The sequence below is a fragment of the Micromonospora sp. LOL_013 genome (genome assembly GCF_048060315.1).
Taxonomy (GTDB): Bacteria; Actinomycetota; Actinomycetes; order Mycobacteriales; family Micromonosporaceae; genus Micromonospora_E.
In genome coordinates this window covers 113176-228518 of sequence record NZ_JBHMIQ010000001.1, presented here as the reverse complement: position 1 = coordinate 228518, position 115343 = coordinate 113176, and the positions used below count along the sequence as shown (strand labels likewise).

Sequence of the window (115343 nt, the reverse complement as noted above, 5' to 3'; positions counted from 1 at the left end):
CCACCGCCGACACCTCGCCCAGCCACGCCCCGCTCCGGAGTCGCCCTGGCCCACGTGATGACCCACTACGACAACTCGGCGTCCCGACACGTACGGCAGGCCCTGCCCACGGGCGGCCCGCCGGACGCGCAGCCCGTCGTTGAACACCACCCGCGCGCATCCGAACACCTTCGCCAGCGCGACCCGCTGGCCGGGCGCCGGACAGCCCCGGAACCGCTACCGGAGCCGCACGAAACACACGACACCAAGTTGGCCTATGCCACAACTCGACGGTATCCGCACCTCCCGACCTAGTGCGCCACTACCACCGGGCAACAAGCTCTGGTCGGGCTCGTACGTTGCCGGCTCCGTCGGCCGCCGCCACCGGGCATCGTGAAGCAGTACATTGAGCAGCAAAACCGGCCAGGTCAGAGCACTACTCGGGCCCTGGCGGGCCGCCCAGCGCGGGCCTTCACCCCCGGCCTGAAGGCCGGAGCACCGGCCCGCATTCCTGTAGCGCCGGCAGATGCCGCGGCGGCGGGGAGCCGTGCGCCAGCATCGCGTCGTGCCACTGCCGGGCCGGTACGCCGGCTGGCCGCGCCGCCGCCACCTGCGCCACCTCGGCGTAGCCCACGAAGTACGTGGACAGCTGGGTGGAGGTCAGCAACGCTCGACGCCACTTGCCGGCCGCTTCGCCCTCCTCCTGGAAGCCCCGACCGGTCATCAGCGCCATCGCCTCGGCCTGCGGCAGCTCCGCGCAGTGCGTCAGCTGGTCCAGGATCGCGTTGATGGTCATCCGCAGCTGCATCTTCAACTGCTGCAGCCGTACCGGCAGGCCACCGAACCCGGCGTCGACCATCATCTCCTCGGCGTACACCGCCCAGCCCTCGACGAACGGCCCGGACCGGCCGACCGCCCGCACCCGGGTGGTGCCGAGAAACCGGCGGGCGTGCGCCAACTGCAGGAAGTGCCCCGGCATCGCCTCGTGCACGGTCAGGTTACGCACCATGTGGTCGTTGTACTCGCGGTAGAACGACTCGACCCGCTCAGCGGGCCAATCCGTCGGCGTCGGCGCGATGCAGTAGAACGTCGGCACGTCGGCTCGCTCCAGCGCCCCAGGCGGGTCGCAGTAGGCCACCGCGACGCCCCGGGCGAACTCCGGCATCTCCTGGATCACGCACCGGTCGTCCACCATCGACACCAGATCGTGGGCGGCGACGAACTCGGTGGTCTCCCGCATCGCGGTCTGCGCCAGCGACACAATGGACGAGTCGTCCGGATGCTCGGCGGCCAGCCGGGCCAACGCGGCGCGTACCGTGTCGTCGGTGGCCGGCCCACCGGTCAGTTCCGCCGCCGCCGCCCGGATCTCGCCGGTCACCCGCTCCAGATTCGCCCAGGCCCGGTCCAGCACGTCGGCGGCGGTCAGCTCGGTGTCCAGGGTGTGCCACAGCTGGGCCTCCCACAGCCGCCGGCCCAGCCGTGGGTCCCGCCGGTCGACGTCGCGGTCCAGGCTGTCGCGCAGCCAGCCGGCAAACTCGTCCAACGCGAACGCCGCCTCGGCCGCCAGCGGCTCGACCTTGTCCCGCAGCCCCGGCTCCTCGGCCAGCAGCCCCGGCACCTGGTCTCGGACCAGCGCGGCGGTGCCGGCGAACTGGCCGGCGGCGGTCTCCGCGTGGATCGCCGGCACGCCGCGCAGCGTCTCGCGCGCGGTGGCCAGCACGTCCGGTACGGCGCCGAGCCGTCCGGCCAGGCTGGTCAGCCGCTGCGCGGCCGGCGCGAACGGGCGGGCGATCAGCCCGTGCAGCAGCGGCCCCGGATTGTAGACCAGCGGATTCCACTCCCGGGCACGCACCTCGGTCAGCTCGAACAGCCGCCGGTCGACGATCGACGACAGGATCGCGTGATCCACCCGCTCCTGGGCGGACAGTGTGTCCGCGTCCACCTCGGCGAGCGCGTTGGTAGCGTCCAGCAGCATCGTCGCGGTGGCGGCGACGCCATCGACGGACAGGTCCGGCAACCGGTCGTCGTAGCGGTGGTCACCGGCCGACGACGCCAGGACCGGATCGCTGGCCAGCAGCGCGTCGATGATGCGTTCAGCCAGAGGTACGAACGACGCCATGCCACCGACCCTAGGCCATCCCACCGACGCTATGCGCCGATCAACCCGGCGAGTGTCCGGACCGGCGACTCCAGTTCGCCCGGTGAATGCGCGGCATAGCCGAGCACCGGTCCGGGCCGAGCCGCGGCCACGGCCAGCGCCGCGTCGTCGACCCCGGCCGGCAGCTCCAGCACCAGGGCCATATTGACCGAGCCGATGTACGCCACCTGGTCCGGTGCCACCCCTTGCCGGCAACCGACCGGCTCCCGGTCGTAGCGGAACTCGGCGTCGTAGCCGTCCTCGATGATCAACCCGCCGGTACGCCGGGCCCAATCGAGCAGCTCGTGACGGCGGTGCGGGGCCAGCACCACTCCGCCGATCCTCGATGCCGACCGTCGTCGCGCCGCGCTCCCGCAGTGCGGTGGCGAGCAAATCGAATGCCTGCACGGCGCCGGTGGTGACGAACAGCCGGGCCGGGTCGGTCCGGGCGGCCCTGACCCGGCTCAGGTAACCGGCCAGGCCGGTACGCAGCCGCAGCACCGCCACCCGGTCCCCCGGTCCCCGCCGGTCCGTGCAGTGGTCCTCGCGGCGGGTCCGGTGGGGTGTGCTGAGCCGCCGGGCGCGGCGGGGTCGCGGCGACCGTGGTGCCGGCACCCCGTCGGGCCAGCAACCAGCCCTCGGCGGACAACTGCTCATACGCCTCGCCCCTTCGGGAGACCATCAGCTCGGCGGCCAAGTTGCGGGTGGACGGCAGTCGGGTGCCGGCGGCGAGCCGGCGATCGCCGATCGGCGATCGCCGCGCACCGGTCAGCTGGTCAGTGAGCCCTGCCCGGGTCCGGTCCAGCTCGACCAGCACCAGGCCAGGCCCTGCGGTACGCCGTTGCCACCGTTGCCGCTGGCCGCGCTGGTTCGCTACGCGCCCCGGCTCGCTGGCGGCCCCCGCCCGGCAGGTCACCGTCGGCGGCGCTCGGCTACCTGGCGGTGATGCTGACCGTGGTGGCGTTCCTGGCTTGGTTCACCGGGCTGCGCCGGCTCGGAGTGGAACGTCGACCGCCGCCCCGACCGGGCCGGTCCCGGCCGGGCCGGTCCCGGCCGCGCCGTGCCGGCGTGTTCATCGGCGTACTGATCGTCGCGGCCGGCCTCGCCATCGGGCTGGGTCGAGTCTTGCCGGCCCGGCAGCTCCCGCGCCAGGTAGTCGACGCCGCGCCGGTCGAGCCAGAGCACCAGCAGGGCGTGCGGTGCGGTTAGCCCGGCCAACACCGCGAAGCCGGTGGACAGCCCCACCTGCGGCGTGGCCGAAACGGCGAACGGCACCAGGACAGCCAGCACGGCTCCGGTAGGGATCGCCGCCTGGGCAGCGAACCGCCGCAGTGCCGGACCGAGCCGGCCGGCGGCCAGGGTGGCAGCGTTTCCGGGGTCGGCCAGCAGCAGCCGGGCCACATGCCGCACCGAGTGACCCGCCGCGAAGTAGGTGCCGAACGCCCACCCAGGCGGCACCAGTACGAACACGGCGATCAGCAGCCCGAGGTATCCGGCGTCGCCGCGCCGGCCAGCCCGTAGGTCGTTGACCATGGTGGCGACCACCGCCGCGCCGGCAAGCACGACGGCGCTCACCCGGACCTCGCTGTTCAGCAGGTACGCCGAACCGGCGCCGATGCTCTCCAGCAGCGGATCAACGTGGTCCGGCCAGAGCGTCAACGGCAGCAGCACCGGCGGCGCTCCGTAGGCGAGCACGGCGTACGGCCGAGTCGGTGTTCGTCGCGCGTCCCGTTGCCGGTGGAACGCCTCGTCGCCGGTGCCGAAGTGGACGACCGCGACAATCAGGAACACGACGAGCGCCGGGCCGGAGAAGCGGTGGCAAATCCACCAGACGAGGACAGCGAGGCAGGCGTACCCGACGAGCAGGCTCACTCGTGGCCGCCAGCCGTCGCTGGCGGGTCTCAACCAGGCCGGCACCAGATGGTCGACGGCGCCGTGGGGTAGGCCGAGTAGCAGCCCCACCAGCAACGGCAGCGGCGAATCGACCGCTGGTGTCGAGTGGTTCAGCACAGCCAGATGGATCAGCAGCACCGCGCCGAACGCCGGTACAACGACCCACCCGGCCCGACTCAGCAGCCAACGGTCGGCAGTCAATGCGTGACGTGCAGGTTGCCCCGGTCGGCGAGCAACCGCAGCCGCCTCAGGTCGAGCGCGCTCCACACGATCTTCATCAGCACCGTGAGGACCACGAACACCGCTGTCGTGGTGGGCTCGTCGAACACGCCGAGACCGGCTGGTCCCACCAGCCAGACCAGGGTGAAGCCGAGCCACAGGGCGCTGAGCAGCACGGCCAACTGGTTGAAGTGAGTCCGCATCTGGTCCGGCTGCTGAGCTGCCGCTCTGCGCAGCGGCCCCCAGATCACCACGAAGTTGGCCGCAAGCGCGAGGACGCCGACTCCGTAGGCGAGGTATCGCGTGGCCGGTTCGAGCGCCAGGTCACCAACCAGTCCGCAGAAGATCATGGGAACGCTGGTCACTACCACGAGGGCCGCCAGGTCGGTCCTCCTGCCGGCCGACGCATGCGTTCCGACCAGCACCAGCGCGTAGCCGAGCAACGGGGCGGTGACGATCCAGTCGGCGTAGTACCCCCAGTGCACGGCGTGGTCGCCGGCCGCGGTCAGGGCGCCTCCAAGCGCCATCACCGCGTGCCAGATGGCAGACCAGATCAGGATGACGATCGCGAGCAGGTACACGACGACCGGGACGCCCTTGGGCTCGCGCATCCAGCGGACGAAGTACAGCACGGCACCGAGCGCGACCACCACGAAGGACCACAACCACAACTGCGACACCACGAACCCTCCGCAGTCGGGAAGCCCGCCGGAACATCTTCCCAACGGTATCCCCTTCCCACGCTCTTGGTAGCTATTCGCAACATCAGCCGACCTGCCAATTGCACCGTCCACCTAGGCTTGAGTCGTGCAGGCGGAGACCCTGACCAACATCACGGCGATCATCCTGTCGGTCGTCTCGCTCACCGTCTCCGTGGTGCTCGCCGTCCGGCAGAACCGCAGGCATCCACCGGCTACGCCTTACCGGTCGTCCTCGATGTCCTCGACCAGTTCCGGACCCAGGAGTTCTTCGACGCCCGCGAGTACATCTCTTCGACCAGCTGAATCAGGAGTACGACCCACCTGTGGCGTACTCCGACCACTCCTCCTCGGCGAGGCTCGCCAGAGCCTGTCGACGCGGCTGTCAACTGCCGGGCAGCGGTGGGAGAATCACCGATCATGAACGAGCAGGCCGGCACCGACGAGAGCATCCACGAACCGACCGACGGCGGTACGGCAGCACGCGCGCCTCGGCGGCAACGGTGGACCCGCCGCGCCCCATGGCTCGCCTTCGGCATCGCCGCCACGGTGCTCGTCGTCGACCAGCTGACGAAGATGTGGGCGGAGGCGACGCTGACCCGGGGCGAGCGGATCCCGCTGGTCGGCGACGCCCTCGGCATCCAGTTGATCTACAACCCGGGTGCCGCGTTCTCCTTCGGCGAGAACACCACGTGGATCTTCACCATCGCCGCCGCGATCGGTGTCGGCGTGACCGCCTGGTTCGCGTGGCGGGCCCGCTCCCGGGCCTGGGCAACGGCGCTCGGCCTGGTGCTGGGTGGGGCGTTCACCCATCTGCTCGACCGGGTGTTCCGGAAGCCGTCGTTCGGGCAGGGCCACGTAGTCGACTTCATCGCGTACTTCGACTGGTTCATCGGCAACGTCGCCGACATCGCGCTCTTCTTCGGCGTCGTCACGTTCCTCACCCTGGAGTTGATCGGCATCCGGCTGCGCCCGGAGGCCTCCGAGCCGTCGACCGGTGACGGTGCCGACCGGTGATGCCACACCACCGCCGTCACCCGGCCGCAGCGCGGACGGCGGCGGCGTACGCGAGGGCTGCCCGGCGTAACGCGCCTTCGGCGTCCAGGCCGTCGGCTCGGGCCTGCGCGACCAGCGCAAGCAACCGCGCGCCGAGCCGCGTCGACGGATCCGCCGCACCGTCCGGCTTCAGGTCGGCCGCGTCCGGCTGCGGCAGCGGTACGTCGACCCCAGCGCGTCCAGCCCGCCGCAGCACCTTGTCGGCCAGTGACAACGCCGGCTGGGCGAGCACGATCCCGTCCATCGGTGACGGAGCGCCGCCCACCCCGGAAGCGACACCCGACGCGGCCCGTTCGGCGGCCTTGATCCGCTCCCAGTTGTCGACGATCTCATCGACGTCGGCCACCGCGACACCGGCGAAGACATGCGGGTTGCGGCGAATCATCTTCGCCACCAGGCCGCCGGCCACGTCGTCGACGTCCCAGCGCTCGCCGTCCGGCAGCTCCTGGGCGAGTCTGGCGTGCAGCACCACCTGCAGCAGCACGTCACCCAGCTCGTCGCGCAGCGCCGCCAGGTCACCGGCGGAGATCGCGTCGTACGCCTCGTAGCTTTCCTCCAGCAGATACCGCGCCAGCGAGTCGTGGGTCTGCTGCCGCTTCCACGGATCGCCGCCCGGTGCGACGAGCCGGTCCATGACCTCGACCGCGTCGAGCAGCCGGGCGCCGGGCGGATCCCAGGAGCCGTACATCAGCTCCAGCTCGGCGAGGGCGGGCTCGCGGGCCAGCCGCAGACCCAGCCGGCGGGCCAGGTCCTCGTCACCGGCCGGACCGGCCAGCCACACCGCCGTACCGTGCTCGGCGGCCGCCGCCAGCAGCGTCTCCTCAACCGACTCCGACTCCGGTACCGGCACAGTGACAGTGCCACCGGCGACGCTGACCGCCGTGGCCAGCTCACTGTCCAAGCCAGCGAACACCGGAAACCGGCGTACGACGTCCCAGGCCTGCGCGGTCAGCAGCCCCGCCGGCAGCCGGGGCGAGGTGACCAGTAGGACGATCCGGGCGGTCACTGACGTTCGGAGACCGTGCCCGAGTCGCCGCCACCGAGCGGGATGCCGACCGCGACCACGTTGCCCTGAGGGGCCTGGAAGCTGAGCACCGGAAACTCCAGCGGACGGTACCGCGGGTTGACCGTGACGTCCTGCCCGGCGACCGCGTCGGCGAGCGCGTCGCGGGCGGCCAGCGAGGAGCGCAACTGCTCACCGTCGAGCTGGCCGGCGGCCTCCTCGTCGGTGACCTCGTCCGGGATCACCCCAGCGGCCCGGCCCTTCTCGACCAGGTCGAACAGCTCTTCCTGGGTCGGCTGCACCTGGCCGCCGGCCTGCAGGCCGACGATACAGTTCCAGGCCTGCGAAGCCGTCTGCCCGTACTCCGATGCGGGCGGCAGGCCCAGCTGCTCCGGGGAGACCGGCTGCGCGCCGCTCGGCACATCGAGCTGGGCGCAGACGTCGGCGAGCACCAGAGCGCTGACTACCTGCTGCCGAGTCGGCAGCGGCGGGGCACCCTGCTGGCCGGCCTGCTCGCCGAGCTGGTCGGCCATATCGTCGATGAGGCTGGTCACCTGCTCCTCGGTGTACTGCTCGTCGCCGACATAGGCGGCGACCCCGGGCTGCGACCGGCAGGCGGACAGTACGGCGACCCCGACCAGGGCAATGACGGTGATCGACGCCAGGCGACGGACACGCTGCATGGACGACACTCTCTCACGCACCCCTGCCGGCCGGTGCACCGACCCGGGCACTGTCCGTCGACGGTACGGCACCCGTCGTCGGCGGGTCACCGAGCACGTCACGCAGCAACTGGGCGCACCAGTCCAGCAGTGCCTGGTCGCGCAGCGGCTCGCCGCCGATCCGCCGGGTCGTCGGCCGGGGCACGCTGACCTGGTCGGCGGCCGACTTGTAGACCGAGTCCGGGTGGTAACGCTTGAGCCGCAGCTGCTTCGAGTCGGGCAGCACCAGCGGGGCGAACCGGACATGCTTGCCCTGCATCGACACATCGGTCAGCCCGTACGCCTTGGCCAGCAGCCGGAACCTCGCCACCGCCACCAGGTTGCCGACCTGCGCCGGTGGTTCGCCGTACCGGTCGGTCATCTCGGCGACGACCTCCTGCAGCGCGGCGGCGTCGCGGGCCCCGGCAAGCTTGCGGTACATCTCCAGCCGCAGCCGCTCCACCCCGATGTAGTCGTGCGGCAGGTGCGCGTCGACCGGCAGGTCGACCTTCACCTCGGCGGCCTCGGCGTCGTCGGGCGACTCGCCCTTGAAGTTCTGCACCGCCTCGCCGACCATCCGCACGTACAGGTCGAACCCGACGCCCTCGATGTGGCCGGACTGTTCGCCGCCGAGCAGGTTGCCGGCGCCCCGGATCTCCAGGTCCTTCATCGCCACGTACATGCCGGCGCCCAACTCGGTGTGCTGGGCGATGGTCGCCAACCGCTCGTGGGCGTGCTCGGTCAACGGCTTCTCACGCGGGTAGAGGAAGTAGGCGTACGCCCGCTCCCGACCCCGGCCGACCCGGCCGCGGATCTGATGCAGCTGGGCCAGGCCGAGCAGGTCGGCCCGCTCCACGATCAGCGTGTTCGCGTTCGGGATGTCGATGCCGGACTCGACGATCGTGGTGCAGACCAGGACGTCGAACTCCTTCTCCCAGAAGCCGACCATCACCTTCTCCAGGGCGTCCTCACCCATCTGGCCGTGCGCCACCGCGACCCGCGCCTCCGGCACCAGCTCGCGCAGCCGCCGCGCAGCCTTGTCGATCGACTCGACCCGGTTGTGCAGGTAGAAGACCTGGCCGTCGCGGAGCAGCTCACGGTGGATCGCGGCGGCGACCTGCTTGTCGTCGTACGCCCCGACGGCGGTCAGCACCGGGTGGCGCTCCTCCGGCGGGGTGGCGATCGTCGACATCTCCCGGATGCCGGTGATCGCCATCTCCAGGGTGCGCGGGATCGGCGTCGCCGACATGGTCAGTACGTCGACCGAGGTACGCAGCGACTTCAGGTGCTCCTTGTGCTCCACCCCGAACCGCTGCTCCTCGTCGACGATGATCAGCCCGAGTGCCTTGAAACGGGTGGCCGACTGCAGCAGCCGGTGGGTACCGATGACGATGTCGGCGGTGCCCTCGGCGGCCATGGTCAGCGTCTGCTCGGTCTCCTTCGGGGTGGCGAACCGGGACAGCTGCCGAATCTCGACCGGGAACTGGGCCATCCGCTCGGCGAACGTGTTGAAGTGCTGCTGGGCGAGCAGCGTCGTCGGCACCAGCACCGCCACCTGCTTGCCGTCCTGCACCGCCTTGAACGCCGCCCGTACCGCGATCTCGGTCTTGCCGTAGCCGACGTCGCCGCAGATCAGCCGGTCCATCGGGGTCGACTGCCGCATGTCGCCCTTGACCTCGTCGATCGCCGCCAGCTGGTCCGGGGTCTCGGTGTACGGGAAGGCGTCCTCCAGCTCCCGCTGCCACGGGGTGTCCGGGCCGAAGGCGTGCCCCTTGGCGGCCTTGCGGGCCGCGTACAGCTGGATCAGCTGGGCGGCGATCTCCCGGACCGCCTTGCGGGCCCGGGTCTTGGCCTTCTGCCAGTCCGAGCCGCCCATCTTGTGCAGCGTCGGCTGCTCCCCGCCGACATAGCGGGACAGCTGGTCCAGCTGGTCGGTCGGGACGAACAGCCGGTCGCCGGGCTGGCCGCGCTTGGCCGGCGCGTACTCGATGACCAGGTACTCCCGGTCGGCGCCGTTGACCTTGCGCTGCACCAGCTCGACGTAGCGGCCGATGCCGTGCTGCTCGTGCACCACGTGGTCGCCGGCGCGCAGCTCCAACGGGTCGATGGTGTTACGCCGCCGGCTCGGCATCTTGCGCATGTCCTTGGTGGACGCGCCCCGACCGCCGCTGATGTCGGCGCCGGTGACGATCGTCAGCCGGGCCCGCTCGGCGACGAAACCGTTGCCGAGGCTGCCGCAGGTGACGACCAGCTCGCCGGGGGTGGGCGCGGTCGCCAGGGTCTCGACGAGCGTCGCGCCGAGACCGGCGTCGCGCAGCACGCTGACTGACCGCTGTGCCGGCCCGTGCCCCTCGAAGACCAGCACCACCGACCAGCCGTCGCCGGTCCAGCGTTTGAGGTCGTCGACGACCCGAGCGGTCTCCCCGTGGTACAGCGGTGCCGGGACGGCGGCCAACGCCACCGCGTCGCCAGTGTCCGGGCTGACGCTCACCGGGGCCAGCGCGTCCTCCCATGGCTGCGCGCCTGCTGTGTCGGTGTCGGTCGCCGTGTCGGCTTCGGCCAGGCCGAACGGGGACAGCGTCCACCACGGCTGGTCGAGCGTGGCGGCCACCGCGCGTACCTCGGCGAGGGTGCGGAAGGCTGCTGCGCCCAGGTCGATCGGGGCCTGGCCTCCGACGGCGGCCGCAGCCCAGCTGGCTTCGAGAAACTCCGCCGAGGTACGGACCAGATCGTGGGCCCGGGTGCGGATCCGCTCCGGGTCGCAGAGCAGTACGTGGGTGCCGGCCGGCATGCAGTGCAGCAGCAGCTCCATGCTGTCGGTGCCGTCCAGCAGGGCCGGGGCCAGTGACTCCATGCCTTCGACCGGGATGCCCTCGGCCAGCTTGTCCAGGATCTCGCCCAGCTCGGGATGCTGCTTGGCCAGCTCGGCGGCCCGCTGGCGTACCGGGTCGGTGAGCAGCAGTTCCCGGCACGGCGGTGCCCACAGCCGGTCGACGGCTTCGATGGTGCGCTGGTCGGCGACGGCGAAGGTGCGGATCTCCTCGACGTCGTCGCCCCAGAACTCGACCCGGGACGGGTGCTCGTCGGTCGGCGGGAACACGTCCAGGATGCCGCCGCGAACCGCGAACTCACCGCGCTTGGTGACCAGGTCGACCCGTGCGTACGCCATCGAGACCAGCCGGTCGACGACCTCCTCCAGGCTGGCCGCCCGGCCCGGTGCCAGCTGGACGGGTTCCAGGTCACCGAGCCCTTTGAGCTGAGGCTGCAGCACGGAGCGGACCGGGGCCACGACCACCCGCAGCGCACCGGTCACCCCGCGCGCCGACTCGGCAACCGGATGGGCGAGCCTGCGCAGCACCTCCAGCCGCCGCCCGACAGTGTCCGAGCGGGGCGACAGCCGCTCGTGCGGCAACGTCTCCCAGCTCGGGAAGACCGCCACCTGGCCGGCCGGCAGCAGGTCACCGAGGGCGGCGGCCAGGTCGTCGGCCTCCCGGCTGGTCGCGGTGACCGCCAGCACCGGTCGCCCCGCCCCGCCCGCCTGCGCCTCGGCGGCCACCGCCGCGACGGTGAACGGACGCAGCGCCGGCGGCGCGGTGACGTCCAACCCGTCCTTTTCCGGCGTGGCGATCTTGGCCAGATCCCGTACCCGGGTCAGGGCGGGATCGGCGAGGGCGGCGCTGAGCAGGCCGGCGAGCGCGGTCATGGTTACAACCTCCGCGGTGGGATACGCCTTGCTGTGGTGCGCGCTTCGGCGGCGCGCACGCGACGACAACCCCACGCCCGGTCCGGGCGGGGGGTCAGGCCTACCAGCCTATCCGCCCACCGATCCGCCCTCACCCACTAACCTCGCCGGACATGGGCACACCGACCAAGAAACGGTTCGTCGAACTCAGCCACGTCGTCCGGGACGGCATGGTCACCTATCCGGGACTACCCGCTCCGGCGATCACCGAGTGGCTCAGCCGGGAGGCCTCGGCCGAGCGGTACGCGGCCGGCACCACGTTCCGGATCAACCAGATCACGATGATCGGCAACACCGGCACGTACCTGGACGCCCCGTCGCACCGCTGGTCCGACGGGGCGGACCTGGCCGGACTGCCGCTGGAGAAGCTGGCTGATCTGCCCGGCGTGGTGGTCCGGGTGCCGTCCTCGGTGCGAGCGGTGGACGCCGCGCTGCTGCGCCCGCACCTGGCCGGGGCTGCCGTCGCCGGCGACGCGGCTGCCGACGACGGCACGGCCGCCGGCGGCGCGGTGGCGGGGCGGGCGGTGCTGCTGGACACCGGCTGGTCGGCGCACTTCGGCACCGAGCGGTACGCCGACCCGGACCACCCGTACCTGACGGCAGACGGGGCGGAGCTGCTGGCCTCGGCCGGAGTCGCCCTGGTCGGCATCGACTCGATCAACATCGACGACACCGCACCCTCGGCCAACGGTGCCCGGCCGGCGCACAGCATCCTGCTGGCCGCCGGGATCCCGATCGTCGAGCACCTACGTGGGCTCGGCGAGCTACCGGCGTACGGGTTCCGGTTCAGCGCCGTACCGCCGATGTTCGCCGGGCTGGACACCGCGCCGGTCCGCGCGTACGCCATCGTCGACTGACCCGTACTGAACCTACGGCCGCCGACCGGCTTACCGGCCTGACCGTCACCGGCCGCCCCGTCAGCCGGCACCCGTCAGGCTGCACGGCGGAGCCGGGACGCGACGTCGTCGCGCAGCAGTCGCGGGATGAGCCAGGTCAGGGCGAGCGCCTGCGCGCCGTCGAGCGGCCACTGGTCGACGTCGTCACCGAGTCGAAATTCCAGCAGTACGCCACCAGCCAGCGCCGCTGCCGGACAGGTCGCGCCGGTCCGCTGCCTGCGGGCCGCCTGCGGTGCTCCGGCCGGATCGAGTTGCCAGCGGCCGACAGCGACGTCCACGCACGGGTGCACGTCGGTCGCGGCGACTCGCAGCAGGCGAGACGAGTGCCAGGCGGCACTGTCGGGCGTAGTGGCGCAGTCGGGGCCGCGCAGACACCACGGCGGATGGGCGCGCTTCGGTAGATTGCTCATGGGCCGGGGTCCTCTCCCGGTCAAGGCCCGGGATCCTGGAGCGCCAACTCCACCCGGGCCGCCTACAGATCTCACCACTTCGACCTGCCACGGTCGACTTGCTCAATCTAGGATTACCTGTCATGTCAGGTCAAGCCCTGTCGGTTCTTGACATTGACGCTCGGACAAGATCCGTGATCACATGGGCATACCTGCCACGGAAGTCATGCCCATGCCTGCCTACACGAAGAAGCAACGCCTGATCGACACGCTGACCTCGCGGATCGAGTCGGGCGAGTACCCGCCCGGCGCGAAGCTGCCGTCCGGCACCGAGATGTGCGCTGAGTTCGACGTCTCCCGCCAGGTCGTCCGCGCCGCGATCGACTGGCTGAAGGCACGCGGGCTCGTCGACGGCGCACCCGGCGCCGGTGTCTTCGTGCGGAAGCAGTCGGACCGGTAACGAGCCGACGGCTCATGCGCGAAGGCGTCTTGGTGCGGGAACAGTCGGATCGGTGACGTAACCGGCCGCCGGGGCAGCGGGAAGTCGTTCCTGGCCGGCAGGCTCTGCCGATGCCGATCGCCGCCAGAGTCCCCCGCGAGTTGAGGTTCGCCCCGTTCTCCGGTAGCCGAGCGGTGGCTGCCGGCCGAATCACCTGGCGAATGCTCCGCGGCCCTGCCTGGCAACGGCTGCTTCCCGACGTCTACGTGGAGGCAGCGTCGTACGACCCCGACGACCACCGGATGTGGTGCGAGGCGGTCGCGGTGAAACTGCCGATCGGCGGGGCGATCAGCGGGCTGAGCGCCGCGTACCTCTGCGGTGTCGACCTGCTTCCCCGCCGCAGCCCGGTGCACGTCACCCTGCCCCGATCGACTCGACCGAAACCCAACCGACAAATCGCGGTCACCTACGCCACGCTCGCTCCGACCGACGTCACGACGTTGTTCAACGACATACCGATGACCACCGAGGTGCGCACCGCGTTCGATCTGGGCAGGCTGCTGCCCCGCGCCGACGCACTCGCCGCACTCGACGCCATGTTGCACCGGCGCCTGCTGAGCCGCGAGGCCCTCACCCGCTACCTCGACACCAAGGCGGGTGCGCGCCTCGTTTCTCAACTGCGCGAACTCGTCGCGCTCGCCGAGCCGCTGGCCGAGTCGCCGATGGAGTCACGGCTCCGGCTCCTACTGCACGACGCCGGCCTGCCTCGCCCGACCCCACAGTACGAGGTGCGCCTTCCGCCGCCGGGGGTGGCGTCGCCGGCAGCGCACCCCGCATCGCGAGGCCGCTTCATCGCCCGCGTCGACCTTGCTTACCCGCAGTGGCGAATCGCCATCGAATACGAGGGTGACCACCACCGGGAACGCATGACCTTCCGCCGGGACGTGACTCGCTACAACGCGCTGCAGGCGGCCGGCTGGTTGGTGGTGCGCTGCACGGCCGACGAGGTGCTCCGACAAAAAGAACACCTCGCTCATAGTGTCCGCCGGGCGATCGCCGGACGGTCGCCGACCACAGCTGACGCCAAGATCATGTGAGCGCTATGGACGTCTCGGCGACCCTGAGACGTCCATAGCGCTCACATGATCTTGCAGAGCGCGGACCCAACCTCACCCGGACAGCCGACAAGAGGGGCGGAAGCTCCGAAGAGCGCAGTAGGCGCAAGCAGCGAGAGAGGTTTTAAAGGGACATTTCGGGACGGTACGCCGAACGTTGAGACAAGACTCACCAGTTTCCCCGTGGCCGGGGGGATCGCCGATAACATCCAAGTTGTCGGACAGCGCCGTCCTTCGTACTCGCGTGAGGAGCGCCTAGTGACTGAGCTGTCCGCAAACCCGATGCCCGACGCCCAGCAACTCGCCGCCACCCAACCCGCAAACGCCCAGCAACCCGGCGCCACCCAGGCCGGCAGCGCGCAGGCCGGCACCGATGCTGCTGGCAGCGGTCAGGATCAGGACGGACCGGACGCGGCGCTGCGGTCCGACATCCGCCGGCTCGGCACCCTGCTCGGCCAAACGCTGGCCCGGCAGGAGGGCCAGCCGCTGCTCGACCTGGTCGAGGAGATCCGTACCCAGGTGCGTAGTGACGCCGAGGCCGCCGCGGCCCGGCTCGCCGCGATGGACGTCACCACGGGTACGAAGCTGGCCCGCGCCTTCTCCACCTACTTCCACCTGGCGAACATCACCGAGCAGGTGCACCGGGCCCGGGACCTGCGCCGCCGCCGGGCCACCGAGGGTGGCTGGCTGGACAAGGCCGCGACGTTGATCTCCGCACGCGGAGTGTCGGCCGACGAGATCGCCGCCGCCGCGCGCCGGCTCGCGGTCCGCCCGGTGTTCACCGCCCACCCGACCGAGGCGGCCCGCCGGTCGATCCTGTCGAAGCTGCGGGCGGTCGCCGACGAGCTCGACGTGGAGATGTCCGAGGCGGTGCTGTACGGGGCCAGCGAGCACGCCTCGGCGAGCAGCCGCCGGCTGGCGGAGCTGCTGGACCTGCTCTGGCAGACCGACGAGTTGCGGCTGGACCGCCCGGACCCGACCGACGAGGCCCGCAACGCCGTCTACTACCTGCGTGACCTGTACGCCGACGCCGCCCCGCAGGTACTCGACGACCTCGCCGACACGCTGCGCAAATTGGGCGTTGAAACTTCACCGACGTCACGGCCGTTGACCTTCGGCAGCTGGATCGGCGGCGACCGGGACGGTAACCCGTACGTCACCCCGGCGGTGACCCGCGACGTGCTGATGATCCAGCACGAGCACGGCATCCAGGCCACCGACGAGGCGATGGACGCTTTGATCAACGAGGTGTCGGTGTCCCGGCGGCTGCGCGGGGTATCGCTGGACCTGTCGGCCAGCCTGGCCAAGGACCTGGACGCGTTGCCGGAGGTGGCGCCCCGGTTCCGGCGCACCAACGCGGAGGAGCCGTACCGGCTGAAGGCCCGGTGTGTGAAGGCGAAGCTGGCGAACACCCGGCTGCGGCTCAACCGGGGCACCGCGCACGTGCCCGGCCGCGACTACCGCGGCTCCGACGAGCTTTTGTCCGATCTGGAGCTGATGCGCGCGTCGCTGGCTCGCAACTCGGGTCAGCTGACCGCGGTCGGCAAACTGGCGTCGGCGATCCGCACGGTGTCGGCGTTCGGTCTGCACCTGGCGACACTGGACGTGCGCGAGCACGCCGAGGCGCACCACGCGGTGTTGGCCCAGATGTACGCCCGGGTCGGCGAAGTCACCGACTACAACTCGTTGTCGCGGGCCGAGCGGTCAAAGCTGCTGGCCGACGAGCTGACCGGCCGGCGTCCGCTGTCCAGCATGGATGTTCCGTTGACCGAGTCGGCGCGCAAGACGTTCAACGTCTTCGGCACGATCCGCGAGGCGCAGCAGCGGTTCGGCCCGGAGGTCGTCGAGTCGTACATCATCTCGATGACGTTGGGCGGTGACGACGTGCTGGCCGCCGCGGTACTGGCCCGCGAGGCCGGCCTGGTCGACGTGCACAACGGGCTGGCCCGGGTCGGTTTCGTGCCGCTGCTGGAGACCCCGGCCGAGCTGGATTCCGGTGGCGACCTGCTCGACGAGCTGCTGTCGCTGCCGGCGTACCGGGCGATCGTTGCCGCGCGTGGCGAGGTGCAGGAGGTGATGCTGGGCTACTCCGACTCCAACAAGGAGGCCGGCATCACCACCAGCCAGTGGAAGATTCACCGGGCGCAGCGGGCGCTGCGGGACGTCGCGGCCCGGCACGGCGTACGCCTGCGGTTGTTCCACGGCCGAGGCGGCACCGTCGGCCGGGGCGGTGGGCCGACCCACGAGGCGATTCTGGCCCAGCCGTACGGCACCCTGGACGGTTCGATCAAGGTGACCGAGCAGGGCGAGGTGATCTCCGACAAGTACACGATCCCCGCCCTGGCCCGGGAAAACCTGGAGCTGACCGTGGCGGCGGTGCTGCAGGCGACGCTGCTGCACACCGAGCCGCGCCAGCCGCTGGAGCTGCTGGAGAACTGGGACGCGGCGATGGACGTGGTCTCCGACTCGGCGTACGCCTGCTACCGCTCGCTGGTCGAGGACCCGGACCTGCCGGCGTACTTCTGGGCGGCGACCCCGACCGAGTTGCTGGGCGCGCTCAACATCGGCTCCCGGCCGGCGAAGCGGCCGAACACCGGCGCCGGGCTTGGTGGGCTGCGGGCGATTCCATGGGTGTTCGGCTGGACCCAGTCGCGGCAGATCGTGCCCGGCTGGTTCGGGGTCGGCTCCGGGCTGGCCGCCGCCCGTGAGGCCGGCCTGTCCGACGTGCTCGGCGAGATGTTCGAGCAGTGGCACTTCTTCCGCACGTTCCTGTCGAACGTCGAGATGATGCTGACCAAGACCGATCTGGGCATCGCGCGGCGCTACGTGGAGACGCTGGTGCCGGGTCCGCTGCAGCCGATCTTCGACAAGATCACCGAGGAGTACGAGCGGACGGTACGCGAGGTGCTGGCAATCACCGGGTCGTCGAGCTTGCTGCAGAACAACAACGTGCTGCAGCGCACCCTCGCGGTCCGGGACACCTACCTGGAGCCGCTGCACCACCTGCAGGTGGCGTTGCTGCGGCAGTACCGCGACTCGGGGGCGGCGACGCGGACGGTGGCGACCGCACCGGGTGCCCGGCGGGCGCCGAGCGACAACACCGCGTTGGAGCGGGCCCTGCTGACCACGGTCAACGGCATCGCCGCCGGCATGCGCAACACGGGCTGACGTGGCCGGGCCGGCCAACCAGCGGGGAGACTGGTCGGCCGGCACGGGCACCCCCCGATGCGAACCGCTCGGTACGGTCGGTTCAGCTGGTCTCGCCGGCCACGCTGAACGAGCGGAGCCGATCGATGGCGAGCAGGGTGAACAGCACCGCGATCACCGCGGTCATGATCACCGATACGGTGACCGACACCTGGCCGTCGAACAGTGTGGTGGCCGCCAGCCGGTCGGCGAAGGTGACCACGTACTGCTGGACGGAGAGCACCTGGGTGCCGGAGACGATGTTGCCCAGCAGCCCTTCCCAGATCAGCACGTAAACCAGGCCGAGCAGCACCGGACGGCGGGTGACCAGGCTCAGCGCCACGAACAGCGCCGAGTAGGCCAGCGCTCCGGCGGCGCTCGCGGCGGCCAGGGCGAGGCCGAGGCGCACCGATTCGGCGAGCACCCCGGCGACGTACAGCGGCACCGCGACGGTCAGCGTGGTGACACCGAACGCGACGACGAGCTTCGGCAGCACGATCTGCCAGCGCGGCAGTGGCTTGCTGAGTACGTGCACGATGGTGCCGTCGTCGATCTCCGAACCGAGCACCCCGGTGCCGACGATCAGCGCCACCACCGGCAGCACCACGGCCAGGCCGAGCGCGATCAGGACCGGCTGGGCCCAGTTGCCCGGCGCGACACCGAACCACCGGCACAGGACGGCGAGGGCGATCACCAGCACCGGCAGCGGCAGCAGGAGCAGGAACCGGCGGCGGCCGAACAGCCCGCGCGCGGTGATCCACATGACGGTCGAGTTCACGGCTCTCAGGCCTCCACGAGGTAGGAGAAGACGCTCTCCAGGGATTCGTCCGACGGCAGCAGGCGGTGCACCCGGATCCCTTCGGTGAGCGCGATCCGGGGCAGGGCGCGGGTGAAGCTGCCGTAGTCACCGGCCCGTACGGTGATCCCACCGCCCTTGGTCAGGTCGACGCCGGTGACCGAGTCGTGGCGCAGCAGTGCCACCGCCAGGGCCCGGTCGTCGCTGGACTGTACGGCGAACACGTGCGGCCGGTTGGTCATCAGCCGCCGGATGCTGCGGAAGTCGCCGGAGGCGGCCAGCCGGCCGGCGACCATCACCTGGACGGTGCCGGAGACCTGCTCGACCTCCTCCAGGATGTGCGAGCTGAACAGGATGGTCCGGCCGGCGTCGCCGAGCGAGTGCAGCAGCGTCATCATGTGCATCCGCTGGCGCGGGTCCATGCCGTTGAACGGCTCGTCGAGCAGCAGCACCGTCGGATCGTGCACCAGGGCGGCGGCGACCCGGGTGCGCTGGCGCATCCCCTTGGAATAGGTGCCGATTCGCCGGTCCTGCGCCGGGGTCATCTCGACCAGCTCGATCGCCCGCCGGGCGGCGGCCGCCGGGTCGGGCAACCCGTGCAGCCGGGCGCTGGCCAGCACGAACTCGTAGGCGGTGAGGAAGCCGTGCACGGCCTCCCGTTCGCTGACCAGCCCGAGGTTGCGGTAGACGCCCGGGTTGCGCCAGGTCGGTTCACCGTCGACGGTGACGGCACCCCGCGACGGCGGCAGGAAACCGGCCATCATGTGCAGCAGCGTGGTCTTACCGGCGCCGTTCGGGCCGAGCAGGCCGGTGACTCCGGCGTTGAGGGCCATACTGACGTCGTTGACCGCGACGACGTTGCCGTACCAGCGGGACACCCCGGCGAGCTCGATCGCGGCGGGGCGGCCGGCGGTGCCGGTGCCGGCGGCGGAGGTAACCGGGGCCGCGGCGGCCGGGGTGGAGCTCGGGGTCGAGGTCGAGGTGGTCATCGACGGGCCGCCTTCCGGTAGCGGGCGATCAGGGCGGCGATGCAGCCGGCGATCAGGACGACAGTGACCAGCCCGTACAGCGGGCCGAAACCGCCGGTGTCCAGACCCGTGCCGGCTTCGGTTACCAGCGCGTCCCGGAACAGCCAGATCCCGGTGCCCTGCACCAGGCTGGACGGGGCGACCAGACCGGCGAGCTGATTGGCGGTGACCGACGGCAGCACCGAGAGCACCCCGCCGATCGGGGTGGTCATCAGGAAGACTGCGACGATCCCACCGGCGGCGAATGCCCGCTTGCCGGTGACTGAGGCGACCGCCAGCCCGATGGCGCTGAACACACCGGCCCACAGCACGGCGTACGCCAGGCCTGGAGCGAGGTCGGTGACCTCGTCCCACACCCCGGACCAGCCGGCGTCGGTGGTGAACGCGCCGCCGAGGAACATCACCAGCTGTGGCGCGCCGAGCAGCACGAACACGGCGGTGGCCAGGGCGGCGAACTTGGCCAGCGGGTAGTCGACGAGCCGCAGCGGCCGGGAGAAGTACAGCGGCAGCACACCGCTGCCGAGGTCGCGGGAGACCAGTTCGGGGGCGACCACCGCGACGAAGAAGATCACCAGCCAGCTCATCGTGTCGGCGAACTGCGCGTAGCTGAGCAGCACCTGGCCGATCTGGGCGCGGACGGCCACCAGGCCGGCGGCGGCGGCGACCACCACGCCGACGATGAACCAGGGGAAGATCTTGGCCTTGGCGCTGCGGCCGAGCCCGAACGCGGTGCGCAGGCTGTGCGCGTAGAGCGCGCCGACGACGTGCCGGCGACCGAGCCGGACCCCCGTGTAGCGCTGGTAGCCGATGTCGTGGATGACGCCGCCCGGCGCGCCGTTCGAGGTGGTGCCCGCGACGGCCGGGCCGGCCGGCGTCGGCCCGGCGCCCCGGGCGGCGGTGAGCTGGTCAGACGTTGACACGGGAGTCCTCCGTGGTGGCGAAGAGTTCGGCGACCCGGTGCCGGCGCTGGTCGAGCCGGTGCAGCGGCAGGTCGAGTTCGACGACTGCGGCGAGGATCCGGTCGTACACGTCGGAGCCGGTCTCGGCGGGCACCAGCAGCAGCTGACCTTCCCGGCTGACCGGCAGGTCGGCCGCGGCCAGCCGGGCAGCCAGCGCCTCGGTGCCCTCGCTGACCTCGATCGCCAGCACGTCACTGGCGGTGGTCATGTCGGAAAGCTGAGCGGAACGCAGCAGCCGGCCGCCGTCGATGGCGATCAGCGAGTCGCAGATCCGTTCCACCTCGCCGAGCAGGTGCGAGCAGACCAGCACCGAGATGCCGAACTCGGCGCCGATCCGGTGCACCAGGGCCAGCATGGCGTCCCGGCCGGCCGGGTCCAGGCCGTTGGTCGGCTCGTCCAGCAGCAGCAGGTCGGGGTCGTGCACCAGCGCCTGGGCCAGCTTGACCCGCTGCTTCATGCCGGTGGAGTAGCCGCCGATCTGCCGGTAGCGCTCCTCATAGAGCCCGACGTGGCGCAGCGCCTCGGAGGCCCGTTCCCGGGCCGCCGCGCGCGGCAGACCGCTGATCCGCCCCAGGTGGGTGACGAATTCGGCGGCGCTGAGGTCCGGCGGCAGGCAGTCGTTCTCCGGCATGTAGCCGACCCGGGCGCGGACCGCGTCGGCGTCGGTGGTGGGGTTCAGTCCGAGTACCCGGACCTGTCCGCTGGTCGGGGCGAGCAGGCCGAGCAGGATCTTGATCAGGGTCGACTTGCCGGCGCCGTTGGCCCCGACGAGGCCGACGATGCCGGGCTGGACCTCGACGGTCAGGTCGGCCAGGGCCGTCACCCGCCCGCCGTACGTCTTGGTCAGCGCATCGGTTGCGATGAGAGTCACCCGGTCAGCGTATGGACTGCCGGCACGTCGTGGGATGGGGTTTCCCCCTGGAGGTTCCCTGAGGAGCTACCCATGCCCTGCCATTAGGGGTGACACCGCCGGACCCGGAAGCAAGCGTTGCTCTGGTTCGGCCCCGGACGAGACGTCGACATCGGGTGACGATGGTCGACATCCCGCGATGGTGGCAGAACTCGCCGTGCCAGTCTCGACCGACGACCGGCCGGCTGCGAAACTGTGAGTTCGATCCATTGGGGGTGTGATGACCGACGGCTGGGTGCTGCCTGACGACGTGCTGCGGGACGCGCCGGCGTACACGCCGCGGCCGTTCGAGTTGGCCGACCTTGAGCTGATCCTGTCCGAGGCGTACGCCCCGCTGACCGGCTTCCACACCCGCGCCGATCTTGCCTCGTTGCGTAGTCGCGGCCGGCTGGCCGACGGCACCGCCTGGCCGGTGCCGGTCACCCTGGAGGTGCCGGCCGACCTGGTCGCCGGGCTCGACCTGACGAATCCGCTGCTGCGGGTGCTGGTGCTCACCGACCCGGAGGGTGCTCCGGTGGCCGCGCTGGACATCGTCGACGCCTGGCCGAGCCGGGACGGCTTCTCGGCGGTCGGCGGCCGGGTGCGCCGGCTCGGCGACGGCACCGGCGGACCGTTCCAGCGGCTGCGTCGCAGCCCGGCGGAGGTACGTGCGCTGCTGCCCCCGGGCCGGGTGCTCGGGGTGATCGCCGACCGCCCGTTGCACCGCCCGCAGCTGGCCCAGATCGCGCACGCCGCCCGTACCCTCGCCGCGCATCTGCTGATCCTGATCCCGGTCGCCGACGGCGGGGTCAGCGGGCTGCCGCCGGAGGTGCTGGTCCGCAGTGTCTTCGCGGCCCGGGACCGGATGCCGCCAGCGACGCTGGTAGCGGTGCCGTTGACCCGGCACGGTGACGAGATCCGGGACGCGCTGCTGCGCGCCCGGGTGGCGGCCGCGTACGGCGTCACCCACCTGCTGTCCACCGGCGAGATGCTCTCCGGCGGCGGCCCGAGGGTGCTGGTGCCCCGGGAGTTGGCCTACGACAACCGGGACGGTCAGTGGCGCTGGCGCGACGACATCCCGCCGCGCAACCGGCGGCTGGCGCTCGATCAGGAGGAGATCGACGACCTGCTGGACCGGGGTTTTCCGTTGCCGGAGTGGCACACCCCGCCGGCGGTGGCGCGGGAGCTGGCCCGGGCCCGGCCGCCGCGCCGGCATCGTGGCCTGGTGGTGTTCTTCACCGGGCTGTCCGGTTCCGGCAAGTCGACCATCGCCCGGGGGGTGGCGGACGCGCTGCGGGAGAGCGGCGACCGGACCGTCACGCTGCTCGACGGGGACGTGGTACGCCGCGAACTCTCCGCCGGGTTGACGTTCTCCAAGGCGGACCGGGACCGTAACGTCCGTCGGATTGGCTGGGTCGCGTCCGAGGTCGGTCGGCACCACGGGGTGGCGATCTGCTGCCCGATCGCACCGTACGCCCAGGCCCGGGCGGTGGCCCGGCAGATGGCGAACGACGCCGGGGCCGGGTTCCTGCTGGTCTGGGTGGCGACCCCGTTGGAGGTCTGCGAGGCCCGCGACCGTAAGGGGCTGTACGCCAAGGCGCGGGCCGGTCAGCTGACCGGGATGACCGGGATTGACGATCCGTACGAGGAGCCGACTGATGCCGACCTGGTGCTGAACACCAGTGAGATAAGCATCGAGCAGGGCGTGCAGACGGTGCTGCAACACCTCACCGAAACGGGTTGGGTGGAGCCGCGACTGAAGCCGGCCTGACCCACAAAATCCTCCTTTGTCGCCTTTTCTGCAGATGACGGCAAGTCGGGCGAGAAGCCACTCTTGTCCGGGTAGCAGCAGCGTTATCCGGTAAACAGCGATTCGCGCTGGCCCGACAGCACAGCCGTCCAGGCAGGACAGGAGAGGGCGACATGCCGTTACGCAGTCGGATCCCGGAGCCGCTACGCCGGATCGTGCCCACCCGGTCCTGGTCGTACGGGCGGTGGACGGCCCCGAGGCGGGTGCTGCCGTCGTTCCTGATCTGCGGCGGGCACCGGTGCGGGACCGCCGGGTTGCACCGGATGCTGGCCGCTCATCCGCTGGTGCTGCGGGCGGCCCGGCGTGACGGAGTAAGTTTCTTCGACACCTCGTACGAGCGCGGCATCGACTGGTACCGGGGGCACTTTCCCCGCCAGCGCACCGCCCGCCGGTTGCAGCGACGCCACGGCGGCACCGCCAGCGCATTCGAGACCAGCACCTACTACCTCTACCACCCGTACGCCGCGCTGCGGATCGCCCGGGATCTACCAGACGTGCGGCTGCTGGTGCTGGTCCGCGATCCGGTGGACCGGGCGTGGTCGCACTTCCGGGTGGAACGGCTTGCCGGGCACGAGCCGGAGCCATCGTTCGCCCGGGCGCTGGCGCTGGAGTCCGCCCGGCTACGCGGGCAGGAGGAACGCCTCGGGGTGGAGGCCGGGTACCGCAGCTTCGCCCACCAGCACCACGCGTACCGGCAGCGCGGCGAGTACGCCACCTACCTGGATCGGTTGGCCTCTCAGGTTGGCCGGGAGCGGATCTGCCTGGTGGAGGCCGAACGGCTGTGGACCACGCCGGCCAAGGTGTACGGCGAGGTACTGGACTTCCTCGGCCTGCCGAGGCTCAACGAGGAGCCGTGGCTACCGCCGCCGACGCAACCGCCGGCCCTGGTCGACGGAGCACCGGGCGCACCGTTCGACGGACTGCCGGTCGAGCCGCCCGGTGCGCGTACCCGTCGGGAGCTGGCCGACCACTACGCCCCGCACGACGCGCGCCTCGCCGCCTGGCTCGGCCGTCCGCCGGTCTGGCGCAGCGCGGTGGCGGAGGCGTTCCGCTGACCCGACCCTGCGCAGGCACCTACCTGGCCGGGCGCACTTCCGTTCGGCCGTACCTGCGCGATAGTGTTCGCATCTGTTGGATTGAGTGCGAGCAGGTGGGAGCAGGACGTGGTGCTGATGCTCGCGCCGCAGCGCCAGGCAGCGATCCTGGACCGGGTCCGGGCCGCAGGCGGGGTACGGGTCACCGACCTGGCCGTCGAGTTCGGCGTCTCGGACATGACAATCCGCCGGGACCTGGACGTCCTCGCCGACCGGGGGCTGCTGGCCAAGGTGCACGGCGGGGCCACCCCGGTCGATCCCGGGGCCACCGACGAGCCCGGGTTCGTGGCGAAGTCCGCCCGGCAGCAGGCCGAAAAGGCGGCGATCGCCGCACGCGCCGCCGAGCTGGTCGTCGCCGGCGGGGCGGTGGCGTTGTCGGCCGGCACCACCACGGTGGAGCTCGCCCGCCGGCTGGTCGACGTCCCCGGGCTGACGGTGGTGACCAACTCGATCCCGGTGGCCGACGTGCTCTACCGGGACGGTCGGGGTGACCAGACGGTGATCCTCACCGGTGGGGTGCGTACCCCGTCGGACGCGCTGGTCGGGCCGGTGGCCGTGACCGCCCTCCGCGACCTGCACGTGGACCTGCTCTTCCTCGGTGTGCACGGGATGAGCGAACGGGCCGGCTACACCACCCCGAACCTGATGGAGTCCGACACCAACCGCGCCCTGATCACGGCGGCGGCCCGCCTGGTGGTGCTGGCCGACCACACCAAATGGGACGTCGTGGGCATCTCCTCGATGGCAGAGCTGGCCACGGCCCAGGTCGTGGTCAGCGACCCCGGACTACCCGCACCGGCCCGCGACGTCCTGGCCGGACACGGCGTCGAGCTGTCGATCGCCGTCCCACACCGATAGGAACTCAGCGTCGTGAAACGCCATGCGGTACGGCTCGCCGACGGGCGGGAACTCATCTACTTCGACGAGCGGGACGACGCCGTCCGGGAAGGCCCGGACCGGCGGGAGCTGCCGCCCCCGCCACCCGCCTCGGAGCTTCGCCACGATCCGTTGACCGACGAGTGGGTGGCGATCGCCGCGCACCGGCAGACCCGGACCTTCCTGCCGCCGACCGACCAGTGCCCGCTCTGCCCGTCGCGACCCGGCCGGTCCAGCGAGATTCCGGCGTACGACTACGACGTGGTGGTCTTCGAGAACCGGTTTCCGGCGCTGAGCGACCGGGTGGGTGACGGGACCGCCGGCTACCCCGGTGGTACGCCGTTCACCCCGCCCCGGCCCGGTCTCGGGCGCTGCGAGGTGGTCTGCTTCACCGCCGAGCACGGCACCTCGTTCGCCTCGCTGACCCCGGCCCGGGTCCGCACCGTCGTTGACGCGCTGGCCGACCGGACCGCCGAGTTGTCCGCGCTGGACGCGGTGGAGCAGGTGTTCTGTTTCGAGAACCGGGGCGTGGAGATCGGGGTCACCCTGCACCACCCGCACGGGCAGATCTACGCGTACCCGTTCGTGCCGCCGCGTACCCGGTCGATGCTGGCCGCCGCCCGACGGCACGCCGAGGCGACCGGCGGGCGGAGCCTGTACGCGGACGTGCTGGCCGCCGAGCGGGCGGCCGGGGTGCGGGTGGTGGCGGCGAACGACCGGTGGACGGCGTACGTGCCGGCCGCAGCGCGCTGGCCGTTCGAGGTGCACCTGGCACCGCACCGCCGGGTGCCGGACATCGCCGCGTTGGACGACGCCGAACGGGACGCTTTCGGGCCGCTCTACCTGGACGTGCTGCGCCGCTTCGACCGGCTCTTCGACAGCCGGCAGGGCACACCGTACATCGCGGCGTGGCATCAGGCCCCGGTACGTCACGAACGGGAGCTGGGTTACCTGCATCTGCAGGTGTTCACCATCCGGCGGGCGGCGGACAAGCTGAAGTACCTGGCCGGTTCGGAATCGGCGATGGGTGTGTTCATCAACGACGTCCGGCCCGAACAGGCGGCGGCACTGTTGCGCGACGCCTGACCAGACCGGACATGGTTGCGGGGGGCCCGGGACAGGACCCCCCGCAGGGAAGGGACGGCAGGCTGCTGGTTCACAGCCGAGGATCGACCGTTGGCGTCATGTTGCTCAGGGCGACCGCCACCGGAAGATCCCCTTGGACGCGACTGGCACCACGTCCACCCTGTTCAACGATCCGCCGGAGGAACCGGTGACGGTGCCGGCCGCGAGCTCAGGCGCTCAGCTACTCAGGCGCTCAGCCGCTTGGCCAGGTTGCCGTCGAGAGCCGCCATGAACTCGTCGGTGGTCAGCCACGGAGCGTTGCGGTCGATCAGCAGCGCCAGGTCCTTGGTCATCTGGCCCGCCTCGACGGTCTCGATGCAGACCTGCTCGAGCGTGTTGGCGAACTCGGTCACCGCCGGGGTGCCGTCCAGCTTGCCGCGGTGGGCCAGGCCCCGGGTCCAGGCGAAGATCGACGCGATCGGGTTGGTCGACGTCTTCTCGCCCTTCTGCCACTGCCGGTAGTGCCGGGTGACCGTGCCGTGCGCGGCCTCCGCCTCCACCGTACGACCGTCCGGGGTCATCAGCACCGACGTCATCAGCCCCAGCGAGCCGAAGCCCTGGGCGACGGTGTCCGACTGCACGTCACCGTCGTAGTTCTTGCAGGCCCAGACGAAGCCGCCCTCCCACTTGAGCGCGGCGGCGACCATGTCGTCGATCAGCCGGTGCTCGTAGGTGATCCCGGCGGCGGCGAACTCGGTGGCGAACTCGGCCTCGTACACCTCGGCGAAGATGTCCTTGAACCGACCGTCGTACGCCTTGAGGATGGTGTTCTTGGTCGACAGGTAGACCGGGTAACCGCGGTCCAGACCGTAGCGCAGCGAGGCGCGGGCGAAGTCACGGATCGACTCGTCGAAGTTGTACATCCCCATCGCGACGCCGCCGCCGGAGAAGTTGGCGACCTCCATCTCGACCGGGGCGCTGCCGTCGGCCGGGGTGTAGGTGATGGTCACCGTGCCCGGCCCGGGCACCACGAAGTCAGAGGCCTTGTACTGGTCGCCGTGCGCGTGCCGGCCGATGATGATCGGCTTGGTCCAGCCGGGCACCAGCCGGGGGACGTTCGACATGATGATCGGCTCGCGGAACACCACGCCGCCGAGGATGTTCCGGATGGTGCCGTTCGGGGAGCGCCACATCTTCTTCAGGCCGAACTCCTCGACCCGGGCCTCGTCCGGGGTGATGGTCGCGCACTTGACGCCGACGCCGTGCTGCTTGATGGCGTTCGCGGCGTCCACCGTCACCTGGTCGTCGGTCTCGTCGCGGTACTGGATCGACAGGTCGTAGTAGTGCAGGTCGACGTCGAGGTAGGGCAGGATCAACTGCTCCCGGATCTGCTTCCAGATGATCCTGGTCATCTCGTCGCCGTCGAGCTCGACGACCGGGTTGGTTACCTTGATCTTCGCCATCGACCGGCGCTCCTCTCGGAAACTCGTATTAGCAGTACGAGCGTACTGGATTGCCGAACCCGGTGCGCAGCGGGCGGGACGAACGAGGCGCGGCACACGTCGGGGCGGGCACCTGGATGCCCGCCCCGATCGTCACGCCCGTACGGCTCAGAGGTCGGCCACGTCCGCCTGCTTGGCCCGGACCGCCTCGGCGGCCTCCTTCAGCGCGGCCAGTTCCGTACCGGTCAGGTCGGTGGTCACCACCCGACGGACGCCCTCGGCCCCGAGCTCAGCCTCCACGCCCAGGTAGACGCCGTCGATTCCGTACTCCCCGGTGACCCAGGCGCACACTGGCATCACCGCGCCGGAGTCCTCGGCCACGGCCTTGGCCATCCGGGCCGCCGCCGCCGACGGCGCGTAGTACGCCGACCCGGTCTTGAGCAGGGCGACAACCTCGGCACCACCGTTGCGGGTCCGGACCACCAGTTCCTCGATTTTGTCCGCCGGCAGCAGCTCGGTCAGCGGCTTGCCGTTCACGGTGCACCGTGACGGCACCGGCACCATGGTGTCACCGTGCGAGCCGAGGGTCAGCGTGCGTACGGTCGCCACCGGTACCGCGAGCGTCTCGGCGACGAAGTGGGAGAACCGGGCGGTGTCCAGCATGCCGGCCTGCCCGAGCACCCGGTTGCGCGGGAACCCGGTGGCGATCTGCGCCAGCGCGGTCATCTCGTCGAGCGGGTTGGACACCACGATGACCACCGCGTCCGGGGCGTACCGGGCGATTTTCTCCGCGACGCCGCGGACGATCTTGGCGTTGACCTCCAGCAGGTCCATCCGGCTCATCCCCGGCTTGCGCGGCAGGCCGGCGGTGACGATGACGACGTCCGAGCCGGAGATCACCTCGTAGCCGGAGCCGTCCACCCCGGTGGTCGCACCGACGACCTTGGTCTCGAAGCCCTCGATCGGCCGCGACTGGTTGAGATCGAGGGCCAGTCCCTCGGGCTTGCCCTCGATGATGTCGGTCAGCACGACGGTGTCGAAGACGTCGTACTCGGCCAGGCGCTGCGCGGTCGTCGAGCCGTAGAAGCCGGCCCCGACGACGGTGACCTTCTTGCCCATTGTCGTCTCACTCCCTGCTACCGGGCGAATTTGTCGGGACCGTATCAGCCAGGTAACGGCGGAGCGGGTCAGGGGCGCGCCCGGAGACCCACCTCACGCCCGCCACGCCGACGTCGCCGCCCGCCACACCGGTCGACTGGCCGACCGGCTCACCGGTCGGCGAGGCCGCGTTCCGCCAGCTCGACGACGTTGGTCAACAGCATCGCCCGGGTCATCGGGCCGATCCCGCCGGGCACCGGTGCCAGCGCACCGGCCACCTCGGCCACGTCCGGCGCCACGTCACCGGTGTACTGGCCCTTGCCGTTCTCGCCGAGCACCCGGGTGATGCCGACGTCGATGACCGTCGCCCCCGGCGTGATCATCTCAGCGGTGACCAGACCGGGCACGCCAGCGGCGGCGATCACGATCTCCGCCCGCCGGGTGTGGTCGCCCAGATCGAGCGTGCCGGTGTGGCACAGCGTCACCGTGGCGTTCTCGCTGCGCCGGGTCAGCAGCAGCCCCAGCGGCCGGCCGACGGTGGTACCCCGACCGATCACCACCACCTCCGCACCCCGGAGCCGGATCTCGTTACGACGCAGCAGATCGACGATGCCCCGGGGAGTGCAGGCGACCGGCGCGTCGAAGCCGAGCACCAGCCGGCCCAGGTTGACCGGGTGCAGCCCGTCGGCGTCCTTGTTTGGGTCGACCCGCTCCAGCACCCGCTGCGTGTCGATCTGCTTCGGCATCGGCAGCTGGACTATGTAGCCGTGGCAGGCCGGGTCGGCGTTCAACTCGGCGACCACCGCCTCCACCTGCTCCTGGCTGGCGTCGACGGGCAGGTCCCGCCGGATCGAGGCGATCCCGACCTCGGCGCAGTCGCGGTGCTTGCCGTTGACGTACGCATGGGAGCCGGGATCCTCACCGACCAGCACGGTGCCGAGACCGGGCACCACCGACTGCTCCGCGAGCGCCTTGACCCGGGCACGAAGGTTGTCCTTGATGGCGGAAGCCGCCGCCTTGCCGTCCAGAATTGTCGCCGTCACGTCACCGATCGTCTCACGTCGCCCGATCCACCCCGGTCGGCACCTCGCGCGGACCAGCCGGTCAGGGCCGCACGTCGGCGCCGTACGCCGCCGCGACCTGCACCGCCTGGGCCAGGTCGATCCGCGCCCCGGTCAGGTCGAGGCCGCGCAGCTCGACCCCGGCCAGATCCGCCCCACGCAGATCCGTGCCGCGCAGCTTCGCGCTGGTCAACCGGGCATAGCCAAGGTCCGCCCCGGAAAGATCCACCCGGCTCAGGTCCGCCTCGGTCAGGTCGGCCTCCCGTAGCCGCAGCCCGGACAGCTTCGTCCCGGTCAGGTCGAGGCCGCGCAGTAGCACGAACCCCCAGTCCCCGCCGTCAACGTGCAGCGGGCGCAGCGTGCAGTCGAGGAACTGGGTGCCGGTCAGCTTGCAGTCGGCAAAGGTCGCGTCGAAGAACGACGACCGTCGAATCACGCAGTGCAGCAGCGCGCAGTGGGTCAGCCGGGCCGCGTTGACCCGCACGTTCGCCAGTACGCAGTTGGTGAAGACGCAGCCGGTCAGCACCGCCTCGGTCAGGTCGACGTCGACGAGCTCACAGCGGTCGAAGTGCACCCGGTCGAACTCGTCGAGCGCCCAGTCGGCCCCGACGATCCGCTCCTCGACGCGCTGCTGCAGCGACACGACGACGGCCAGCCGGTCAGTGGAAGAAGTGCCGGGTGCCGGTCAGGTACATGGCGACCCCGGCGGCGTTCGCCGCCGCGGTCGCCTCGTCGTCCCGGATCGAACCACCGGGCTGCACCACCGCGCGTACCCCGGCGTCGATCAGCACCTGCAGGCCGTCCGGGAACGGGAAGAACGCGTCGGAGGCGGCCACCGCACCGGCGGCCCGGCCGGCACCGGCCCGGCGTACCGCCAACTCGGCAGCGTCGACCCGGTTGACCTGGCCCATCCCGACCCCGACGGTCGCACCGTCGCGGGCCAGCAGGATCGCGTTGCTCTTCACCGCGCGTACCGCCCGCCAGGCAAAGCCCAGGTCGGCCAGCAGGTCCGCGTCGGCCGGCTCACCGGTGGCCAGCCGCCAGCTCGCCGGATCGTCGCCGGCGGCGTCGATCCGGTCGGCGGTCTGCGCCAGCCGGCCGCCGGTGACCTGCCGCCACTCAACCGCCGCCGGCTGCCACGCCGGGGCGAGCAGCAGCCGCAGGTTCTTCTTCCGGGCCAGCACCTCGACCGCGGCCGGGTCGAACCCGGGGGCCACCACCACCTCGGTGAAGATCTCCGCGACCTGGTTGGCCAGCTCGACGGTGACCGGCCGGTTGACCGCGATCACCCCGCCGTACGCGGAGACCGGGTCGCAGGCGTGCGCCTTGCGGTGTGCCTCGGCGACGTCGACACCGACCGCGATGCCGCACGGGTTGGCGTGCTTGATGATCGCCACGGCCGGGGCGGTGAAGTCGTTCGCCGCCCGCCAGGCGGCATCGGCGTCAACGTAGTTGTTGTACGACATCTCCTTGCCGTGCAACTGCTCGGCCCGGGCCAGCCCGGCCGGTACCGCCGGGTCCAGGTAGAGGGCCGCCCGCTGGTGCGGGTTCTCGCCGTAGCGCAGCACAGCGGCCCGGCGCAGCGCGGTACCGGCGAACTCCGGCCAGTCCACCGGCTGGTCGGTGTCCGCGCCGACCAGGGTCCGGGCGCACCAGTCGGCGACCGCGACGTCGTACTCGGCGATGTCGGCGAACGCGCGGGCGGCGAGGGCGCGCCGCTGCCGCAGGGTGAAGCCACCCTCGGCGAGGGCCTGCTCGATCAGCGGGTACGCCGACACCGAGGTGACCACCGCGACGCTGGCGTGGTTCTTCGCCGCCGCCCGCACCATCGCCGGGCCACCGATGTCGATCTGCTCCACACAGCCGTCCGGGTCGGCGCCGGAGGCCACGGTCTGCTGAAACGGGTACAGGTTGGACACCAGCAGGTCGAACGGAGCGACGCCGAGCTCGGCCAGCTGCGTGGTGTGGTCGGCAGAGCGCAGGTCGGCCAGCAGCCCGGCGTGCACGTGCGGGTGCAGCGTCTTGACCCGGCCGTCAAGGCACTCCGGGAAGCCGGTCACGTCCTCCACCCGGACCACCGGCACGCCGGCGGCGGCGATGGTGGTCGCGGTCGACCCGGTGGAGACGATCTCCACCCCGGCGGCGTGCAGCATGGTGGCCAGCTCGACCAGGCCGGTCTTGTCGTAGACGCTGATCAACGCCCGGTGCAGCGGGCGGCGGCCGTCGATGCTCGGGTTCATCGGATGGTGACCTTTCGATGCGAGATGGTCCAGCCGTGCCGGACCAACCGGCCGACGTACTCGACGAGCTGCGCCCGTTCCGCTTCCTTGATCCGCTCGGTCAGACTGGCCTCGTCGTCGTCCGGCTCGACCGGGACCGCGACCTGCGCGACGATCGGTCCGGTGTCGACGCCGGCATCGACAAAGAAGAGCGTGGCACCGGCCAGCTTGACCCCGTAGGCGAGGGCGTCACGCGGTCCGTTCATGCCGGGGAACGCGGGCAGCAGCGAGTTGTGGGTGTTGACGTAGCGGTCCCCGAAGGCAGCCAGGAACCGGGCGCCGACCAGCTTCAGGAAGCCGGCGGAGACGATCAGATCCGGCTGGTACGCGGCGACCTCGGCGGTCAGCGTGGCGTCCCAGTCCGCCCGGCTGGCGTGGTCGGCGACCCGGGCCACGAAGGTGGGCACCCCGGCGGCCTCGGCCCGGTCCAGCCCGGCGATCCCGTCCCGGTCCGCGCCGACAGCGACGACGACCGCGCCGTACGCGGGGTCCTCGGTGGCGTCGAGCAGCGCCTGCAGATTGGTGCCGGAACCGGAGACGAGCACCACGAGTCTGGCCGGAGACGAGGTCACCCGAGCACCCTACCCGGCCGCCGACGAGGCCCCGTCCAGGTCCCGCCCAGGTCGCGCCCAACGGAACGGGCGGGCGCGACGGGCGGCAGGATTTGCGCTGACCAGATACGCTGCCCGACGCTCGGGCAAGAACACGATCTCCGACCGCCCTGAGCGTCGTCGTCATGAAGGAGCTCTCTGTGCAGCCCGGCTACCCAGGCCAAGATCCGTATGGCCAGCAGCCCCAGCAGCCCCAGGACCCGACCTCGTCGCCACCCTCCGACCCGTACGGTCAGCCCGGCTACAGCCAGCCGCCGTCCTCGGGGCAGCCCTACTCGGACCCGTACGGCCAGCAACCACCGGGGCAGCCGTACCCGCAGCAGCCGCCGGGGCAGCCCTACGGTGACCCGTACGCGCAGCAGCCGGTGCCGGGCCAGCCGTACCCCGCCGGCGGCTACGGCATGCCGGGCCAGCAGAAGGACAACAACCTGGGCCTGATCGGCATGATCGTCGGCATCGCCTCGCTGGTGCTGGCTGTGTGCTGCCCGCTGCTCGGCATCCCGGCCGGCATCGCCGGCGCGGTGCTCGGCTTCCTCGGCAAGAACAAGGTCGACCAGGGGCTGGCGGACAACCGCAGCCAGGCGATGGCCGGGCTGATCTGCGGCGCGATCGGGGTGGTGCTCGGCATCGCGAACTCGATCCTCGGCGTTCTGCTGGATGTCGGCAGCGGGTTCAACAGCATCTGAGCCAGGCTTTGTGACGCGACCCGGTCAGGGCGTCCCGGATCGTCCGGGGCGCCCTGTGCCGTTGCCCAGATGTCCCTGCCCGGCACCGGACCGGGCGGCGGCGGCGGACCGAGCAGCGGCGGACCGCCGCTGGCGGGGCGCGGACCGGTCCGCCGGAGGTGCCGCCACCGCCCGCGCCGCCGCCGCGCCGACCACCGCCCCGACCGCGAGTACCGCGCTCGACACCACCGCCACCTGCCAGGCGACCGGCCCGACGTCGGCGAGCCGCCCGGCACCGAGCGGACCGCCGGACGCGGCCGCCGCACCGCCCAGGAACAGTCCGGCCACCGGCCCGCTGAGCAGGGCAGCGCCGATCAGCACCGGCCAGCCGGGCAGCCCGGCACCACCCCGGTCGGACCCCGCCGACCAGCGGCGGGCCAGCACCCACCCGGTGGTCATCCCGGCCAGCACCGGCAGGGCGAGCAGCGCCGCGCTGAGCCCGCCGGCCGGGCCGTTGGGCAGCCCGGCGAACAACGGGATCGCTGGCAGGCTGCCGAGGGTGACTTCGGTGGTCCGTACCGCCGTGTCGGATCCGAGCGCGAAGCCCGGCCCAAGTAGGTAGGCGGTCGCCCAGATGGTGGCGTTCGGTGCGTAGGCGGTGCTGAGCAGCGTGATCCCGGCCTGCCCGGCCACCCCGGCCCGGTACACCCCGATGGTGTCGGCGGCGTCCCCACCGCTGATCGCCACGGACAACCCGGCCACGGCGGCGCCGGCGCCGAGCACCAGCAGCGCGGCGACCAGCCCGGCCCGCGCCGCGTGCCGCAGCAGGTCGGGGCAGCGCGCCGTCAGTCGGCGCAGCGTTCCGGTGGTCTGGCCGGCCCCGAGCAACGCGCCGACCACGCCGAACGCCGCCAGCGTGGCCCCGGCCCGCAGCGGTTCGACCGCCGTGGTAGCGCTGCTCGCGACGTGCGCGGCGGCGGCACCGAGCGCGCCGTACGCGGTCGCGACGGCAAACGCGACGACGATCGCCCGGCCGGCGGATCCGCGCTGCCGGGCACCGACCGCCCGGGTGGTGTGCACGCCGGCCCGGTAGATCCGCCAGGCGGCGAGCGCGCTGAGCAGCAGCGGCGGCAGCCCGAGCGGGCCGGTCGAGGTGTCCAGCGGTACGCCGTGTCCGAGCAGCCAGGCGGCCAGACCGATCCGGGCCGCGCCGAGGATCGACGAGTCGCCTTCGGCGAGCCGGATCAGCCACATCACCACCGCGACCGGCAGGTAGGACACGACCGCGGCCCACAGGGTGGTCACCGAGGCCGCGACGGCCAGCGGGGCCCGGCCACGGCGGGCAGCACCGGGGACGCGGCCCGGGCCTGAGCGCCGAACGGCGTCGACCGACGCGGTACCGTCCGGCGGTCGTGGCGGGTCCGGGGGGTGGGCTGCCATCGTGCCTACTTTGGCACGTGGGCGCACTGATCCGGCGGCAATATCGCCGTGGCCTGGCCGGTCACCTACCGAACCTGCCGACATTCCGGTCATTTGGCCGTACGCTCGGTGCTGGACCGCGCCGTCGACGACGGCGGTTGTCGAGTTGACGGGGGACCCTGCCGATGACCCAGTACCCACCGGCCGCGGCGTCGGCCGGCAGCGACCGCAGCACCCTGTGGGGCGTGCTCGGTATCGTGATCGGCCTGCTCTGCTGCGGCATCCTCGGCATCGTCTTCGGCGCACTGTCGATCCGCGACGCCAACCGCTTCCGCAAGTCCCCGGTGCTGGGCTGGGTGGCGATCGTGCTGAGCGTGCTCAACATCATCGGTGGGGCCAGTCTCTGGGCGACCGGGAACTACCCGATCGGCTGACCAGACGACGACGGCCGCCGACCGGTCTCCCGGTCGACGGCCCTGTGTCGGCTGTGATCGCTCAGTGTCGGCTGTGGCCGGTCAGCCGCCGGTGATCACCTGACGCATCAGCCGGGCGGTCTCGCTCGGCGTACGGCCGACCTTGACTCCGGCCGCCTCCAGCGCGACCTTCTTGGCGTCGGCGGTGCCCGCAGAGCCGGAGATGATCGCACCGGCGTGGCCCATCGTCTTGCCGGGCGGGGCGGTGAATCCGGCGATGTAGCCGACCACCGGTTTGGTCACGTTCGCCTTGATGAACTCAGCGGCCCGCTCCTCGGCGTCGCCGCCGATCTCGCCGATCATCACGATCGTGTCGGTCTCCGGGTCGTCCTGGAAGGCGGCCAGCGCGTCGATGTGGGTGGTGCCGATGACCGGGTCGCCGCCGATACCGACGCAGGTGGAGAAGCCGATGTCACGCAGCTCGTACATCAGCTGGTAGGTCAGCGTGCCGCTCTTGCTGACCAGGCCGATCCGGCCGGCCGGGGTGATGTCCGCCGGAATGATGCCGGCGTTCGAGGCCCCTGGGGAGGCGATGCCCGGACAGTTCGGACCGATGATCCGGGTCTTGCCGCCCTTGGCCGTGTTGTGTGCCCAGAAGGCGGTCGAGTCGTGCACCGGGATGCCTTCGGTGATCACCACGGCTAGCGGGATCTCGGCGTCGATCGCCTCGATCACCGCCGCTTTGCAGTACGCCGGCGGGACGAAGATGACCGTGACGTCGGCCCCGGTCTCCTTCATCGCCTCACCGACGTTGGCGAACACCGGCAGCCGGGTGTCGCCGAACTCGACCTGCTGTCCGGCCTTGCGCGGGTTGACCCCGCCGACGACGGTGGTGCCGGCGGCGAGCATCCGCCGGGTGTGCTTCGAGCCCTCGGAGCCGGTCATCCCCTGCACGATGACCTTGGAGTCCTTGGTCAGCCAGATCGCCATCTCGATCACTGTCCTTCCGGGCGGCCGGACGCCGCTGCGGCGAGCTGTGCGGCCCGCTCGGCCGCTCCGTCCATGGTGTCGACCCGCTCGACGAGGGGGTTGGCGGCCGAGTCGAGGATCGCCCGGCCCGCCTCGGCGTTGTTGCCGTCCAGCCGGACGACGAGCGGCTTGGTCACCGTCTCTCCGCGCTGTTCGAGCAGGGCCAGCGCCTGGACGACGCCGTTGGCCACCTCGTCGCAGGCGGTGATCCCGCCGAAGACGTTGACGAACACGGTCCGCACGTCCGGGTCGGAGAGCACGATCTCCAGCCCGTTGGCCATCACCGCAGCGCTGGCGCCACCGCCGATGTCGAGGAAATTGGCGGGTTTGACGCCGCCGTGCGCCTCGCCGGCGTACGCCACCACGTCGAGGGTGGACATGACCAGGCCGGCCCCGTTGCCGATGATGCCGACCGAGCCGTCGAGCTTGACGTAGTTGAGGTCCTTCTCCTTGGCCCGCTGCTCCAGCGGGTCGACCGCGGACTGGTCGACCATCGCCTCGTGGTCGGGGTGCCGGAAACCGGCGTTCTCATCCAGGGTGACCTTGGCGTCGAGGCAGAGCACCCGACCCTCGGGGGTCCGGGCCAGCGGGTTCACCTCGACCAGGGTGGCGTCCTCGGCGATGAACGCCTGCCAGAGGCGGACCGCGATCTCGGTGATCTGGTCGGTGAGCTCGGCCGGAAAGCCGGCGGCGGTGACGATCTCGGCGGCCTTGGCCTCGTCCACCCCGACGTTGGCGTCGATCGCGATCTTCGCCACCCGGTCCGGTGTCTCGGCGGCGACCTGCTCGATGTCCATCCCGCCCGCGACACTGGCGATGCAGAGGAAGGTACGGTTGGCCCGGTCCAGCAGGTACGACAGGTAGTACTCGTCGGCGATGTCGGCGGTCACCGTCAGCATCACCTTGCCGACGGTGTGCCCCTTGATGTCCATACCGAGGATGTTGGTGGCGTGGCTGACCGCCTCGTCGGCGTCCTCGGCCAGCTTCACGCCGCCGGCCTTGCCTCGACCACCGACCTTGACCTGGGCCTTGACCACGACACGGCCGCCGAGGCGCTCGGCGATCGCGCGGGCCTCTTCCGGGGTGGTGGCGACGCCGCCGGCGAGCACGGGCAACCCGTGTCGCTCGAACAGCTCGCGCCCCTGGTACTCGTACAGGTCCACGTTTGCGCGTCCCGTTCCGTCTCCGCGGCGCGCCGTCGCGCCGCCGCCAGCGTGCAGAATCAAATGATTTCCCGGTCACGAGCGGTGACCGGCCATTGGCGCAGCCTAACCACCCGGCCCTGGGACGCCAGTAGGCGGGCGGGCGGTGTGCGCAACTGCACACATCCGGCGTGCCGCCCACCCAGCCGTACGGCGACCCGGTCGCGACCACCGGCACGCCCCGAAAATAAGGTGTGCCGGCGACGTAACCCCCGGTGACAGGTGTCGTTGAGTGAGGTGTCGGAAACGCAGCGCGGGGCCGACGGAAGCGGCCGATGCCCTGTCGGTCGAGGGGTGGCGGCGGGGCATCGTGCATGGAGAGGCCGGACGTGTGAGGGGTGCGTCCGGCCTCTCACCCTCTTCACTGGGCGGGGACGTTGCCGCGGACCCAGTCGACGATGTCGGCGGTGCTCGCCCCGGGGGTGAAGATCCTGGCCACGCCGAGCGCACTGAGTGCCGCGATGTCCTCGTCGGGGACGATGCCTCCACCGAAGACCACGATGTCCTCCGCATCCCGCTCGCGCAGCAGGTCGAGCACTCCGCGGAACAGCGTCAGGTGCGCGCCGGACAGCACGGAGAGCCCGATGGCGTCGGCATCCTCCTGGATGGCGGTCTCGACGATCTGCTCCGGTGTCTGATGCAGACCGGTGTAGATGACTTCGATGCCGGCGTCCCGCAACGCCCTGGCCACCACTTTGACGCCTCGGTCGTGGCCGTCGAGACCAGGCTTCGCCACCACCACCCGGATCCGAGTCTCCATCGCTGCGCGCCTCCTGCCGACCGGTCGATCCTTAACGAAGGTTAACCAACCTCGGCACATCGCCGGCAGCCCGGCCGACCCTGAGCCACAACCCCGAATCCACCCTGACTGAACGCACGATAAGCATTGCTCAATGTAACCAGCAGTTACCAACGAACGGCCTGATAAAAGGTTACGAAATCGGGCAATACACTACGGACGGTCGCAGGACGTCAACAATTTTTCGCGAGTCGGGTTGTGGCGACCCTAGGGGTTGGCTACCGTGTCCACGGTTGTCCTCTGGCTCCGGCCAGAACCAACCCGGCCAACGAGCGTTAATCCCAGGTTCCGCAGTGAGGTCCCCGGATGCTCGCACCGCCGCCGAACTACCCGCCAATGGAGGGTGTGCGTGCGCCAGCGCCTGTCGTCAGAGCCCGATCGATATCGGGGTCGTCGCCGCGTACCGACTCCACCCCGTAGCCGCTACGCGGCGGTCATGACCACCGCCGTCGTCGGCGCGGGTGTCGTCGCCCTCGGGGCGAGCGCGATGCCCGACGCCAAGACGCTCAGCCCGTCGGCCCTGGCCGACCTGGAGAACAGCGTCGCGCTGAGCGACCAGGCCCTGGAGATCGACGACCAGGCCCTCGACCTGGACAGCCAGATCAGCGAGCGGGCCGAGGATGCCGAGCGCGCCTCCCGGGATGCCGACCGGACCCCGGCCACCTCGATGACCCAGGCCGCTCCGGACGTGTGGATGCTGCCACTGCGCGGCTACACCTTCACCTCCCCGTACGGCATGCGCTGGGGAAAGCTGCACGCTGGCGTCGACCTGGCCGCCGCCGAGGGCACCCCGTTCCACTCGATCCACGCCGGCACGGTCACCCTCGCCGGCTGGAACGGCGGCTACGGCTACTGCGTGATCGTCAAGCACGACGACGGGACCGAGGCCGTCTACGGCCATGCGTCCCGGCTGCGGGTCACCGCCGGTCAGCGGGTGGAAGCCGGTGATCTGCTCGGCGACGTCGGCAACACCGGCCACTCCTACGGTGCCCACCTGCACCTCGAGGTGCACGTGGACTCGGAGCCGCAGGACCCGATCACCTGGCTGCGGGGCAAGGGAGTGGACCTCAAGCTGCAGGTCGAGGCGATCTACGGTGGCGTCGTCGAGCCCTGACACTCCAGGTGACTGGACGAAAACCGCTCAGACTGTACGGTCTGAGCGGTTTTTTGTGCAGTCGGTCACTCAGATCAGCGAAAAGGTGCCCTACGTCACACTGGATCTTGTGATCCGCACCACTTTCGGTCGGGCCAGCAAATAGCCCATCCGACCACGGAGAGTCACGAAAGTCCGGCCTCCGGGCGGTCCCCGCCGACTTCTCCGGCTACCCGGTACCCACCCTCTGTGCCTGGCACACCACCATTTCCGGGTCCGTGCCCCTTACCACGGAGGTCACCCCCGTGTCGCACCCTGAGCCCACGGAGCGCAGCGAGCCCTCGACCCAGCGTCGGTCACCAGGGCTGCACCGGCTGGTTCCGCCCGGCAAGCACGCCCAGGTGGCGGAGTTCGGCCGCCGGACCCGTACCACCGCCCTCACCGTGCTGGCCGTCGTGGCCCTCGCTATCGGCGGCGCGGCCGCCGCACTCAACTCCGCCCCCGACGCCACCGCGACCGATCCGGCGACGACCTCGATCCTCGCCGACCGGGCCGACTCGGCGGGACGCGCCGACCGGAGCACCCGTCAGCCGACGGCCACCCCGGAAAGCGTCGGGGACGAGACCGGTTTCGGCCCGGCGCCCACCGACAGCAGCACCAGCCGCGCCGAGGAGACCGAGCAACCGGCGGACCCGACCGAAGCAGCCGACGGCGCCGCGCCGACCGGGACCGATGACGAGACCGCGAGGCAGACCGACGACGCCGGCAGCGACGGCAGTGACGGCAGTGACTCGGCCACGACCGCAGCGGCGCAGCCGAGTACAGCGGCCAGCGCGGCCGACTGGGTCACCCCGATGCCCGGCGCCCAGATCACTTCCTGCTACGGCCAGCGCTGGGGCGTGCTGCACGCCGGGATCGACCTGGCCCTGCCGGCCGGCACCCCGGTGCTCGCCGCTGGCGCCGGAACGGTGCAGGTGGCCGGCTGGGCGTACACCGGGTACGGGATCTCGGTGGTGATCGACCACGGCGGCGGTGTGCTCACCCACTACGCGCACCTCTCCGCGACCAGCGCCGCCGTCGGAGACCAGGTGGCCCCCGGGGACACTATCGGCGCGGAGGGCTCCACCGGCGACTCCACTGGCCCGCACCTGCACTTCGAGGTGCACGTCGGCGGGCTGTGGAGCCAGGTGGACCCGGCCCCGTGGATGCGGGAACGCGGCGTCGACCTGGGCTGCTGACCGCTGCGGTACGGGCCGGGTCAGATCTTCTCGATCGGCGCGTGCCGCAGCACCAGCCACATCGTCTGGTCACCGAAGTCGACCTGGGCCCTGGCTCCCGGCCCGTGCCCCTGCACCGCCAGCACCCGGCCCAGCCCGTACCGCTGGTGGTTGATCCGCTCCCCCACCGTCACCTTGGGCGCGGTGGGCAGCTCGCTGGCGGTGCTCAGCCGGCTCGGATCCACCCCGAGTCGCTGAGCGAGGCGGGCGGCCTTCGGCGTACCGCCGGCGAAGCCGCCGCCGCGCGCGACCGGCGACCGGTCCGCGGCGGCCGACCGCCCGCCGACCCCGCCACCCGTGCCCGACCAGGAGGTGTACGCCGCCTCGGTCCGCTCCCAGCGGACCAGCTCGGCCGGCAACTCGGAGAGGAACCGCGACGGCGGGTTGTACGCCGGCTGCCCCCACGCAGCCCGGGTCACCGACCGGGACAGGAACAGGCGCTGCCGGGCCCGGGTGATCCCCACGTACGCCAGCCGCCGCTCCTCCTCCAGCTCCCCGGTGTCGCCGAGAGCCCGCAGGTGCGGGAAGACGCCGTCCTCCAGGCCGGTCAGGAAGACCACCGGGAACTCCAGGCCCTTGGCGGTGTGCAGGGTCATCAGGGTGACCACACCCTGGTGGTCCGGGTCGTCGTCGGGCACCTGGTCGGCGTCAGCGACCAGCGCGACCTGCTCCAGGAAGCCGGCGACAGTCGCCGGCTCGTCGGACGCCTCGACCCGCTCGGTGTACTCGCGGGCCACGCTGACCAGCTCCTGCAGGTTCTCCACCCGGCCGGCGTCCTGCGGATCCAGGCTCTCCTCCAGCTCGGTCAGGTAACCCGAGCGCAGCAGCACCGACTCCAACGCCTCCTCCGGGGTGGTGGTGGCCAGTTGCTCCCGTACCCCGTCGAGCAGCGCCACGAAGTCGGCGATCGCGTTCGCCGCCCGGGTCGAGATCCCCGGTGCCTCGGTCGCCCGCCGCAGCGCGGCACCGAACGAGATCCGCTCGCGGGCGGCCAGCGCCTCGACGCACGCCTCGGCCCGGTCGCCGATGCCCCGACGCGGCGTGTTGAGCACCCGCCGGATACTCACCGTGTCGTCGGCGTTGACCACCGCCCGCAGATAGGCCAGCGCGTCGCGGACCTCCTTGCGCTCGTAGAAGCGCACCCCGCCGACCACCTTGTACGGCAGGCCGACCCGGATGAACACCTCCTCGAAGACCCGGGACTGGGCGTTGGTGCGGTAGAAGACCGCCACGTCGCCCGGGCGGGCCGCGCCGTCGTCGCACAACCGGTCGATCTGCCGGGCCGCCCAGTCCGCCTCGGCGTGCTCGGTGTCGGCGACGTAGCCGACGATCCGCTCGCCGTCGCCCTGGTCGCTCCACAGGCGCTTCGGCTTGCGACCGGCGTTGTTGGTGATCACCGCGTTGGCGGCGGTCAGGATCGTCTGGGTGGAGCGGTAGTTCTGCTCCAGCAGGATCGTGCGGGCCTGGGCGAAGTCCCGCTCGAACTCCAGGATGTTGCGGATGGTGGCGCCCCGGAAGGCGTAGATGGACTGGTCGGCGTCGCCGACCACGCAGAGCTCCCCCGGCGGTACGTCGTCCGAACCGTCCCCCACCAGCTCCTTGACCAGCTGATACTGCGCGTGGTTCGTGTCCTGGTACTCGTCGACCAGCACATGGCGGAACCGCCGCCGGTAGCTGCCGGCCACGTGCGGGTGGGCCTGCAGCAGGTGCACCGTCGTCATGATCAGGTCGTCGAAGTCGAGCGCGTGCGCCTCGCGCAGCCGGCGCTGGTAGAGCGTGTACGCCTCGGCCAGGGCCCGCTCGTTGGGGCCGGCCGCCCGGTCGGTGAACGTCTCCGGGTCGACCAGCTCGTTCTTCAGGTTCGACACCTGGGTGGCCAGCCCCCGGGCCGGGTAGCGCTTCGGGTCGAGGTCGAGCTCCCGGGCGACCAGTTGCATCAGCCGCCGCGAGTCGTCCGCGTCGTAGATGGAGAACGTCGACTTCAGCCCGGCGTGCCCATGCTCGGCCCGCAGAATCCGCACGCAGGCGGAGTGGAAGGTGGAGACCCACATCATCCGGGCCCGCGGCCCGACCAGGTTGCCGACCCGCTCCTTCAGCTCACCGGCCGCCTTGTTGGTGAAGGTGATCGCCAGGACCTCACCGGGGTGGGTCTGCCGGGCCGCGAGCAGGTAGGCGATCCGGTGGGTGAGCACCTTGGTCTTGCCGGAACCGGCACCGGCCACGATCAGCAGCGGGCCACCGGCGTGGGTGACTGCCTCCCGTTGCGGGCCGTTGAGCCCGGTCAGCAGCGCGGCACCGGCCAAATTTGGCTCAACTGGCCCTCGGCCGGCCACACCGGGCTCGACCGGGGGCGGTCCGGCCGACGGACCGTCCCGATCTGGGGTAGGTGCGGATGGGGCCGCTGGGGTTTCGAAGAGTGGATGCATCGCACGGCGAGTCTATGCCGCACGACCGACAGCCCTGCGCCGCCCGCGCCGCCCGCCAGCCCGGATCGCACGCTCAGGCCCGCCACGCTCAGGCCGTCGGCGCGCTGGGTGTCTTCCCAGAGGATGGCGGATTCTTGCGCTGGCGTCACCGGCCTGGGCATACTCGTAGCGTGATCCGCCAGGCACGATTTTTCGTTAGCTACGGTTCCGGGAGTCCGGCTGCCGTAGGTCGCGCCTGATCATCAGACCTACAAGTGCCCCGGGCTCTCGCGAGAGCCCGGGGCACTTCGCGTTCCGGCTCCGCGTCCACCGGGGCCGGACAGTCCAGGAGGCAGGACATGGGGACCAACGCCGTTGCGCACACCGCCGACAGCAGCGCGACGCCACCGGCCGGCACCGCCGAGGAGGCGAGCCAACCGGGCGCGACCGGCTCGGCGGGGCGATCCGACGGTCGGCACCAGACCGGGACGGACGCGCCGGAGGCGGCCGATCGCATCCTGGCCATCCGGAACAGGATCAACGAGATCGACGACGCTCTGATCGCGCTCTGGCAGGAACGGGCCGAGCTGTCGAAGCAGGTGGGCGCGGTGCGGATCGCCTCAGGCGGCACCCGGCTGGTGCTCTCCCGGGAACGTGAGATTGTCGACCGCTACCGGTCGGAGCTGGGTGCCGACGGCACCCAGTTGGCGCTGCTGGTGCTGCGGGCAGGCCGCGGCCCGCTGTGAAACACCGGCCGGGACCCACGAAGGCCGGCCGGCCCGCTCCTGCCAGGCGTCGATGTGACGTGAGGCGACGAGCGGGCCGGCGCCGGGACTACTCGGTGACGTGCACGACGTCGCGTACCTCGGCGAAGTGGCAGGCACTGGGGTGCGCCGAAGTCGCCCGTACCGTCAGGGTCGGTTCCTCGGCGGCGCAGATGTCCTGCGCCTTCCAGCAGCGGGTCCGGAACCGGCAGCCCGACGGCGGGTCGGCTGGTGACGGCACGTCGCCTTCCAGCACGATCTGATCCCGCAGGCCGCGTACCGTCGGGTCGGGCAGCGGGACCGCGGAGAGCAACGCCTGGGTGTACGGGTGGGTCGGCCGCTCGTAGATCTCCTCCTCGGTGCCGATCTCCGCGATCTTGCCGAGGTACATCACGCTGACCCGGTGCGCGATGTGCCGCACCACCGACAGGTCGTGGGCGATGAAGATGTACGACAGCCCCAGCTCCTTCTGCAGCTGCTCCAGCAGGTTGATCACCTGAGCCTGGATCGACACGTCCAGCGCGGAGACCGGTTCGTCGCAGAGGATGATCTCCGGGCGCAGCGCCAGCGCCCGGGCGATGCCGATCCGCTGCCGCTGCCCGCCGGAGAACTGGTGCGGGTAGCGGTTGATGTGGTCCGGGTTGAGGCCGACCAGCTCCAACAGCTCCTGGACGCGGCGGCTACGGTCGCTCTTCGGCGCCACGTCCGGATGAATCTCGAACGGCTCACCGATCAGGTCACCGACCGTCATCCGCGGGTTCAGCGAGGTGTACGGATCCTGCATCACCAGCTGGATGTTTCGCCGGGCCCGGCGCATCTCGGTGCCACTGCGGCCGGCGATGTCCGCACCGTGCACCATGATCGAGCCGGACGACGGGGTCTCCAACCCGACCAGCAACTTGGCCAGGGTGGACTTGCCGCACCCGGACTCGCCGACGATGCCGAGCGTCTCGCCCCGGTGCAGCTGGAGGTTGATCCCGTCCACCGCGCGGACCGCGCCGATCTGCCGCTTGAACAGGATGCCCTGAGTCAGCGGGAAGTGCTTGACCAGGTCCTTGGTCTCCAGGACAACGTCACTCATCGCCCTTGACCTCCTTCCAGAAGTGGCAGGCGGAGGTCCGGCTCGGGGCCAGCGCGAACCGGGGCGGCTCCGGGTCGGCCCGGCAGACATCCTGCGCGTACCGGCAGCGCGGGTTGAACGAGCAGCCGGCCGGGATGTTCGTCAACGCGGGCGGCAGGCCCTTGATGACGTTCAGCTCCTGGCCCTTGAGGTCGATCCGGGGGATCGATTCCAGCAGCGCCTTGGTGTACGGGTGGGCCGGCGAGGCGTAGATGTCCCGCACCGGCGCCTCCTCGACGACCCGACCGGCGTACATGACCGAGATCCGGTCGGCGACGTCGGCCACCACCCCCATGTCGTGGGTGATCAGCACCAGGCCCATGTTGCGTTCCCGCTGCAGCTCCGCGAGCAGGGCCATCACCTGGGCCTGGACGGTGACGTCGAGGGCGGTGGTGGGCTCGTCGGCGATCAGCACCTCGGGGTCGAGAGCCAACGCCATGGCGATCATCACCCGCTGGCGCATGCCACCGGAGAACTGGTGCGGGAAGTCGCTGATCCGCTGTTTGGCGGCCGGGATCTTCACCAGGTCGAGCAGTTCGACCGCCCGGGCCCTTCCGTCGGCCCGGGACATCCCCCGGTGCTTGCGGAACAGCTCGGAGAGCTGGAAGCCGACGGTGAACACCGGGTTCAACGCCGACAGCGCGTCCTGGAAGATCATTGCGACCCGGTTGGCCCGGATCTTGCGCCGCTGCGACTCGGGCAGCTTGAGCAGGTCCACGCCCCGGTACTTGATCTCGCCGCCGGTGACGAACCCGGGCGGCGAGTCGATGATGCCCATGATCGCCTGAGCGGTGACGCTCTTGCCGCAGCCGGACTCACCCAGGATGGCCAGGGTCTCGCCGGCCTGCAATGAGAAGCTGACCCCGTTGACCGCGCGGGCGATGCCGTTGCGGGTGCGGAACTCGACCTGCAGGTCGTTGACCTCCAGCGGCGGTGCGCTGGCGTCGAGCCCGGGTAGTGCGTCGATGGTGGCGGTGATGTCTCTGTCTGTCGCCATGGCTCACCTCACCGCAGCTTCGGGTCGAGGGCGTCGCGCAGCGCGTCGCCCATGAGGATGAAGGAGAGCACCGTGCCGACCAGCAGCCCGCACGGGAAGAGCAGCAGCCACGGGTGGTCCAGGAAGTAGACCTGGTGCTGGGAGATCATGATGCCCCAGGACTCCTCCGGTGGCTGCAGGCCGACGCCGAGGTAGGTCAGCGTCGCCTCGGCGGAGACGAACGCACCGAGGGTGATCGTCGCGTAGACGACCATCGGGGCGATCGCGTTCGGCAGGATGTGCCGGAACATCAGCCGGCCGTGCCCGGCCCCCATCGCCTTGGCCGCCTGCACGTAGTCCAGGCCCTTGGAGGACAGCACGCTGCCCCGCATGATCCGGGCGATGGTGGTCCAGCCGAGCACGATCAGGACAGCGGCCAGCGTCCAGACGTTCTGCTGCTTGATCACGGTCAGGAACACGATCGCACCGAGCAGGAACGGCAGCGAGAAGAAGATGTCGGTGATCCGCGAGATGATCGCGTCCACCCAGCCGCCGAAGTAGCCGGCGAGCAGCCCGGCGGTGCCGCCGAGAAGGACGATGCCCAGCGTGGCGAAGATCGCGATCTGCAGCGACGGCCGGGCCCCGTGGATGGCGTGCGAGTAGTAGTCGCAGCCCAGGTTGTTGAACCCGAACGGGTGCTCCCAGCTGGGCGCGATCCGGGTCCGCTGGACGTCACAGGCGCGCGGGTCCTGCCGGGTCCACAGGGTGGGGAAGGCGGCCATCGACGCGACCAGCAGCACGTAGATCGACGCGGCGATGAAGACCGGGTCACGCAGCAGTTGCCGCCGGGCGTCGGCCCACAGGCTGGCGTTGCGTTCGGTGGTGGCCGGAGCCGGAGCTGGGTCGGGTGGCGGTGGTGCCACCTCGGTGCCGCCGGCGGGGGCCGTGGGATGGGTCGGGTCACTCATGGTGGCACCTCGCTACGCTCGGTCCGCCGTGGATCAACACGGCACCGGGCCGGATGTTCGGTCCATTGCGATCACTCATAGCGGATCCTCGGGTCGAGGACCGCGTAAAGCAGGTCCACCAGCAGGTTCACCAGCAGGAAGACCATGACCAGCATGGTCACCACGCCGATCGCCACCGAGGCTTCACCGGAGGTGGCGGCCTGGGCTACCAACGATCCGATACCGCGTACGTTGAAGATCCGCTCGGTGACCACCGCGCCGCCCATCAGCGAGCCGATGTCGACACCGAGGTACGTGATCACCGGGATCAGCGAGTTGCGCAGCGTGTGCACGCCGATAACCCGCCGGTTCGCCAGACCCTTGGCCTTGGCGGTACGCACGTAGTCGGCCCGGATGTTCTCCATGATGCTGGTCCGGGTGAGCCGGGCGGTGGTGGCCAGGGAGACCGCGCCGAGCACCATGCCGGGGATGACCAGGCTGGCGGTCGGGTAGTCGGCGATGAACCCGGCGCCGAAGACGCCACGGGAGATCACTTCCGGTATCCAGTCCTGCCCGCGCAGGACGTTGCCGAACTCGACGCCGACGTACTGGCGGACCACGACGCCGAGGACGAAGATCGGCACGGAGATGATGAAGACTGTGGAGATCTTCACCAGGTAGTCCCAGAAGCTGCCGTTACGCAGGCCAGCCAGGACGCCGGCGAAGATGCCGATGACCGCCTCGAAGACGATGGCGATGAGCACCAGCTTGAGGGTGTGCGGCAGGGCCCGGGAGACCAGTTCGGTGACCGGCTCCTGCTGCAGGTTGATGCCGAAGTCGAAGCGCAGGAAGATGTCCTGCAGGCGGTCGACGAACAGACCGAAGCACGGGTTGCCCGGCTGCTCCAGGCAGGGGTCGCCGAAGCCGAGCTTCTCGGTCATGGCGGCGAGCTGCGCTTCGGTCGGCCTGCGGTCGCCGAAGATCGCCCGGACCGGGTTGCCGCTGAACTGGATGCCCAGCGACGTGACGTAGTGCAGTAGGAACATGGTGCCCAGCACGGTGGGGATGAACTGGAGCAACCGTCGGATGACGTAGCGCCCCATCTGGGGGGTCTCCTCTCGGCGCTAAACGTGGCGGCAACAGGCCCCCTCGTGGGAGTTCCCGTTGCCGCCACGTCGCGTTACGACTTGATCAGTCAGACTCGCAGGTCAGGAGTTCTTCAGAGTGATCTTGCCGTACTCAGCGTCCGAGATCTTGTTCCAGTGGAACTCGTCCACGTTCTCGCCGTACAGCGCGGCGATCTTGCTGAACCACATCGGGATGACCGGCATGTCCTCGACGATGAGGTCCTCGGCCTGGTTGTAGAACGGGATGGCCGCCTCGAGGTCCGCCGCGGCGTCGCCCTGGGCAATCAGCGCGTCGAAGTCGGGGTTGTTGTAGCCCGAGCTGTTGCTGTCCGAACCGGAGCCGTAGAGCGGGTAGAGGTAGGTCTCGACCACCGGGTAGTCCGGGCCCCAGCCGAGCCGGAACGGGCCGGTGAACTTCTTGTCGTCGGCGGTCGCCAGGTACTCGGGGAACTGCAGGTTGACCTTCAGTTCGTAGTCGATGCCCAGCGCGGCCTTCAGCTGGTCGCCGACCGCCTGCAGCCACTGCTCGTGACCGGCACCGGCGTTGGCCCACAGCACCAGCGGCTCGCCGTCCCAGCCGCCGGCCTCTTCCAGCAGCTCCTTGGCCCGGTCGACGTCCTGGGTGCAGTACTCGCAGACACCCGGGCGGTAGCCGTCGAAGGTCGGTGCCACGACGCCCTCGGCGGGGGTGAACCGGCCGTCGAAGACGGCGTCGATGATGCCCTGCCGGTCGACGGCGAGCGAGAAGGCCTGCCGGACCCGCTTGTCGGCGAAGCGGTCGTCGTAGGTCGGGAAGCCGACATAGGTGAAGCTGTCGCCGGGGGCCTCGTACATCCGGTCGCCGTACTGCTGCTTGGCCTCCTGGTACCGCGCCGGCGGGATGGTGTACATCACGTCCAGCTCACCGGACTGGAAGGCGGCGTAGCCGGCGTCCACATCGGCGTAGATCTTGTAGTCCAGGACGTCGGCCGCGCCCTTGTCCTCACCGGCCCAGGTCTCGCTGCGCGCCAGCTGGATCCGCTGGTCGTGCTCCCAGCTGCCCTCGATCTGGTACGGACCGTTGCCGATCGGGGTCTCGTTGCAGGCGTCGGTGTCCGCGAGGCAGGCCTCGGCCATCGGGAAGAACCCGGAGTAGCCGACGATCGCCGGGAAGCCGGCGAACGGCTCCTTCAGCTCGACGGTGAAGGTCAGCTCGTCGACCTTCTGCAGGCCGGAGAGCTCCTCGGCCGCCGGCTCCTCGCCGCTGACCTCGTCGATGCCGACGATGCGCTTCATGAAGTACGCGTTGTTCTGGGCGTTGGGCCCGTACGCCGTGTAGTTCCACGCCCGGATGAAGGCGTCGGCGTTGACCGGCTCACCGTTGTCGAAGGTGTGGCCGTCCTTGAGCGTGACGGTCCAGGTCTTGTTGTCCTCGGACTCGATCGACTCGGCGAGGTCGTTCTCCGGCTCACCGGTCTCGGCGTTGTACTTGACCAGACCGCGGTAGAGCTGGCGGATGACCAGGATGGACGGCTCGTCGTCACCAGCGGACGGCAGCAGGAACGCCGGCTCCGAGGCATAGATGCGAAGCGTACCGCCGGAGTTGTTGTTCTCCGTGGTGTCTTCGCCGTCGCTACTGCAAGCGGTGGCGAACAGAGCGATGGCGGTCGCTGCGACCGCCATCTTTAGGGTTTTCCCACGCATGGGAGAGCCTCCTCAGGGCGCTCACGGGGGGGTGTGAGGTGACTGACACTGTGACACCAGGTAGCCCGTTGCGTGAAGGTGCCGTTATCAAGGTGATACGCGGACGGGACGGCCCCGATACTCCAGTCAAGATCACTCAACCGTCGCTCGGAACCGCCCTGACCTGGGCATCTAACCACTGTACAACCCTTGTTACCGCAGAGTAGAAACGCCCTCGTGTGACCTTCCCCGCGACCCCTCCATCACGTTCGGATGTCAAGTCAATACGATTAGCCACCACTTGTCCGAGGTGCCCGGATGCCGGATTGGCGGCAATTGCCGGCTCGTAACCTCAGGATTACCATCAGTCCGCAGCAGACCCACCGCGAGGCCACAACCAGGCCCGCCTTGATTGACTCCGAATGGGTCGCCAACCAGGTTCCCACCATCCGGGAGATAGAGCAAGTCCGCTGGTCGGTCAGATGAGCCGCCGGTCCGCCGCCCATCTGGACAGTTCGTACCGGTTCGACATCTGCAGCTTGCGCAGCACGTTGGAGACGTGGGTCTCGACCGTCTTGATCGAGATGAACAGCTCCTTGGCGATCTCCTTGTAGGCGTAGCCCCGGGCGAGCAACCGCAGCACCTCCCGCTCCCGGTTGGTCAGCTGGTCCAGCTCCGGATCCACCACCGGCGCGTCCGACCGGGAGGCGAACGCGTCCAGCACGAACCCGGCCAGTCGGGGGCTGAACACCGCGTCCCCGTCGGCCACCCGTTGGATCGCCGCCGCCAGATCGTCCGGTGAGATCGTCTTCGTCACGTACCCACGGGCGCCCGCCCGGATCAGCCCGATCACGTCCTCCGCCGCATCCGAGACGCTCAGCGCCAGGAACCGCACCGACGGCCGCGCCACGCCGGAGCCCCGCAGCACCGCGTCCAGCACCGCCCGTCCCCCACCATCAGGCATGTGTACGTCGAGCAGCACCACGTCCGGGCCGACCGCGGCGATCCCGCTGACCGCCTCGGCCACCGTGCTCGCCTCGCCCACCACATCCACGTGGGCACCGAGTTCGGCGCGGACCCCGGTGCGAAACATCGCATGGTCGTCGACCAGGAAGACCCGCAACCGCCGTCCGTCCGGCTGCCCCGGTGCCCCACCCGCCGCCGGCTGGCCGGTCGGCTCACTCATGTCTGCCATCCTCTCCAGGTTGCCGGCTCTCCGGCCCGACCGGCAGCGTCAGCCGGACCTCGGTGCCCGACCCCGGCGTACTGATGATCTCGGCTCGACCGCCGTGCCGGCGCATCCGGCCGACGATCGAGCCGCGCACCCCGTGCCGGTGCTCCCCCACCCGGGCCGGGTCGAAGCCCGCGCCCCGGTCCCGGACGAAGACGCTGAGCTGCTCCGGCTCCACCTCCGCGTACAGCGACACGGTCTGCACCCCGGCGTGCCGCGCCGCGTTGACCAGCGCCTCCCGGGTCGCCGCCACCAACGCTCCGACCCGCTCGTCGGTGCCCCGGTCACCCACCACGACCGCCTCGACGGACAATCCGAAAGTGTCCTCCACCTCGGCCGCGACCTGCTCCAACGCCGCCGCGAACCGCTCGGTCGGCGAGGCCGTCGGCTTGTAAAGCCAGTTCCGCAGAGTCCGCTCCTGGCCCCGGGCCAGCCGCTGCACGGTCTTCGGGTCACCGGCGTTGCGCTGGATCAGTGCCAGGGTGTGCAGCACCTGGTCGTGGATCATCGCGGCGAGCTCGGCCCGCTCCTGCTCCCGGACCCGGCCCTCCCGCTCGGCGCGCAACTGGTTGAACGTCCGCCACAGCACCGGGGCGGTGACCACCCCGACGCCGGCGAGACCGACCAGGGCGAAGATGACGCCGTTGACGACAGCGGCGAAGTCGCCCCGGGGCGAATACACCGCGGCCACCCCGATCACGCCGACCGCCACCAGCAGCCCGCCGCCGATGAACCGCAGCAGGAAGGCCCGGCGGTCACTCTCGTCGACCACCGCACCCAGCCACGGCACCTGCGGCAGGGTCTCCCGCCAGGCGCGCCGCCGTTCCGGTGCCGACTGGTGCCAGATAATCCCGGTCCCGACCGCGATGACCGCCACCAGCCAGCCGGCGGTGGCACTCACCCCGCTGGACTCGAAGACCAGCACCTGGATCAGGATGATACCGAGGCCGATCGCCACGAACGGCAGTAGTTCGCCCAGGTCGCGACGCTTCGGCGGTCCGGCGGTCGCTGGTGGCACCACCGCCCAGAACGCCGCGTAGAGCAGCACGCCGAGTCCGCTGAACCCGATCAGTACGACGAACGCCACCCGTACGCCGACCACCGGCAGTCGCAGGTGGTGGGCGATCCCGGCGGCGACTCCGGCGACCACCCGCTGCTCGCGACTGCGATACAGACGTGGCGGCTCGATCGCGGTAGTGATCGCTGCCTCCTCGGCGGATGGGACGTGGACGATCTGACGGCCGATCTGGCCGGCGCCCGGTGGCGGTGAGTTCGGCCGGCGAGTTCGGCCGGTGGATTCGATCGTCACACGGCGACGACCCGCGCGACCACGGGGACGTCCCGGACAACCACCGTCTGGAAAGTCAGGGTGGCGTCAGGGTCGATTCCCGAGGCGGGGCGGACAGCCGGGCACGGAGGATCACAAGTATGACCGACGACCCGACCAAGCCAGGTGGACCGGCTCAGCCCCCCGACCCAGCGAACAGACCGGCTCAGCCGCCCGACCATGCGGACGAGTCGGCACAGCAACCCGGCCCGGCGGACGAGTCGGTACAGCAGCCCGGCACAGCGGGCGAGTCGGCCGACGGGACCGCGTCGGCCCCGCCGACGGACGCCCCCGGGTACAGCTGGCCGCCACCGCCACCACAGGCCGAGGCCCTCGCCTCGCGGTACGGATTGATCAGGCCGCGTCAGGGCCGGTACCTGGCCGGGGTGTGCGGGGCTATCGGCCGGGCCACGAACACCGACCCGGTCCTGTGGCGGGTGCTGCTGGCGGTGCTCGGCTTCTTCGGCGGCATCGGCATCCTGGTGTACCTGGTGGTGTGGCTGGCCACCCCGAGTGAGGGGGACAGCACCTCGCCGGTGGAAGGGCTGCTGGGCCGGGGCCGGTCGAGCACCTCACCGGTCGTCGTACTGGTGATCGGCATCCTCGCCGCTGTCATGTTCGGCTTCATCGTCACCGACGGGTTCCGGGCCGTCCTGCTCGGCTCGGCGGTGCTGATCGGCGGCGCGTTGCTGCTCAACCGCAGCTTCCGGGAGAACGGCCCGCGACCGGCCGGACCCCCGGCGCCGGCACCGCCGGGATACGGCCCACCACCACCGCACGGGTACGGCCCACCACCGCCACCCGCGCCGGTAGCGGGAGCAGCTGGAGCAGCCGTACCGGTCGCCGCCGGGCAGCTGGCCCAGCCGCGGCCGGACGACCCACCGACCCGCCCGCTGCCGGTGTACCCGCCGGTTGGTCCGCCACCACCGGCCGGGGGCTACCGGGCCCCGTTCGCGCCCTACGGCCCGTACGCCGGTCGTAGCGGGCCACCAGGGCAGTTCCCCCCACCGCCTCCGGTTCCGCCGTACCCAGTGCCACCACCGCCAGCGGCCGCACCACGGCCCCGCAAGGAACGGTCCCGGCTGGGCACCATCACCTTTTCGATGATCTTCGTGGTGCTCGGGCTGGTCGCCGCGCTCGACCTGACCGACCTGGCGCCTACGCCACCCTCGGCCTACTTCGCGGCGGTACTCGCCACGATCGCGGTCGGGCTGCTGGTCGGGGCCTGGATCGGCCGGGCCCGCTGGCTCATCGCGCTGGGTCTGACGGCTGCCGCAGCAGTCGGTGTCTCCAGCCTCGTCGAGTCGGCCAAGGAGGCCACGTCGGAGCCGGTGGTGTGGAAACCGGCATCCTACGGCCAGGTGGATTCGCGGTACGCGGCGACATTCGGCGACGCCGTACTGGACCTGCGCAACGTGGACTTCACCGACCGGCAGAAGAACCTAACCGTCTCGCTGTCGTTCGGCAAACTCCGCGTCTACCTGCCGGACGAGGTCGACGTCCGGACCGAGACCGACATGAACGCCGGCAACGCGTCCGTGCTCGGCCACCGCTGGGACGGCTTCGAGCAGGGCAGCCGCGTCGTGGAGGACCTCGGATCGGACGGCACCGGCGGCGGCCGGCTCACCCTGCGGATCGAAATCAACGCTGGCGACTTGGAGGTCATCCGATGAAACGGCATCGCACCGACGGCGTCTCCCTCACCTTCGGGCTGATCTTCCTCCTGATCGCCGGCTGGTGGTTGATCGCCCAGTCAGTCAACGTACCGCTGCCTCGAGTCGGCTGGATCGTCGCCGGCGGGCTGATCCTGATCGGCGTACTCGGGTTGGTCGGTGCTCTGCGGTCCGGCCGCCGCGAACCTCCTGCTGGCACCGCTGGCCAGGACAACGGGCCGGCGGACGTTGACGAGCACAGCGCCGGACCGGCGGACGCCCACGCCCGGACGCCCGTCACCGCCGCGCCCGGCGAGCCCGCGCCCGACGAGCCCGCGCCCGACGAGCCGACGTCCGATTCCCCGACGGCCGCCGAGCCGGCCACCCGGCCCAGCGGGTCGGGTGGTTGACGGCCCGCTGCAGCCCACCGGTGGTGCACCTATGCTGGGTCCGCGTCCCACCATTGCCGCGAGGAGCCCGTCCGCCATGTCCGATACCCCCGTACCAGTCGCTTCCGTGCTTCGCACCCGCGTCGACATCGGCGAGCGCGCCGCCCGGGCACTGACCGCCGAACTCGCCCGGGACAACGTGGCGAAGCACGTCCTGCTGGTCGGGGTGGTTCCGGGAGCGAGGGTGATCGACGCCGCCATCGACGCACTGCTGCCCGGCGACACGATGACCGTGGTGCCGGGCAGCGTCGACCAGACGGCACAACTGCGGGCGGAGATCGCCGGTCACGGCCCGTGGGTCGACGAACGGGTCCGGGTGATCGAGACGGTGTCGGCCGCCGACCCGGCCGATCTGCTGATCGTCGGAGCCGTCCTCACCGGAAGTGGTGAACAGGCCCGCACGATGATCGACGGCTACGGCAAGTACCTCGCCGAAGGCGCCGTACTGTCCGTGGCCGCCGCGGCGCTGCCGGGCGGCACCTCCGGTGCGGCCGCCGAGTTGGATCGGCAGGCGGCGCTCTTCGGCGTCGGCAGCGACCTGGTGCTGCGCAACGTCCCGCCGCTGCGGGTGCACCGGCTGCGATTCACCCCGGCACCGGTCGACCGGGCCGCCAAGCTGGGGCCGGCGTTCCGGACCAGCAGCGTTCCGCTGACCCGGGGGATGCACATCGACTCCAGCGGCGTGGCCGCCGCCGGGATCGCCCTCGGGCTGGCCGCCGCGACCCGGCTGGCCCGGCCGAAGAGCCGGCTCTGGCTGCTGCCGGCGTTGGCCGCCGGTCCGGTCGCCGCGTTCTTCCGCGACCCGCAACGCGACGTACCGGAGGACCCGGCCGCCGTGGTCGCGGCGAGCGACGGCCGGGTGCTGTCGGTGGAACGGGTGCACGACGAACGGCTCGGTGCCACCGGGTTCCTACGGATCGCGGTCTTCCTCTCGGTGCTCGACGTGCACGTCAACCGCAGTCCGGTCGCCGGCCGGGTGGTCGACCACTTCGTCACCGACGGAGGTTTCGCCGCCGCGATGCAGCCGGCCGCCGAGCACAACGTCGCCGCGTACACGGTGCTGGAGACCCCCCGTGGGCGGGTGATCGTTGCGCAGCGTACTGGGATGGTGGCCCGACGGATCGTGCACCGCGCCCCGGTTGGCAGCCTGCTCGCCAAGGGTGAGCGGTTCGGGCTGATCAGGTTCGGTTCACGCACCGACGTCTACCTGCCGGCGGACGCCGCCGAGGCGCTGGTCGGGCCGGGTGACCGGGTGGCCGGTGGCAGCTCGGTGATCGCCCGCTGGCGCTGACCCTGGGTCAGGTGGCCCGCCGCTGGTGCAGCCAGAGCAACGGCCCGCTCACCAGGTAGGCGAGCACGGTCAGGCCGAAGGTCAGCCGCGCGTCGATCAACGCGCCGACCACCGGCACGACCCACAGCCACGGCGGCAGCTTGATCAGCCGGGCCAGCTTCGCGTACGGGAAACTGGAGACCATCGCGAAGGCCAGCAGCGCCACGACCGCCAACTGCGCACCGCCGGGGATCGGGACGTCGATCAGCACGCCGAGACCGAGGACGGCGGCGGCCAGTGTGGTCGGTACGCCGGTGAAGAACCGGCCGTCGCACGGCGACACGTTGAACCGGGCCAGCCGGATCGCTGCGCAGCCGGCGACCAGGGCGCAGGCGACCGCCGCGGCGGTGGTGGACACCGAGCCGGCCAGCGAGGCGTAGACGACGACCGGGGCGGCCAGCCCGAACGAGCACATGTCGGCGAGTGAGTCCATCTGCGCGCCGAACGGGCTCGCCACCCCAAGCCGGCGGGCCAGCGCCCCGTCGAGTCCGTCGAAGACCACGCAGGCGATCAGGCAGGCCGCAGCCGTGCGGACATCGCCTTCCATGGCCAGAAAGATGGCGGTGAGGCCGAGCGTGAGGCTGGCCAGCGTGGTCGAGTTGACCAGCACGAATCCGGCCCGCCGGGCCGCTGTCGGGGTGCCGGGCAGCAGCGGTACGGGAGCCGGCCGCAGCCCGCTGGGCCGGCTGACCGCCGTGGCGGTGTGGTCGGCGGGGGTGATCGGGTGGTGCTCGACGCCGGTTGCAGGTGCCGGACCGACCGGACCGACCGCCGGGCTGAGCGGAGCGATCGTGGCGATCTCGGCCGCCGTCAGCGGGTCGACCCGGTATCGTCCGACGGAGTCCGCCGACCGCCGGCCGAACCGGAGCCGGTCGCGGCCGCTTCGGCCGACCCGCACCAGCAGGACCTGGCGGGCCAGACTGCCACTACGACGAAGCGGACCGGTCCATCCCCGGCCCGCCCATCGACGTCCTGCCGGCCGGGGACTGTCAGTCGTGCGCCGCCGCCGCCACGGGGCTCTCGCCACGGATCCCTCCATCATCGGTCGGTCGTCCCGCGCAACTTGCGCCGGACGCCCGATTATGCGGCCTACACCATTGCACAGCCGACGCGGGATGGCGAGAGATCAGTCTGAGTTATGCCGGTTCGTCCGGGCCAAACCGGTCACCTACTCACTGCGATACGCTAGCTCAAGCAAGCAGTGCTAGCTGGAGCCAGCACGACCACGCCTTCCCGGCGGCGCCGCCGAGCGTCGGAGGCACCGCCGGGGTCAGGGTCAGACCAGCCGGGCGGCTCCGACCGCCTCGGCGGTCACCTCGGTCAGCTCCGATCGGATGGCTGCCAGATCCGTCCGGGCGAACCAGCGGGCCTCCGAGGTCGACCCACCGATGTCAGTGACGATCGGCAGGGACGGGCGGTCCACCTCAACCTGGTAGAAAGCGCGCACCCCGTGCCAGTCGATCGGGTAACCCTCCGGACCGAGCGAAGCCGCGTCCCGGTGGCTGGCCACGCCGAGCAGCCGGACCAGCCGGCCACGCTGGCCGGTCTCCTCGACCAGCTCGCGGATCAGCGCCGTGCCGGGCTGCTCGCCGTAGTCGGTGCCACCGCCGGGCAGATGCCACCGACCGGCACCCGGGTAGCCGGGCGCGATCCGGGTCAGCAGGACCCGCCGGGCCGGGTCGGTGGCGACCGCGTACGCCGCGAACCGTTGCGCCCGGTGCAGCCCGTCCGGCCCCGGTACGGCGTAGAACGACGGGAAGTCGGGAGCGGTGTCCGGCCGCAGGTCGATCGTCTCCGGCGGCAGGCCGAGAGCGCTGGCGGTGAACGGACGCAGCGGCAACTGTTTCGCCTCGTCCAGACTGCACCACCGGGCGAGGTCGGTGGGCTGGTTGATCCGGTGGCAGATCTGTCCGCCACGGATCGACGCGTCGTAGATCAACCGGTCGGTGTGCAGGGTGATGCCGCGCCGGGGAAGGGAGCGCATGTCGGCGAGGACGTCCCGCAACCCGGTGACCGCGACCGAAATGCCAGTTTCCGCGGCGGTCTCCCGGACGACGGTGTGGTTGGGATCCTCCCCGTGGTCCACTGCTCCTCCCGGCAGCGACCACACCCCGGGTGTACCGGAGCGCGGAGAGGCGCGGACCAGCAGAACCCGGTCCTCCGAATCGGCACAGACAGCGTATGCCGCGATCCTGCGAAGCGGCTCTAGGGCGGGAGTCACGAGTCAGAATTCTGCCCGCAAGTGGCCAGTCGGCGCGGACGACTGTCAGATTGGCGACAGTATTCTAGGTAACTGCTTGACTACCTAGAGCCGCATTCCGGGACGGATCAGGGTATTGATCCGGGAGGTCACCGAGGTCGCCGAGGACCGCCGCGCGGACCGTTGAAGCATGACGACCTCCCAGAACCCCACAGCTCAGGCCCCGTACAAGCAGCTTCGGCGACCCACCACGGACCGCATGATCGCCGGTGTCGCGAGCGGCCTCGGCCGCTACTTCGACACCGACCCCACCCTGGTCCGGGTGATCTTCGCGGTGGCCACCGTACTGACCGGCGGTTTGGCCGCGCTGACCTACCCGGTGATCTGGTTCCTGATGCCGGAGGAGCCGCCGACCGCGCCACCCTGGCCCGGCACCGAACCGACCCGGCCGCACAGAGCTGGTCCCACCGACTGACCAGTCAGCTCACTCCCACTCGATGGTGCCCGGCGGCTTGCTGGTCACGTCCAGCACCACCCGGTTCACCTCGGGCACCTCGTTGGTGATCCGGGTGGAGATCCGGCCGATCACCTCGTACGGCAGCCGGGACCAGTCGGCGGTCATCGCATCCTCACTGGACACCGGACGCAGCACCACCGGGTGACCGTAGCTGCGCCCGTCGCCCTGCACCCCGACACTGCGCACGTCGGCCAGCAGCACCACCGGGAACTGCCAGACGTCACGGTCCAACCCGGCGGCGGTCAGCTCCTCGCGGGCGATCAGATCGGCGGCGCGCAGCAGGTCCAGGCGCGGCCGGTCGACCGCGCCGATGATCCGGATCGCCAGACCCGGGCCGGGGAACGGGTGCCGCCAGACCATCGCCTCCGGCAGGCCGAGTTGCCGGCCGAGCGCCCGCACCTCGTCCTTGAACAGCGTGCGCAGCGGCTCGACCAGGGCGAACTGCAGGTCGTCGGGCAGCCCGCCGACGTTGTGGTGCGACTTGATGTTGGCGGTGCCGGTGCCACCGCCGGACTCCACCACGTCCGGGTAGAGGGTGCCCTGCACCAGGAACTCGACGTCACCGGCGGCGGCCACCTCGCGGGCCGCCGCCTCGAAGACCCGGATGAACTCCCGACCGATGATCCTGCGCTTCTGCTCCGGGTCGGTCACTCCGGCCAACGCACCGAGGAACTGGTCGGTGGCGTCGACCACCTTCAACTTGATCCCGGTCGCGGCGACGTAGTCCGACTCGACCTGCTCGGCCTCCCCCGCCCGCAGCAGCCCGTGATCGACGAAGACACAGGTCAACTGGTCGCCGACAGCCCGGTGCACCAACGCGGCGGCGACCGCCGAATCGACCCCGCCGGACAGCCCGCAGATGACCTCCTTGGCACCGACCTGCTCGCGGATCCGGGCCACCTGCTCGTCGATGATGTTCTGCGGCGTCCAGGTCGGCTCGATGCCGGCGATGTCGTACAGGAAGCGGGTCAGCATCAGCTGGCCGTGCGCGGTGTGCCCCACCTCCGGATGGAACTGCACGCCGGCCCGCCGGCCGGCGAGATCCTCGAACGCGGCGACCGGCGCCCCGGCCGAACCGGCGGTGACCGTGAACCCTTCCGGCGCGGCGGTCACGCAGTCACCGTGACTCATCCACACCGGGATCTCGGTCGGCAGTTCCCGCAGCAGCACTGCGGCCTCGGGGCGGGCGGCCAGCGGGGTGCCGCCGTACTCCCGGTTGCCGGTGTGCGCGACCGTGCCGCCGAGCGCCAGCGCCATCGCCTGGAAGCCGTAGCAGATGCCGAAGACCGGCACCCCACCGTCGAACAGCTTCGGGTCGACCTGCGGGGCACCGTCGGCGTAGACGCTGGCCGGGCCGCCGGACAGGATGATCGCGGCCGGCTCCTTGGCCATCATCTCGGCCACCGGCATGTCGTGCGGGACGATCTCCGAGTAGACCTTGGCCTCGCGCACCCGACGGGCGATCAGCTGGGCGTACTGGGCTCCGAAGTCCACCACCAGGACCGGACGCGGCGTGCTCATGCTCCGGAGCCTACCGACCGTCGCCGAACCGTCCCGACGATGGTTCAGGGTCGCGGCTCAGCTCGCCGGCGGGCGGCGGTCCGGTGCGCCCTTGACCGGCCAGTGGGCCATCGCCCGCTCGGCGAGCGCGACAATGGTCAGCGACGGGTTCACCCCCAGGTTCGCCGGCACCGCCGCGCCGTCGACCACATGCAGGCCCGGACAACCGAAAACCCGGTGGTACGCGTCGACGACGCCGTCCGCGCGGGTGGCCCCGATCACCGCCCCGCCCAGGATGTGGGCGGTCATCGGCACGTCGAAGGGCTCGGTGACCGCGCCGCCCGGGATGCCGCCGATCTCGTCGGCGAGCAGCCGCACCGCCCGGTGACCGGTCGGGATCCAGCTCGGGTTGGGTCGGCCGTGCCCGTGCCCGGCGACCAGCCGGCCGCGTCGGAGGTATGTGGTCAGCGAGTTGTCCACCGACTGCATCACCAGCGCCACAATGGTCCGCCGCGACCAGTCCCGTACCGACAGCAGCCGCGCCGTCTCCCGGGGCCGGCCGGCCAGCGCGGCCAGCCAGCGGCGTACCCGGCGCGGCCCGCCGGCCACCAGCGCCGACTGCAGCAGCCCCATCAGGTTGGACCCTTCGCCGTAGCGCACCGGCTCGACGTGGGTGCCCGGCTCCGGGTGGAACGAGCTGGTGATCGCCACCCCGTCGGTGAAGTCGAGGGCGCGGCGGCGGGCGGCCCGGCGGGGGACAGACACGCCGAGGATCGCCTCCGAGTTGGTCCGGGTCAGGGTGCCGATCCGGGCGGAGATCGCCGGCAGCGCGCCGGTGGCGCGGGCGGCGTGCAGGAGCCGTTGGGTGCCGAGCGCCCCGGCGGCGAGCACCACCTGGTCGGCGGTGATCGTCTGCCGGCCGCCGACCCAGGCACCGGTACGGCGTACGTCGACCAGGTAGCCGGCACCGTCCGGACCCGGCCGCAGCCCGACGACCGTGGTCAGCGGCCGGATGTGCGCTCCGGCCCGTTCGGCGAACCACAGGTAGTTCTTCGGCAGCGAGTTCTTGGCACCGACCCGGCAACCGGTCAAGCAGGAACCGCAGTGGGTGCAGCCGACCCGGTCCGGCCCGGCCCCACCGAAGTACGGGTCGGCGACCCGCTCACCGGGACGACCGAGGTAGACGGCGACCGGGGTGGACCGGAACGTGTCGGCGGCGCCCATCCGGTCGGCGACCGCCCGCATCGCCCCGTCGGCGGCGGTGGTACGCGGATAGTCGACGACGCCGAGCATCTGCTTTGCGCGGGCGTAGTGCGGGGCGAGTTCGGCCCGCCAGTCGGTGATGCCGGACCACTGCGGGTCGGCGTAGAAGTCGTCCGGCGGCTCGTAGAGCGTGTTGGCGTACACCAGCGACCCGCCGCCGACGCCGGCTCCGGACAGCACCAGCACCCCGGCCCGGCCGCTACTCTCCTCCGTAGGTGTCTCCCCTGTACCTGTTCCTCCTGCGCGTACCCGGGCTGCTCCGCGTCGGGCGGCCGGGCGCAGCAGGGTGATGCGCTGGATTCCGTAGCAGCCGAGCGCCGGCATCCACAGGAACCGTCGCACCCGCCAAGAGGTGCGCGGCAGTTCGTGGTCGGCGAAGCGTTGACCGGCCTCCAGCACCAGCACCGAGTAGCCCTTCTCGGCGAGCCGCTGCGCGGCGACACTGCCGCCGAACCCGGACCCAATCACGACTACGTCGTACCGCATCCCGCCATCATTACCGCCTGGTAACCGCTGCACCACCAGCCGACCCGCCGATCCATCCGCTAGCGGATCGGCAAGCAGCCGGAGGAAGTAGACCTGTGGTGTAGACGAGAAGTAGCCTGATACGTAGAATTCTCTGCATGGCGACGACGACGATCCGGGTCAGCACGGCCACTCGCGACCGGCTGATGCGGACCCGCACGGAAGAGTTCGGCGACGCGCCGATTGACGAGGTCATCACGCGGCTTCTAGATGAGCACGCCGACCAGGCGCTGAGGGCGAAGATGCGGGCCGACGCGGAGCACGCTCGTGGCAACATCGACGACCTCGCGGAGGTTCGCCGGGTACAGGCTGAGATGGACGAGCTCAGTGCGTGGTGACGTTTACCGGCTGCGCGCACCCCGCGACGCCGTCGGTCACGAGCAAAAAGGAGCGCGGTACGCCGTGGTGGTGCAGTCCGACGATCTCAACCTGTCAACGACGATCGTCGCTCCTACCTCCACCTCAGCCCACCCGTACGTGTTCCGGCCCGAGGTCACCGTGCGCGGCGAGCCAACCCGACTCATGCTGGACCAACTGCGTGCCGTTGACGCCGAGAAGGCGATCGGCGAGCGCGTCGGCCGGCTGAGCCCAGCCGAGTTGGTCGAGGTCAACCGGCTGCTACGCGCCGTTCTCGACGTCCTTTGAGCCGGCCCAACTCCTGGGCGGCAGACTACCGGACCTGCGCGTCGAGGTCATGCGTCTAAGCCTCCAGCGCTCGGGCGACCGCCGAGATGATCTGACTGTCGTCCCCGCCGGGTTGACGCGTCTCGTGGACGAACGCGGCAGCGTGGTGACGCAGCATCTCATCCGGACCGGGCCTGGCGGGCGGCGCGGCCGCGACCCGGGTGCCGCCGCCACGCCGGGAGGTCACCAGCCCGGCCACCTCGAGCTCGCGTATCGAGTGCGCAGTACAGGCAGGGTGGGCCAGGCCGCCCGCTTGTGTGACCGCTTGCTACAAGCGAGCTGCGCCGCGTGCCCGGTCCGGCATCGGCCTCCGCTGCCCACTCCCGGGTCGACACGCTCAGCATGAAGAGATTCACGGGCAGCTCCGAGGTTGACCGGGCGGTCCACGTCCATCATCATCTCAGGCTGGGGTGCGTACTATCATCTCAGGCTGAGATGCGCGGCATCCGCTGATGCGTGTCGTCCACTTCGGGCAGGATCCGCTTCGGGCAGGGACCGGCTGCGGGCAGAGACAGGGCTAGGACACTGATCAAACGGACCTTCACCTTCGCCAAGCACCACACGCCCAGCAACGTGCGGGTGGCGGTGCGGTGGACGATGCTCGAGACGCGGATCGTGAGAAGCCGGCTGACGATCCCGGTGGTCGCCCGCTGCGAATACGACAACATCTACCACTGCACGGTCCGCAAGACGGGCAGCCAGTGGGTGAAGGCCATCCTCAGCGACCCGGTCGTGTATCAGTATTCCGGTCTGCTGCCCTTCGATCAGCGAGTCCACCGGCGGCGTTACCCTGACGCCATCCCGCCCGGCCGGGTGGCCTCGTCGCTCTTCGTCGGCTACAAACGCTTCGAAGCGATCCCCAAGCCGGAGAGGTACCGGGCCATCTTTGTGATGCGGGACCCGCGCGACATCGTCGTCTCCAGTTACTTCTCGCTGCGGAACTCGCACACCCCGATGGGTGACGTCCTGCACCATCGGAAGATTCTCAGAGAGAAGCCCCGCAAGGAAGGCCTGCTGTACGTCATCAACCACCTCGCGGAGAAAAACCTCTTCTCCGCGCTGCGGTCGTGGGTGGTCGCACCCAGCGCCGAGACGTTCCGTCTCTTCCGATACGAGAATCTGACCGGCGAGCGACAGGCGGACGAGGTGGCGGAGCTGATGCGGCACTGCGGGATTGCTCTACCTCCGGCCGAGTTGGCGGCGCTGCTCGACCGGCACGGGTTCTCCCGGATGCGCAAGAATCGCCTGGAGACCGGGCCGACGGCGCACTACCGCAAGGGCAAGGCCGGTGACTGGCTGAACCATTTCGACGACGACATCTACGAGGCCTTCGTCGCAACGACCGGCAACCTCGTCGAACTCTGCGGGTACCCCAGCCGCGACAAGGCGCGTGCTGCCCTGGACCCGAACGGTCAGCAGAGCCTGGACCCGAACGGCCAGTAGGGCCGCACCGAGACGGATCGACCGTCGTGCGGGCCGATCCCGGCGGGGCAGGGCTGCGGTCCAGCGATCGAGCCATCACAATGCGCACATGGTCTATGCCGCCAACCAGGTGCCTGAGCACCTGTTGATCAAGATCGAGCATCGGGACGACCCGGTATCGGCGGTTTCCGAGGACGACGCCCGCAGGACGCCCGTGACAGCCTCGCGTCCCACTTCCGGCGGCTGCACAGTGAGACACCGCAGTCCGGGCGAGCTCGGCCGCCTGCTCCGGGGTGGGGTAGAAGCGGAACCTGAACGCCCGCTTCACGGTCCTGGACACAGTCGACAGCCTAGCGATTCGGTCGTGAACCGTGGGGTTGGTGTGCGGTGGACACCGATCCGCCTCGGCCGCGGATCGACTTTCCCTGTCCCGCTCCGCGGGGGTTCCGTTTCCTCCCCGGCCGCAACGCCGGAGTATCCACGGAAGGACTCTGATGACGGGCGAGCCCGGCTGCCCGCCCGGCCCGCCCGTCCATCAGCTGTCAGGGCTTGGCCGGAGCGGTGTCGCCCTGCAGCCAGGCATCGAAGAATTCCCGCAGCGGCTGGCCGGAAACCCGCTCGGCGACCGTGACGAACTCCTCGGTGCTGGCGTTGCCGTTGCGGCGCTCGGCCGTCCAGGTGCGGAGCAGGCGGAAGAACGCGTCGTCACCGATGGTCCGTCGAAGCGCGTGGACGGTCAGCCCGCCCCGCTTGTACACCGACTGGCTAAAGATCCCCGCCGGGCCGGGGTCACCGGCCGGGCTGGCCCAGTCGATCCGCTCGTACTCGCGGTCGAACATCTCGTCGACGGTGGCCGCACCGTCGTGCTCGGACCACAACCACTCCGCGTACGTCGCGAAACCCTCGTTCAGCCACATGTCCCGCCAGTGCCGGATCGACACGCTGTTGCCGAACCACTGGTGGGCCAACTCGTGCGCGACCACCCAGGTGACCGGCCCGGAGTCGAAGAACACATCGCCGTACACCGGCCGGGACTGGGTCTCCAGGGCGTAGCGGATCCGGTCGTCGTTCACCACCACGCCGCCGTACGCGTCGACCGGGTACGGACCGAACACCGACTCCAGGTAGTCGGCGATCTCACCGGTGCGGGCCATCGCCTGCTCGGCCGGGCCACCTTCCGGCAGATCGGCGGAAACGGCAGTCACCATCGGCCGACCGGCGTGGGTGCCACGCTCCACCCGGTAGTCGCCGATCACCAGGGTGGTCAGGTAGCTGGCCAGCGGGGTGGACTCCGACCAGGTCCAGGTGGTCCAGCCGTCGGCGCTGCTGGTCGGCCCCGGTACGCCGATGCTCAGCGCGGCCAGCCCGTCCGGAACGGTGACGTCGATGTCGAAGGTCGCCTTGTCCAGCGGGTGGTCGTTGACCGGAAACCAGGTGCTGGCCGACTCTGGCTGGCCGAGCGCGATCGCTCCGTCGTCGGTCACGTGAAAGCCGCCCGCGCCCAGGTCCGGGCTGGTCAGGAGCTCGGGCCGGCCGCCGTAGTCGACGACCACGGTGAACTGCGTACCGTCGGCCAGCCCGGTGGCCGGGGTGACGACCAGCTCGTTGCCGTCGCGGCTGTGCCTGGCCGGGGTGTCGTCGACGATGACCGCGTCAACGACCAGCCCGGCCAGGTCAAGGTTGAACCGGGACAGATCCGTGGTGGCGGTGGCGGTGATCGTGGCGGTGCCGTCGAGCCGCTCGCTGTCCGGGTCGTAGCGCAGTGTCAACTGGTAGCCGGCCACGTCGTAGCCACCGTTGCCGTACGTCGGGAAGTAGGGGTCGCCGATGCCGGCCGCGCCGGGTTGGAAACCACCCGTCGAGCTGTCGTCGCCCCGGTCGACCGGCTCCGGCAGTACGCCGCAGCCAGCACCGGTGGCCAGCGCCACCGCGAGCAGCGCGGCGACACCGGACGTACGCCGCCGCAGCGCGAACGACGGACGGCGGCTGGTCACCGGTCGAGGACCAGACCGACCCGCTGGAACTCCTTCAGATCGCGGTAGCCGCACTTGGCCATCGCCCGGCGCAGCCCGCCGAACAGATTCTGCTGGCCGTCCGGGGAGTCGGCCGGCCCGAACAGCAACTGCTCCATGGTGCCCAGCGGCTCGTCGGCCACCCCGAGCGCGCCGCGCGGCAGCTTCGGGTGGCTGGCCACCGAATGCCACCACGCCCCGGCCGCCGGGGCCTCGGCACACAGCGACAGCGGCTCACCGAGCATCACCGCGTCGGCACCGCAGCCCAGCGCCTTGGCGATGTCACCGGAGGTCTGCAGGTCTCCGTCGGCGATCAGGTGCACGTACCGGCCGCCGGTCTCGTCCAGGTAGTCGCGGCGGGCGGCGGCCGCGTCGGCGATCGCCGTGGCCATCGGCACCCGGATACCGAGCACCGAGTCGGTGGTCGACCACTCGTCCGCGCCGATTCCGACGATCACCCCGGCCGCGCCGGTACGCATCAGGTGCAGCGCCGTCTTGTAGTCGGTGCAGCCGCCGACCACCACCGGCAGGTCCAGGTCGGCGATGAACTCCTTGAGGTTCAGCGGCTCGTCGGTGGTGGAGACGTGCTCCGCAGACACCAGGGTGCCCTGAATCACCAGGATGTCCACGCCGGCGTCCAGCACCACCGGGGCCAGCGCCAGGGTGTGCTGCGGTGACACCCGGGCGGCGACCGTACCGCCGCCGGCCCGCATCTGCCGGACCCGTTCGGCGATCAGCTCGGGGCGGATCGGTTCGGCGTACGCCTCCTGCAGCCGCTGGGTCGCCGGGTCGTCGTCGTCCAGCGCGGCCAACTCGCCGAGCACCTTGCTCGGGTCCTCGTAGCGGGTCCACAGCCCTTCGACGTTGAGTACACCGAGCCCGCCGAGCTCGCTCAACTTGGCGGCGCTGGCCGGGCTCATCGTGGCGTCCGACGGGTGCGCCACGCATGGGATCTTGAACTGGTACGCGTCGAGCTGCCACGCGGTGGAGACGTCGTCGACGTCCCGGGTCCGCCGGCTCGGCACGATGGCGATGTCGTCCAGGTGGTAGCCGCGCTGCGCGGTCTTGCCCAGCCCGATCTCGACCACGTCACGCATGGCATATCTCCGTCATGGACAGGTCGACCGCCCGGCGGCTCGGCCACCGCGCGGGCAGGTCGACGGCGTAGGTCAGCGGGTGTGGTAGTTGGGGGCCTCGACGGTCATCTGGATGTCGTGCGGGTGGCTCTCCTTCAGACCGGCCGCGGTGATCCGGATCAGCTGGCCGCGCTGGTGCAGGTCGTCGATGCCTTCGGCGCCGACGTACCCCATGGCCAGCCGGACCCCGCCGATCAGCTGGTGCACGACGGTGGCCAGCGGTCCACGGTACGGCACCTGGCCCTCGACACCCTCCGGGACCAGCTTCTCGTCGCTGAGCACGTCGTGCTGGAAGTAGCGGTCCTTGGAGTAGGAGCGGGCCTGGCCACGGGACTGCATCGCGCCCAGCGACCCCATTCCCCGGTACGACTTGAACTGCTTGCCGTTGATGAACAGCAGCTCGCCGGGGCTCTCCTCGCAGCCGGCGAGCAGGCTGCCCAGCATAACCGTGTGCGCACCCGCGACCAGCGCCTTGGCGATGTCGCCCGAGTACTGGATGCCGCCGTCGGCGATCACCGGAACGCCGGCCGGGTGGCAGGCCCGGACCGCCTCCATGATCGCGGTGACCTGCGGTACACCGACCCCGGCGACCACCCGGGTGGTGCAGATCGCCCCCGGGCCGACCCCGACCTTGACCGCGTCCACGCCGGCCTCGACCAGCGCGCGGGCACCGGCGTAGGTGGCGACGTTGCCGCCGACCACGTCGACCTCGGTGTCCCGCTTCAGGGCCCGCACCATGTCCAGCACCCCGCGCTGGTGGCCGTGGGCGGTGTCCACGATCAGTACGTCGACGCCCGCGTCGACCAGGGTCCGGGCCCGCTTGTACGAGTCGTCGCCGACGCCGATCGCAGCGGCCACCCGCAGCCGGCCGGCGTCGTCCTTGGTCGCGTCCGGGTACTGCTCGCTCTTGGTGAAGTCCTTCACGGTGATCAGCCCGCGCAGTCGGCCGGCGTCGTCGACCAGGGGCAGCTTCTCCACCTTGTGCTGGCGCAGCAGGGCCAGCGCGTCCGCCTTGGCCACCCCGACCGGGGCGGTGACCAGCGGCATCGAGGTCATCAGGTCGCGTACCGGGCGGCTCTGGTCGGTTTCGAACCGCATGTCGCGGTTGGTGATGATGCCGACCAGGGCGCCCTGCTCGTCGACGACCGGGACACCGGAGATGCGGTACCGGCCACACAGCGTGTCGACGTGCCGCAGGGTGTCGTCCGGGCCGCAGGTCACCGGGTTGGTGATCATGCCGGCCTCGGAGCGCTTCACCAGGTCGACCTGGATCGCCTGGTCGTCGGCGGAGAGGTTGCGGTGCAGTACGCCGATGCCGCCCTGCCGGGCCATCGCGATCGCCATCCGCGCCTCGGTCACCGTGTCCATTGCGCTGGACAGCAGCGGTACGGAAAGTTGCACGTTGCGGGTCATCGAGGTCACTGTGTTGACCCGGCTCGGGATGACGTCCGACTCGGCGGGCTGCAGCAGCACGTCGTCGAAGGTCAACCCGAGCGGCACCGCCCGGGCCGACCCGGCGGGCATCTCCGGCACGTGGCCGCCGAACGCGGCGGGGACCGGGGGCACGTGACCGCCGTTGGCGGTGCTGTCGACGACGGGCTGGTGGGTGGGCGAGTTTTCCACGACTTTTCCCCTGAGCTGGTCGGACGGTTCGCCTGCGGCCGGCGGCGGCTGATGCCCAGGCGCCGGGTCGGCAGGCGGCCCGGCGTGGGTGGCGGTTGACCGGCTCGCCCCGTCTTGCGGTGCGATGGTTCATCGTACCCACCGCCGGACCGGCCGGGCGCGCCACCTGCGCGGCCAGCCAGACCGGGTGGGGCCCACGCAGCCGGTACGGGTGGGACTACGGTGGAGGGGTGCACGAAGAGCCGATCGATCCGTTCAGCGGCGACCCCGCCGATCCGGCAGCCGGGCTGGAGGATCCCGCCGAGGCCGGCGAGCCGGATTCGTTGACGCCCGCCGAACGGCAGGACGTGCTGGAGGACCTCGCCGACCTGGAGGTCTACCGGGCGCTGCTCGGCGCGGTCGGGATCCGCGGGCTGGTGATCGACTGCGAGGACTGCCGGGAGCCGCACTACTTCGACTGGGACCTGCTGCGCGGCAATCTGCGCCACCTGCTCGACTCCGGCCGGCCGAGGGTGCACGAGCCGGCCTTCAACCCCGACCCGGACCACTACGTGAGCTGGGAGTACGCCCGGGGGTACGCCGACGGCGTGCACGACACCCTGCGGGACGAGGCGGACGACGACCAGGGCCGGCCGGGTTAAGGTCGGTCAGGCGACCAGTCCGGTACGGAATCCGGTGGCCACCGCGTGCGCCCGGTCCCGTGCGCCGAGCTTGCGGAACAGTCGTCGCGCGTGGGTCTTGACGGTGTCCTCCGAGACGAACAGGTCGCGGCCGATCTCGCCGTTGCTCTTGCCTTCCGCCATCCCGCGTAGCACCTGGAGTTCGCGTTCGGTGAGCCCGATCCGGCGTAGTGCGGTGACTCGACCGTCCGACGGCTGGGCGCCGTCCGGTCCGGCACCGTGCGCCACGCCGCCATTGGGTGCGCTGCCGTTGGGTGCGCTGTCGGTCGACGCGCCGTCGGGGTGCGGGACGGGCGCCGGTGCGTCGGCGGTGTCGGCGGCCGGTGCCGTCGCGGCTGCGTCGTCGCGTTGGTTCGGCACCACGTTCGGGCCGGTGGCCGGATCCACGCCGGCAGCGGCCGCAGCCGTCTGCTCGGCGGCGCCGGTGACCGATTGTCCGGCGGAGTCGGTACCAGCGGCGGCGGCCCCGGGGTGATGAGTCGCCGCGCCAGCGGCACCAACAGTGGCGGTCACCGCCGGGGCCGGTGCGGCTGCTGACTGCTCGGTCAGCAGTGCCGGCGTACGGCGGCCCGGCGCGGCGAGCAGCAGCAGGGTCTTCGCCACGGCGGTGACCAGGTCGTCGGTGCCGCGCAGCAGCCCGCGGGCGCCGGCGGCCAGCGCGGCCGACGCCACCTGCGGGTCCTCCCCGCCGAACAGCACGATCACGCTGCCCGGCGAGCGGGCCAGTACCCGGCGGGTGAAGCTGGCGCTGTCCGGACGGGCCAGGGCGGTGTCGGCGAGTACGATCTCCGCTGGGCGTTCGGCGAGCCGCAGCATCACCTCCGGTTCAGAGACCGCTGTTCGTACTGCGGCGGAGAGACCGAGCCGGGCGGCAGCGGCGGTGATGTTCTGAGCTGCAACTACTGTTCGCACACACACGAGCACCTTGCGCACTTGTGACTCCCCTCTCCCGCCAGCAGCAGATCACGCGAGGCACGCTCACTCATGCGCTTCGCCACGAAAAAAGATGAAAGTTCAGGACCGGTGGCCACGTCGCCGACCGGCTATCGCGCGCAGGTTCCGACCCGGGTGATCCCACCCGTTCCGGCACGGGTGATTGAGCAGTGGGACTCCCGGGTACCCCGGTGACACGAAGGACCGGAGCGCTTGCGCGGCCGGCCGCCTGGTCCTACCACGAAGTGTCCGCAGGAGCCGCGCGGAAGGAGGGGTGCAGATGTCGGATGTACGCCGACTGCCCGGACCGATCGTCGACCTGTGGGAGTGGCAGATTCTTGGTGCCTGCCGTGGCCGGGACAGCGCCCAGTTCTTCCACCCCGACGGTGAGCGAGGGTCGTCACGCAACCGCCGGGAGTCGGGAGCCAAGGCGGTCTGCCGGACCTGCCCGGTCCGCGCAGAGTGCGCCGCGCACGCCCTGTCGGTTCGCGAGCCGTACGGGGTGTGGGGCGGTTTCAGCGAGTCGGAACGGCTCCGGCTGATCGCCCTCGGCTGGGAAGATCTCGCTGACCGCCGCGGCGGCCGGGTCGACGTGCAACGGCTGGAGGCCCGGCTGGGCCGGCCGCACAAGTCGACCGTACCGGCTCAGCGCCGGCCGGAATCGACCGCCGTCAGGCCGCAGCCGGCGGACTCGGCCACCGCCGCCTGACCACGGCCACGGTTTCGAACATCCCTACTGGACTGTGACGCGGATTGAGTGCCAGCCGGTCGCCCCGTCCGGGGCGACCGGTTGGCGTAGTTCGGGCTGGGTGGCGCCGGTCCCGTCGGTCGCCCGGACCTGCAGCAGGTGCTCACCCGAGGTCGCCGGCCACTGCCAGACCCACTGCACCCAGGTGTCCGCGGAGACCGCCGGGGCCAGCTCGGCCGGCCGCCAGGGGCCGTCGTCCACCCGTACCTCGACGCCGCTGATGCCCCGGTGCGGGGCCCACGCCACCCCGGCCACCGGCACGGTGCCGGCGGACAGTTCGGCGCGGACCCGGGGGGTGTCGATCCGGGACTGGGTCTTGATCGGACCCTCCGCCGCCCAGCCACGCGGCACCCAGTACGCGTCGAAGTCGGCGAAGCTGGTCAACTGCAGCTCGGTGACCCACTTGCAGGCGGAGACGTAGCCGTAGAGGCCGGGCACCACCATGCGGACCGGGAAACCGTGCTCGACCGGCAGCGGTTGACCGTTCATCCCGACCGCGAGCAGCGCGTCCCGCCCGTCCAGCAGCGCCTCGGTCGGGGTGCCGCAGGTCCAGCCGTCGACGGACCGGCCGACGACCTGGTCGGCTCCGGGCAGCGGGCCCGCCTCGACCAGCAGGTCCCGCACCGGTACGCCGAGCCAGCGGGCGTTGCCGATGAGATCCCCGCCCACCTCGTTCGAGACACAGGCCAGCGTGACGTACCGCTCCACCAGGTCCATCCCGAGCAGGTCGGCGTAGCTCAGGGTGATCGGGTTGGTCACCCGGCCGTGGATCCGCAGTTGCCATTCGTCCGGGTCGACCTGGGGAACGGCCAGCGCGGTGTCGATCCGGTAGAAGTCACGGTTGGTGGTGACGTACCGGCTCAGCCCCGGCGCCGCCGGATCCACACCGGAAGGCAGCGGCGGCGCGGCGTCGACCGGGGCGGGCAGCGTCACGGCGGACCGGGCGGTCGCCACCCCCCGGCGTTGCGCCAGCCAGCGACCGCCGGCACCGGTGATCAGGGCGGCGCCGACCGACACGCCGACGCTGGACAGGAACCGGCGCCGGTCGGCGGTGCCGGCACCGGGCCGCACCGGTACCGACGCCGGTTCGGCGGGCGACGCGGCTGCGGCCGGCCGCAGCGGGCCGGCGAGCAACGCCCAGAGCAGCAGCGCGGCGGCGGACACGCCGATCACCGCCGGCAGGACGGCGGCCGGCCCGGCGCCGGGCCGGGTGAGCGCGGCCACCGCGCCGATCACGCCGAAGACCGCGATGCCGGCGAAGCCGACGGCGAGCCGGCGGGCGGCCAGCACCCCGATCACGGCCGCGAACCCGGCGAGCAGTACGCCGGTGCCGATCAGCAGCGCGGTCTTGTCGTGTACGCCGAACACGTCGATGGCGAACTGTTTCAGCGGCTCGGGGACGGTGTCGACGACCACCCCGCCGACCGCGACCAGCGGTGCCGAGCGGGCGCCGGTGCCGACGGCGACCAGCTCGGCCAGGCCCAGGGCGAGCGCGGCGGCGGCCACCCCGGCGAGCGCCGCGAGCGGCCCGGGCAGGCGGCCCGGCGGTTCGGTCGGCGCAGCTGGCCCGGTCGGCTCCGGCCCGGTCGGCTCCGGCCCTGTCGCGTCCGGCACCGTCGGCTCCGGCGTCATCACGTCCAACCCATCTGTCCGGCACCGTACGGGTCGACGGCGCATTGGTACCGCCGACGATACGCAGAATCCGCGTGATCAGAAACCTCGGGCGGAGTGCGCCCTCGGCCGTACTGATCACGCGGATCCAGGGTGGAGCAGGTGGAACTTCCGGTCAGAAACCGGGACCGTGCTGGTGGCCGTGCCCGTGGTCGTGGCCGCCGGCGGCCGGCTCGGCCTTCTCCGGCTTCTCCACCACGAGGCTCTCGGTGGTGAGCAGCAGCCCGGCGATCGACGCGGCGTTGCTGACCGCGTTGCGGGTCACCTTCACCGGATCGATGATGCCGGCCCCGGCCAGATCGACGTACTCACCGGTGGCGGCGTTGAGACCGTGGCCCCAGTCGCCTTCGAGTACCTTGCCGACCACGACGTACCCGTCGTAGCCGGCGTTCTGGGCGATCCACCGCAGCGGCTCGTGCAGCGCCTTGCGGACCACCGACACGCCGACCTTCTCGTCGCCGTCGAAGCCGAGGTCGTCGTCGAGCACGGCGGCGATCTGGCTCAGCGCCGCGCCGCCACCGGGGATGGTGCCCTCCTCGACCGCGGCCTTGGTCGCGGCGATGGCGTCCTCGATGCGGTGCTTGCGCTCCTTCATCTCCACCTCGGTGGCGGCCCCGGCCTTGATCACCGCGATGCCACCGGAGAGCTTGGCCAGCCGCTCGGCGAGCTTTTCCCGGTCCCAGTCCGAGTCGGACGCGTCGATCTCCTTGCGGATCTGAGTGACCCGGTCGGCGACCTCGGAGTCGTTGCCGGCACCGTCGACCACCGTGGTGGTGTCCTTGTCGACCACGATCCGCCGGGCCCGGCCCAGCGACTCCAGCCCGACCGCGTCGAGCTTGTAGCCCAGCTCAGGGGCGATCAGCTCGGCGCCGGTCAGGACCGCCATGTCCTGCAGCATCGCCTTGCGCCGGTCGCCGAAGCCGGGGGCCTTGACCGCGCAGATCTTCACGGTCTTGCGTACGGCGTTGACCACCAGGGTGGACAGCGCCTGCCCGTCGACATCCTCGGCGACGATCAGCAGCGGCTTGCCGTCCTGGGCAATCTTCTCCAGCAGCGGCAGCAGCTCCTCGATCGAGGAGATCTTCTGGGTGGTGATCAGGATGTACGCGTCCTCGAGCACCGCCTCCTGCGCTTCGGCGTCGGTGACGAAGTGCGGGGAGATGAAGCCCTTGTCGAACTGCAGGCCCTCGGTGACCTCCAGCTCGGTGGCCAGGGTGGAGCCTTCCTCGACGGTGATGACGCCGTCGCGGCCGACCCGCTCCATCGCCTCGGCGATCAGCTCGCCGATCGTGGCGTCCTGGGCCGAGATCGTCGCGACCTGCGCGGTCGAGCCCTTGTCGGCCACCTCTGCCGCCTTGGCCAGCAGAGAGTCGGAGACCTTCTGCGCGGCCGCGTCGATGCCGCGCTTGAGGCCGGCCGGGTTGGCCCCGGCGGCGACGTTGCGCAGACCTTCACGGACCATCGCCTGGGCGAGCACGGTGGCGGTGGTGGTCCCGTCGCCGGCGACGTCGTTGGTCTTCGTCGCCACCTCCTTGACCAGCTGCGCACCGAGGTTCTCGTACGGGTTGGTGAGCTCGATCTCCTTGGCGATGGTCACGCCATCGTTGGTGATCGTCGGAGCGCCGAACTTCTTGTCCAGCACGACGTTGCGCCCGCGCGGGCCGAGGGTGACCTTGACCGTGTCCGCGAGCGTGTTGACGCCGTGCTCCAAGAGGTGCCGGGCGTCGTCCGAGAAACTCAGGATCTTCGCCATGACATTCCCTTCACAGGCACTAGCCGTCGGCCGGCCGGCGGCTGCCGGGCACCGGCCAACGGGCGACGCCCCGAAGCCCCGGGCTGGGGCTTCGGGGCGTTCAGCACTGGCAGTAGGTCACTTCTCGATGACCGCGAGGACGTCGCGGGCGGAGAGCACCAGGTACTCCTCGCCGGCGTACTTGACCTCGGTGCCGCCGTACTTCGAGTAGATGACCGTGTCGCCGACGTTGACGTCAACCGGGATCCGGTTGCCCTTGTCGTCGACGCGGCCGGGGCCGACAGCGAGGACGGTGCCCTCCTGCGGCTTCTCCTTGGCGGTGTCGGGGATCACGATGCCCGACGCCGTGGTGGTCTCAGCCTCGTTCGCCTGGACCAGGATCCGGTCCTCGAGCGGCTTGATCGCAACCTTGGTCGCGGTAGTCACGGGCATACCCTCCTGGGGTATCTGGTTTTGGTGCCGGCCACGTGGGTAACCGGCGTCAATCTGCCTCATGTCCACCGGGCGGATCCGTCGTCGCGGGTGCCGGACCGCCTGGCGTTTCGCTCACCGGCGGGAGCCGGCGAGCTGGCACCCTCGACCCGAGAGTGCTAACCGCAGATTAGCAGTCGCCTGTGCGGAGTGCTAGCCCGATGGCCGAGCATGGACAATGTCGCGGTGCACCCGGACGAACTGGCCGCCCTGCGCGCCCCGGAAGGCGCGGCCGCGCTGGTTGCCGCGACCGAGGTGCTGGCCGCGCCGGGCGGGGCGGATCCGCTCGCGGCGGCGACCGCACTGCGTACCGCCGGGGTGCCGGCACCGCTGGCGACCGCCGCACTCACCCAGGCCGCGCTGCGCGCCCGCGCGGCCGGCAAGTTCGGCCCGGCCGCCGCCCGGATGTTCTTCACCCGCGCCGGCCTGGAGCAGGCCACCCGGTCGGTGGTCGCCGACCGGCGCGCCGCCCGGTTGCGCGCCGCCGGGGTGCGCCACCTCGCCGACCTGGGTTGCGGTCTCGGCGCGGACACCCTCGCCGCCGCCCGGGCCGGCATCCGGGTGTACGCGGTGGAGGCCGACCCGGCCACCGCCGCGATCGCCGCCGCCAACGTCGCGGCGACCGGGCTGGCCCACCTGGTCGACGTGGTCTGCGCCGACGCCACCGGAGTCGACGTCTCCGGCTACGACGCGGTCTTCTGCGACCCGGCCCGCCGGTCCGGCAGCGGTCGGCGCACCTTCGACCCGGACAGCTACTCCCCGCCGTGGGACTTCGTCCGGTCGTTGGTCGCCCGGGTGCCCTGCACCGTGCTCAAGGTGGCACCGGGCATCGACCACGCGCTGATCCCGCCGGGAGCCGAGGCCGAGTGGGTCAGCGTCGACCGGGAGGTGGTCGAGGCGGCGTTCTGGTGCGGCCCGCTGGCCGACACCCCGCGCCGGGCCACCCTGCTGCGTACCGGACAGCCGGCCACGGACCTGGTCGGCGACGGCGACGAGCCGGTCGACGTCGGCCCGGTCCGGCGCTTCCTGTACGACCCGGACGGGGCGGTGGTCCGCTCACACCTGGTCGCCGCGTTCGCCGCGACCGTCGACGGCACCCTCGCCGACGAGTCGATCGCCTACGTCTACGCCGACGCGCCGACCGACACGCCGTACGGCCGATGTCTGGAGGTCACCGACGTGCTGCCGTTCTCGCTGAAGCGGCTGCGGGCGCTGCTGCGCGAACGCGGCGTCACCCGGCTGGAGATCCTCAAACGCGGCTCCCCGCTCGACCCCGCCCAGTTGCGCCGCGATCTGCGCCTGCGTACCGCCTCCGGGGCCGGCGTGGCGGCGAGTCTGGTGCTGACCCGGGTGGCCGGCGCCCCGACGGCGCTGCTCGCCCACCCGGTGCCGGCACCCGGCCGGTGACCGCACGCGGCCGACGGCGGGCGCCCGGCCGGTAACGTCGCGCGGCATGGCAGGTACCGCGACCCCGGCGACGACGCTGCTGACCAAGCGGCGGATCACCTTCCAACTACACCCGTACCGGGTCTCGCCGGACACCCCGGACTACGGCGCGGCGGTCGCGGCCGCCCTCGGCGTCGCCGCCGAGCAGGTGTTCAAGACGCTGGTGGCGCAGGTCGACGGGGCACTCGCCGTCGGCGTCGTACCGGTCACCGGGGAGCTGGACCTGAAGGCTCTGACGGTGGCGCTCGGCGGCAGGCGCGCGGTGCTCGCCGACCGGGTGCTCGCCGAGCGGACCACCGGGTACGTCCGGGGCGGCATCAGCCCGATCGGGCAGCGTAAACGCCTGCCGACGGTGCTGGACGCCTCGGCGCAGCGGTACGCCGAGGTGTACGTATCGGCCGGTCGTCGCGGGTTGCAGTTGAGTATCACTCCGGGTGACCTCGCAGCGGTGGCTGGCGCCCGGTTCGCCCCGATCGCGGCCCACTGATCCGGTCAGTCGACGGGCAGATGTCCACCGCGTTGCTGAATTGTTATCGCAGGCAACAAAACTGGTGACGTCACCGTCTTGTGCTCGGCACCACAGTCCTAATACGTTGCCGGACACAACAAAAACCGCGATGGCCCAGCTCAGCCCCAGGCCGTTGCCGTCGCCGGCCGGGCCTCCGGAGCCCACCAGCGCCCCGCGAGCCCACGCCCGAGACCGCACGACTCGCACCAGCACAAACCCCTTGTACGCGGAACATCACCCTTCGAAAGGACCCGAGCGATGCGCAAAGGGATCCTCAGCACCGCCGCCGCCGGCGTCCTGCTCGCCGGCGGCCTGACCGCCTGTGGCAGCGACACCGGCAGCGACACCGGCAGCGGCGACACGCCGACTCCGAAGATCGGCGTGATCCTGCCAGACAGCGCCTCCTCCGACCGCTGGGAGACCGCCGACCGGCGCTTCCTGCAGGAGGCGTTCGACGCCGCCGGCGTCGACGCCACCATCCAGAACGCCCAGGGCGACAAGGCCCAGTTCCAGACCCTCGCCGACCAGATGATCACCGACGGGGCCACCGTCCTGATGATCGTCAACCTGGATTCCGGCACCGGCAAGGCAGTGCTGGACAAGGCGAAGCAGCAGGGCGTCGCCACCATCGACTACGACCGGCTCACCCTGGGCGGCTCCGCCGAGTACTACGTGAGCTTCGACAACGAGGCCGTCGGCCAACTGCAGGGCGAGGGCCTGGTCAAGTGCCTGACCGACGCCGGCGTGGAGAAGCCGACCATCGCCACCCTAAACGGCTCCGAGACCGACAACAACGCCACCCTGTTCAAGGCCGGCTACGACGGCGTGCTCGACCCGCTGTACGAGTCCGGCGAGTACGTCAAGGGCCCGGACCGCTGGGTGCCGGACTGGGACAACACCCAGGCCGCCACGCTGTTCGAGCAGATGCTGACCCAGACCGGCGGCGAGATCGACGGCGTGCTGGCTGCCAACGACGGCCTCGGCAACGCGGCGATCTCGGTGCTCAAGCGCAACGAGCTCAACGGTCAGGTGCCGGTCACCGGGCAGGACGCCACCCCGCAGGGCCTGCAGAACATCCTCGCCGGCGATCAGTGCATGACCGTCTACAAGGCAATCAAGGCCGAGGCGCAGGCCGCCGCCGACCTGGCGGTCGCGCTGGCCAACGGTGAGCGCAAGGAGGTCGCGCAGACCGTCACCGACCCGGAGACCAACCGGGAGGTGCCGTCGGTGCTGCTCACCCCGCAGGCCATCTACAAGGAGAACGTCGCCGACGTGGTCAACGACGGCTACGTCACCGCCGAAGAGCTCTGCACCGACGAGTTCGCCGAGCTCTGCGTCGAGGCCGGCATCAGCTGACCGGCGTACCGGCGACCCACCGGTAGCCCCGCCGCGCGGGTGTCGCCCGGCAGCACCATCGCCGGGTGACACCCGCGGCGGCGGAACCGGCGCCGGCCGGGCACCCTTACGAAGGAGACCACCCGTGTCCGCGACCCCCCTGCTGCAACTGCGCGGGATCGACAAGAACTTCGGCCCCGTCCAGGTGCTGCGCAACGTCGACTTCGCCGTCTATCCCGGCGAGGTGACCGCGCTCGTCGGTGACAACGGTGCCGGCAAGTCCACCTTGGTCAAATGCATCAGCGGCATCCACCCGATCGACCGCGGCGAGGTCGTCGTCGACGGCCGCCGGGTGCACATCCACAACCCGCGCGACGCCGCGTCGCACGGCATCGAGGTCGTCTACCAGGACCTCGCGCTCTGCGACAACCTCGACATCGTGCAGAACATGTTCCTCGGGCGGGAGAAGCGCACCGGGATCGTCCTGGACGAGACCACCATGGAGCAGATGGCCGCGGACACCCTCGCCGGGCTCTCCGTCCGGACCGTCAAGTCGCTGCGGCAACTCGTCGCCAGCCTCTCCGGCGGCCAGCGCCAGACCGTCGCCATCGCCAAGGCGGTGCTGTGGAACAGCAAGGTCGTCATCCTCGACGAACCCACCGCGGCGCTCGGCGTCGCCCAGACCGCCCAGGTGCTCGAACTGGTCCGCCGGCTCGCCGACAACGGCCTCGCCGTCGTACTGATCTCACACAACATGAACGACGTCTTCGCGGTGTCGGACCGGATCGCCGCGCTGTACCTCGGCCAGATGGTCGCCCAGGTCCGCAGCACGGAGATCACCCACGCGCAGATCGTGGAGCTGATCACCGCCGGCCGCAGCGGTGACCTCGGCCTGCCGGCCGACAACGGCACCGAGTACGCCGCCACCACCGGACCGGGAGCCGACCGATGAGCACCGCCACCTCAACAGTCCAGCGGCCCGCCGCCTCGGCCGACTCGCCCGGCGTCGGCGAACACCTGCGCAACTACTTCTCCCGGGTGCGCGGCGGCGACCTCGGCGCACTGCCCGCGATCCTCGGCCTCATCGTGCTCTGCACGGTCTTCTCGATCGTGCGGCCCAACTTCTTCACCGCCGGCAACTTCGCCAACCTGTTCATCCAGGGCGGAGCGGTCACCCTGATCGCGATGGGGCTGATCTTCGTCCTGCTGCTCGGTGAGATCGACCTGTCCGCCGGCTTCGCCAGCGGCGTCTGCGCCGCGATCCTGGCGGTCGTCTCCACCGAGATGGGACTGCCCTGGTACGTGGCGGTGCTGGCAGCGGTGGCCACCGGAACCCTGATCGGCACCGTCCTCGGATTCCTGGTCGCCAAGGTCGGTATCCCGTCGTTCGTGGTCACCCTGGCCGCGTTCCTCGCCTTCCAGGGCACGGTGCTGCTGCTGATCGAAGGCGGCAAGAACGTCTCGCTGCGCGACGACGTGCTGATCGCGATCGTCAACCGCAACGTCCCGCCGGTCGTCGGTTGGGCCATCTTCGGCGTCGGGGTGGCCGGGTTCGCGCTGATCCAACTGCTGCGCTACCGCACCCGGTCCGCCAAGGGCCTGGTCACCGACCCGATGGTGGTGGTGCTGGCCCGCATCGGCGTGCTGATCGCGATCGCCGGTGCCGCTGTCTACATCCTCAACCAGGAGCGCAGCATCAACCCGCTGATCACCTCGCTGCGCGGGGTGCCGATCGTGGTACCGGTCATCGTGGTACTGCTGATCTTCTGGACCTTCGTGCTGCGGCGCACCGCGTACGGTCGGCACATCTACGCCGTCGGCGGCAACCGGGAGGCCGCCCGCCGGGCCGGTATCAACGTCGACCGGATCCGGATCTCCGCCTTCATGATCTGCTCCTCGATGGCCGCCGTCGGCGGCATCGTGGCCGCCAGCCGGGCCAACTCGGTGGACGCCAACACCGGCGGCAGCAACGTGCTGCTGTTCGCCGTCGGCGCAGCGGTGATCGGCGGCACCAGCCTGTTCGGCGGCAAGGGCCGGGTCCTCGACGCGGTCCTCGGCGGCGCCGTGGTCGCGGTCATCGAGAACGGCATGGGGCTGATGAATGTCAGCTCCGGGGTGAAGTTCGTCTTCACCGGTCTGGTCCTGCTGCTGGCCGCCAGCGTCGACGCGCTGTCCCGTCGTCGCGCCGCCGCCGGGTCACGATGACTGCGGAGACGACGATCCGATGCGGGCAGGACCCAGCCAGGAGGAGATCCGCCGGCACAACCTCGGCGCGTTGCTGCGGCACGTGCACGTGCACGGTGCCACCTCACGCGCCGAACTGACCACCACGCTGGGGCTCAACCGCAGCACCATCGGCGCGCTCACCGCCGACCTGGCCGCCGCCGGCCTGGTCAGCGAGGGCGGTGCCCGGGAAACCGGCCGGGCCGGACGACCGTCGCTGGTCGTCCGGCCCGCGTCCGAGCGGGTGTACGCGTACGCGCTCAGCATCGAGGTCGACCGGTTACGGGCCGCCCGGGTCGGACTTGGTGGCCGGATCCTCGACACGCGCACCGGCGACCGACCCCGGGGCACCCTCGCCGCCGAGGCGGTCGGCCCACTCACCGGCTTCGTCAAGGAGCTGCACCAGGCGGTGCCGGCCGGCGCGGTCTGCGTCGGCAGCGGCGTCGCGGTCTGCGGCATGGTCCGCCGCGACGACGGCATGGTCCGGCTCGGCCCCACCATGGGCTGGGTCGACGAGCCGCTCGGCGCGGCCCTGGCCGAGGCGCTCGGCGACGACCGGGGCGTGCTGGTCGGCAACGTCTCCGACGTGTGCGCGCTGGCCGAACACACCCGGGGCGCGGCGGTCGGCTGCGAACACGTCATTTACCTGTACGGCGACGTCGGCGTCGGCGCCGGGATCATCGCCGGTGGCCGGCGGGTCACCGGACACGGCGGGTACGGCGGCGAGGTCGGCCACATGGTAGTGCACCCCGGCGGCCGGCCCTGCCTGTGCGGATCTCGCGGCTGCTGGGAAACCGAGATCGGCGAACACGCGCTGATCCAGGCAGCCGGCCGCAGCGGGGAAGTCGTCGGCCGGGAGGCGGTGCTCGCCGTGGTGGACGCGGCCGACCGGGGCGACAGCCAGGCCCAGGCCGCCGTCCGCCAGGTCGGCAACTGGCTCGGCTTCGGCGTGGCCAACCTGGTCAACATCTTCAACCCGGAGACGGTGATCTTCGGCGGTACGCTGCGGGACGTCTACCTGGCGGCGGCCGCGCACGTGCGCAGTCGGCTCAACTCCAACGGGCTACCGGCCTGCCGGGAACACGTCCGGCTGCGTACCCCGAAACTCGGCGACGACGCCCCGTTGCTCGGCGCCGCCGAGCTGGCCTTCGAGCAGTTGCTCGCCGACCCGCTCGACGCGGTGGCCGGCTGACCCGGTCAGCCGACCGCCTGCGCCGACCCGAGGCCCTGCCAGGTGCGCCACAGATCGGCGTACGGACCGTCGGCGGCGACCAGCTCGTCGTGCGAGCCGAACTCGGTGATCAGCCCGTCCTCGACCACGGCGATCCGGTCGGCGTCGTGCGCCGAGTACAGCCGGTGCGCGATCGCGATCACCGTACGCCCGTGCAGCACCGCCGCGAGCGACCGCTCCGTGCGCCGGGCGGTACGCGGGTCGATCAGCGACGTCGCCTCGTCCAGCACCAGGGTCTGCGGATCGGCCAGCACCAGCCGGGCCAGGGCGAGCTGCTGGGCCTGGTCCGGACCGACCGGGTGGCCGCCGGCACCGACCACCGTGGCCGCCCCGTCCGGCAGGGCGGACACCCAGTCCAGTGCGTCGACGGCGGCCAACGCGTCGCGTACCTCGGCGTCGGTGGCGTCCGGCCGGACCAGCGCGACGTTGTCGCGCACCGTACCGATGAAGACGTGATGCTCCTGGGTTACCAGGGCGACTCGGCCGCGTAGCTGGTCCGGGGCGAGGTCGGTCAGCGGTACGCCGCCGGCGGTGACCGAGCCGGCGGTCGGCCGCAGCACCCCGGTCAGCAGCCGGCCCAGGGTGGACTTGCCGGCGCCGGACGGCCCGACGATGGCGATCCGCTCCCCCGGCTGGGGCACCAGGGTGACCCCGCGCAGCACCTCCCGCCCGTCGACGTAGTTGAAGTGGACGTCGACCGCCGCGACCGGGTCGGCGGCGCGTACGCCGTCGGGTGCCGGCGCGCGGGGCACCGCGGTCGCGGGCCGGTCCGGCTGGGCGACGCCGAGCAGCCGGGCCAGCGACGCGGCACCGAGCTGCAGTTCGTCCAGCCAGTTCAGCAGCCGGTCCAGCGGGGCGGCCAGCAGCTGCACGTAGAGCACCGCCGCGGTGACCTGGCCGAGCGTCACCCAGCCGCGCAGGTAGCACCAGCCGCCGACCGCCAGGGTCGCCGCGACCGGCACCACGTAGCTGATCTCGATCAGCGGGAACCAGACGGTACGCAGCCACAGTGTGTAACGCTCGGCCGCGTACTGCCGGGCGATGTCGGTGTCGGTACGCCGCCGCCGGTGCTCCTGCCGGCGCAGCGCCTCGACGGTCCGGGCACCGTCGACGGTTTCGCTGAGCCCGTCGGTGATCCGCGAGTACGCGGCGCTCTCGGCCAGGTAGCCGTCCGGTGCCCGGCGCAGATACCAGCGGGTGCCTGCCCACAGCAGCGGCACCACGATCAGGCAGGGCACCGCCAGCACCGGGGCGACCAGCAGCAACGCCCCGAAGATGAAGGTCGCGGTGCTGATCGCGATCAGCGTCTCGGGCACCGCGAACCGCACCGACTTGGACAGCACGGCGACGTCGTGCGAGGTCCGGGTGAGCAGGTCACCGGTGCCGGCCTTCTCCACCGTCGACAGCGGGATGGACAGCACCCGGCCGATGAACTCTTCGCGCAACGCGGCCAGCACCCGCTCGCCGAGCCGGGCGGACGCCACGTGCGCGTAGCGAGCGAGCACCGCCTGTAAGACCAGGAACCCGGCGATCGCCAGGGCGGTCCGGTCGACGGCGGCGATCGCCGCCGTCCCGGTGGTGAGCGTCTCGACCAGGCCGCCGAGCAGCCGGGGCGCGGCGAGCCCGGCGACCGCAGCACCCACGTGCAGCGCGAGGGCACCGGCCAGCATCCGTGGGTGCCGGCGGACCAGGACACGGGCGTACCGGCGGACCTCGGCCCGGTCCGCGACCGGCAACGCCGTCACGACGCCACCTCACTCAACGCCGCCGGCTCGGTGGATGCCGCCAGCTCGGCGCGGGTCACCAGGGCGGCGTACCCGGGTTCGGTGCGCAGCAGCTCGGCGTGACTGCCGTCGGCCACCACCCGGCCGGCGTCGACGAACACCACCCGGTCGGCGTGTTCCAGCAGCAGCGGGCTGGTGGTGCAGACGACGGTGGTCCGGCCGGTCCGTGCGGCCCTCAGCCTGGCCGCGATCCGCACCTCGGTGTGCGCGTCCACGGCGCTGGTCGGCTCGACCAGCACCAGGACCGGCGGGTCGGCGAGCAGCGCCCGGGCCAGCCGGAGCCGCTGCTGCTGACCGCCGGAGAACTCCCGGCCACGTTCGGCGACCTCGGCATCGAGACCGTCCGGCAGCGCATCGACGATGTCGGTGGCGCTGGCCGCGACCAGCGCCGCCCGGATCGCGTCGTCGCTGGCCCGCCCGGTGCCGTCGAGTTCGTCGCGCAGCCGGCCGGTGAACAGCCGGTCGTCGTTGTCGGTCACCAGGATCCGCTGCCGGACCGTGGCCAGGTCCAGCTCCCGCAGCGGTACGCCAGCCAGGGCGACCTCGGCGTCGCGGTAGCGCCCCAGCCGGTCGGCGAGCCCGGCGACGTCCTCCGGCGCGGTGGCCGCGACGGCGGTCAACTGGTACGGGGCCACCCGCAGGCCGGACGTGGAATCGACCAGTTCGCCGTCGCGGTCCGACAGTCGGCGCGGCCACGCCGGGTCGGTGAACTCCGGCGTGATGGCGAGCAGGCCCGCGACCCGCCGGGCGGCGACGTGGCCACGGGTCATGGTGTGCAGGAACTCGGTCAGCGTCCGGATCGGACCGGTCAGGAACGCGGTGTACGCGTAGGCGGCGACCAGTTGCCCGACGGTCAGCTCGCCGGAGAGCGTGAGCCGCGCCCCGAGCCAGGTCACCAGCACCAGGAACATCCCGGGCAGCAGCAGCTGGCCGGCCTCCAGGACGGACTCGACCCGGGCCAGCCGGTCACCGCGCCGCCGCAGCTCCTGCGACTGGTCCCGGTAGCGGCCGGCGAAGGCCGGTTCACCGCCGACGCCGCGCAGGATCCGCAGGCCGGTCACGGTGTCGCCGGCCAGGGTCGCCAGGGTGGCCTGCTGGTCCCGGTACGTCTGCTGACGACGGTGCAGCGGCCGCAGGCCGAGCCCGACGGCCGCCATCAGCGCCGGCACCCCGATCACGATCACCAGCCCGAGCGGAACGGAGGTGCCGAGCAGGATCGCGGCGACCACGACGATCGCCACCACCGCACCGACCGCCCGGGCGACGACCTCCACCGCGCCGCCGAGACTGCTCATGTCGGCGGTCCCGATGCTCACCACCTCGCCGGTGGCCAGCCGTTTCGGCAGGGTGGCGCCGAGCCGGTTGGCCTGCCGTACGGTGAGCTGGACCGTGCGGTACGCGGTGGACAGCCAGTTGAACACGCCGAACCAGTGCTGGCTGATGCTGGCCGTCGCCTGGACCAGCCCCAGCCCCAGTAGCACCGCCGACCAGCCGAGCAGCGCCTGCGGATCGCGGGCGGTGAGGCCGACGTCGACGGCGCGCCCGAGAACCGCCGGCATCAACGCCTGGCTGCCCATCCAGACCACGCTGAGCACCGATCCCCAGGCCACGGACGCCCCGGCGCGTCCGGCCAGCCAGCGCAGCAGACGCAGGGCTGACCGGTGATCGGCTACGCCGGGATCGGCGACGGGCAGGGTCCACATGACATCGTGACCGTACGGCTACATTGCGTGGCCGATCCACCGATTTTCCATTTCCGCCGGTCGGTCGGCGGCGGCTTCAGCGGTCGACCTGGGTGAAGTCCCAGCTGTGCGGTGCACGGGTGACCAGCCGCAGCGGTGGTTCCGGCAACGACAACGGGCTGCTGCGCCACTTCGAGATGACGACCAGCCGGTCATCGGTCGATGAGAAGACCTCACTGGCCAGGTGCAGCGGGCTGTGTTCGATCTCCGGCAGCGCGGTGTCACAGACCCAGGTGAGCAACTCGGTCAGGCGGGACGGCTCGGCCTTCGCCTCCCACATCCGCACGATCACGTCGCCGGACATTACACGCTCACCGTGGTCAACGGCAGCGCGGAGTCGGCCGGCAGGTCCAGCCGGCTGGCCGGTACCCCGGCGGCGACCAGATGCGAACCGAGCGCCGCGACCATCGCGCCGTTGTCGGTGCAGAGTTTCGGCCGGGGCACCCGGACCCGGATCCCGTACCGCTCGCAGCGTTGCTCGGCCATCGCCCGCAGCCGCGAGTTGGCCGCCACCCCACCACCGATGACCAGGGTCTCGACGCCCCGGTCCCGGCAGGCGTCGACCGCCTTGGCGGTCAGCACGTCGCAGACCGCCTCCTGGAACGACGCGGCGACCTCCGCCACCGGCACCGGCTCACCGGCCCGTTCCCGGGCCTCGACCCAGCGGGCCACCGCAGTCTTCAACCCGGAGAAGGAGAAGTCGAACCGGTGCGCGGCGAGGTCCTTCGGCGCGGTGAGTCCACGGGGGAACGCGATCGCCGCGGCGTCACCGTCGCGGGCCGACCGGTCGATCGGCGGACCGCCGGGGAACGGCAAACCGAGCAGCCGGGCCACCTTGTCGAACGCCTCGCCGGCGGCGTCGTCGATGGTGGCGCCGAGCGGGGTGACTCCGGCGGTCAGGTCGTCGACCAGCAGCAGCGACGAGTGCCCGCCGGAGACCAGCAGGGCGATCGCCGGTTCCGGCAGCGGACCGTGCTCCAGGGTGTCGACGGCCACGTGGGCGGCGAGGTGGTTGACGCCGTACACCGGCTTGTCGGTAGCGATCGCGTAGCCCTTGGCCGCCGCGACACCGACCAGCAGGGCACCGGCCAGACCGGGGCCGGCGGTCACCGCGATCGCGTCGATGTCGGCCAGGGTGACGCCGGCGTCGTCGAGGGCCCGGCGCATCGTCGGCACGATCGCCTCCAGGTGGGCCCGGCTGGCCACCTCCGGCACCACGCCGCCGAACCGGGCGTGTTCGGCCACACTGGAGGCCAGCGCGTCGGCGAGCAGCGTGTGCCCGCGGACGATGCCGACCCCGGTCTCGTCGCAGGAGGTCTCGATCCCGAGGACCAGAGGTTCGTCAGCCATCTCGCATCATCACCAGAGCGTCAGTGTTGCTGGGTTGGTAGTAGCCACGGCGTACGCCGACCGGTTCGAAACCGTACGCCGCGTACAGCCGCTGCGCGGGTGCGTTGTCCACCGCGACTTCCAGGAAGGTCCGGCCGGCCCCGCGCCGGGTGGCTTCGTCGAGCAGGCCGACCAGCAGGGTCCGGCCCACGCCGCGCCGTTGCTGGTCCCGGCGTACCGCGACGTTCTGCACCCACGCCTCGTCGGGTGTCGCCGGGTCGCCGGCCAGTGCCAGCCCGGCGTACCCGGCCAGCTGGTCGGTGCCGTCGACGACGGCCAGGTAGTGGTGCCCGTTGGCCAGCTCGTTCCAGAACATCTCGGCCGACCACTGTTCGGCACCGAACAGGTCGGCTTCAATCGGTACCGCCTGTTCGATGTGCCACCAGCGGAACCGGACGGTCCGCAGCTGCCCACCGACCTGGGTCACTGAAGCACCGGTTTGCGTCCGGCCGCCGCGACCGCGTCGGGCCGGCGCAGGTAGCAAGGGGTCAACGGCTCGGTGGGCACGGCGGTGCGGACCCGGTCGGCCGCCAACCGCGCCAGCGGCAGCGCGTCCGGGTAGCGGGGCTCGGGTCGCACCGGTACGCCGAGCAGTTCGGCGTACCGCAGGGCACCGTCGCCGACTGCCGTGGTTACGCCGAGACCCGGCAGGGCCTCGGCGACGGCGGCCGGTGCGCCGACCGCCGGGTCGGTGAGCCGCCGACCGTCGGCGGCGTACACCGCCCAGTAGATCTCCCGGCGCCGCGCGTCGGTAGCAGCCAGCACCCGGCCGGTCGCGGCGTCGGTGCCGGCGAGGTCGGTCCCGGCGGCGTAGCCGAGCGCGTCGAGCGAGTTGACGCCGTACGTCGGGATGTCGAGGGCATGCGCCACGCTGGCGGCGGTGACCAGACCGACCCGCAGTCCGGTGAACGGCCCGGGTCCGACCCCGGCCACCACCGCGGTCAGGTCCGCCGCCGTCGCACCGGACTCGACAAGGCAGGCGGCGATCTGCGGGGAGAGCAGTTCGCCGTGCGCCCGCGCGTCGACCGTACGTCGGCTTGCCAGCAGACGTACGTCGTCGGTGATCTCGGCCAGCGCGGCGGTCACCGCGGGAGTCGACGAATCCAGCACCAGTACCAGCACGGTATGCACCCTAACCGGACACCGCGTCCGGCTCCTGGCTGCCCTCGGCGCGCCCGTGCCGCCGGTCGGGCGGTGAGACCCACGCCCGGATGTGCGACGTACTCCCCGAGTCAATCGACGTACGGCACGGTGAGCGGCACTACCCGGTGGTGCCGCTGGCCGAGCTGGCGATCGCCGATCCGGGTGTCGCCCGACTACTGGCCCGGCACCGGGCGGGCCGCAGCGGTCAGCCGGTACCGGGGCGCAGCGGTTGACCGGTCAGCCGGCCACCGGCTGACCGGCACCGCCGGTCCGGCTCCAGTCGATGCCGGGCAGGCCGGCGTCGGCCAGCGCCTTGTCGGTGGCGCTGAACGGCCGGCTGCCGAGGAAGCCCCGCGGGTTCATCGGGCTGGGGTGGCCGGCCTCCAGCACGACGTGCCCCGGGTTGGTGATCAGCCCGCGCTTCTTGCGGGCGTAGCCGCCCCACAGCAGGAAGACGACCCGCTGGTCGCGGGCGTCGAGCGCGGCGATCGTGGCGTCGGTGAACTCCTCCCAGCCCTTGCCGGCGTGCGAGCCGGGCCGGCCCTGCCGCACGGTGAGCACCGCGTTGAGCAGCAGCACGCCCTGGGCCGCCCAGCCGGTCAGGTCACCGCTGCGTGGCATCGGCACCCCGACATCGGTGCCCAGCTCCTTGAATACGTTGCGCAGCGACGGCGGCACCGGCACCCCGTCGCGGACGCTGAAGCTGAGCCCGTGGGCCTGCCCGGCCCGGTGGTACGGGTCCTGGCCGAGGACCAGCACCCGGCACTGCTCCGGCGGGCACAGCTGGTACGCGGTGAACAGGTCCTCCACCGGCGGGTACACCGTCTGGTCGGCGTACTCGTCGGCGACGTACCGGCCGAGCGCGGCGGTGCCGGCCGGGTCCAGGTGCGGGGTGAGCGCGGTGGCCCAGGCAGGAGGCAACATGGCCAGCAGGTCGAGCATCTCGGGAGCCTTTCGTCACGCCTCGGTGGTGGCCGCCGCCCGTCCTCATGGAGAGCTGCGCGCCGTCCGGCACTCTACGGGTGGCCTGCGACATCACCGTCCAGCATGGCCGGCCGGCTGGTCCAGCGCGGCGAGCCGGCCCGACCAGCCGGGGCCCAGCCCGGTCACCTCGGCGGTCCGGGAGTCGTCCTCGGCCCGGTGCATGCGGATCAGCAGATGTGCCTCGGCGAGCTGCTCGACCATCCCCTCGCCCCACTCGACGACGGTGACCGCCCGGTCCATGTCGGCGTCCAGGTCGAGGTCGTCGATCTCGGCCCGTGGGTCGGGTGCGTCGCCGAGCCGGTACGCGTCGGCGTGCACCAGGGTGAGCGTGCCGCCGCGGGCCGGATCCGGCTGGTGTACCCGGGCGATGACAAACGTCGGCGAGGTGACGTCTCCGCGTACCCCGAGGCCGTCGCCGATGCCCTGCACCAGGACGGTCTTGCCGGCACCGAGCGGACCGGTCAGCACCACCAGGTCGCCCTGGCGCAGCAGCCGGCCGAGGCGGCGGCCGAGGTCGTGGGTGTCGGCCAGTTCGGGAAGCGGGATCCGGACGGTCATCGGGCGATTTTCGCAAGGAACGCGAACAGCGCCGCGTTGACCCGGTCGGCGTGTTCCAGCATCACCACGTGCCCGCCGTCGGGGATTCTCACGTAGTCGGCATCGGGCAGCCGACGCAGGATCTCCTCCGAGTGCGTCAGCGGGGTGATCATGTCCTTGTCGCCGACGATGACCAGGGTGGGGCTGCTCTCCAGGACCGCGAGCGCCGGGTACCGGGAGTGGGTCAGCAGGGTCCGTACGTACCGGGTGACGGTCTCCGCCGAGGTCCGCGAGTTCATCCGTTCGACATAGCTGACCAGCGCCGGGCTGGGCCGGTCGGTGCCGAAGCCGTACTGGCGGGTCAGCAGCCAGGCGAGGTCGGCGGTGGCCACTCGCAGCCGGTCGATCACCGAACCGGTCAGCCGGGTGGCGTTGTTGACCAGCATCAGCAGTGGCGAGCCGGCCCGACTGAGAATCGCCGGCAGGCCGAGCCGGGCCTCGTCGGCCAGGTTGCCCGAGGTCGCCATCAGTACGGTGCCGACCACCCGGGCACGGAACAGCTCCGGATGCCGTTGCGCCAGGGCCATGATGGTCATGCCGCCCATCGAGTGTCCGACCAGGATCAGTGGGCCATCGCCAGCGGCCTGCTCGATGACCGCGCGCAGCGTCTCACCGAGCGCGTCGATCTCGTAGTCGCCGGACTCCAGCCGCCCGGAGCGGCCGTGGCCGGGCTGGTCGTAGCAGACCAACCGGTACTCACCCCGCCGGGTCAGCTCCCGGCGTTGGAAGTGAAAGGTCCCCATGTCCAGGCAGTAGCCGTGTACAAAGACGATCGTCGGCCGCGGCGGTGCCGCGTCGTCCGGCTCGACGATCTCCACGTACACGTCGGTGCCATCGGCGGCGGTGACCACCCGGGTCTCGTCATAGGGCAGTTCTCCGAAGGGTTCGTCGGCGTACCGGTCTGCCACCTCCCGCTTGAGTCGGCGCACCAGGGCGCGTTCAACGGTGACCGTCGCGGTCACCCCGGCCGCCGCGACGCCGAGGGCCGCGCCCACGATGCCGGCGGTCCGGGCCACCTTCTGCGCACCGGCCCGCTGCCCGCTCATGGCCGGCTGTCCTGGTAGATCCGGGGCACCCGGGGACTACCGAACCGGGTGACGATCTCGTAGTTGATGGTGCCGACCGCGTCGGCCCAGTCGTCGGCAGTCGGGCCGCCGTCGCGTCCGTCACCGAACAATGTGGCCACCTCCCCAGCGTTGATCTCGTCGTCGCCGCAGTCGAGCACGATCTGGTCCATGCACACCCGACCGGCGATCCGCCGCACCCGGCCGCCGAGGCGCACCGGACCGGCGTTGGACGCGTGCCGGGGCACCCCGTCGGCGTAGCCGAGCGGCACCACGGCCAGGGTGCTCTCCCGTTCGGTGTGGTAGGTGTGCCCGTAGGAGACGCCCTGCCCGGCGGGGACCCGCTTGACCAGCATCACCCGGGCGCGGACGGTCATCGCCGGCCGTAGACCGAAGGTCTCGCCCGGCACCGGCGACAGCCCGTAGCAGGCGATACCGGGCCGGACCAGGTCGAAGTGGGTGTCCGGCCGGGTCAGGGTGGCCGCCGAGTTGGCCAGGTGCCGGTAGCGGGGGCGCAGCCCGTACCGGCTGGCCACGGCCAGCCCGTCGTGGTACGCCGCCAGCTGCCGGTCGATGGTGGCGTGCCCGGGCGCGTCGGCGAAGACGAAGTGGCTCCACACCCCGACCACCTCGACGGTGCCGTCAGACTGCGCCTTGGCGGCCGCCTCGACCAGCTCGGGCCAGTCGTCGCCGGTGGCCCCGCCCCGGGACAACCCGGTGTCGAGCTTGAGGTGCAACCGGGCCGGCCGGCCGGCGAGTCGGGCCGCGGCGACCGCCTCGGACAGCAGGGCGCGGCTGCCCACGCCGAGGTCGACGTCGGCGGCGACCGCGTCGTGTAGCGGCAGCCCGGGGCTGATCAGCCAGGCCAGCACCGGCGCGGTCAACCCCGCGCCGCGCAGCTCCAACGCCTCACCGAGGGTGCAGACGCCGAGCCAGTCAGCTCCGGCGTCGAGAGCGGCCCGGGCCGCCGGCCCCATCCCGTGGCCGTACCCGTCGCCCTTCACCACCGCCATCAGCTCGGCGCTGGTGCCGGCCCGCAGCCGGGCCACGTTCTCCCGAATCGCGTCCAGGTCGACCCGCACCTCTGCCTGCCACATGGAGCCAGCCTACTGACCAGTCACCTGATCGGGCAGGTTCCCGGCCGGTCAGGTCGGCACCGACCAGGGTCAGATCATCGTCACCCGCTGGAAGGCCACCATCACCCGTCGGTCAGGTCGGCCACCACCGGGCGCAGCGCGGCGGCCACCTCGACCGCGGTGACCGGCCCGTTGCGGGCAGCGGCCCGGCCGGCCAGGCCGTGCACGTACGCGGCGGCCAGCGCCGCCCGCTGCGGGTCCAGCCCAGCGGCGAGCAGCGAGCCGAGCAGGCCGGCCAGCACGTCGCCGGTGCCGCCGGTGGCCAGCGCCGGGGTGCCGGTGGCGTTCACGTACGCCCGTCCGTCCGGGGCGGCGACCACCGTACGGTCGCCCTTGAGCAGGACAGTCGCCCGCATCCAGGCGGCCAGCCGCAGCGCGGCCCCGACCCGGTCGTCGCCGGGTGGCTGGCCGGCGAGCCGGGCGAACTCCCGATCGTGCGGGGTGATCACGGTGGGTGCCTGCCGGCCGCGTAGCTGCTCCGCCCAGCTGCCGTCGACCAGCATGGTCAACGCGTCGGCGTCCAGCACCACCGGCACCGGCGCGGCCAGCACCGACCGCAGCTCGGTCACGGCGTGTTCCCCGCCGCCCAGCCCGGAGCCGCACACCCAGGCCTGCACCCGGCCGGCATCGGCGACCCGACCGGTGGCGATCACCGAGGGGTACCGGTCCAGCACCTGGGCGGCGGCGCTGCCGGCGTACCGGACCAGGCCCGTCGGCCCGGCGACCGCCCCGCCGACGGAGAGTACCGCCGCGCCCGGATAGGTCGCTGATCCGGTCGCCACCCCGACGACTCCCCGGGTGTACTTCTCGGCTGCCGGGGCCAGCGTCGGCCACCAGGTTGACACGTCGTCGCGACCGGGCACCTCGAACACGGGTGTGCCGCGCAACCACGGTCGCAGGCCGATGTCGACCAGCTCCACGTGGCCGGCGCGGACGGCGGCCGGTCCGACCATCAGGGCCGGCTTCAGGCATCCGAAGGTGACGGTGACGTCGGCCCGCACGGTGTCCGTCCCGGCCCCGGTAGCTCCGGACCCGGCCAGGCCAGCTCCGGTCGACGGCACCGCGGCGCCGTCGGGCACCCCGCCGGTGTCGACCGCCACGCCGCTGGGCACGTCCACCGCGACCAGCACCGGCCGACCGCCACGTGCCGAAGTGAGCTCGCCGGCCCGGGCGAGCGCACCGGCGGCCGGCTCCCGCAGCCCGCCGGTGCCGCCGATGCCGACGATCCCGTCCAGGATCAGGTCCGCGTGCCGGCCGGCACCGTCGGCGGTCCGACCGTCGGCCGCCCGGCCGCCTGCGGCCCGCAACGCGGCGAGCCCGCCACAGTGGGCCCGGTCCGGACGCAGCAGCCAGGCGGTGACCCGGGCGCCCCGGCGGGCCAGCCGGGCTCCGGCGTACAGCGTGTCACCGCCGTTGTCGCCCGAGCCGACCAGCAGCAGCACCTCGGCACCGTAGACCCCGCCGCGCTCGACGAGCAGGGTGGCGCACCTGCGGGCCAGGCCGGCGGCGGCCCGGTGCATCAATGTCCCCGGTGGAACGGTCGCCATCAGCGCCTGCTCGGCGCTGCGGACGTCGGACACCCGCCACACCTGGATCATTCCTCGCACCTCCGCCGCGCCGCCTTCGTCGCGCACCACCCATGGTCACCCTACCGGCGGTGGTGACCGGTGGGACGGTAACCGCTGCGCCGATTGTCCACAGGGTCCCCCGCCACGCTGTCGGTTCCGGATAGCGTCTGCCCATCGACGCATGCCGACGGAGGCGATATGAGTGAGCGGAGGCGACGTGGGTGAACTGCCCGGCAACGACGTGGGCCCGGCCGGCGGCGGGCCGCTGCGGGTGCGGCCGGCCGTGCTGCACGACGCCGCCGACTGGCTGGCGGTCCACCGGCTGGCCGGGTGATCACGTACCAGCAGCTGTGGCGGGCCGACCCGGCGGCCTGGCAGCGGGCCGCGTACGGCTGGCGGCGGCGGCAACCAGCGGTCGAGCGGCGGGCCGCTGAGGTGGCCGGGTCGGCCCGGGCGCTGCGCGCCGGCTGGTCCGGCCCGGCGGCGACCGCCGCCGACACCCGGTTGGCCGGCCTGGGTGACCGGCTGGACGCCGTCGGCCCGGCGCTGTGCGTCGTCGACCAGATCCTCAGCCGGTACGCCGAGCAGCTGGCCCGGGCCAAGGCGGTGCTCGCCGACTGGGTCGCCACGGCGGGGGTGCTCGGTCAGGCGATCGACCGGGACGGTCGAATCGGCGTGGTTCGTCGGCATGGTCGAGTACAAGGCGGCGCGGTCCGGGCGTACGTTCGCCCGGGTGGACCGGTGGCTCCCGTCCACCCGGATGTGTTCGGACTGCGGCCGGATCAACGAGCGGATGGCGCTGAACGTCCGGTCGTGGGTCTGTCCGTGTGGCGGTCACCACGACCGGGACGTCAACGCCGCGATCAACATCAAGGCCGCCGGGCAGGCGGACGTCAACGACCGTGGAGCGCGGGTAGGACCGGGACCCGTCCCGGCACCGCGCGGTAGAACGGTAACCCACCAGAACACTGCGCGTGTCACGCGCAGCGTGGCTGGAATCGCCGTCGTTTAGGGCGGCGAGGATGTCAATGGGCCGGGAACAACCCGGCTGCCAGCCGCCCCGGCACGGGCGCGGCGGTCACTCCACGGTGACCGACTTCGCCAGGTTCCGGGGCTGGTCGACGTCGTGTCCCCGGGCGGCGGCGATCTCGCAGGCGAGCACCTGCAGCGGCACCGTGGTCAACAGCGGGGCCAGCAGCGTCGGGGTGCGCGGTACGTAGATCAGATCGTCGGCGTACCGCGCCACGGCGGTGTCGCCCTCCTCAGCGATCACCACGGTACGGGCGCCTCGGGCCCGTACCTCCTGGATGTTCGACACGATCTTGTCGTGCAGCATGCCGCGGCCGGCCGGCGACGGCACCACGCAGACCACCGGGGTGCCCTGGTCGATCAGGGCGATCGGGCCGTGCTTGAGCTCGCCGGCGGCGAAGCCTTCGGCGTGCATGTAGGCGAGCTCCTTGAGCTTGAGCGCGCCTTCGAGAGCTACCGGGTAGCCGACATGGCGGCCGATGAACAGCACCTGGTTGGCGGTGGACAGGTTCCGGGCGAGCTGGCGGACCGGCTCCATCGAGTCCAGCACCTGCCGCAGCTTGCCCGGCATCTCCTGCAGCTGACTGACCACGGCGGCCACCTCGTCGGCGTACTTGATGCCGCGCACCTGGGCCAGGTGCAGGCCGATCAGGTAGCAGGCCACCAGCTGGGTGAGGAACGCCTTGGTGGAGGCGACCGCGATCTCCGGGCCGCTGTGGGTGTACAGCACCGCGTCGGACTCGCGCGGGATCGTGGAGCCGTTGGTGTTGCAGATCGCCAACACCCGGGCCTTCTGCTCCTTGGCGTGCCGCAGGGCCATCAGGGTGTCCATCGTCTCGCCGGACTGGGAGATCGCCACCACCAGGGTGGACCGGTCCAGCACCGGGTCCCGGTAGCGGAACTCGCTGGCCAGCTCCACTTCGCACGGGATCCGGGTCCAGTGTTCGATGGCGTACTTGGCGACCATCCCGGAGTGGTACGCCGTACCGCAGGCGACGATGAAGATCTTGTCGGCGTCACGCAGGTCCTGGTCGGTGAGGCGGACCTCGTCCAGCATGATCTCGCCGGTCTCGGTGAGCCGGCCGAGCAGCGTGTCGGCGACCGCCTGCGGCTGCTCGGCGATCTCCTTGAGCATGAAGTAGTCGTAGCCGCTCTTCTCGGCGGCGGAGGCGTCCCAGTCGATGTGGAAGTCACGGCCGAGCGCCGGCGCGCCGGAGAAGTCGGTGATCTCGATGCTGTCCGGGGTGATCAGGACGACCTGGTCCTGACCGAGCTCGACGGCGTCGCGGGTGTGCTCGATGAACGCGGAGACGTCGCTGGCCAGGTAGTGCTCACCCGGGCCACGGCCGACCACCAACGGGGAGTTGCGCCGGGCACCGACCACCGCGTCCGGGATGCTGGCGTCCACGGCGAGCAGGGTGAACGCGCCTTCGAGGCGTTGACACACCCGACGCATCGCGGCGGCCAGCAGTCGCGGGCCTTCCGGCTCGCCGGCCGCACGCAGGTCGGCCAGGGCGGCGGCGAGCAGGTGCGCTGCGCACTCGGTGTCGGTGTCGCTGACGAACTCGACCCCGTCGGCTTCGAGCTCGGCGACCAGCTTGGCGAAGTTCTCGATGATCCCGTTGTGGATGACCGCGACCCGGCCGTCGCGGGACAGGTGCGGGTGGGCGTTGCGGTCGGTCGGTCCGCCGTGGGTGGCCCACCGGGTGTGGCCGATGCCGGCGGTGCCGTCACCGATGCCGACCGTGGCCGGGCAGCAGGTGCTGTCGACCGTCGTGGTGTCCTCGGCGGTGCCGGTGCCGAACCGCTCGTCGCCGAATGCCTTCTCCAGGTTGGTAAGTTTGCCGGCCCGCTTTTCGGTGCGCAGCTCGTCGTCACAGACGATCGCCACGCCGGCCGAATCGTAACCCCGGTATTCGAGCCGCCGGAGCCCGTCCAGCACGATGCCCAGCGCCGGCCGCGCGCCGACGTACCCCACGATTCCACACATGGGTCGTAGCGTAGCCCACGATCGCTCATCGGCGGTGCGCATAACCCCCGCAATCGATCAGGCACGCTGAGCAGTAACCGATCAAACCCGCCTTATAGTGCAAAGTACGGGCGCCGTCATCTGCTTCAATGGACCGCATAAAGTGGCGAGGTGGCCACCTCCCCCGGCACCCCCGCCGACATCGACCCCCTGGTCCGCCGCATGCGCCCGTTCGGCACGACGATTTTCGCCGAAATGTCCGCTCTTGCCGTCCGCACCGGCGCGGTCAATCTCGGCCAGGGCTTCCCGGACACCGACGGGCCCACCGTGATGCTGGCGGCCGCTACCCAGGCGCTGCGCGGCGGCCACAACCAGTACCCGCCTGGTCCCGGCACCCCTGCGCTACGCACCGCTGTCGCCCGCAACCAGCAGCGCTTCTGGGGGCTCGACTACGACCCGGAGACCGAGGTCCTGATCACCGCTGGGGCGACCGAGGCGATCACCGCCGCCATCCTCGCGTTGTGCGAGCCGGGTGACGAGGTAATCTGCTTCGAGCCCTACTACGACTCGTACGCGGCCGCGATCGCGCTCGCCGGTGCGGTCCGCCGGCCGGTCACCCTACGCCCCGACGGGGACGGCCGGTACGCCTTTGATCCGGCCACGCTGCGCACCGCGGTCGGGCCACGTACCCGCCTGGTGCTCCTCAACTCCCCGCACAACCCGACCGGCAAGGTCTTCACCGTCGCCGAGCTCACCGCGATCGCCGCGATATGCCAGGAGCATGACATCTGGGCGGTCACCGACGAGGTGTACGAGCACCTCGTCTTCACCGACGCCGACACCCCACATGTCCCGCTCGCCACCCTGCCCGGGATGCGGGACCGGACGCTCCGCATCTCGTCGGCCGGCAAGACCTTCTCCTGTACAGGCTGGAAGATCGGCTGGGCCAGTGGGCCAGCCACGCTGGTCACCGCCACCGCCCGGGTCAAGCAGTTCCTCACCTACGTCAACGGCGGGCCGCTGCAGCCGGCCGTCGCGGTGGCGCTGGACCTACCGAACAGCTACTTCACCGGGCTGCGGCAGAACATGCAGGCGCAGCGCGACCAACTGGTGGCCGGGCTGTCCGAGGCCGGATTCCGGGTGCTGGTGCCGCAGGGCACCTACTTCGCCACCGCCGACATCAGCCCGCTGGGCGGCACCGACGGGATCGAATTCTGCCTGTCGCTACCGGAGCGCTGCGGAGTGGTCGCCGTACCGACCCAGGTGTTCTACGACGAGCCGGACGCCGGCAGGCTGCTGGTCAGGTTCGCCTTCTGCAAACGTCCCGAGGTCCTCGCCGAAGCCAGCCGGCGACTGGCCGGCCTGCAACCGGCCGGCTGACCGAGCAGGCCGGGTGGCAGGTTCAGGCCCGGTCGATCAGGCTTGCCGGCGTACTGGTCAGGCCGGGCTGACCGCGCGGACAGCAGCTGCGATCCGCTCGGCGACCGAACGGGCAGTCTCCACCGTCGTCGCCTCGACCATCACCCGGACCAGCGGCTCGGTACCAGACGGGCGCAGCAGCACCCGCCCGGTGCCGCCCAGCTCGGCCTCGGCCTGCTCGGCGGCGGACCGTACCGCCGGGTCGCCGGCACCGGCAACCCGGTCGCCGACCGGCACGTTGATCAACACCTGGGGCAGTTTGGTAACGGTGGCCGCCAGACCGGCCAGCGAGGTCCCGGTGGCCGCCATCCGGGACATCAGCTGCAGTCCGGTGAGCACGCCGTCGCCGGTGGTGGCGTAGCTGGGCATCACGATGTGCCCGCTCTGCTCACCGCCCAACGCCAGCCCGCTGGCCCGCAGCTCCTCCAGCACGTACCGGTCACCAACCTTGGTCTCGACCAGCTTGATGCCTTCCCGGGACATGGCCAGCCGCAGCCCGAGGTTGCTCATCACGGTGGCCACCAGGGTGTCGGCGGTCAACGTGCCGGCGTCGCGCATGGCCAGCGCCAGGATCGCCATGATTTCATCGCCGTCCACCTCGGTGCCGTCGGCGGTCACCGCCAGGCACCGGTCGGCGTCGCCGTCGTGGGCCAGCCCCAGGTCGGCGCTGTGTTCGAGGACGGCGGCCCGGACCACGTCGAGGTGGGTCGACCCGCAACCGTCGTTGATGTTGAGCCCGTTCGGCTCGGCGTTGATCGCGATGACCTCCGCGCCGGCCTCCCGGTACGCGACCGGGCCGACCTCGGCCGCCGCGCCGTTCGCGCAGTCAACCACCACCCGCAGCCCGTCGAGCCGGTGGTCGACCGTGCCGACCAGGTGCCCGACGTAGTGCTCGGCTCCGTCCAGCAGGTCGCTCACCCGGCCGATACCGGCCCCGGTGGGCCGCCGTCGGCCGATCGAGCCGTCGCCCTCGATCGCCGCGCCGATCGCGGCTTCGATCTTCATCTCGAGATCGTCCGGCAGTTTGTGCCCGCCGGCGGCGAACAGCTTGATGCCGTTGTCCGGCATCGGGTTGTGCGACGCGGAGAGCATCACCCCGAAGTCGGCCTTGGTCTCCCCGACCAGGAACGCGACGCCAGGGGTCGGCAGCACGCCGACCCGCAGCACGTTCGCGCCGGCGCTGGTCAGCCCGGCCACGACGGCGGCCTCCAGCATCTCGCCGCTGGCCCGCGGATCGCGGCCGACCACGGCCAGCGGCTGACGGCTCGGATCCCGCTCGGCCAGGGTGTGCGCGGCGGCGACCGCGACCGCCAGCGCCAACTCCGGGGTGAGATCGGCGTTGGCCCGCCCGCGTACGCCATCGGTGCCGAACAGCCGCGCCATACCTGTCATCCTCCGATGGTCCCGCTAACGGTGCCGCTCCACCGCCCCTCGGGGGGACGGATCCGCCCGCTGCGATGGCGAGCGAGCCGGCAACCGATGAAGATACTGCCGATGAACGGAAAAATCCGCATCAACTAGACAAAAAAGCACGGACGGCCGAGAAACCCCACGAAGGAGGTGTCCCAGCCGCCCGTTCAGCCGTATCGGACTAGCGCTTCGAGTACTGCGGAGCCTTACGAGCCTTCTTCAGGCCGTACTTCTTGCTCTCCTTGACCCGGTCGTCGCGGGTGAGGAAGCCCGCCTTCTTCAGCGCTGGGCGGTCGTCGCCGTCGTTGGCGCACAGCGCCCGGGCGATACCCAGCCGCAGCGCGCCCGCCTGGCCGGTGATGCCGCCGCCGCGCAGGTTGGCGATCACGTCGAACGCCTCGGCCTTCTCAGCCGTCACCAGCGGCTCCCGGATCAACTGCTGGTGCACCTTGCTCGGGAAGTACTCCTCGAGCTCGCGGTCGTTGCAGGTGACCTTGCCGGAGCCGGGGACGATCCGCACCCGGACGATGGCTTCCTTGCGCCGCCCGACGGTCTGGATCGGGCGCTCGCCGCGCGGCGCGCGCACCACTGGCGCGGGCGTCACGGCGGGGGCCGGCTCGGTCTCGGCAACGGCGACCGGGCTGGCCTCGGTGGTCTCGGTCATGCTTGTTCCTTCGCCCGCGCTCACTGCGCGATCTGCTTGATCTCGAACGGCACCGGCTGCTGCGCGCCGTGCGGGTGCTCGGCGCCGGCGTAGACCTTGAGCTTGCGGATCAGCTTGGCACCGATCTTGTTGTGCGGCAGCATGCCCTTGACGGCCAGCTCGATCGCCCGCTCGGGGCGCTTGGCCAGCAGCTCGTCGTAGCCGACCTGCTTCAGCCCGCCGGGGTAACCGGAGTGCCGGTAGGCCACCTTGGTGTGCCGCTTGTTGCCGGTCAACGCCACCTTGCCGGCGTTGACGACGATGACGAAGTCACCGGTGTCGACATGCGGCGCGAAAGTCGGCTTGTGCTTGCCGCGCAGCAGCGTGGCGGCGTGGGTGGCCAGGCGGCCCAGCACGACGTCAGAGGCGTCGATCACATGCCACTGACGCTCGATCTCACCCGGCTTCGGGCTGTACGTACGCACAGGTCTACCTTGTCTCGTCGTCGGTCTGGGGTCGCGCGTCGGTCGTCAGGTAACGCGCGGGCCGTCGGGGCGACCCGGAACCGGGCGACCTGGCAGAGAACGCGCGCGCGAACGACAAGCATACCCCGGCTGACCCGGCATCATCGGACGGGGCCTCCCGTAGACGGTGAGCTACATCCACGGACGGTGACCTGGGACGGTGACGGGTCTGGCGAGGGACGCCCCTCGGTTGTCGCACAACAGCAGGCGACGATACCCGCTGCCCGGCACGCCGGTCAAAACCCCTGGTCGGCACCGGTACGCCGGAGGTCCCAGCAGATGGGCTGGCTAACCCCCTGACAACGGTCCGTGTGAGCTGCTCTTAGCAGGCTGGAAACAATCGGGACGTCGCGGTGAAATCGCCCCCCGGCACGCTTCGCACATGCCAGGCAGCGTGCAGGTGACCATCGGGCCGACCGGCGAATCAGTCGACCGGACCGTGGCCACCCACTGCCCGTACTGCGCGCTGCAGTGCGGCATGCGGCTGCGCGCGAGCGCCGACGGCGGCGTGCAGGTGCTGCCCCGGCAGTTTCCCACCAACCAGGGCGGGCTCTGTCAGAAGGGCTGGACCGCTGCCGAGCTGCTCGACCACCCGCAGCGGCTGACCACCCCGCTGGTCCGTGACCGACCGGGAGCCGAGCTGCGGCCGGCCAGCTGGGACGAGGCGCTGGACCGGATTGTCGCCGACGTCACCGGCATTGCGCAGGCACACGGCCGCGACGCGGTCGCGATGTTCGGCGGCGGCGGGCTCACCAACGAGAAGGCGTACGCGCTGGGCAAGTTCGCCCGGGTCGCGCTGCGCACCCGCAACATCGACTACAACGGCCGGTTCTGCATGTCCTCGGCGGCCGCCGCCGGGATCCGGGCCTTCGGCGTCGACCGCGGCCTGCCGTTCCCGATGGCCGACGTCGGCACCGCCGACACCCTGCTGCTGGTCGGCGCGAACGTGGCCGAGACGATGCCGCCGTTCGCCCGCTACCTGACCGAGATGAAACAGCGCGGCGGTACGTTGATCGTGATCGACCCCCGCCGCACCGCCACGGCCCGCCTGGCCGACCTGCACCTGCAGCCAACCCCCGGCACCGACCTCGCGGTGGCCAACGCGCTGCTGCATGTCGCGTTGCGGGAGGGCTGGGTGGACCAGGCCTACGTCGCCGAGCGGACCACCGGCTTCGACACCGTCCGGGCCACCGTCGCCGGTTACTGGCCGGCCCGGGTGGAACGGCTCGCCGGGGTACCGATCGGCGATCTGGAGGCGGCGGCGCGGGCGCTGGCCGGCGGCGACCGACGCGCGACCGACGCCCCGCCCGCGAAGGTCGTCATCCTCACCGCGCGCGGAGCCGAACAGCACGCCAAGGGCGTCGACACGGTCAGCGCCTACGTCAACCTGGCGCTCGCCCTCGGGCTGCCCGGCCGGCCCGGCTCCGGGTACGGCTGCCTGACCGGCCAGGGCAACGGTCAGGGCGGCCGGGAGCACGGCCAGAAGGCCGACCAGCTGCCCGGCTACCGGCGCATCGACGACCCGGCGGCGCGGGCACACGTGGCCGGGGTGTGGGGCGTCGACCCGGCCGACCTGCCCGGGCCGGGGGTTTCCGCGTACGAGCTGCTGGACGCGCTCGGCACCCCGGCCGGGCCGAAGGCGTTGCTGGTCTTCGGCTCCAACCCGGTGGTCTCGGCACCCCGTGCCGGCCGGGTCCAACGCCGACTGGCCGACCTGGACCTGCTGGTCGTCGCCGACTTCGTGCTGTCCGAGACGGCGGCGATGGCCGACGTGGTGCTGCCCACCGCCCAGTGGGCCGAAGAGGACGGCACCATGACCAACCTGGAGGGCCGGGTGCTGCGCCGGCACGCGCTGCGGCCACCCCCGTCCGGCGCCCGCACCGACCTGGCCGTGCTGGCCGACCTGGCGCGGCGGCTCGGCTGCCCGGCCGGGCAGTTCCCGGCCGACCCCGCCGAGGTCTTCACCGAGCTACGCCGGGCCTCAGCCGGCGGGGTCGCCGACTATGCCGGGGTCACCTGGGAGCGGATCGACACCGCCGACGGGGTCTTCTGGCCCTGCCCGGACCCGGACCGGCCGGACACCCCACGGATGTTCACCGAACGGTTCGCCACCCCGGACGGGCGCGCCCGGTTCGTGCCGGTGGAGCACCGGGCCGCCGCCGAGGAGGTCTGCGCCGACTACCCGCTCTACCTGACCACCGGCCGGGTGCTGGCCCAGTACCAGTCCGGTGCGCAGACCCGCCGGATCGCGCCGCTGCGCGGTGCCGCCCCGGAGGCCTTCGTGGAGCTGCACCCGGACCTGGCCGCCCGGCTCGGCGTCGCCGACGGCGACCCGGTCAGGGTGACCAGCCGACGCGGCGAGATGCGCGCCCCGGCCCGACTGACCGGGTCGATCCGCCCGGACACCGTGTTCGCCCCGTTCCACTGGGGTGGCGCGGGGCGGATCAACTCGGTCACCAACGACGCGTTGGACCCGACATCCCGGATGCCCGAGTTCAAGATCTGTGCGGTCAGGGTGGAGCGAGCGTGAACCGTATCGTCATCGTCGGCCACGGCATGGCCGGTGCCCGGCTCGCCGCCGAGCTGCCCGCCCGGCGCGGCGACTACAAGATCACCGTGTACGGGGCGGAGCGGCACCGGGCGTACAACCGGATCATGCTGTCGAACCTGCTCGCCGGCCGGGCCGACGAGCTGGACGTCACGCTCACCGAGGCCGCCGGGCACGGCATCGACGTGCGGTCCGGGTTGGCGGTGACCGCGATCGAGCCGGCCACCCGGACGGTGCGCACCGCCGACGGCACCGCCACCGAGTACGACCAGCTGGTGCTCGCCACCGGCAGCCGGGCCGTGGTCCCCGACCTGCCCGGCCTGACCGGCACCGACGGCCCAGCGGGGTTGCCCGACCGGGTCGCGGTGTTCCGGACCCTGGACGACTGCCGGCGGATCCTCGCCGCCGCCGACGGTGCCCGCACCGCGCTGGTGCTCGGCGGCGGCCTGCTCGGCCTGGAAGCCGCCCGGGGGCTGGCCGCCCGCGGACTGGACGTACGGGTGGTGCACAAGGTCGGTCAGCTGATGGAGCGTCAACTCGACGCCACCGCCAGCGCGGTGCTCGCCCGTACCCTGGCCGGCCTCGGCGTCGGCACCGAGCTGGCCGCCGCCGCCGAGTCGGTCACCGCCACCACCGACGGGGTCCGGCTGCGGCTCGGCGACGGCCGGGAGCTGGACGCCGACCTGCTGGTGCTGGCCTGCGGTGTCCGGCCGGACACCGACCTGGCCCGGCGGGCCGGGCTACGGGTCGGGCGCGGTGTGATGGTCGACGACCGGATGGCCACCAGCGACCCGCACATCTGGGCGATCGGGGACTGCGCCGAACACGACGGCGTCGTTACCGGGCTGGTCGCCCCCGCCTGGGAACAGGCCCAGGTGCTGGCCCGGGTGCTGGCCGGCGACGACCCGGGTGCCCGCTACCGGCCACTGCCGACGGTGACCCGCCTCAAGGCCGCCGGCATCGACCTCGCCGCGATGGGCGACACCCGGCCGGGCGCCGACGGGCAGACCGAGGAGCTCAGCTTCGCCGACCCGGCCCGCGGCACGTACGCCCGTCTGCTGATCCGCGACGACCGGCTGACCGGGGCGATCATGCTCGGCGACAACCCGGCCGTCGGCACCGTCATCCAGCTGTTCGACCGGGGCGGTCCGGTGCCGGCCGACCGGCGGGCGCTGCTGCTCGGCCGGGCGGTCGGCGGCACCGTCGCGGCGCCGGCGACCAGTCCGGCACTGATGCCGGATGCGGCGACCGTCTGCCAGTGCAACACGGTCAGCAAGGGCGCGCTGGTGCGCTGCTGGCGCGCCGGTGCCCGGTCGGTCGCCGAGGTGGTCGCCGCCACCCGGGCCACCACCGGCTGCGGCAGCTGCACCGACGCGGTCACCGGCATCGTCGACTGGCTCTCATCTGTGGATTCCGACGTGGAGGTACCAGCGTGAACCGGTTGATCGTCATCGGCAACGGCATGGTCGGGCAGCGCCTGGTCGAAGCGGTCCGCTCCCGTGACACCGGCGGCGAATGGCAGGTCACGGTACTCGCCGAGGAGTCGCGGCCGGCGTACGACCGGGTCCGGTTGTCGGCCTTCTTCGACGGCGTCGGGCCGGACGAGTTGAGCGTGCACACCCCGGACGACGGGGTGGATCTACGGCTGGCCCAGCCGGCCCGGCGCATCGACCGAGACCGCCGGGTGGTCGTCACCGACCACGGCGAGTACGGCTACGACGCGCTGGTGCTGGCCACCGGCTCGTACCCGTTCGTCCCGCCGATCGACGGCGCACACCGCCCCACCGACGGCGCCAACGGCGGCGGCCTGCGCGACGGGGTGTTCGTCTACCGGACGCTGGACGACCTGGTCGCCATCCGCGACTTCGCCACCGATCCGGCCGCCGACCGGCGGGTCGGCACGGTGATCGGCGGCGGCCTGCTCGGCCTGGAGGCCGCCAACGCGCTGCGGCTGCTCGGCCTGCGTACCCATGTGGTGGAGTTCGCGCCCCGGCTGATGCCGGTCCAGATCGACGAGGCCGGCGGGGCGATGCTGCGCCGCTACGTCGAGGACCTCGGCGTCGACGTGCACCTGGGGACCGCGACGTCGGCGATCCGCACCGGGCCGGACGGCACCCCGCACGGGGCCGCCCTCACCGACGGCACCGAACTGGAGACCGACCTGGTGGTCGTCGCCGCCGGCATCCGGCCCCGCGACGACCTGGCCCGCGCCGCCGGGCTGGCCGTCGGCGAGCGCGGCGGGGTGACCGTCGACGCCACCTGCCGGACCAGCGACCCGCACATCTGGGCGGTCGGCGAGTGCGCCGCGGTCAGCGTCGACGGCGAACCGGGCCGCTGCTACGGGCTGGTCGCCCCCGGCTACGCGATGGCCGAGGTGGTCGCCGACCGGCTGCTCGGCGGCACCGCTGCCTTCCCCGGCGCGGACACCTCCACGAAGCTCAAACTACTCGGGGTGGACGTGGCGTCGTTCGGTGACGCGCACGGCACCACCACCGACTGCCTGGACGTGACATTCACTGACCCGGCCACCCGGGTCTACGCCAAGCTGGTGCTCTCCGATGACGCGCGGACCCTGCTCGGCGGGGTGCTGGTCGGCGACGCGACGGCGTACCCGACGCTTCGGGCCAGCGTCGGTGGGCCGCTGCCGGGCCCGCCGCTGGCGCTGCTCGCCCCGGCCGGGTCCGACGGTGCCGCCGGTGGGGCCGGCATCGACGCGCTGCCCGGCAGCGCCCAGGTCTGCTCCTGCAACGCGGTCACCAAGGATCAGATCCTCGGCGCGATCGGCGACGGTTGCACCGACGTCGCCGGGATCAAGGCGTGCACCCGGGCCGGCACCAGCTGCGGGTCCTGCGTACCGATGCTCAAGCAGTTGCTGTCCGTCGCCGGGGTGGCCCAGTCAACGGCGCTGTGCGAACACTTCGACCACAGCCGCCAGGAGCTGTTCGACATCGTCCGGGTACGCGGTATCCGGACCTTCTCCCAGCTGGTCGCCGAGCACGGCCGGGGCCGGGGCTGCGACATCTGCAAGCCGGTGGTCGCCTCGATCCTCGCCTCGCTGGGCAACGGCTACGTCCTCGACGGCGAGCAGGCCACCCTGCAGGACACCAACGACCACTTCCTGGCCAACATCCAGCGCGACGGCACCTACTCGGTGGTGCCGCGGATACCCGGTGGGGAGATCACCCCGGAGAAGCTGATCGTGATCGGCGAGGTGGCCCGGGACTTCAACCTCTACACGAAGATCACCGGTGGGCAGCGGATCGACCTGTTCGGTGCCCGGGTCGAGCAGTTGCCGAAGATCTGGCGGCGGCTGGTCGACGCCGGCTTCGAGTCCGGTCACGCCTACGGCAAGGCGCTGCGGACGGTGAAGTCCTGCGTCGGCTCCACCTGGTGCCGCTACGGGGTGCAGGACTCGGTCGGCCTGGCGGTCGCCCTGGAGCTGCGCTACCGGGGGCTGCGCGCCCCGCACAAGATCAAGTCTGCGGTATCCGGCTGCGCCCGGGAGTGCGCCGAAGCGCGCAGCAAGGACTTCGGCATCATCGCCACCGACGCCGGCTGGAACCTCTACGTCGGCGGCAACGGCGGCTTCCGGCCCCGGCACGCCGACCTGTTCGCCAGTGACCTGTCCACCGAGGAACTCGTTCGTACCATCGACCGGTTCCTGATGTTCTACATCCGCACCGCCGATCGGCTGCAGCGCACCGCGGCCTGGATCGAGGCGATGGACGGCGGCCTGGACCACCTGCGATCGGTGATCGTCGACGACTCGCTCGGGCTGGCGGCCGAGCTGGACGAGGCGATGGCCCGGCATGTCGAGTCCTACTCGGACGAGTGGCGGGACACGATCGACGACCCGGAACGGCTACGCCGCTTCGCCTCCTTCGTCAACGCACCCGACACCCCGGACCCGTCGATCACCTTCGAGGTCGAGCGGGGCCAGCCGGTGCCAGCCCTGGGCGAGCGCCGGCCCGTCGCGCTCGGTCTCCCGACAACCCTGGAGGTACGCCGATGAGTGTGCAGACAGTCAACGTCACCGCCCAGTGGACACCGGTGTGCCCGTACTCCCGGGTGGAGCCGGAGCGGGGCGTTGCCGCGCTGGTCGACGGCGAGCAGGTGGCGGTCTTCCGGACCTACGACGGGACGTTGTACGCGATCGGCAACCAGGACCCGGTCGCCGGTGCCCACGTCATGTCCCGGGGCATCGTCGGTACCCGGGGGGACATCCCGACCGTGGCGTCACCACTGCACAAGCAGATCTACGACCTGCGTACCGGCGAATGTCTGGATCTGCCGGGCGTCGCCGTGCCGACCTACCGGCTGCGCTGTCGGGACGGGCTGATCGAGGTGCTCGGTCGGCGGCAGGACCAGTGATGTCCGACGAGCTGTCCGGATTCACCATCGGGGTCACCGCCGACCGGCGGCGCGACGAGCTGGCCGCGCTGCTGGAACGACGGGGTGCCCGGGTGGTGCTCGCCCCGGCACTGCGGATCGTGCCGTTGGCCGACGACACCGAACTACGGGCATCGACCCGGGCCTGCCTGGACGATCCGCCGGACGTGCTGATCGCCAACACCGGCATCGGCATGCGTGGCTGGCTGGAGGCCGCAGAGGGGTGGGGCTTGGCCGAGCCGCTGCGGGCGGTGCTCGGCGGCGCCTACATCGTGGCCCGCGGTCCCAAGGCCCGGGGCGCGATCCGGGCAGCCGGCCTGCACGACCAGTGGTCACCCGCGTCGGAGAGCTGTGACGAGGTCACCGACTATCTGCGGGCCCGCGGCGTGGCCGGCCAGGTGATCGCGATGCAGCTGCACGGGGAACGGCAACCGGAGTGTTCGGCGGCGCTCGAGGCGGCCGGCGCCACCGTGATCGAGGTGCCGGTGTACCGGTGGGCGCCGCCGACCGACCCGGCACCACTGCACCGGCTGGTCGACCTGGTCGCCGGCCGGCTCGTCGACGCGGTCACCTTCACCTCCGCGCCGGCGGTCGGAGCGCTGCTGCGCGCCGCCGGGCCCAACGCCGACGCGGTGCTCGAGGCGATGCGGACCGACGTACTGGCCGCCTGCGTCGGTCCGGTCACCGCGGCGCCGCTGCGCCGGCACGGAGTGCCGGTGACCGCACCGGCTCGCGCCCGACTCGGGGCGCTGGTCCGGACCATCGTCGACGAACTGCCCCGGCGGGCGGTCAACCTGAAGGTCGGCGGACACCTGCTCACCCTGCGCGGACACGCCGCAGTGATCGACGGTGAGTTACGCCCGTTGGCACCGGCACCGATGGCGGTGCTACGCGCGCTGGCGCAGACCCCGGGACGGGTGCTGTCCCGGGCCGCCCTGCTGCGCACCCTGCCCCGAGGTGCCGACGAGCACGCCGTCGAGATGGCGGTGGCCCGGCTGCGGGCCGGGCTGGGTACGCCCGGGGTGATTCAGACCGTGGTCAAACGCGGCTACCGGCTGCCGATCGACTGAGGAAGGCCGCGCCCGGCGGGCTGAGGCCGCACGGCCGGCTGAGCACGCGCCAGCCGGCGGCGCAGCGCGCCGCCGGCTGTGTTGCCGTACAATCAGCCGACCGGCGTCGGATACCCCCGGCCGTGCTCGGCGCGCAGCGTCGCCATGGCGTGCTCGACGACAGTGACCAGCACACTCTTCGTCGAGTCCCGGCTGCGGGCGTCGCACATCACCAGCGGAACGTGCGGCGCGATAGCCAGCGCCTCCCGCACCTCCCCCGGCTCGTACTCTGGCGCGCCGTCGAAGCAGTTCAACGCCACGAGGTACGGCAGCTGCCGGTTCTCGAAGTAGTCGAGCGGGGCGAAGGCGTCGGTGATCCGGCGGGTGTCCACCAGCACCGCGGCACCGACCGCGCCGCGGATGATCTCGTCCCACATGAACCAGAACCGGGTCTGTCCGGGTGTGCCGAACAGGTAGAGAATCAGGTCGTCGGCCATGGTGATCCGGCCGAAGTCCATCGCCACCGTGGTGGTCTCCTTGCCGGGGACCTTTGACGGATCGTCGATGCCGACACCGGCCGAGGTCATCAACGCCTCGGTGGTCAGCGGCGTGATCTCGGAGACCGCGCCGACCATGGTGGTCTTGCCCACCCCGAATCCACCGGCGATGACGATCTTCGCCGAGGTGATTCCCTTGTCCCGGCGGACGCCGGGACGGTCATAGCCTGCGAAGTCCACTTAGCACCCTCTCAAGAAGTTCCATTCGCTCCTCGTAGCCCTCTGTCTCAGTCGGAGCGGTGCTGTGCAACGCCAGCAGGCCGTCGGCGACCATGTCGGCGACGAGGACCCGTGCGACGCCCAGCGGGAGCCGGGTGTACGCGGCGATCTCCGCCAGTGACTGGGCACGGTTGTCGCAGATCGTGGCGATTCGATGCTTGTCGTGCCCGGCGAAACGAGACTCGGTGACCGCCGCCGCCGAGGCCACCAGCACCGCCTCCAGGGCGATGTGCTGCTGTGGCTCGGTACGCCCGCGGGTGACCGCATAGGGGCGGACCAGCGCTCCGCGCGGGTCCTGTCGTGGTTGGCCCATTGAGCGGTCACCTCCTCGTGGGTCTGCTGGCACGTCATCGGTGACGGTCCCTTGTGTCGCTGCGAAACTTCAGCCTCGGATCAGGGTCGGCCGCCCACGGCCTCCCGTGGGGCCGGGACCAGCGCGGCACCGACCCGCTCGACCAGCAATGCCATCTCGTACCCGACCTGACCGACGTCGCAACTACGGGCGGCGAGCACCGCCATCGACGATCCGTCGCTGATGGACATCAGGAACAGGTACCCGCTGTCCATCTCGATCACTGTCTGCAGCACGCCACCCGCGCTGAACATCCGCGACGCCCCGTCGGTGAGGCTGACCACGCCGGAGGTGATCGCCGCCAACTGGTCGGCCCGATCCGCCGGCAGGTCACGCGAGGAGGCGAGCAGCAGTCCGTCTGCCGAGACAGCCACGACGTGGGCGATCCCCGCCACGCTGTCGGCGAAGTTGCTGAGCAGCCAACCCATGTCCTGAATAGCTGCTGGCCTGTTCATTCGCTGGTCTCCTTGGTTGAGTTGGCGCGGTACTGCTCGCTGCCGACGGTCCGGCCGCGTTGCACGCCACGGTGATATGCCGACAACAGGCCGCGGACCTCGTCCGGGGTCCGCCGGGTCGGCTCGCGGCCCTGCTTGGCCTCCACGCCACCCGGCACCAGCTGTGCCTGGGGCTGGCGCTTTGGCAGACCAGAGCGGGTGATGCCGGCGGTCGCCGGCTCCGCGGCCTTACTGGCCCGGGCCCAGCCCTCGTCGGCGGCGGTACGCCAACTGCCGGAGTCGCCGGTCCGTTGCCGGGGGATGGCATTCAGCGCCGACGTCGCCGCGCCGGCCGAAGTGGACGGTGCTGGCGCCGGTGGCGCCGCCGGGGGTGGTGGTGCGGCGTTCGGCTGCACCGGAGCAGAGTACGCCGCCGGTTGTGGAGCCGACTGTCCCGGGTTGCGGGCCGGCAGCGGTGTCCTGGTCGGAGCGGGTGCCGGCGGGTACGCCGGTGCGGGCGCACCGGCAGCAGGCGGACGACCGGCGGTCGGCAGCGGCAGGACGGTGGTTTCGGCCGAGCCGTGTGACCGGAACCAGACCGCCTCCATCTCCCGGAAGATGGGCATCTCAGCGGCGTCCTCGGGCCGGGCACCGGGGTTGGCGGGCGCCGCGGGCTTGGCGGGCGCCGCGGGCTTGGCGGGCGCTGCAGGCTTGGCGGGCGCTGCAGGCGCACTGCCGCCGGTGGAGCCGCCGGCCATCGGGCCGTGCGGCAGCTGGCCGCCGGTGCGTACCGCTGGGGCCAGCGGATGCATGGTGGCCGGGATGACCGACTGGTCCGGGTGGCCGCTGGTACCGGCCGGTCGCACCGTCGGGTAGGCCACGGTCGGCGTACCGACGTTGGCCACCGGCGGTGCCGCCGCAGGCGGGGCGGCGGATGCCGCCGGACGGTACGCCGGCAGCCCCGGGTTGTACGTCGGCGCGGCCGGGCCGGCGGCCGGGGCAGCCGGTGCGCCGGACATGGGAACGCCGGACATGGGAGCGCCGGACATGGGAGCGCCGGACATCGGTGACGCGGAGATCGGGGCGGCGGACACCGGCGTCGACTGCCCGCCGGTGGTCACCGGGAAGGCGGCGGTAGGTGCACCGGCCACTGCGTTCCACTGTGACGACCGGGCGTTCTGCCACTGGTCCGTGAGGGTCGCCGTACGGCCGGGTGCCGCCGCCGGCGGACTCGAGATCGGCGACCAGGTCCCGCCTGACGTGGGCGCGGCGGAGATCGGCTCGGCCGCCATGGCCGGGCGTCCCCGCGTCATCGCTGGCTCCCGGGTGCGCTGCGGCAGCACCAGGATGCTGCTCGGCAGCGTGGCCTGGGCGATAGTGCCGCCCTCCGGGTTGGGCCGCAGTTCGACCCGGATGCCGTACCGGCCGGCCAGCCGGCTGACCACGGCGAGACCCATCAGTCGGAACGCCGAGACGTCGACCGTGGACGGCTCGGCAAGCCTCCGGTTGAGATTGTCCAACTGCTCCTCAGACAGCCCCAGGCCGCGGTCCTCCACCTGGACCAGTACGTAGTCGCGCAGCCGCCGGGCGTCGGCGACGACCGTGGTGGTCGGCGGGGAGAACCGGGTGGCGTTGTCGAGCAGCTCGGCGACGAGACGTACCACGTCGTTGACCGCGTGCGCGGAGATCAGGATGTCGGTGTCGACGGTGCCGAACTCGATCCGGTTGTAGAGCTCGACCTCAGACTGCGCGGCTCGCAGCGCGTCGACCAGCAGCGCGTCCTCCCGGCGTGGCGCCGTCGAGTCGGCACCTGCCAGGACCAGCAGATTCTCGTCGTTGCGGCGCATCCGGGTGGCGAGGTGGTCGAGCTGGAACAGCTGGGCGAGCCGCTTCGGGTCCTCCTCGCCGCGCTCGATCGCGTCGAGCTCGCCGATCATCCGGTCGACCAACGTCTGGCTTCGGCGGGCCAGGGAGAGGAACATCGCCGACACGCTCGCCCGCAGCGCGGCCTGCTCGGCGGCGATCCGGACCGCCTCCCGGTGCACCACGTTGAACGCCTGGCCGACCTGGCCAACCTCGTCGCGGTTGGGCAGGCGGATCGGGTCACGTAGGTTGCGGACGATCTCCTCCGGGCCCCGGTCGTTGAGGTCGTTGACGTCGCGGAGCTTGGCCACCGCCTCCGGCAGGTCCCGGCTGGCCACCGACATGGCGCCTTCCCGCAGCCGCCGCAGCGAGTCGTTCAACGAGCGGGCCAGGACCACCGCAAGGGCAATCGCCAGCACCAGGACGATCAGCACCGCGATCGACTCGATGATCGCCTGCCGGGTGACGTTGGTGCTCACCTCGGTGGCCCGGTCGAGCAGCCGGTTCTCCAGCTGGACCTCGGCCCACCGCATCAGGTCGTTGACCGCGCCCACGGCTCGGGCGGCCTGTGCGGCGCTCATCGGAGCCCGCTGGCCCACCGAACGGGTGATCTCGGTGGCGACCCGGTCGGCCAGGAAGACGGCGTCGCCGGTGACGCTGCTGTCGGCCAGCTCCTGCTCCCACGGCGACGCGGCCAGCGAGAACGACAGCAACGCCTCCTGCTGGCTGGTCAGCGTGGCCAGGTACGACGAGAACTGCTCCTCGTCCAGCCGGCCGGTGGACAGCGCGGCGAAGATGATCGCCTCCTCCTCGGCCGTGGCCAGCTTGGCCCGGGCGAAGGCGGAGACGGCACGCAGACTGTCCGGCACCTCGCCGTCACCGGAGACCTGGCCGAGCACCTCACCGTAGGAAGCCAGGTCGGACAGGATGACGCCGTACCGCAGCACCGCTTCCGGCACTGGCATCTGCCGCCGGTCGAGCACCTCCTGGCGGGTGGCGTTCAAGGTGTCCAGATGGTCGTCGATGGCGACCAGCTGCCGCTCGACCGCCTCCGGCACGTTTCCGACCCGGTCGCGTTCGGCGGCGTACGCAGCGATCCGCTCGTCGGTGCTGCGCACCCGGCTGTTGTATGCCTCGGCGTCGGCGTCGCGGGCGGCGAGGAAGGTCACCGCGGCCATCCGCTCCTTGTGGACGTCCTGAGCCAGGGCTGAGACGTCGACGGAGAGTTCGGCCATCGACCGCACCATTCGCGCGTCGACGGCTCCCTGTCCTACGTCGACCAGCCGTACCGTGGCCAGAGCGGCGACCGCGGCCAGCGGAACGACCAGGATCAGGGCCAGTTTGGACCTGATCCGCGCATCCCTCAGTCGCGGCACCCAACGCAACTGCGCGCGGCGCTTCCGCGGGCCGTTGTCGGGCAGGGTCGTCGGTCCGGTCCTCACGACATCGCCTCCGTCGCTATCTCCACACGCGGACTGCCGACCGATGCCTGCTGCAGCGGTGAGCGCCGCATGCGGCACGGCCGCGATTTCACCAGAAGTGGACCCGCTTGGGAAGCCTCAGTCGGGCAGAAATCGGTCGGACGACCTGTAATCACCCCAGTGTTACCGGAGAGTATCTTCATCACACCGCCCTGATCAGCGCGGATGGAACTTCCACCGTCAGTTGTCCCGCCAAAGTCAACGCTCGCAACATGCACTCGTTGCCAACATGTGGGACGACAGTCCCGGAAACGCCCCGACCGGCGCGCTTGACCAGAACGCCGCCCATTGGCATGGTTTCCCAAGTTTGCAGGCTCCGCGCACACCGTACGGCATGCCGCCGGCGCTACTTCTACTGAGGACGTGCTCAGCCGCGCCGCCGCCCACCGACCGGGTGCGCATCCGCCGCGTACCTGGAGGACTGACTTGAGGCCCACCCGTTCCGCCCTACTCACGGCGCTCGCATCCACATTGCTGGCCTCTTCGCTCACCGGCTGCCAGTTCGCCAGCGACTCGGCCGGCGGGGACGGCGGCGAGATCCTCATCGCCGCCGACCTGGAACTGTCCGGTGCCGCCGCAACCGTCGGCAAGGGCTACCAGCGAGCCCTCGAACTGAAGGTCGAGCAGATCAACGAATCGGGTCTGCTGGGCGACCGGACGATCCGGCTGGACGTCCGGGACAATCGTTCCGACCCGAGCGAGTCGCTGCGCAACGTTGGCGACTTCTCTGGCGACTCCGCGGTGACCGCGATCATCATGGGCAGTTGCAGTGACTGTGCGGTCGGCGCCGCCCGGACGATCAACGACGAACGGGTGCCGACCATCTCGCTGGCCCCGGCCACCGCGGTCGCCACCCCGGTCACCGAGCGTCGCTATCTGTTCAAGCTCGGTCCCAACGCGGCGGACAGTGCCGCCGCGGTCGCCAACGAGCTGCGCCGCCGCAACATCGGGCGGGCCAGCCTGCTGCACACCGACGACGAGTACGGCCGGGACGGCCTGCGGGTGATCACCGCCGAACTGGACAAGCTCGGCATCAACCTGGTCGGCACCGAACAGGTGCGGACCACCGACACCGACGTGAGCCAGGCCGTCGCCGCCCTGGCGCAGCCGTTGACCGGCGAGAATCCGGGCGCACTGCTGGTCTGGACCTCGGCCGAGCAGGCGGCGCTGGCGGCGGACAGCGCCGCGCAGGCCGACTACCCGGGGCCCCTGTTCTTCGACGCCGCCGCCGCCGGGGACCTGTTCCTGTCCGGTGGCTCGGCCACCGGCACCAAGGGCGTCAATCTGGTCTTCACCCAGACCATGGTGATCGACGACGTGATCGCCAACACCCCGGCGAAGGCAGCCCGCAAGCAGTGGTTCCGCGACTACACGGCCAGGTTCGGCAGCTACTACGGGTTTTCTTCGTTCGCCGCCGACGCCGTCCAGCTGATCGCCGACGCGGTGGCCACGTCGGCCGGCGATGGCTCGATCAACCGGGAGGCCATCCGTGAGGTGCTGGAGACCACCCAGTTCGACGGGCTGTCCGGGCCGATCCGGATGACCCCGGACAACCACTCCGGACTGATGCCCCAGGCACTGACCATGCTGGTCTCCCGGGGCGGCCGCTGGCGGCTGGCCAGCTGACGACCCCGATACGGCCCGGACGTCGTGCGCCCGCCAGGATTCCTGGCGGGCGCACGACGTCCGGCGCGGGCGCGGCATAGTGGCAGACGTCAGCGGGCGGACGTCGTCTCCCGCACCCACGGCAGCAGCAGCCGTTCGAAGCCGACGAGCGCGAAGTAGAGCAGAATACTCATCAACCCGATCAACACGATCGCCGCCCAGGCGGCGGAGTTCTCGCCCATCCCGCTGAACTGCAGGGTCATGTAGCCCAGGCCTTCCTCACCGGCCTGGAACTCGCCGATCACGGCACCGATCGCCGCCAACGGCATCGCGACCTTCAGGCCGACGAAGATCTGTGGCAACGCCGCCGGAAACCGGATCTTGCGAAAGGTCTGCCAGCGGGACGCGTCCAGCGACCGGGCCAGCTCGGCCAGATCGGCAGGGGTAGAGGTCAGACCGGTCACAGTGGAGAGCACGATCGGGAAGAAGCAGAGCAGGAAGACCATGGTGAGGATCGACTGCTGGCCCCAGCCGAGAGTGACCACGAGCAGCGGGGCGAGCACGATCTTCGGTACGGCGTTGAGCGCCACCAGCAGCGGGGAGAACATCCGCTCGGCCACCTGTGATCCGGCCAGCGCCAGTCCGATCAGCACCCCGACCACGGTGGAGATCGCGAACCCGGCGACGGTCGAGGTGGTGGTCGCCAGGGTGTGTTCCAGCAGTCGCGGTACCCGCAGGGAGAACGCCGCGTACACGTCCTGCGGGGGTGGCAGCACCACCGAGTGCACCAGGTCGAACACGCTGGTCACGAGCCACCACACGGTCACCGTCACCGCCACGCCGAGCAGCGGTAGTCCAACGGCGGCGACCCGGCCGCTGACGGGGCGGCGGACCGGAGCGGTGGTCGCGGCGCGTACCGGTGGCGCCTGCGCCGGTTTGAGTACGGTCATCGACACTCCTCAGGTTCGCCGAACCGCCGGTGCGGGCGGGTGGATCACCATCCGGCGGCCCACCCGCCCGCACCCGGGTCGGTCAGGATTCGGCGTTCGGGGCCAGGTCAAAGTTGACGACCTGCTCCGGCTCCAGGCCCGGCGGAATTGCCCCGGCGCCCTGCAGGATCGCGATGCTGCGGGCGATCCGCTGGCTGTCCAGCGCACCGACCGGAACACCGGAGCTGGTCGACTTCACGAAGGCGGCCATCAGCTCCAGTTCGGCG

104 protein-coding genes (3 of these 104 cut by a window edge) are annotated in these 115343 nt (G+C 71.4%); 38 read left to right on the top strand and 66 right to left on the bottom strand.

The window, feature by feature from the left end:
• Positions 1-4, bottom strand: the start of a protein-coding gene (locus ACFHWS_RS01130) for a hypothetical protein (protein WP_416555995.1). Its footprint begins 134 nt before the window's first position; 4 of the gene's 138 nt are visible here — the first part of the coding sequence; the start codon lies at positions 2-4; its stop codon lies off the left edge, out of view.
• Positions 1-168, bottom strand: the 5' portion of a protein-coding gene (locus tag ACFHWS_RS01125) for a helix-turn-helix domain-containing protein (protein ID WP_416555994.1). Its footprint begins 27 nt before the window's first position; only the first 168 of its 195 coding nucleotides appear in the window; its start codon is at positions 166-168; the stop codon falls past the left edge of the window. The genes ACFHWS_RS01130 and ACFHWS_RS01125 overlap by 31 nt, the downstream gene beginning before the upstream one ends.
• Positions 169-451: 283 nt before the next feature.
• Positions 452-2098, bottom strand: coding sequence for a DUF885 domain-containing protein (locus tag ACFHWS_RS01120; protein ID WP_416567441.1), 1647 nt, complete (start codon positions 2096-2098; stop codon positions 452-454).
• A gap of 29 nt (positions 2099-2127) precedes the next feature.
• On the bottom strand, positions 2128-2448 hold the full coding sequence (locus ACFHWS_RS01115) for a hypothetical protein (RefSeq protein WP_416567507.1): 321 nt from the start codon (positions 2446-2448) through the stop codon (positions 2128-2130).
• The gene (locus ACFHWS_RS01110) at positions 2385-2933 is read right to left on the bottom strand and encodes a GntR family transcriptional regulator (RefSeq protein ID WP_416567440.1); all 549 of its coding nucleotides are present in this window, start codon (positions 2931-2933) and stop codon (positions 2385-2387) included. Before ACFHWS_RS01110 ends, ACFHWS_RS01115 begins: the two co-directional genes overlap by 64 nt.
• A 95-nt stretch (positions 2934-3028) precedes the next feature.
• A complete protein-coding gene (locus tag ACFHWS_RS01105; RefSeq protein ID WP_416567439.1) occupies positions 3029-4210 on the bottom strand; it encodes a Brp/Blh family beta-carotene 15,15'-dioxygenase in 1182 nt (393 codons plus the stop codon).
• Positions 4207-4911 (bottom strand): bacteriorhodopsin, encoded by a 705-nt coding sequence (locus ACFHWS_RS01100; RefSeq protein WP_416567438.1) that lies wholly within the window; start codon positions 4909-4911, stop codon positions 4207-4209. The genes ACFHWS_RS01105 and ACFHWS_RS01100 overlap by 4 nt, the downstream gene beginning before the upstream one ends.
• 435 nt (positions 4912-5346) lie before the next feature.
• Between ACFHWS_RS01100 and ACFHWS_RS01095 the strand changes: the two genes are divergently transcribed.
• Entirely contained in the window at positions 5347-5943 is a 597-nt protein-coding gene (locus ACFHWS_RS01095) for a signal peptidase II (protein ID WP_416551385.1), read from the top strand.
• Positions 5944-5959: 16 nt separating this feature from the next.
• On the opposite strand, the gene ACFHWS_RS01090 is transcribed toward ACFHWS_RS01095, so the two are convergent.
• From ACFHWS_RS01090 to mfd, 3 genes are read right to left on the bottom strand one after another with little or no spacing between them, the layout of a single operon-like run.
• Positions 5960-6988, bottom strand: a complete 1029-nt coding sequence (locus ACFHWS_RS01090; RefSeq protein ID WP_416551384.1) for a MazG family protein — start codon at positions 6986-6988, stop codon at positions 5960-5962.
• The gene (locus ACFHWS_RS01085; protein WP_416551383.1) at positions 6985-7668 is read right to left on the bottom strand and encodes a hypothetical protein; all 684 of its coding nucleotides are present in this window, start codon (positions 7666-7668) and stop codon (positions 6985-6987) included. Before ACFHWS_RS01085 ends, ACFHWS_RS01090 begins: the two co-directional genes overlap by 4 nt.
• A 13-nt stretch (positions 7669-7681) precedes the next feature.
• Positions 7682-11389, bottom strand: coding sequence for a transcription-repair coupling factor (mfd, locus tag ACFHWS_RS01080; protein ID WP_416567437.1), 3708 nt, complete (start codon positions 11387-11389; stop codon positions 7682-7684).
• A 152-nt stretch (positions 11390-11541) separates the two neighbouring features.
• On the opposite strand from mfd, the gene ACFHWS_RS01075 reads away from it, so the two are divergent.
• Positions 11542-12285: a cyclase family protein gene (locus ACFHWS_RS01075; protein ID WP_416551381.1), complete on the top strand. Its 744-nt coding sequence runs from the start codon at positions 11542-11544 to the stop codon at positions 12283-12285.
• A gap of 74 nt (positions 12286-12359) precedes the next feature.
• Here ACFHWS_RS01075 and ACFHWS_RS01070 read toward each other — a convergent pair whose 3' ends face one another.
• Positions 12360-12734, bottom strand: a complete 375-nt coding sequence (locus ACFHWS_RS01070) for a hypothetical protein (RefSeq protein WP_416551380.1) — start codon at positions 12732-12734, stop codon at positions 12360-12362.
• Positions 12735-12945: 211 nt separating this feature from the next.
• Between ACFHWS_RS01070 and ACFHWS_RS01065 the strand changes: the two genes are divergently transcribed.
• From ACFHWS_RS01065 to ppc, 3 genes are all read left to right on the top strand, one after another.
• Positions 12946-13173, top strand: a complete 228-nt coding sequence (locus ACFHWS_RS01065; RefSeq protein ID WP_416551379.1) for a winged helix-turn-helix domain-containing protein — start codon at positions 12946-12948, stop codon at positions 13171-13173.
• Between the two features lie 110 nt (positions 13174-13283).
• Positions 13284-14249, top strand: a complete 966-nt coding sequence (locus tag ACFHWS_RS01060) for an endonuclease domain-containing protein (protein ID WP_416551378.1) — start codon at positions 13284-13286, stop codon at positions 14247-14249.
• A gap of 276 nt (positions 14250-14525) precedes the next feature.
• Positions 14526-17435 carry a phosphoenolpyruvate carboxylase gene (ppc, locus tag ACFHWS_RS01055; RefSeq protein WP_416551377.1) on the top strand — a complete coding sequence of 970 codons (2910 nt, stop codon included), beginning with the start codon at positions 14526-14528 and terminating at the stop codon, positions 17433-17435.
• Positions 17436-17517: 82 nt separating this feature from the next.
• Here the strand turns inward: ppc and ACFHWS_RS01050 are convergent, their stop codons facing one another.
• The 4 genes from ACFHWS_RS01050 to ACFHWS_RS01035 all read right to left on the bottom strand — a co-directional run bounded on the left by ACFHWS_RS01050 (position 17518) and on the right by ACFHWS_RS01035 (position 21107).
• The gene (locus ACFHWS_RS01050; RefSeq protein ID WP_416551420.1) at positions 17518-18216 is read right to left on the bottom strand and encodes an ABC transporter permease subunit; all 699 of its coding nucleotides are present in this window, start codon (positions 18214-18216) and stop codon (positions 17518-17520) included.
• Positions 18217-18236: 20 nt separating this feature from the next.
• On the bottom strand, positions 18237-19238 hold the full coding sequence (locus ACFHWS_RS01045) for an ABC transporter ATP-binding protein (RefSeq protein WP_416551376.1): 1002 nt from the start codon (positions 19236-19238) through the stop codon (positions 18237-18239).
• Positions 19235-20095 carry an ABC transporter permease gene (locus tag ACFHWS_RS01040; protein WP_416551419.1) on the bottom strand — a complete coding sequence of 287 codons (861 nt, stop codon included), beginning with the start codon at positions 20093-20095 and terminating at the stop codon, positions 19235-19237. Before ACFHWS_RS01040 ends, ACFHWS_RS01045 begins: the two co-directional genes overlap by 4 nt.
• Before the next feature lie 88 nt (positions 20096-20183).
• Positions 20184-21107 carry an ABC transporter ATP-binding protein gene (locus ACFHWS_RS01035; RefSeq protein ID WP_416551375.1) on the bottom strand — a complete coding sequence of 308 codons (924 nt, stop codon included), beginning with the start codon at positions 21105-21107 and terminating at the stop codon, positions 20184-20186.
• A gap of 259 nt (positions 21108-21366) precedes the next feature.
• On the opposite strand from ACFHWS_RS01035, the gene cysC reads away from it, so the two are divergent.
• The 4 genes from cysC to galT all read left to right on the top strand — a co-directional run bounded on the left by cysC (position 21367) and on the right by galT (position 25991).
• A complete protein-coding gene (gene cysC / locus ACFHWS_RS01030; protein WP_416567436.1) occupies positions 21367-22896 on the top strand; it encodes an adenylyl-sulfate kinase in 1530 nt (509 codons plus the stop codon).
• A 152-nt stretch (positions 22897-23048) separates the two neighbouring features.
• Positions 23049-23990, top strand: coding sequence for a sulfotransferase domain-containing protein (locus ACFHWS_RS01025; protein WP_416551373.1), 942 nt, complete (start codon positions 23049-23051; stop codon positions 23988-23990).
• Between the two features lie 117 nt (positions 23991-24107).
• Positions 24108-24887, top strand: a complete 780-nt coding sequence (locus tag ACFHWS_RS01020) for a DeoR/GlpR family DNA-binding transcription regulator (protein ID WP_416551418.1) — start codon at positions 24108-24110, stop codon at positions 24885-24887.
• A gap of 12 nt (positions 24888-24899) precedes the next feature.
• Complete coding sequence (galT, locus tag ACFHWS_RS01015; RefSeq protein ID WP_416551372.1) at positions 24900-25991, top strand: galactose-1-phosphate uridylyltransferase; 1092 nt, start codon at positions 24900-24902, stop codon at positions 25989-25991.
• 224 nt (positions 25992-26215) lie between these two features.
• On the opposite strand, the gene ACFHWS_RS01010 is transcribed toward galT, so the two are convergent.
• The 6 genes from ACFHWS_RS01010 to purN all read right to left on the bottom strand — a co-directional run bounded on the left by ACFHWS_RS01010 (position 26216) and on the right by purN (position 32422).
• Positions 26216-27433 (bottom strand): NADP-dependent isocitrate dehydrogenase, encoded by a 1218-nt coding sequence (locus ACFHWS_RS01010; RefSeq protein WP_278173844.1) that lies wholly within the window; start codon positions 27431-27433, stop codon positions 26216-26218.
• 147 nt (positions 27434-27580) lie between these two features.
• On the bottom strand, positions 27581-28531 hold the full coding sequence (gene mdh, locus ACFHWS_RS01005; RefSeq protein ID WP_416551370.1) for a malate dehydrogenase: 951 nt from the start codon (positions 28529-28531) through the stop codon (positions 27581-27583).
• A 149-nt stretch (positions 28532-28680) separates the two neighbouring features.
• Entirely contained in the window at positions 28681-29553 is an 873-nt protein-coding gene (locus ACFHWS_RS01000) for a bifunctional methylenetetrahydrofolate dehydrogenase/methenyltetrahydrofolate cyclohydrolase (protein WP_416551369.1), read from the bottom strand.
• Between the two features lie 61 nt (positions 29554-29614).
• Entirely contained in the window at positions 29615-30214 is a 600-nt protein-coding gene (locus ACFHWS_RS00995; RefSeq protein WP_416551368.1) for a pentapeptide repeat-containing protein, read from the bottom strand.
• 16 nt (positions 30215-30230) lie between these two features.
• Positions 30231-31811: a bifunctional phosphoribosylaminoimidazolecarboxamide formyltransferase/IMP cyclohydrolase gene (gene purH / locus ACFHWS_RS00990; protein ID WP_416567435.1), complete on the bottom strand. Its 1581-nt coding sequence runs from the start codon at positions 31809-31811 to the stop codon at positions 30231-30233.
• Positions 31808-32422, bottom strand: coding sequence for a phosphoribosylglycinamide formyltransferase (gene purN / locus ACFHWS_RS00985; RefSeq protein WP_416551366.1), 615 nt, complete (start codon positions 32420-32422; stop codon positions 31808-31810). The genes purH and purN overlap by 4 nt, the downstream gene beginning before the upstream one ends.
• 164 nt (positions 32423-32586) lie before the next feature.
• Here purN and ACFHWS_RS00980 point away from each other — a divergent pair, with 164 nt between their 5' ends.
• Complete coding sequence (locus ACFHWS_RS00980) at positions 32587-33147, top strand: DUF4190 domain-containing protein (protein WP_416567434.1); 561 nt, start codon at positions 32587-32589, stop codon at positions 33145-33147.
• A 24-nt stretch (positions 33148-33171) separates the two neighbouring features.
• Here the strand turns inward: ACFHWS_RS00980 and ACFHWS_RS00975 are convergent, their stop codons facing one another.
• On the bottom strand, positions 33172-34566 hold the full coding sequence (locus tag ACFHWS_RS00975) for a DUF6350 family protein (protein ID WP_416567433.1): 1395 nt from the start codon (positions 34564-34566) through the stop codon (positions 33172-33174).
• 164 nt (positions 34567-34730) lie between these two features.
• On the opposite strand from ACFHWS_RS00975, the gene ACFHWS_RS00970 reads away from it, so the two are divergent.
• On the top strand, positions 34731-34979 hold the full coding sequence (locus ACFHWS_RS00970) for a hypothetical protein (RefSeq protein ID WP_416551363.1): 249 nt from the start codon (positions 34731-34733) through the stop codon (positions 34977-34979).
• Positions 34980-35060: 81 nt separating this feature from the next.
• Here the strand turns inward: ACFHWS_RS00970 and sucD are convergent, their stop codons facing one another.
• From sucD to ACFHWS_RS00955, 3 genes are all read right to left on the bottom strand, one after another.
• Positions 35061-35948 carry a succinate--CoA ligase subunit alpha gene (gene sucD / locus ACFHWS_RS00965; protein WP_416551362.1) on the bottom strand — a complete coding sequence of 296 codons (888 nt, stop codon included), beginning with the start codon at positions 35946-35948 and terminating at the stop codon, positions 35061-35063.
• 5 nt (positions 35949-35953) lie between these two features.
• Positions 35954-37150 (bottom strand): ADP-forming succinate--CoA ligase subunit beta, encoded by a 1197-nt coding sequence (gene sucC / locus ACFHWS_RS00960; RefSeq protein WP_416551361.1) that lies wholly within the window; start codon positions 37148-37150, stop codon positions 35954-35956.
• Positions 37151-37550: 400 nt separating this feature from the next.
• Positions 37551-37949 (bottom strand): cobalamin B12-binding domain-containing protein, encoded by a 399-nt coding sequence (locus tag ACFHWS_RS00955; RefSeq protein ID WP_416551360.1) that lies wholly within the window; start codon positions 37947-37949, stop codon positions 37551-37553.
• Positions 37950-38337: 388 nt separating this feature from the next.
• Between ACFHWS_RS00955 and ACFHWS_RS00950 the strand changes: the two genes are divergently transcribed.
• Positions 38338-39102: a M23 family metallopeptidase gene (locus ACFHWS_RS00950; RefSeq protein ID WP_278173823.1), complete on the top strand. Its 765-nt coding sequence runs from the start codon at positions 38338-38340 to the stop codon at positions 39100-39102.
• 284 nt (positions 39103-39386) lie between these two features.
• Positions 39387-40319, top strand: a complete 933-nt coding sequence (locus ACFHWS_RS00945) for a M23 family metallopeptidase (protein ID WP_416551359.1) — start codon at positions 39387-39389, stop codon at positions 40317-40319.
• 20 nt (positions 40320-40339) lie between these two features.
• Here the strand turns inward: ACFHWS_RS00945 and pcrA are convergent, their stop codons facing one another.
• A complete protein-coding gene (pcrA, locus tag ACFHWS_RS00940) occupies positions 40340-42784 on the bottom strand; it encodes a DNA helicase PcrA (RefSeq protein ID WP_416551358.1) in 2445 nt (814 codons plus the stop codon).
• A 338-nt stretch (positions 42785-43122) separates the two neighbouring features.
• Here pcrA and ACFHWS_RS00935 point away from each other — a divergent pair, with 338 nt between their 5' ends.
• Positions 43123-43509, top strand: a complete 387-nt coding sequence (locus tag ACFHWS_RS00935) for a chorismate mutase (RefSeq protein WP_278173819.1) — start codon at positions 43123-43125, stop codon at positions 43507-43509.
• A gap of 88 nt (positions 43510-43597) precedes the next feature.
• Here ACFHWS_RS00935 and ACFHWS_RS00930 read toward each other — a convergent pair whose 3' ends face one another.
• The 7 genes from ACFHWS_RS00930 to ACFHWS_RS00900 all read right to left on the bottom strand — a co-directional run bounded on the left by ACFHWS_RS00930 (position 43598) and on the right by ACFHWS_RS00900 (position 51791).
• A complete protein-coding gene (locus ACFHWS_RS00930; protein WP_416551357.1) occupies positions 43598-44608 on the bottom strand; it encodes an ABC transporter ATP-binding protein in 1011 nt (336 codons plus the stop codon).
• Complete coding sequence (locus tag ACFHWS_RS00925) at positions 44601-45644, bottom strand: ABC transporter ATP-binding protein (RefSeq protein WP_416551356.1); 1044 nt, start codon at positions 45642-45644, stop codon at positions 44601-44603. Before ACFHWS_RS00925 ends, ACFHWS_RS00930 begins: the two co-directional genes overlap by 8 nt.
• Positions 45645-45652: 8 nt before the next feature.
• Positions 45653-46591, bottom strand: coding sequence for an ABC transporter permease (locus ACFHWS_RS00920; protein WP_416551355.1), 939 nt, complete (start codon positions 46589-46591; stop codon positions 45653-45655).
• A 71-nt stretch (positions 46592-46662) separates the two neighbouring features.
• Positions 46663-47673 carry an ABC transporter permease gene (locus ACFHWS_RS00915; protein WP_416551354.1) on the bottom strand — a complete coding sequence of 337 codons (1011 nt, stop codon included), beginning with the start codon at positions 47671-47673 and terminating at the stop codon, positions 46663-46665.
• A 105-nt stretch (positions 47674-47778) separates the two neighbouring features.
• The gene (locus tag ACFHWS_RS00910) at positions 47779-49380 is read right to left on the bottom strand and encodes a peptide ABC transporter substrate-binding protein (protein WP_416551353.1); all 1602 of its coding nucleotides are present in this window, start codon (positions 49378-49380) and stop codon (positions 47779-47781) included.
• A 457-nt stretch (positions 49381-49837) separates the two neighbouring features.
• Entirely contained in the window at positions 49838-50545 is a 708-nt protein-coding gene (locus tag ACFHWS_RS00905) for a LuxR C-terminal-related transcriptional regulator (protein ID WP_416551352.1), read from the bottom strand.
• Complete coding sequence (locus ACFHWS_RS00900) at positions 50538-51791, bottom strand: PspC domain-containing protein (protein WP_416551417.1); 1254 nt, start codon at positions 51789-51791, stop codon at positions 50538-50540. The genes ACFHWS_RS00905 and ACFHWS_RS00900 overlap by 8 nt, the downstream gene beginning before the upstream one ends.
• Before the next feature lie 227 nt (positions 51792-52018).
• On the opposite strand from ACFHWS_RS00900, the gene ACFHWS_RS00895 reads away from it, so the two are divergent.
• From ACFHWS_RS00895 to ACFHWS_RS00885, 3 genes are all read left to right on the top strand, one after another.
• Positions 52019-53590 carry a PspC domain-containing protein gene (locus tag ACFHWS_RS00895; RefSeq protein ID WP_416551351.1) on the top strand — a complete coding sequence of 524 codons (1572 nt, stop codon included), beginning with the start codon at positions 52019-52021 and terminating at the stop codon, positions 53588-53590.
• The gene (locus tag ACFHWS_RS00890; RefSeq protein ID WP_416567432.1) at positions 53587-53979 is read left to right on the top strand and encodes a hypothetical protein; all 393 of its coding nucleotides are present in this window, start codon (positions 53587-53589) and stop codon (positions 53977-53979) included. The genes ACFHWS_RS00895 and ACFHWS_RS00890 overlap by 4 nt, the downstream gene beginning before the upstream one ends.
• A gap of 76 nt (positions 53980-54055) precedes the next feature.
• Positions 54056-55309 carry a phosphatidylserine decarboxylase gene (locus ACFHWS_RS00885; protein ID WP_416567431.1) on the top strand — a complete coding sequence of 418 codons (1254 nt, stop codon included), beginning with the start codon at positions 54056-54058 and terminating at the stop codon, positions 55307-55309.
• Between the two features lie 7 nt (positions 55310-55316).
• Here ACFHWS_RS00885 and ACFHWS_RS00880 read toward each other — a convergent pair whose 3' ends face one another.
• On the bottom strand, positions 55317-56375 hold the full coding sequence (locus ACFHWS_RS00880; protein WP_416567430.1) for a CDP-alcohol phosphatidyltransferase family protein: 1059 nt from the start codon (positions 56373-56375) through the stop codon (positions 55317-55319).
• 249 nt (positions 56376-56624) lie between these two features.
• A complete protein-coding gene (locus tag ACFHWS_RS00875; RefSeq protein ID WP_282233585.1) occupies positions 56625-57569 on the bottom strand; it encodes an NUDIX hydrolase in 945 nt (314 codons plus the stop codon).
• A gap of 169 nt (positions 57570-57738) precedes the next feature.
• Between ACFHWS_RS00875 and ACFHWS_RS00870 the strand changes: the two genes are divergently transcribed.
• The gene (locus ACFHWS_RS00870; protein ID WP_416551346.1) at positions 57739-58023 is read left to right on the top strand and encodes a PspC domain-containing protein; all 285 of its coding nucleotides are present in this window, start codon (positions 57739-57741) and stop codon (positions 58021-58023) included.
• 9 nt (positions 58024-58032) lie between these two features.
• On the opposite strand, the gene guaA is transcribed toward ACFHWS_RS00870, so the two are convergent.
• Both guaA and ACFHWS_RS00860 read right to left on the bottom strand, forming a co-directional pair.
• On the bottom strand, positions 58033-59586 hold the full coding sequence (gene guaA / locus ACFHWS_RS00865) for a glutamine-hydrolyzing GMP synthase (RefSeq protein ID WP_416551345.1): 1554 nt from the start codon (positions 59584-59586) through the stop codon (positions 58033-58035).
• 57 nt (positions 59587-59643) lie between these two features.
• Positions 59644-61314: a GMC oxidoreductase gene (locus ACFHWS_RS00860; RefSeq protein ID WP_416551344.1), complete on the bottom strand. Its 1671-nt coding sequence runs from the start codon at positions 61312-61314 to the stop codon at positions 59644-59646.
• A gap of 137 nt (positions 61315-61451) precedes the next feature.
• On the opposite strand from ACFHWS_RS00860, the gene ACFHWS_RS00855 reads away from it, so the two are divergent.
• Together ACFHWS_RS00855 and ACFHWS_RS00850 are read left to right on the top strand one after the other, a co-directional pair.
• Entirely contained in the window at positions 61452-61691 is a 240-nt protein-coding gene (locus ACFHWS_RS00855; RefSeq protein WP_158632395.1) for a hypothetical protein, read from the top strand.
• A complete protein-coding gene (locus ACFHWS_RS00850) occupies positions 61681-61998 on the top strand; it encodes a type II toxin-antitoxin system PemK/MazF family toxin (protein WP_416567429.1) in 318 nt (105 codons plus the stop codon). The genes ACFHWS_RS00855 and ACFHWS_RS00850 overlap by 11 nt, the downstream gene beginning before the upstream one ends.
• A gap of 55 nt (positions 61999-62053) precedes the next feature.
• On the opposite strand, the gene ACFHWS_RS00845 is transcribed toward ACFHWS_RS00850, so the two are convergent.
• A complete protein-coding gene (locus ACFHWS_RS00845) occupies positions 62054-62224 on the bottom strand; it encodes a hypothetical protein (RefSeq protein WP_416551342.1) in 171 nt (56 codons plus the stop codon).
• A 338-nt stretch (positions 62225-62562) separates the two neighbouring features.
• Between ACFHWS_RS00845 and ACFHWS_RS00840 the strand changes: the two genes are divergently transcribed.
• Positions 62563-63480, top strand: a complete 918-nt coding sequence (locus tag ACFHWS_RS00840; protein WP_416551416.1) for a sulfotransferase domain-containing protein — start codon at positions 62563-62565, stop codon at positions 63478-63480.
• A gap of 521 nt (positions 63481-64001) precedes the next feature.
• Here the strand turns inward: ACFHWS_RS00840 and ACFHWS_RS00835 are convergent.
• From ACFHWS_RS00835 to guaB, 3 genes are all read right to left on the bottom strand, one after another.
• Positions 64002-65453 (bottom strand): M1 family metallopeptidase, encoded by a 1452-nt coding sequence (locus ACFHWS_RS00835; RefSeq protein WP_416567428.1) that lies wholly within the window; start codon positions 65451-65453, stop codon positions 64002-64004.
• Positions 65450-66568, bottom strand: coding sequence for a GuaB3 family IMP dehydrogenase-related protein (locus ACFHWS_RS00830; protein WP_416551340.1), 1119 nt, complete (start codon positions 66566-66568; stop codon positions 65450-65452). Before ACFHWS_RS00830 ends, ACFHWS_RS00835 begins: the two co-directional genes overlap by 4 nt.
• Before the next feature lie 72 nt (positions 66569-66640).
• Entirely contained in the window at positions 66641-68230 is a 1590-nt protein-coding gene (gene guaB / locus ACFHWS_RS00825; RefSeq protein WP_416551339.1) for an IMP dehydrogenase, read from the bottom strand.
• 230 nt (positions 68231-68460) lie between these two features.
• Here guaB and ACFHWS_RS00820 point away from each other — a divergent pair, with 230 nt between their 5' ends.
• Complete coding sequence (locus ACFHWS_RS00820; RefSeq protein WP_416567427.1) at positions 68461-68871, top strand: DUF5319 domain-containing protein; 411 nt, start codon at positions 68461-68463, stop codon at positions 68869-68871.
• A 6-nt stretch (positions 68872-68877) separates the two neighbouring features.
• Here ACFHWS_RS00820 and ACFHWS_RS00815 read toward each other — a convergent pair whose 3' ends face one another.
• Positions 68878-69843, bottom strand: a complete 966-nt coding sequence (locus ACFHWS_RS00815) for a response regulator transcription factor (protein WP_416567426.1) — start codon at positions 69841-69843, stop codon at positions 68878-68880.
• 280 nt (positions 69844-70123) lie between these two features.
• Between ACFHWS_RS00815 and ACFHWS_RS00810 the strand changes: the two genes are divergently transcribed.
• Positions 70124-70552, top strand: a complete 429-nt coding sequence (locus ACFHWS_RS00810; protein WP_416551337.1) for a WhiB family transcriptional regulator — start codon at positions 70124-70126, stop codon at positions 70550-70552.
• 24 nt (positions 70553-70576) lie between these two features.
• Here the strand turns inward: ACFHWS_RS00810 and ACFHWS_RS00805 are convergent, their stop codons facing one another.
• The 3 genes from ACFHWS_RS00805 to groES form a co-directional block, all read right to left on the bottom strand.
• Positions 70577-72127 (bottom strand): molybdopterin-dependent oxidoreductase, encoded by a 1551-nt coding sequence (locus ACFHWS_RS00805; RefSeq protein ID WP_416567500.1) that lies wholly within the window; start codon positions 72125-72127, stop codon positions 70577-70579.
• A gap of 250 nt (positions 72128-72377) precedes the next feature.
• Positions 72378-74015, bottom strand: coding sequence for a chaperonin GroEL (gene groL, locus ACFHWS_RS00800; protein WP_416551336.1), 1638 nt, complete (start codon positions 74013-74015; stop codon positions 72378-72380).
• Between the two features lie 117 nt (positions 74016-74132).
• Complete coding sequence (groES, locus tag ACFHWS_RS00795; RefSeq protein WP_123606067.1) at positions 74133-74447, bottom strand: co-chaperone GroES; 315 nt, start codon at positions 74445-74447, stop codon at positions 74133-74135.
• A 210-nt stretch (positions 74448-74657) separates the two neighbouring features.
• On the opposite strand from groES, the gene ACFHWS_RS00790 reads away from it, so the two are divergent.
• From ACFHWS_RS00790 to ACFHWS_RS00765, 6 genes are all read left to right on the top strand, one after another.
• Entirely contained in the window at positions 74658-75893 is a 1236-nt protein-coding gene (locus ACFHWS_RS00790) for a THUMP-like domain-containing protein (protein ID WP_416551335.1), read from the top strand.
• A 46-nt stretch (positions 75894-75939) separates the two neighbouring features.
• On the top strand, positions 75940-76419 hold the full coding sequence (gene ybaK, locus ACFHWS_RS00785) for a Cys-tRNA(Pro) deacylase (RefSeq protein WP_416551334.1): 480 nt from the start codon (positions 75940-75942) through the stop codon (positions 76417-76419).
• Positions 76420-76698: 279 nt separating this feature from the next.
• Positions 76699-77796, top strand: a complete 1098-nt coding sequence (locus ACFHWS_RS00780; protein ID WP_416551333.1) for a sugar ABC transporter substrate-binding protein — start codon at positions 76699-76701, stop codon at positions 77794-77796.
• 124 nt (positions 77797-77920) lie between these two features.
• Entirely contained in the window at positions 77921-78727 is an 807-nt protein-coding gene (locus tag ACFHWS_RS00775) for an ATP-binding cassette domain-containing protein (protein ID WP_416551332.1), read from the top strand.
• Positions 78724-79980, top strand: a complete 1257-nt coding sequence (locus ACFHWS_RS00770; RefSeq protein WP_416551331.1) for a sugar ABC transporter permease — start codon at positions 78724-78726, stop codon at positions 79978-79980. Before ACFHWS_RS00775 ends, ACFHWS_RS00770 begins: the two co-directional genes overlap by 4 nt.
• A 19-nt stretch (positions 79981-79999) precedes the next feature.
• A complete protein-coding gene (locus ACFHWS_RS00765; protein ID WP_416551330.1) occupies positions 80000-81190 on the top strand; it encodes an ROK family transcriptional regulator in 1191 nt (396 codons plus the stop codon).
• A gap of 5 nt (positions 81191-81195) precedes the next feature.
• Here the strand turns inward: ACFHWS_RS00765 and ACFHWS_RS00760 are convergent, their stop codons facing one another.
• From ACFHWS_RS00760 to tsaB, 6 genes are all read right to left on the bottom strand, one after another.
• On the bottom strand, positions 81196-82974 hold the full coding sequence (locus ACFHWS_RS00760; protein ID WP_416567425.1) for an ABC transporter ATP-binding protein: 1779 nt from the start codon (positions 82972-82974) through the stop codon (positions 81196-81198).
• The gene (locus ACFHWS_RS00755) at positions 82971-84716 is read right to left on the bottom strand and encodes an ABC transporter transmembrane domain-containing protein (RefSeq protein ID WP_416551328.1); all 1746 of its coding nucleotides are present in this window, start codon (positions 84714-84716) and stop codon (positions 82971-82973) included. Before ACFHWS_RS00755 ends, ACFHWS_RS00760 begins: the two co-directional genes overlap by 4 nt.
• A gap of 76 nt (positions 84717-84792) precedes the next feature.
• Positions 84793-85047: a hypothetical protein gene (locus ACFHWS_RS00750; protein ID WP_281555725.1), complete on the bottom strand. Its 255-nt coding sequence runs from the start codon at positions 85045-85047 to the stop codon at positions 84793-84795.
• 11 nt (positions 85048-85058) lie between these two features.
• Positions 85059-86105 carry a tRNA (adenosine(37)-N6)-threonylcarbamoyltransferase complex transferase subunit TsaD gene (gene tsaD / locus ACFHWS_RS00745; protein WP_416551327.1) on the bottom strand — a complete coding sequence of 349 codons (1047 nt, stop codon included), beginning with the start codon at positions 86103-86105 and terminating at the stop codon, positions 85059-85061.
• Positions 86098-86550, bottom strand: a complete 453-nt coding sequence (gene rimI / locus ACFHWS_RS00740; protein WP_416551413.1) for a ribosomal protein S18-alanine N-acetyltransferase — start codon at positions 86548-86550, stop codon at positions 86098-86100. The genes tsaD and rimI overlap by 8 nt, the downstream gene beginning before the upstream one ends.
• A 17-nt stretch (positions 86551-86567) precedes the next feature.
• A complete protein-coding gene (tsaB, locus tag ACFHWS_RS00735; protein ID WP_416551326.1) occupies positions 86568-87266 on the bottom strand; it encodes a tRNA (adenosine(37)-N6)-threonylcarbamoyltransferase complex dimerization subunit type 1 TsaB in 699 nt (232 codons plus the stop codon).
• Between the two features lie 89 nt (positions 87267-87355).
• Between tsaB and ACFHWS_RS00730 the strand changes: the two genes are divergently transcribed.
• Positions 87356-87520, top strand: coding sequence for a hypothetical protein (locus ACFHWS_RS00730; RefSeq protein WP_416551325.1), 165 nt, complete (start codon positions 87356-87358; stop codon positions 87518-87520).
• A 4-nt stretch (positions 87521-87524) separates the two neighbouring features.
• Here the strand turns inward: ACFHWS_RS00730 and ung are convergent, their stop codons facing one another.
• The 5 genes from ung to ACFHWS_RS00705 form a co-directional block, all read right to left on the bottom strand.
• Complete coding sequence (gene ung / locus ACFHWS_RS00725) at positions 87525-88229, bottom strand: uracil-DNA glycosylase (protein WP_416551324.1); 705 nt, start codon at positions 88227-88229, stop codon at positions 87525-87527.
• 93 nt (positions 88230-88322) lie between these two features.
• Entirely contained in the window at positions 88323-88829 is a 507-nt protein-coding gene (tsaE, locus tag ACFHWS_RS00720) for a tRNA (adenosine(37)-N6)-threonylcarbamoyltransferase complex ATPase subunit type 1 TsaE (protein ID WP_416551323.1), read from the bottom strand.
• Positions 88826-89914, bottom strand: coding sequence for an alpha/beta fold hydrolase (locus ACFHWS_RS00715; RefSeq protein WP_416567424.1), 1089 nt, complete (start codon positions 89912-89914; stop codon positions 88826-88828). Before ACFHWS_RS00715 ends, tsaE begins: the two co-directional genes overlap by 4 nt.
• Positions 89911-91029 (bottom strand): alanine racemase, encoded by a 1119-nt coding sequence (alr, locus tag ACFHWS_RS00710; RefSeq protein WP_416551321.1) that lies wholly within the window; start codon positions 91027-91029, stop codon positions 89911-89913. Before alr ends, ACFHWS_RS00715 begins: the two co-directional genes overlap by 4 nt.
• Before the next feature lie 101 nt (positions 91030-91130).
• A complete protein-coding gene (locus ACFHWS_RS00705; RefSeq protein ID WP_416567499.1) occupies positions 91131-92666 on the bottom strand; it encodes an NAD(P)H-hydrate dehydratase in 1536 nt (511 codons plus the stop codon).
• Positions 92667-93324: 658 nt separating this feature from the next.
• Here ACFHWS_RS00705 and ACFHWS_RS00700 point away from each other — a divergent pair.
• Positions 93325-93648, top strand: coding sequence for a zinc ribbon domain-containing protein (locus ACFHWS_RS00700; RefSeq protein WP_416567423.1), 324 nt, complete (start codon positions 93325-93327; stop codon positions 93646-93648).
• 66 nt (positions 93649-93714) lie between these two features.
• On the opposite strand, the gene glmS is transcribed toward ACFHWS_RS00700, so the two are convergent.
• Positions 93715-95655 (bottom strand): glutamine--fructose-6-phosphate transaminase (isomerizing), encoded by a 1941-nt coding sequence (glmS, locus tag ACFHWS_RS00695; protein WP_416567422.1) that lies wholly within the window; start codon positions 95653-95655, stop codon positions 93715-93717.
• A gap of 150 nt (positions 95656-95805) precedes the next feature.
• On the opposite strand from glmS, the gene ACFHWS_RS00690 reads away from it, so the two are divergent.
• Positions 95806-97014, top strand: a complete 1209-nt coding sequence (locus ACFHWS_RS00690; RefSeq protein ID WP_416551318.1) for a pyridoxal phosphate-dependent aminotransferase — start codon at positions 95806-95808, stop codon at positions 97012-97014.
• Positions 97015-97071: 57 nt separating this feature from the next.
• Here the strand turns inward: ACFHWS_RS00690 and glmM are convergent, their stop codons facing one another.
• From glmM to rplM, 3 genes are all read right to left on the bottom strand, one after another.
• On the bottom strand, positions 97072-98436 hold the full coding sequence (gene glmM / locus ACFHWS_RS00685; RefSeq protein ID WP_416551411.1) for a phosphoglucosamine mutase: 1365 nt from the start codon (positions 98434-98436) through the stop codon (positions 97072-97074).
• Between the two features lie 208 nt (positions 98437-98644).
• Positions 98645-99127, bottom strand: a complete 483-nt coding sequence (rpsI, locus tag ACFHWS_RS00680; RefSeq protein ID WP_416551317.1) for a 30S ribosomal protein S9 — start codon at positions 99125-99127, stop codon at positions 98645-98647.
• 20 nt (positions 99128-99147) lie between these two features.
• Positions 99148-99591, bottom strand: coding sequence for a 50S ribosomal protein L13 (gene rplM, locus ACFHWS_RS00675; RefSeq protein WP_416551316.1), 444 nt, complete (start codon positions 99589-99591; stop codon positions 99148-99150).
• 421 nt (positions 99592-100012) lie between these two features.
• Between rplM and ACFHWS_RS00670 the strand changes: the two genes are divergently transcribed.
• The 5 genes from ACFHWS_RS00670 to ACFHWS_RS00650 are packed head-to-tail and all read left to right on the top strand — an operon-like array spanning position 100013 to position 107637.
• Complete coding sequence (locus tag ACFHWS_RS00670) at positions 100013-102160, top strand: molybdopterin oxidoreductase family protein (protein ID WP_416567421.1); 2148 nt, start codon at positions 100013-100015, stop codon at positions 102158-102160.
• Entirely contained in the window at positions 102157-103614 is a 1458-nt protein-coding gene (locus ACFHWS_RS00665; RefSeq protein WP_416551314.1) for an FAD-dependent oxidoreductase, read from the top strand. The genes ACFHWS_RS00670 and ACFHWS_RS00665 overlap by 4 nt, the downstream gene beginning before the upstream one ends.
• Complete coding sequence (gene nirB / locus ACFHWS_RS00660) at positions 103611-106190, top strand: nitrite reductase large subunit NirB (protein ID WP_416551313.1); 2580 nt, start codon at positions 103611-103613, stop codon at positions 106188-106190. The genes ACFHWS_RS00665 and nirB overlap by 4 nt, the downstream gene beginning before the upstream one ends.
• Positions 106187-106549, top strand: a complete 363-nt coding sequence (gene nirD / locus ACFHWS_RS00655; protein WP_416551312.1) for a nitrite reductase small subunit NirD — start codon at positions 106187-106189, stop codon at positions 106547-106549. Before nirB ends, nirD begins: the two co-directional genes overlap by 4 nt.
• Entirely contained in the window at positions 106549-107637 is a 1089-nt protein-coding gene (locus tag ACFHWS_RS00650; protein ID WP_416551311.1) for a uroporphyrinogen-III synthase, read from the top strand. Before nirD ends, ACFHWS_RS00650 begins: the two co-directional genes overlap by 1 nt.
• A gap of 92 nt (positions 107638-107729) precedes the next feature.
• On the opposite strand, the gene ACFHWS_RS00645 is transcribed toward ACFHWS_RS00650, so the two are convergent.
• The 4 genes from ACFHWS_RS00645 to ACFHWS_RS00630 form a co-directional block, all read right to left on the bottom strand.
• Complete coding sequence (locus ACFHWS_RS00645; protein WP_416551310.1) at positions 107730-108353, bottom strand: GTP-binding protein; 624 nt, start codon at positions 108351-108353, stop codon at positions 107730-107732.
• Positions 108334-108705, bottom strand: a complete 372-nt coding sequence (locus ACFHWS_RS00640; protein WP_416551309.1) for a DUF742 domain-containing protein — start codon at positions 108703-108705, stop codon at positions 108334-108336. Before ACFHWS_RS00640 ends, ACFHWS_RS00645 begins: the two co-directional genes overlap by 20 nt.
• Before the next feature lie 80 nt (positions 108706-108785).
• Complete coding sequence (locus tag ACFHWS_RS00635; protein WP_123606103.1) at positions 108786-109199, bottom strand: roadblock/LC7 domain-containing protein; 414 nt, start codon at positions 109197-109199, stop codon at positions 108786-108788.
• Positions 109196-112483 (bottom strand): nitrate- and nitrite sensing domain-containing protein, encoded by a 3288-nt coding sequence (locus tag ACFHWS_RS00630; RefSeq protein ID WP_416567420.1) that lies wholly within the window; start codon positions 112481-112483, stop codon positions 109196-109198. Before ACFHWS_RS00630 ends, ACFHWS_RS00635 begins: the two co-directional genes overlap by 4 nt.
• 465 nt (positions 112484-112948) lie before the next feature.
• Between ACFHWS_RS00630 and ACFHWS_RS00625 the strand changes: the two genes are divergently transcribed.
• Complete coding sequence (locus ACFHWS_RS00625) at positions 112949-114148, top strand: ABC transporter substrate-binding protein (RefSeq protein WP_416551307.1); 1200 nt, start codon at positions 112949-112951, stop codon at positions 114146-114148.
• An 89-nt stretch (positions 114149-114237) separates the two neighbouring features.
• Here the strand turns inward: ACFHWS_RS00625 and ACFHWS_RS00620 are convergent, their stop codons facing one another.
• Together ACFHWS_RS00620 and ACFHWS_RS00615 are read right to left on the bottom strand one after the other, a co-directional pair.
• On the bottom strand, positions 114238-115077 hold the full coding sequence (locus ACFHWS_RS00620; RefSeq protein WP_416551306.1) for an ABC transporter permease: 840 nt from the start codon (positions 115075-115077) through the stop codon (positions 114238-114240).
• An 82-nt stretch (positions 115078-115159) separates the two neighbouring features.
• Positions 115160-115343: the 3' portion of an ABC transporter substrate-binding protein gene (locus ACFHWS_RS00615; RefSeq protein ID WP_416551305.1), read on the bottom strand. Its footprint extends 851 nt past the window's final position; only the last 184 of its 1035 coding nucleotides appear in the window; its start codon lies beyond the right edge, outside the window — the gene reads right to left on this strand; its stop codon occupies positions 115160-115162.

Bases quoted from the DNA above. Each gene is read 5' to 3' on its own strand.
- ACFHWS_RS01120 (WP_416567441.1), bottom strand. From the start codon at position 2,098: ATGGCGTCGTTCGTACCTCTGGCTGAACGCATCATCGACGCGCTGCTG.
- ACFHWS_RS01095 (WP_416551385.1), top strand. From the start codon at position 5,347: ATGAACGAGCAGGCCGGCACCGACGAGAGCATCCACGAACCGACCGAC.
- ACFHWS_RS01085 (WP_416551383.1), bottom strand. From the start codon at position 7,668: ATGCAGCGTGTCCGTCGCCTGGCGTCGATCACCGTCATTGCCCTGGTC.
- mfd (WP_416567437.1), bottom strand. From the start codon at position 11,389: ATGACCGCGCTCGCCGGCCTGCTCAGCGCCGCCCTCGCCGATCCCGCC.
- ACFHWS_RS01075 (WP_416551381.1), top strand. From the start codon at position 11,542: ATGGGCACACCGACCAAGAAACGGTTCGTCGAACTCAGCCACGTCGTC.
- ACFHWS_RS01070 (WP_416551380.1), bottom strand. From the start codon at position 12,734: ATGAGCAATCTACCGAAGCGCGCCCATCCGCCGTGGTGTCTGCGCGGC.
- ACFHWS_RS01065 (WP_416551379.1), top strand. From the start codon at position 12,946: ATGCCTGCCTACACGAAGAAGCAACGCCTGATCGACACGCTGACCTCG.
- ACFHWS_RS01060 (WP_416551378.1), top strand. From the start codon at position 13,284: ATGCCGATCGCCGCCAGAGTCCCCCGCGAGTTGAGGTTCGCCCCGTTC.
- ACFHWS_RS01050 (WP_416551420.1), bottom strand. From the start codon at position 18,216: ATGTGGATCACCGCGCGCGGGCTGTTCGGCCGCCGCCGGTTCCTGCTC.
- ACFHWS_RS01045 (WP_416551376.1), bottom strand. From the start codon at position 19,238: ATGACCACCTCGACCTCGACCCCGAGCTCCACCCCGGCCGCCGCGGCC.
- cysC (WP_416567436.1), top strand. From the start codon at position 21,367: ATGACCGACGGCTGGGTGCTGCCTGACGACGTGCTGCGGGACGCGCCG.
- ACFHWS_RS01025 (WP_416551373.1), top strand. From the start codon at position 23,049: ATGCCGTTACGCAGTCGGATCCCGGAGCCGCTACGCCGGATCGTGCCC.
- ACFHWS_RS01020 (WP_416551418.1), top strand. From the start codon at position 24,108: ATGCTCGCGCCGCAGCGCCAGGCAGCGATCCTGGACCGGGTCCGGGCC.
- ACFHWS_RS01010 (WP_278173844.1), bottom strand. From the start codon at position 27,433: ATGGCGAAGATCAAGGTAACCAACCCGGTCGTCGAGCTCGACGGCGAC.
- mdh (WP_416551370.1), bottom strand. From the start codon at position 28,531: ATGGGCAAGAAGGTCACCGTCGTCGGGGCCGGCTTCTACGGCTCGACG.
- purH (WP_416567435.1), bottom strand. From the start codon at position 31,811: ATGAACCCGAGCATCGACGGCCGCCGCCCGCTGCACCGGGCGTTGATC.
- ACFHWS_RS00980 (WP_416567434.1), top strand. From the start codon at position 32,587: ATGAAGGAGCTCTCTGTGCAGCCCGGCTACCCAGGCCAAGATCCGTAT.
- ACFHWS_RS00975 (WP_416567433.1), bottom strand. From the start codon at position 34,566: ATGGCAGCCCACCCCCCGGACCCGCCACGACCGCCGGACGGTACCGCG.
- ACFHWS_RS00970 (WP_416551363.1), top strand. From the start codon at position 34,731: ATGACCCAGTACCCACCGGCCGCGGCGTCGGCCGGCAGCGACCGCAGC.
- sucD (WP_416551362.1), bottom strand. From the start codon at position 35,948: ATGGCGATCTGGCTGACCAAGGACTCCAAGGTCATCGTGCAGGGGATG.
- ACFHWS_RS00955 (WP_416551360.1), bottom strand. From the start codon at position 37,949: ATGGAGACTCGGATCCGGGTGGTGGTGGCGAAGCCTGGTCTCGACGGC.
- pcrA (WP_416551358.1), bottom strand. From the start codon at position 42,784: ATGCATCCACTCTTCGAAACCCCAGCGGCCCCATCCGCACCTACCCCA.
- ACFHWS_RS00935 (WP_278173819.1), top strand. From the start codon at position 43,123: ATGGGGACCAACGCCGTTGCGCACACCGCCGACAGCAGCGCGACGCCA.
- ACFHWS_RS00930 (WP_416551357.1), bottom strand. From the start codon at position 44,608: ATGAGTGACGTTGTCCTGGAGACCAAGGACCTGGTCAAGCACTTCCCG.
- ACFHWS_RS00925 (WP_416551356.1), bottom strand. From the start codon at position 45,644: ATGGCGACAGACAGAGACATCACCGCCACCATCGACGCACTACCCGGG.
- ACFHWS_RS00920 (WP_416551355.1), bottom strand. From the start codon at position 46,591: ATGAGTGACCCGACCCATCCCACGGCCCCCGCCGGCGGCACCGAGGTG.
- ACFHWS_RS00915 (WP_416551354.1), bottom strand. From the start codon at position 47,673: ATGGGGCGCTACGTCATCCGACGGTTGCTCCAGTTCATCCCCACCGTG.
- ACFHWS_RS00910 (WP_416551353.1), bottom strand. From the start codon at position 49,380: ATGCGTGGGAAAACCCTAAAGATGGCGGTCGCAGCGACCGCCATCGCT.
- ACFHWS_RS00905 (WP_416551352.1), bottom strand. From the start codon at position 50,545: ATGAGTGAGCCGACCGGCCAGCCGGCGGCGGGTGGGGCACCGGGGCAG.
- ACFHWS_RS00895 (WP_416551351.1), top strand. From the start codon at position 52,019: ATGACCGACGACCCGACCAAGCCAGGTGGACCGGCTCAGCCCCCCGAC.
- ACFHWS_RS00890 (WP_416567432.1), top strand. From the start codon at position 53,587: ATGAAACGGCATCGCACCGACGGCGTCTCCCTCACCTTCGGGCTGATC.
- ACFHWS_RS00885 (WP_416567431.1), top strand. From the start codon at position 54,056: ATGTCCGATACCCCCGTACCAGTCGCTTCCGTGCTTCGCACCCGCGTC.
- ACFHWS_RS00870 (WP_416551346.1), top strand. From the start codon at position 57,739: ATGACGACCTCCCAGAACCCCACAGCTCAGGCCCCGTACAAGCAGCTT.
- guaA (WP_416551345.1), bottom strand. From the start codon at position 59,586: ATGAGCACGCCGCGTCCGGTCCTGGTGGTGGACTTCGGAGCCCAGTAC.
- ACFHWS_RS00860 (WP_416551344.1), bottom strand. From the start codon at position 61,314: ATGCGGTACGACGTAGTCGTGATTGGGTCCGGGTTCGGCGGCAGTGTC.
- ACFHWS_RS00855 (WP_158632395.1), top strand. From the start codon at position 61,452: ATGGCGACGACGACGATCCGGGTCAGCACGGCCACTCGCGACCGGCTG.
- ACFHWS_RS00830 (WP_416551340.1), bottom strand. From the start codon at position 66,568: ATGCGTGACGTGGTCGAGATCGGGCTGGGCAAGACCGCGCAGCGCGGC.
- ACFHWS_RS00810 (WP_416551337.1), top strand. From the start codon at position 70,124: ATGTCGGATGTACGCCGACTGCCCGGACCGATCGTCGACCTGTGGGAG.
- groL (WP_416551336.1), bottom strand. From the start codon at position 74,015: ATGGCGAAGATCCTGAGTTTCTCGGACGACGCCCGGCACCTCTTGGAG.
- groES (WP_123606067.1), bottom strand. From the start codon at position 74,447: ATGCCCGTGACTACCGCGACCAAGGTTGCGATCAAGCCGCTCGAGGAC.
- ACFHWS_RS00790 (WP_416551335.1), top strand. From the start codon at position 74,658: ATGGACAATGTCGCGGTGCACCCGGACGAACTGGCCGCCCTGCGCGCC.
- ybaK (WP_416551334.1), top strand. From the start codon at position 75,940: ATGGCAGGTACCGCGACCCCGGCGACGACGCTGCTGACCAAGCGGCGG.
- ACFHWS_RS00780 (WP_416551333.1), top strand. From the start codon at position 76,699: ATGCGCAAAGGGATCCTCAGCACCGCCGCCGCCGGCGTCCTGCTCGCC.
- ACFHWS_RS00770 (WP_416551331.1), top strand. From the start codon at position 78,724: ATGAGCACCGCCACCTCAACAGTCCAGCGGCCCGCCGCCTCGGCCGAC.
- ACFHWS_RS00765 (WP_416551330.1), top strand. From the start codon at position 80,000: ATGCGGGCAGGACCCAGCCAGGAGGAGATCCGCCGGCACAACCTCGGC.
- ACFHWS_RS00755 (WP_416551328.1), bottom strand. From the start codon at position 84,716: ATGTGGACCCTGCCCGTCGCCGATCCCGGCGTAGCCGATCACCGGTCA.
- tsaD (WP_416551327.1), bottom strand. From the start codon at position 86,105: ATGGCTGACGAACCTCTGGTCCTCGGGATCGAGACCTCCTGCGACGAG.
- ACFHWS_RS00730 (WP_416551325.1), top strand. From the start codon at position 87,356: ATGTGCGACGTACTCCCCGAGTCAATCGACGTACGGCACGGTGAGCGG.
- ung (WP_416551324.1), bottom strand. From the start codon at position 88,229: ATGCTCGACCTGCTGGCCATGTTGCCTCCTGCCTGGGCCACCGCGCTC.
- tsaE (WP_416551323.1), bottom strand. From the start codon at position 88,829: ATGACCGTCCGGATCCCGCTTCCCGAACTGGCCGACACCCACGACCTC.
- ACFHWS_RS00715 (WP_416567424.1), bottom strand. From the start codon at position 89,914: ATGAGCGGGCAGCGGGCCGGTGCGCAGAAGGTGGCCCGGACCGCCGGC.
- alr (WP_416551321.1), bottom strand. From the start codon at position 91,029: ATGTGGCAGGCAGAGGTGCGGGTCGACCTGGACGCGATTCGGGAGAAC.
- ACFHWS_RS00705 (WP_416567499.1), bottom strand. From the start codon at position 92,666: ATGATCCAGGTGTGGCGGGTGTCCGACGTCCGCAGCGCCGAGCAGGCG.
- ACFHWS_RS00700 (WP_416567423.1), top strand. From the start codon at position 93,325: ATGGTCGAGTACAAGGCGGCGCGGTCCGGGCGTACGTTCGCCCGGGTG.
- glmS (WP_416567422.1), bottom strand. From the start codon at position 95,655: ATGTGTGGAATCGTGGGGTACGTCGGCGCGCGGCCGGCGCTGGGCATC.
- glmM (WP_416551411.1), bottom strand. From the start codon at position 98,436: ATGGCGCGGCTGTTCGGCACCGATGGCGTACGCGGGCGGGCCAACGCC.
- rpsI (WP_416551317.1), bottom strand. From the start codon at position 99,127: ATGACCGAGACCACCGAGGCCAGCCCGGTCGCCGTTGCCGAGACCGAG.
- ACFHWS_RS00670 (WP_416567421.1), top strand. From the start codon at position 100,013: ATGCCAGGCAGCGTGCAGGTGACCATCGGGCCGACCGGCGAATCAGTC.
- nirD (WP_416551312.1), top strand. From the start codon at position 106,187: ATGAGTGTGCAGACAGTCAACGTCACCGCCCAGTGGACACCGGTGTGC.
- ACFHWS_RS00650 (WP_416551311.1), top strand. From the start codon at position 106,549: ATGTCCGACGAGCTGTCCGGATTCACCATCGGGGTCACCGCCGACCGG.
- ACFHWS_RS00640 (WP_416551309.1), bottom strand. From the start codon at position 108,705: ATGGGCCAACCACGACAGGACCCGCGCGGAGCGCTGGTCCGCCCCTAT.
- ACFHWS_RS00635 (WP_123606103.1), bottom strand. From the start codon at position 109,199: ATGAACAGGCCAGCAGCTATTCAGGACATGGGTTGGCTGCTCAGCAAC.
- ACFHWS_RS00620 (WP_416551306.1), bottom strand. From the start codon at position 115,077: ATGACCGTACTCAAACCGGCGCAGGCGCCACCGGTACGCGCCGCGACC.